The 88119-nt window shown below is 60.4% G+C and carries 80 protein-coding genes, 1 tRNA gene and 1 riboswitch; of the genes, 36 read left to right on the top strand and 45 right to left on the bottom strand.

Annotated features, from left to right (window positions below):
- Window positions 1–44: 44 nt before the first annotated feature.
- Window positions 45–1868: a choice-of-anchor D domain-containing protein gene (locus HEP69_RS04850; protein WP_290557403.1), complete on the bottom strand. Its 1824-nt coding sequence runs from the start codon at window positions 1866–1868 to the stop codon at window positions 45–47.
- 762 nt (window positions 1869–2630) lie between these two features.
- Here HEP69_RS04850 and HEP69_RS04845 point away from each other — a divergent pair.
- From HEP69_RS04845 to HEP69_RS04825, 5 genes are all read left to right on the top strand, one after another.
- A complete protein-coding gene (locus tag HEP69_RS04845; RefSeq protein ID WP_290557402.1) occupies window positions 2631–3143 on the top strand; it encodes a tail fiber protein in 513 nt (170 codons plus the stop codon).
- Window positions 3144–3158: 15 nt separating this feature from the next.
- Complete coding sequence (locus HEP69_RS04840) at window positions 3159–3677, top strand: tail fiber protein (protein WP_290557400.1); 519 nt, start codon at window positions 3159–3161, stop codon at window positions 3675–3677.
- A 10-nt stretch (window positions 3678–3687) separates the two neighbouring features.
- Complete coding sequence (locus HEP69_RS04835) at window positions 3688–4227, top strand: tail fiber protein (RefSeq protein ID WP_290557399.1); 540 nt, start codon at window positions 3688–3690, stop codon at window positions 4225–4227.
- 121 nt (window positions 4228–4348) lie between these two features.
- Entirely contained in the window at window positions 4349–5584 is a 1236-nt protein-coding gene (locus HEP69_RS04830; RefSeq protein ID WP_290557397.1) for a hypothetical protein, read from the top strand.
- Window positions 5581–6114 (top strand): GNAT family N-acetyltransferase, encoded by a 534-nt coding sequence (locus HEP69_RS04825; protein ID WP_290557395.1) that lies wholly within the window; start codon window positions 5581–5583, stop codon window positions 6112–6114. Before HEP69_RS04830 ends, HEP69_RS04825 begins: the two co-directional genes overlap by 4 nt.
- A gap of 19 nt (window positions 6115–6133) precedes the next feature.
- Here the strand turns inward: HEP69_RS04825 and HEP69_RS04820 are convergent, their stop codons facing one another.
- From HEP69_RS04820 to HEP69_RS04800, 5 genes are all read right to left on the bottom strand, one after another.
- Window positions 6134–6427, bottom strand: a complete 294-nt coding sequence (locus tag HEP69_RS04820; protein WP_290557393.1) for a hypothetical protein — start codon at window positions 6425–6427, stop codon at window positions 6134–6136.
- A 199-nt stretch (window positions 6428–6626) separates the two neighbouring features.
- A complete protein-coding gene (locus HEP69_RS04815; RefSeq protein ID WP_290557391.1) occupies window positions 6627–12941 on the bottom strand; it encodes a type I polyketide synthase in 6315 nt (2104 codons plus the stop codon).
- A gap of 74 nt (window positions 12942–13015) precedes the next feature.
- Window positions 13016–13852 carry a hypothetical protein gene (locus HEP69_RS04810; RefSeq protein WP_290557389.1) on the bottom strand — a complete coding sequence of 279 codons (837 nt, stop codon included), beginning with the start codon at window positions 13850–13852 and terminating at the stop codon, window positions 13016–13018.
- A gap of 69 nt (window positions 13853–13921) precedes the next feature.
- Window positions 13922–14782 carry a hypothetical protein gene (locus HEP69_RS04805; RefSeq protein WP_290557387.1) on the bottom strand — a complete coding sequence of 287 codons (861 nt, stop codon included), beginning with the start codon at window positions 14780–14782 and terminating at the stop codon, window positions 13922–13924.
- Between the two features lie 93 nt (window positions 14783–14875).
- A complete protein-coding gene (locus HEP69_RS04800) occupies window positions 14876–15742 on the bottom strand; it encodes a hypothetical protein (RefSeq protein ID WP_290557385.1) in 867 nt (288 codons plus the stop codon).
- 262 nt (window positions 15743–16004) lie between these two features.
- On the opposite strand from HEP69_RS04800, the gene HEP69_RS04795 reads away from it, so the two are divergent.
- Window positions 16005–16637 carry a 4'-phosphopantetheinyl transferase superfamily protein gene (locus tag HEP69_RS04795; protein WP_290557384.1) on the top strand — a complete coding sequence of 211 codons (633 nt, stop codon included), beginning with the start codon at window positions 16005–16007 and terminating at the stop codon, window positions 16635–16637.
- Between the two features lie 268 nt (window positions 16638–16905).
- Here the strand turns inward: HEP69_RS04795 and HEP69_RS04790 are convergent, their stop codons facing one another.
- The 6 genes from HEP69_RS04790 to HEP69_RS04765 all read right to left on the bottom strand — a co-directional run bounded on the left by HEP69_RS04790 (window position 16906) and on the right by HEP69_RS04765 (window position 23943).
- Complete coding sequence (locus HEP69_RS04790) at window positions 16906–17754, bottom strand: ABC transporter permease (RefSeq protein ID WP_290557407.1); 849 nt, start codon at window positions 17752–17754, stop codon at window positions 16906–16908.
- Window positions 17755–17757: 3 nt separating this feature from the next.
- A complete protein-coding gene (locus HEP69_RS04785; RefSeq protein ID WP_290557383.1) occupies window positions 17758–18999 on the bottom strand; it encodes an ABC transporter permease in 1242 nt (413 codons plus the stop codon).
- Window positions 19000–19051: 52 nt separating this feature from the next.
- Window positions 19052–20092: an ABC transporter substrate-binding protein gene (locus tag HEP69_RS04780; RefSeq protein ID WP_290557382.1), complete on the bottom strand. Its 1041-nt coding sequence runs from the start codon at window positions 20090–20092 to the stop codon at window positions 19052–19054.
- Window positions 20093–20149: 57 nt separating this feature from the next.
- Complete coding sequence (locus tag HEP69_RS04775; protein WP_290557381.1) at window positions 20150–21244, bottom strand: ABC transporter ATP-binding protein; 1095 nt, start codon at window positions 21242–21244, stop codon at window positions 20150–20152.
- A gap of 717 nt (window positions 21245–21961) precedes the next feature.
- Window positions 21962–22096: a hypothetical protein gene (locus HEP69_RS23700; protein ID WP_366111302.1), complete on the bottom strand. Its 135-nt coding sequence runs from the start codon at window positions 22094–22096 to the stop codon at window positions 21962–21964.
- Window positions 22097–22848: 752 nt separating this feature from the next.
- Window positions 22849–23943 (bottom strand): site-specific integrase, encoded by a 1095-nt coding sequence (locus HEP69_RS04765; RefSeq protein WP_290557379.1) that lies wholly within the window; start codon window positions 23941–23943, stop codon window positions 22849–22851.
- Between the two features lie 359 nt (window positions 23944–24302).
- Here HEP69_RS04765 and HEP69_RS04760 point away from each other — a divergent pair, with 359 nt between their 5' ends.
- From HEP69_RS04760 to HEP69_RS04730, 7 genes are all read left to right on the top strand, one after another.
- Window positions 24303–24737 carry a helix-turn-helix transcriptional regulator gene (locus tag HEP69_RS04760; RefSeq protein ID WP_290557378.1) on the top strand — a complete coding sequence of 145 codons (435 nt, stop codon included), beginning with the start codon at window positions 24303–24305 and terminating at the stop codon, window positions 24735–24737.
- Window positions 24737–25312 carry a hypothetical protein gene (locus tag HEP69_RS04755; protein WP_290557377.1) on the top strand — a complete coding sequence of 192 codons (576 nt, stop codon included), beginning with the start codon at window positions 24737–24739 and terminating at the stop codon, window positions 25310–25312. The genes HEP69_RS04760 and HEP69_RS04755 overlap by 1 nt, the downstream gene beginning before the upstream one ends.
- Before the next feature lie 297 nt (window positions 25313–25609).
- Entirely contained in the window at window positions 25610–28798 is a 3189-nt protein-coding gene (locus tag HEP69_RS04750; protein ID WP_290557376.1) for a site-specific DNA-methyltransferase, read from the top strand.
- A 2-nt stretch (window positions 28799–28800) separates the two neighbouring features.
- A complete protein-coding gene (locus tag HEP69_RS04745; RefSeq protein WP_290557375.1) occupies window positions 28801–29991 on the top strand; it encodes an ATP-binding protein in 1191 nt (396 codons plus the stop codon).
- A complete protein-coding gene (locus HEP69_RS04740) occupies window positions 29988–30461 on the top strand; it encodes a hypothetical protein (RefSeq protein ID WP_290557374.1) in 474 nt (157 codons plus the stop codon). Before HEP69_RS04745 ends, HEP69_RS04740 begins: the two co-directional genes overlap by 4 nt.
- Before the next feature lie 3 nt (window positions 30462–30464).
- On the top strand, window positions 30465–33239 hold the full coding sequence (locus tag HEP69_RS04735) for a BPTD_3080 family restriction endonuclease (RefSeq protein ID WP_290557373.1): 2775 nt from the start codon (window positions 30465–30467) through the stop codon (window positions 33237–33239).
- Between the two features lie 40 nt (window positions 33240–33279).
- Window positions 33280–34923: an RNA-directed DNA polymerase gene (locus tag HEP69_RS04730; protein ID WP_290557372.1), complete on the top strand. Its 1644-nt coding sequence runs from the start codon at window positions 33280–33282 to the stop codon at window positions 34921–34923.
- Window positions 34924–34956: 33 nt separating this feature from the next.
- On the opposite strand, the gene HEP69_RS04725 is transcribed toward HEP69_RS04730, so the two are convergent.
- The 9 genes from HEP69_RS04725 to HEP69_RS04685 form a co-directional block, all read right to left on the bottom strand.
- Window positions 34957–35568 (bottom strand): mobile mystery protein B, encoded by a 612-nt coding sequence (locus tag HEP69_RS04725; protein WP_290557371.1) that lies wholly within the window; start codon window positions 35566–35568, stop codon window positions 34957–34959.
- Window positions 35565–35903 carry a hypothetical protein gene (locus HEP69_RS04720; protein ID WP_290557370.1) on the bottom strand — a complete coding sequence of 113 codons (339 nt, stop codon included), beginning with the start codon at window positions 35901–35903 and terminating at the stop codon, window positions 35565–35567. Before HEP69_RS04720 ends, HEP69_RS04725 begins: the two co-directional genes overlap by 4 nt.
- Before the next feature lie 250 nt (window positions 35904–36153).
- Window positions 36154–36474, bottom strand: coding sequence for a hypothetical protein (locus HEP69_RS04715; RefSeq protein WP_290557369.1), 321 nt, complete (start codon window positions 36472–36474; stop codon window positions 36154–36156).
- A gap of 16 nt (window positions 36475–36490) precedes the next feature.
- Window positions 36491–38053: a relaxase/mobilization nuclease domain-containing protein gene (locus HEP69_RS04710; RefSeq protein WP_290557368.1), complete on the bottom strand. Its 1563-nt coding sequence runs from the start codon at window positions 38051–38053 to the stop codon at window positions 36491–36493.
- Window positions 38047–38475 (bottom strand): plasmid mobilization relaxosome protein MobC, encoded by a 429-nt coding sequence (gene mobC, locus HEP69_RS04705; protein WP_290557367.1) that lies wholly within the window; start codon window positions 38473–38475, stop codon window positions 38047–38049. Before mobC ends, HEP69_RS04710 begins: the two co-directional genes overlap by 7 nt.
- Window positions 38476–38494: 19 nt before the next feature.
- Entirely contained in the window at window positions 38495–39271 is a 777-nt protein-coding gene (locus HEP69_RS04700; RefSeq protein WP_290557366.1) for a helix-turn-helix domain-containing protein, read from the bottom strand.
- Between the two features lie 222 nt (window positions 39272–39493).
- Window positions 39494–39570: transfer RNA gene (locus HEP69_RS04695), tRNA-Pro, on the bottom strand.
- Window positions 39571–39908: 338 nt separating this feature from the next.
- Window positions 39909–41012 carry a 3-isopropylmalate dehydrogenase gene (gene leuB / locus HEP69_RS04690; RefSeq protein ID WP_290557365.1) on the bottom strand — a complete coding sequence of 368 codons (1104 nt, stop codon included), beginning with the start codon at window positions 41010–41012 and terminating at the stop codon, window positions 39909–39911.
- A 163-nt stretch (window positions 41013–41175) separates the two neighbouring features.
- A complete protein-coding gene (locus tag HEP69_RS04685) occupies window positions 41176–42036 on the bottom strand; it encodes a DMT family transporter (RefSeq protein WP_290557364.1) in 861 nt (286 codons plus the stop codon).
- 102 nt (window positions 42037–42138) lie between these two features.
- Here HEP69_RS04685 and HEP69_RS04680 point away from each other — a divergent pair, with 102 nt between their 5' ends.
- Window positions 42139–43002 carry a LysR substrate-binding domain-containing protein gene (locus HEP69_RS04680; protein ID WP_290557363.1) on the top strand — a complete coding sequence of 288 codons (864 nt, stop codon included), beginning with the start codon at window positions 42139–42141 and terminating at the stop codon, window positions 43000–43002.
- A 21-nt stretch (window positions 43003–43023) separates the two neighbouring features.
- Here HEP69_RS04680 and HEP69_RS04675 read toward each other — a convergent pair whose 3' ends face one another.
- Complete coding sequence (locus HEP69_RS04675; protein ID WP_290557362.1) at window positions 43024–43947, bottom strand: LysR family transcriptional regulator; 924 nt, start codon at window positions 43945–43947, stop codon at window positions 43024–43026.
- 99 nt (window positions 43948–44046) lie between these two features.
- On the opposite strand from HEP69_RS04675, the gene HEP69_RS04670 reads away from it, so the two are divergent.
- A complete protein-coding gene (locus HEP69_RS04670) occupies window positions 44047–44907 on the top strand; it encodes an epimerase (RefSeq protein ID WP_290557361.1) in 861 nt (286 codons plus the stop codon).
- Between the two features lie 13 nt (window positions 44908–44920).
- Here HEP69_RS04670 and HEP69_RS04665 read toward each other — a convergent pair whose 3' ends face one another.
- From HEP69_RS04665 to leuC, 4 genes are all read right to left on the bottom strand, one after another.
- On the bottom strand, window positions 44921–46006 hold the full coding sequence (locus HEP69_RS04665) for an endonuclease/exonuclease/phosphatase family protein (protein ID WP_290557360.1): 1086 nt from the start codon (window positions 46004–46006) through the stop codon (window positions 44921–44923).
- Window positions 46003–46839, bottom strand: a complete 837-nt coding sequence (locus tag HEP69_RS04660; RefSeq protein WP_366111300.1) for a hypothetical protein — start codon at window positions 46837–46839, stop codon at window positions 46003–46005. Before HEP69_RS04660 ends, HEP69_RS04665 begins: the two co-directional genes overlap by 4 nt.
- 353 nt (window positions 46840–47192) lie before the next feature.
- Window positions 47193–47798 (bottom strand): 3-isopropylmalate dehydratase small subunit, encoded by a 606-nt coding sequence (leuD, locus tag HEP69_RS04655; RefSeq protein WP_290557358.1) that lies wholly within the window; start codon window positions 47796–47798, stop codon window positions 47193–47195.
- Between the two features lie 82 nt (window positions 47799–47880).
- Complete coding sequence (gene leuC / locus HEP69_RS04650) at window positions 47881–49287, bottom strand: 3-isopropylmalate dehydratase large subunit (RefSeq protein WP_290557357.1); 1407 nt, start codon at window positions 49285–49287, stop codon at window positions 47881–47883.
- Window positions 49288–49783: 496 nt separating this feature from the next.
- Here leuC and HEP69_RS04645 point away from each other — a divergent pair, with 496 nt between their 5' ends.
- Complete coding sequence (locus HEP69_RS04645; RefSeq protein WP_290557405.1) at window positions 49784–51070, top strand: mechanosensitive ion channel domain-containing protein; 1287 nt, start codon at window positions 49784–49786, stop codon at window positions 51068–51070.
- Between the two features lie 10 nt (window positions 51071–51080).
- On the opposite strand, the gene HEP69_RS04640 is transcribed toward HEP69_RS04645, so the two are convergent.
- On the bottom strand, window positions 51081–51623 hold the full coding sequence (locus HEP69_RS04640; RefSeq protein ID WP_290557356.1) for a hypothetical protein: 543 nt from the start codon (window positions 51621–51623) through the stop codon (window positions 51081–51083).
- Window positions 51624–51905: 282 nt separating this feature from the next.
- Here HEP69_RS04640 and rsfS point away from each other — a divergent pair, with 282 nt between their 5' ends.
- On the top strand, window positions 51906–52229 hold the full coding sequence (rsfS, locus tag HEP69_RS04635; protein WP_366111301.1) for a ribosome silencing factor: 324 nt from the start codon (window positions 51906–51908) through the stop codon (window positions 52227–52229).
- 27 nt (window positions 52230–52256) lie between these two features.
- Window positions 52257–52727 carry a 23S rRNA (pseudouridine(1915)-N(3))-methyltransferase RlmH gene (gene rlmH, locus HEP69_RS04630; protein WP_290557354.1) on the top strand — a complete coding sequence of 157 codons (471 nt, stop codon included), beginning with the start codon at window positions 52257–52259 and terminating at the stop codon, window positions 52725–52727.
- 120 nt (window positions 52728–52847) lie between these two features.
- Here rlmH and HEP69_RS04625 read toward each other — a convergent pair whose 3' ends face one another.
- Entirely contained in the window at window positions 52848–53198 is a 351-nt protein-coding gene (locus tag HEP69_RS04625; protein ID WP_290557353.1) for a hypothetical protein, read from the bottom strand.
- A gap of 124 nt (window positions 53199–53322) precedes the next feature.
- Between HEP69_RS04625 and HEP69_RS04620 the strand changes: the two genes are divergently transcribed.
- The 8 genes from HEP69_RS04620 to HEP69_RS04585 all read left to right on the top strand — a co-directional run bounded on the left by HEP69_RS04620 (window position 53323) and on the right by HEP69_RS04585 (window position 60365).
- Window positions 53323–54771, top strand: a complete 1449-nt coding sequence (locus HEP69_RS04620) for an FAD-linked oxidase C-terminal domain-containing protein (protein WP_290557352.1) — start codon at window positions 53323–53325, stop codon at window positions 54769–54771.
- 64 nt (window positions 54772–54835) lie between these two features.
- Window positions 54836–55951, top strand: coding sequence for an FAD-binding protein (locus tag HEP69_RS04615; protein ID WP_290557351.1), 1116 nt, complete (start codon window positions 54836–54838; stop codon window positions 55949–55951).
- Window positions 55948–56304, top strand: coding sequence for a hypothetical protein (locus tag HEP69_RS04610; RefSeq protein ID WP_290557350.1), 357 nt, complete (start codon window positions 55948–55950; stop codon window positions 56302–56304). Before HEP69_RS04615 ends, HEP69_RS04610 begins: the two co-directional genes overlap by 4 nt.
- 84 nt (window positions 56305–56388) lie before the next feature.
- Entirely contained in the window at window positions 56389–56736 is a 348-nt protein-coding gene (locus HEP69_RS04605) for a hypothetical protein (protein WP_290557349.1), read from the top strand.
- Window positions 56737–58059 carry a glycolate oxidase subunit GlcF gene (gene glcF, locus HEP69_RS04600; RefSeq protein ID WP_290557348.1) on the top strand — a complete coding sequence of 441 codons (1323 nt, stop codon included), beginning with the start codon at window positions 56737–56739 and terminating at the stop codon, window positions 58057–58059.
- A gap of 74 nt (window positions 58060–58133) precedes the next feature.
- Window positions 58134–58952 (top strand): trypsin-like serine protease, encoded by an 819-nt coding sequence (locus HEP69_RS04595; protein WP_290557347.1) that lies wholly within the window; start codon window positions 58134–58136, stop codon window positions 58950–58952.
- Complete coding sequence (locus HEP69_RS04590; protein ID WP_290557346.1) at window positions 58949–59758, top strand: trypsin-like peptidase domain-containing protein; 810 nt, start codon at window positions 58949–58951, stop codon at window positions 59756–59758. The genes HEP69_RS04595 and HEP69_RS04590 overlap by 4 nt, the downstream gene beginning before the upstream one ends.
- 154 nt (window positions 59759–59912) lie before the next feature.
- Window positions 59913–60365, top strand: a complete 453-nt coding sequence (locus HEP69_RS04585; protein WP_290557345.1) for an Hsp20 family protein — start codon at window positions 59913–59915, stop codon at window positions 60363–60365.
- Window positions 60366–60455: 90 nt separating this feature from the next.
- Here the strand turns inward: HEP69_RS04585 and HEP69_RS04580 are convergent, their stop codons facing one another.
- Together HEP69_RS04580 and HEP69_RS04575 are read right to left on the bottom strand one after the other, a co-directional pair.
- On the bottom strand, window positions 60456–61631 hold the full coding sequence (locus tag HEP69_RS04580; protein WP_290557344.1) for a multidrug effflux MFS transporter: 1176 nt from the start codon (window positions 61629–61631) through the stop codon (window positions 60456–60458).
- Window positions 61632–61804: 173 nt separating this feature from the next.
- Window positions 61805–62947 carry an SRPBCC family protein gene (locus HEP69_RS04575; protein WP_290557343.1) on the bottom strand — a complete coding sequence of 381 codons (1143 nt, stop codon included), beginning with the start codon at window positions 62945–62947 and terminating at the stop codon, window positions 61805–61807.
- 70 nt (window positions 62948–63017) lie between these two features.
- Here HEP69_RS04575 and HEP69_RS04570 point away from each other — a divergent pair, with 70 nt between their 5' ends.
- On the top strand, window positions 63018–63596 hold the full coding sequence (locus HEP69_RS04570; RefSeq protein WP_290557342.1) for a TetR/AcrR family transcriptional regulator: 579 nt from the start codon (window positions 63018–63020) through the stop codon (window positions 63594–63596).
- A 106-nt stretch (window positions 63597–63702) separates the two neighbouring features.
- On the opposite strand, the gene HEP69_RS04565 is transcribed toward HEP69_RS04570, so the two are convergent.
- On the bottom strand, window positions 63703–65178 hold the full coding sequence (locus HEP69_RS04565; protein WP_290557341.1) for an NAD-dependent succinate-semialdehyde dehydrogenase: 1476 nt from the start codon (window positions 65176–65178) through the stop codon (window positions 63703–63705).
- A gap of 84 nt (window positions 65179–65262) precedes the next feature.
- Between HEP69_RS04565 and HEP69_RS04560 the strand changes: the two genes are divergently transcribed.
- On the top strand, window positions 65263–66048 hold the full coding sequence (locus HEP69_RS04560; protein WP_290557340.1) for an alpha/beta hydrolase: 786 nt from the start codon (window positions 65263–65265) through the stop codon (window positions 66046–66048).
- Window positions 66049–66201: 153 nt separating this feature from the next.
- On the opposite strand, the gene HEP69_RS04555 is transcribed toward HEP69_RS04560, so the two are convergent.
- The 8 genes from HEP69_RS04555 to mutM all read right to left on the bottom strand — a co-directional run bounded on the left by HEP69_RS04555 (window position 66202) and on the right by mutM (window position 73829).
- Window positions 66202–67185, bottom strand: coding sequence for an ABC transporter substrate-binding protein (locus HEP69_RS04555; RefSeq protein ID WP_290557339.1), 984 nt, complete (start codon window positions 67183–67185; stop codon window positions 66202–66204).
- Window positions 67182–67937, bottom strand: coding sequence for an ABC transporter ATP-binding protein (locus tag HEP69_RS04550; RefSeq protein ID WP_290557338.1), 756 nt, complete (start codon window positions 67935–67937; stop codon window positions 67182–67184). The genes HEP69_RS04555 and HEP69_RS04550 overlap by 4 nt, the downstream gene beginning before the upstream one ends.
- Window positions 67934–68722: an ABC transporter permease gene (locus tag HEP69_RS04545; RefSeq protein WP_290557337.1), complete on the bottom strand. Its 789-nt coding sequence runs from the start codon at window positions 68720–68722 to the stop codon at window positions 67934–67936. The genes HEP69_RS04550 and HEP69_RS04545 overlap by 4 nt, the downstream gene beginning before the upstream one ends.
- 4 nt (window positions 68723–68726) lie before the next feature.
- Window positions 68727–69335, bottom strand: a complete 609-nt coding sequence (locus HEP69_RS04540; protein ID WP_290557336.1) for a YkoF family thiamine/hydroxymethylpyrimidine-binding protein — start codon at window positions 69333–69335, stop codon at window positions 68727–68729.
- Window positions 69329–69442, bottom strand: a riboswitch (TPP riboswitch). Its footprint overlaps the gene before it by 7 nt.
- Before the next feature lie 286 nt (window positions 69443–69728).
- Window positions 69729–71117, bottom strand: coding sequence for a chromosomal replication initiator protein DnaA (gene dnaA / locus HEP69_RS04535; protein WP_290557335.1), 1389 nt, complete (start codon window positions 71115–71117; stop codon window positions 69729–69731).
- 525 nt (window positions 71118–71642) lie between these two features.
- Window positions 71643–71906: a 30S ribosomal protein S20 gene (rpsT, locus tag HEP69_RS04530; protein WP_290557404.1), complete on the bottom strand. Its 264-nt coding sequence runs from the start codon at window positions 71904–71906 to the stop codon at window positions 71643–71645.
- Window positions 71907–72135: 229 nt separating this feature from the next.
- A complete protein-coding gene (locus HEP69_RS04525; RefSeq protein ID WP_290557334.1) occupies window positions 72136–72912 on the bottom strand; it encodes an enoyl-CoA hydratase in 777 nt (258 codons plus the stop codon).
- Window positions 72913–72977: 65 nt separating this feature from the next.
- Window positions 72978–73829 carry a bifunctional DNA-formamidopyrimidine glycosylase/DNA-(apurinic or apyrimidinic site) lyase gene (gene mutM, locus HEP69_RS04520; RefSeq protein ID WP_290557333.1) on the bottom strand — a complete coding sequence of 284 codons (852 nt, stop codon included), beginning with the start codon at window positions 73827–73829 and terminating at the stop codon, window positions 72978–72980.
- Between the two features lie 82 nt (window positions 73830–73911).
- Here mutM and ubiE point away from each other — a divergent pair, with 82 nt between their 5' ends.
- The 3 genes from ubiE (at window position 73912) to HEP69_RS04505 (ending at window position 77348) form a co-directional block, all read left to right on the top strand.
- Entirely contained in the window at window positions 73912–74664 is a 753-nt protein-coding gene (gene ubiE / locus HEP69_RS04515; RefSeq protein WP_290557332.1) for a bifunctional demethylmenaquinone methyltransferase/2-methoxy-6-polyprenyl-1,4-benzoquinol methylase UbiE, read from the top strand.
- Between the two features lie 137 nt (window positions 74665–74801).
- Entirely contained in the window at window positions 74802–76334 is a 1533-nt protein-coding gene (gene ubiB / locus HEP69_RS04510; protein WP_290557331.1) for a 2-polyprenylphenol 6-hydroxylase, read from the top strand.
- Window positions 76335–76361: 27 nt separating this feature from the next.
- Complete coding sequence (locus tag HEP69_RS04505) at window positions 76362–77348, top strand: 4Fe-4S dicluster domain-containing protein (protein ID WP_290557330.1); 987 nt, start codon at window positions 76362–76364, stop codon at window positions 77346–77348.
- Window positions 77349–77898: 550 nt separating this feature from the next.
- Here HEP69_RS04505 and HEP69_RS04500 read toward each other — a convergent pair.
- On the bottom strand, window positions 77899–79074 hold the full coding sequence (locus tag HEP69_RS04500; RefSeq protein WP_290557329.1) for an acetyl-CoA C-acyltransferase family protein: 1176 nt from the start codon (window positions 79072–79074) through the stop codon (window positions 77899–77901).
- 135 nt (window positions 79075–79209) lie between these two features.
- Here HEP69_RS04500 and HEP69_RS04495 point away from each other — a divergent pair, with 135 nt between their 5' ends.
- From HEP69_RS04495 to HEP69_RS04475, 5 genes are all read left to right on the top strand, one after another.
- Complete coding sequence (locus HEP69_RS04495; RefSeq protein WP_290557328.1) at window positions 79210–79776, top strand: XRE family transcriptional regulator; 567 nt, start codon at window positions 79210–79212, stop codon at window positions 79774–79776.
- Window positions 79777–79952: 176 nt separating this feature from the next.
- Complete coding sequence (locus HEP69_RS04490) at window positions 79953–81137, top strand: glycine C-acetyltransferase (RefSeq protein WP_290557327.1); 1185 nt, start codon at window positions 79953–79955, stop codon at window positions 81135–81137.
- Window positions 81137–82174, top strand: coding sequence for an L-threonine 3-dehydrogenase (gene tdh / locus HEP69_RS04485; protein WP_290557326.1), 1038 nt, complete (start codon window positions 81137–81139; stop codon window positions 82172–82174). The genes HEP69_RS04490 and tdh overlap by 1 nt, the downstream gene beginning before the upstream one ends.
- Before the next feature lie 45 nt (window positions 82175–82219).
- A complete protein-coding gene (locus HEP69_RS04480; protein ID WP_290557325.1) occupies window positions 82220–82450 on the top strand; it encodes a hypothetical protein in 231 nt (76 codons plus the stop codon).
- Window positions 82447–83427 carry a cysteine synthase family protein gene (locus HEP69_RS04475; protein WP_290557324.1) on the top strand — a complete coding sequence of 327 codons (981 nt, stop codon included), beginning with the start codon at window positions 82447–82449 and terminating at the stop codon, window positions 83425–83427. Before HEP69_RS04480 ends, HEP69_RS04475 begins: the two co-directional genes overlap by 4 nt.
- Before the next feature lie 11 nt (window positions 83428–83438).
- Here the strand turns inward: HEP69_RS04475 and HEP69_RS04470 are convergent, their stop codons facing one another.
- The 5 genes from HEP69_RS04470 to HEP69_RS04450 form a co-directional block, all read right to left on the bottom strand.
- Window positions 83439–84167 (bottom strand): metallophosphoesterase family protein, encoded by a 729-nt coding sequence (locus HEP69_RS04470; RefSeq protein ID WP_290557323.1) that lies wholly within the window; start codon window positions 84165–84167, stop codon window positions 83439–83441.
- A 69-nt stretch (window positions 84168–84236) separates the two neighbouring features.
- Window positions 84237–84989, bottom strand: a complete 753-nt coding sequence (locus HEP69_RS04465; protein ID WP_290557322.1) for a Stf0 family sulfotransferase — start codon at window positions 84987–84989, stop codon at window positions 84237–84239.
- Window positions 84986–86473 carry a tripartite tricarboxylate transporter permease gene (locus HEP69_RS04460; protein ID WP_290557321.1) on the bottom strand — a complete coding sequence of 496 codons (1488 nt, stop codon included), beginning with the start codon at window positions 86471–86473 and terminating at the stop codon, window positions 84986–84988. The genes HEP69_RS04465 and HEP69_RS04460 overlap by 4 nt, the downstream gene beginning before the upstream one ends.
- A 15-nt stretch (window positions 86474–86488) precedes the next feature.
- Window positions 86489–86905: a tripartite tricarboxylate transporter TctB family protein gene (locus HEP69_RS04455; RefSeq protein WP_290557320.1), complete on the bottom strand. Its 417-nt coding sequence runs from the start codon at window positions 86903–86905 to the stop codon at window positions 86489–86491.
- A 4-nt stretch (window positions 86906–86909) separates the two neighbouring features.
- Window positions 86910–87848 (bottom strand): tripartite tricarboxylate transporter substrate binding protein, encoded by a 939-nt coding sequence (locus tag HEP69_RS04450; RefSeq protein WP_290557319.1) that lies wholly within the window; start codon window positions 87846–87848, stop codon window positions 86910–86912.
- Window positions 87849–88119: the final 271 nt, after the last annotated feature.

Below are 88119 nucleotides of genomic sequence, written 5' to 3'. Positions count from 1 at the left end.
GGGAAACGGTGGGGAACGGGGTTCCGGGGGTCCGGAAATGTGTTTCATCCCGCGGCGTTTTGGTGAAACTCAGACCAAAGGAATACGATCCAGCCAGCGCGGGGGGTATATTGCAATGTGAATGTTGTCGTCCCGCCCCCAGGGGCCACGCTCAGGCTGCCCGGAGCGGAAATGGCGTTCACCGTCACATTGCTCGGCGAAGACGCGGTCGCCGTCGCCAGGGTCAGCGTGTCGGTACCCGTATTGGTCACCGTAAAGGTCAGCGTCAGAGGCGATCCGGCCGCCTGACTGCCCTGCGCCAGCGTGCCACCATCCGTCAAGGCTCCCTGCCCCTGCCCGGTCTCGGCGACCTCGATTTCAGGCAGGTTTATGACCGAATAGGATTCATTTGAACCCGGGGTTATGTTGGTCAAGGCGAGACCTGCGAGGCTCTGAATATCCTGGGCCGCGTCAAAGGTCAGCCCGACCGTGCCGTTCAGCGCAGCCAGATCGCCGCCCGAGACGGTGACGTCGTAGACCGATGGCCCCCCTGTAACGCCGGTCGCGTCAGCGGTGGTGCCGCTGGCGTTGAAATCCGTCACATCGACATTCTGTACGTCCTTGTCGAAAGTCACACGGAAGGTCAGCGTGTCGGCGCTGGTCGGGGAACTGGCCGGAGCCTGGCGCGCGACCGAGGTGATCGTCGGTCGGGTCTCTCCAATGCCCTGAATCGTGAACGTATAGGGATCTTCATCCGAGTCGTCAGAGCGAATGGTCACAATCGACGTCTTTGTGCCCTCGGAGCCCGGATTGAAACGGATCGAGATCGTGTTGAAACTGCCGGGTGCAATTGTTCCTGAATTGGTCAGACCACCAACGATCGTGAAGTCGGTGGTGTTTGAGATCTGCAAGGCCGGACTGCCCAGGGTCAGCGCGCCGATGCCGTTATTCTCAATTCTAAAGCTGCGGACAGTGTTGGATCCAACCTCAATACTACCGAAATCCGTGCCCAGCGGCACCGTGACAGACGCGCTGCCATCGAGGATATTCGCATTGTCCGCAGCGTTTCGGACATCAAGCTCGGGAGGGTTCGAGACAGTATAGGTCTGGTTGGTGCTAGGGGTCGTGTTGGTCAGTCCGTTGCCCGCAAGATCAGCAATGTTCTGGCTGCCGTCAAAGGTCAGCCCCACAACCCCGTTCAGCGCAGCCAGATCGCCGCCGGAAACCGTGACGTCGTAGACCGATGCCGCCCCTGTAACGCTGGTCGCGTCAGCGGTGGTGCCGCTGGCGTTGAAATCCGTCACATCGACATTCTGTACGTCTTCATCAAACGTGACCCGGAAGGTCAGCGTGTCGTTACTGGTGGTTGCAGTAGACGGGCTCTGGCGCACCACGGAGGTGATCGTCGGCGGGGTAGTGTCTGAGACAACAACCACGGGCGTGGATGTGCTCCCGATCGTGTTCGTCCCGGCGGCGGTGGACACCATAAATGAATAATCCACGCCGGAGAACGTGAAAAAGACCGTCGCACTGCAGGCGGCATTAAGGCCGCAGGGCAAAACCTCAGGGTTGGGATTTGCTTCTATGATCGGGATTGTGACGTCGCCTGACCCGGCATTGTAGAACACATTGCTCAATCCGGGGCCTGGCTCGGCTCCAAACAGGATACCGCCAGTAGGAAGGGCAAACGGATTTCCGATATTGTTGCCAATCGCGATGTTTGGGTTCGTATCGGTACCAAAAACCACACAGGTATTCGCGTCAGGGCGAAGGATAGCGAAATCGCCTGGCGACATGGCCGGGCAGGTCGCCGTCACCTGGGCCTGGGCCTGATTTGGCGTGCCACCCCAGAACGCTCCGGCGAGCAGCGCACACAGGCTCCACCCCATCAAGCGGCTGGCCAGGATCGGTACGATCGCACGATGAGGTTCACCCGCTATGCGCGCTTGACCCCTGTTACTGCGCAGTGACTTCAAAGACGGCATCAAGAACATGCAAAAGGTGACTGTTGCCAAGGCCATCAGGAGCGGTAAGCCAAGGAACGATGACTGTCGAAGATCCGGCATGTGCCGAGACCAGTTCGAAACGGCTTCCAGAACGGCCACATGGTCAAAATACGCCATCATCATCTCTCCAGATCATGGTCGACGATCAACCGTGACCATGATGCCTAAACAGCCCAGAAGACCGGATACATGACCGGCAGGTTTCCGCGCAACATCTCGAGCCAACAACTAAGGGTAGAAAGTCGAGCTATGCAATTCAAACAGCTACGCATGCACGAAACTGCCAATAATGATTAAAAAATGTTGCCAAATTACAAAGTCTCTGGGATGCTCCAAGACGTCGATCGGTCCTCGCGCATCAGAGGGCGTGCCAGGGTTGCTGGACAGCATTGGGCAATTGTCCGAAAGGCGGCTCAATCTCACAGCTACGTGAAAAATTCTTTTTTTACAAATGCATAGTTTGATGACGATCCCTTAAAAAGGGCGTCTTGAGCGAGTCCTGTCTACGGCCATGCCATGTTTCTTTTTTGTTGCGCGCGCGCATTAATACATGCCACGGTTGTCATCAAACGCATGATTGCTCTTCTGGGTGTTCCTCCTTTTTCCAGCTCCCTGAGTACATAAACACAACTAGCGGAGGTATCCGTGTCTGAACCTTTTCTTGCCGAAGTCCGAATGTTCGGCTTCAACTTCGCGCCACGCGGCTGGGCATTTCTGGATGGCCAGATACTCCCCATCAACCAAAATCAGTCGCTCTATTCCCTGCTGGGAACGAACTACGGAGGTGACGGGCGCACATCATTCGCCCTGCCCGATCTGCGCGGTCGCACGCCGATGCACAAGGGGGACGGCCATGCACTTGCACAAAAGAGCGGAGCTGAGGCCGTTGTACTGACTGCGGCAGAAATCGCCGCCCACAGCCACGCGGCAAAGGCTTCGTCGAGCGTGGGAGATTCTCCTACGCCAGCCAGCCATGTGCTTGCTGCAGAACAGGCCACCGAGTTTGCGTATCGAGACCCCGAGGCTGCCACGTCGACCGCCTTGCGAAGCGGAACGATCGCAAATGCGGGTGGCGGACAAGCCCATAACAATATGCAGCCCTATACCACATTGAGTTTCTGTATCGCGCTGCAGGGCCTATTTCCCTCGCGCAACTAGCCCCGGAGGACAGACATGTCAGAACCTTTTGTTGGCGAAATTCGGATGTTTGCCGGAAATTTCGCGCCGCGCGGCTGGGCCTTTTGCGATGGGCAACTGCTTGCCGTATCTCAAAACGACGCGTTGTTTTCGCTATTGGGCACGATTTATGGCGGCGATGGTCGGACAACGTTTGGGTTGCCGGATATGCGCGGCCGGATACCGCTGCACCAGGGTACCGGTCCGGGGCTGAGCCCCCGTCGGCTGGGCAGCAAGGGCGGCGGTGAGAAAGAGACGCTGACCACCAATCAATTGGCCAGTCATACGCATGACTTTTTTGCCAACACCGCGGATGCAACTGATTTGGGCCCGCAGGGCAGGATCGTTGGAAAGGGTGTCGGCGTGTCATTCTTTGCCGTGGAATCCCAAAACACGAGCTTCTCTTCCAGCATGGTTAGAAATACCGGCGGGTCACAGTCCCATACCAACCTGATGCCAACAATCTGTATCAATTTCATCATTGCCCTTTTCGGCATTTACCCAAGCCGCACCTAGGAGGCCAGACATGTCGGAACCCTTTATCGCCGAAATCCGCATCTTTGCCGGGAATTTCGCACCGCGCGGCTGGGCCTTTTGCGACGGGCAACTGCTGCCGATCTCCAACAATACAGCGCTATTCTCGCTGATTGGCACGACATATGGTGGTGACGGACGCACCACAACCGCACTGCCCAACATGCAAGGCCGCGCGCCGATGCATCCCGGTCGCGGCCCCGGGTTGACCAACCGCCGTCTGGGCCAAAGGGTCGGGTCTGAAACGGTCACCCTGAACGAGGCGCAGATTCCGTCGCATTCGCATAGCGCCAGAGCGACAACCAACGGCGGCGGATCCGGTATCGAACCAAGCAACACGACCTCTTTGGCGCGAACTGCCGGTTTCCCACCGGATCTTCTCTATCAGACAAATACAAGCGCCAATCTTGTCGATATGGCAAGCGAAGCCATCGGCACAACCGGCGGCGGGCAGCCGCATACGAACCTTCAGCCCTTTCTTGTGATGAACTTTATCATCGCGCTGGTCGGGCTTTATCCGTCGCGCAGCTAGTTGCGCGGCATTTCTTTTGGAAACGATATCGGACTGTTTGCGTGAGACTGTCAGAAGGCTGGTTGCGCCGACGCCCCGGAAGCCGACAGTACAACGTGATACGAAATGAAGGATGATCGACATGTCAGCTGAGACCGCCGTGACCGAACAGGTTTTACGCGAGGCTTTGGATGTAGAACCCTCGTATTTTCGCATTTTTGTCGGGGCCATCGATACCGACGGGCATCTGGTCTATGTGGATCAAACCAGCGAAAACGGGCCATTCGCCGACAGCTTTACGACGTTGACGGATCTGTCTTTTGAGTCAACGCCCCTGCAGGCCTCGACGACGATGGACGGCTATGTGTCTCTGCTGGCGGAGCAAAAGGATACGCACCATCTGATCTATGTCGCGGAAAACCAGGAGCCCAATGCACCCGAACGGTTCAATCTTCCGGTCGATCTTGGCATTCCGCCATCGGTATCGGCGTTTCACGACACCAAGCTGATCAACGGGCTGAACGGACGCCCGAATGTCTTTGGAACGAGCGCGAACAAGGACGGTGCGATCTGGTGGAAGTTCATGAACCCCTATCAGGTTGAGACAGTGACCGAAACGGTGATACCGCCCGGCACGGACACTCCGATCGAGGTGACCGTCGAGGTCCCGGCGTTGCCCAGCCAACCTTGGTCGGACTGGATCCAGATCCCCGGCAGCCTGGTGTCGATCACCGCAACGCAAAACGCTGATGGGCGCCTGATCATCGGTGGTCTGAATGCAAACAAGACACCCTTTATCAACTTCCAGAACAGTGATCGCCCTCAGAAACCCGAGAGCTGGATCGGCTGGCAGGATGTCTCGGGGTATGTTGGCGAGCTTGAGCAGCTCGAGCTGGCGATTGACGGCAATGCACTGGTGCATATCTTTGGCGCCGTCGGATCGAACATCTACATGCGGGTGCAGACAGCCACAGCCGAGGACACGTTTACAGACTGGGTTCTTTTGGCCGGGTTCGACGCGGACATACAGGATTTCGCGGTGGGCGTGTCAGCCAACAATGGCCTTTATCTGACCGCTCAGGTCGGAAGCGGTCAGGCCAGTCCGATCTACGCCACCCACCAGACCGGCTCCGACCTGTCAGAGTGGACAACGCCCGCGGTCATCGCATTTGCCCAAAGCGACAGCCAGTATGCGTTGCACCCCAACGCGAACAGGGCGCTGAGCCTCTTTGCACTCGATACACGGGCAAACATGATCGACTATACCACCGAATTGCGCCCCAGTCTCTGGCAGGCCGGCTGGACACGGATCGGCACCAACCTCACAAGCATGGCCATCACCCAAGATGTGACGGCATCGTTTGCGCAAGAGGAATGAACCAAGAGACGACCGAGCGTTTGCTGCACCTCCCGCCAGTCCGGCATGCGTCGGGTCATGACATCCGCTATCGGGGCATCACGGTGGACGATATGACGTTTCTGTCGCGGCTCTATCGCTCTACGCGCGAGGGTGAGCTGTCGCGCACGCCATGGGATGAGCCGGAAAAGCAGGCTTTCATCGACATGCAGTTTTCGGCGCAGCACGGTCACTACCAAAAACACTATCCGGATGCGCTTTGGCTGATCATCGAGCAAGAAAAACAGCGGATCGGGCGGCTTTACTTGGAACGCTGGGACAGCGAGCACCGGATCATCGATATCGCCCTGATGCCCGAGACACGCGGCCAGGGTATTGGCGGCGCCATTCTGAAGGACCTGATGGAGGATGCGGCGGCCGATGGCGGCAAAGGCATCGGCATCCACGTTGAAAAGGAAAACCCGGCGATGTCGCTCTATCGGCGTCTGGGGTTCAAGGTGGTAGAAGACAAAGGCGTCTATGACCTTTTGCGTTGGACACCGGCTGCGTAAAGGAACTGCCCGGTCCGGATCAGGTAAAGATCGCCTCGTACTGATACCCGATCTCTTTTTGCGCCACGGGGACCAGAAATATATCATGCTCTCCGATTGTGGCTTGTGACAAACAATAGGTCGCCTGGGTCAGCGCAGGTTCCGATGGCCCTTGCCAAAGCAGCGAAAACGCACCGCCTGGCCGCTCTCCGGCCCCCAGTTTCTTGACCTCGACGAGTTCAAGCTCAACCTTTGGATCCGTTGAGGTGACGGTGAAGACGAGCCCTTCCATCTCAGAGAAATTCTCGGCGGTCATATTGCTCAGGTCCGGCATTTCGCACGCATCTTTTCAGCTAAATTCAGTTGGATCTATCGGGGCCAAGATCGTTTTTCGATGCTAAGGCATCTTGGGAATGGAAACAATGCGGGCCGTTCACGGCCGCCCCCTATCGGTTCCCGGTTGAACCTTGGGCATTTCCCCACTCCACTGATCCGGCCCGCCCCTTTTACCAACGCGATGCGACGCCGACAGGTTACTCGGAATAGACCGTGTCGCCGCGCAGAATGGCGAGTTCAAGCCGTCTGACAATATCCGAAAGCTCTGGTCCGCGTGTCAGATAGACCGTGCGCAGGCTCACATCGGTGCGCGCGGCCAGCTCTTGCCGGATCTCGGCCGCCATGATCGAATCCGTGCCCAGATCCGCGAGATTGGCCGAGGCGTCGATCTGGCTTTCATTCAATCGCAGAACCCGCGCCGTGACCTTCGCCACCAGCGCAAAGATGGTCGACGTTCGCTCGTTCGGGCTGAGGCTATAGATCATCTCCCGAAAGGCAACGGCAGAGCTGACGCCGACTGCGTCCTCCTCCGGCAGAACCTGGCTCAGCCTCAGCCGGTACTTGGCACTTGCCTGGCGGCCCCAGATACCCCAGTCGATATCGACCACGTCGAAGCTGACCCAATTGTGCCGGATCGCCTCGCCGATCACGTCGAACACCATGTCGATCGACACCGATGCCAGACCTGCGCGGGCCAATCGCTCGGTGATGCGGTGATCATCGGCCGCCATACCGGTATCGGCCACAGGCCCCCAGTTGATGCAGGTCCCCGCCAGACCCCGCGCGCGGCGTGCCATCACCAGCCCATGAAGAAAGCCGTTTGCAGCCGCATAGTTATACTGCCCGATATTGCCCAAAGAGGCCGCGATCGACGAATAGCAGACGAAAAACTCCAGATCGGCCTCCGCCAGCGCGTTATGCAAGGTCAGGGCACCCGTGGCCTTTGCCGCCATTACCGCCTGCACCTGGCCTGCGGTCATCTGCTCGATATCGGTATCCGCGAGCAGCCCCGCCGCATGGATAACGCCACGCAGCGGGGGCATTCGGGACGCCAAAAGCGCCAGCGCCTGTCGGACGGCCACTGGATCGGCCAGATCGGCCTCTTGATGCAACAGCGTGCAACCCTGCGCCCGAGCGTCTTGCACTATGGCCTGGGCGGCGCTGCTTTTCGGGCCGGATCGGCTGAGCACCGCGATATGGCGCGCACCGGCGCCCAGCAGCCAGCGGATCGTCTCGACCCCGATACCGCCAAATCCGCCGGTAATCAGATAACCCGCATCCGGATGAACGATCTGCCGTGGAGGGCACGCGATCAGCGGCACGATCTTGCCGCCTGTCTCCAGCGCCAGCCGCCCGATATGGCTGTCCTGCACGCTGGCGTTCAGCGCCTTTTCGATGTCGGACGGATGAAACGGCGTGACCGGGATCGGCGGCATTGTGCCCTTGACCAGATGTTTGCGAACACCTGCCAGTGCGCGTTCGGCAGCCGGTCGATCCGCGGTAAAGGCTTGGGCAAGATCGGAACGGATAAGCCGGATGCCGCGATCCAGAAGGCTCAGCGGGATCTGGCCACCTGCCGCCGCAACCGGACTGTAATCCAGAAGTGTTCCTCCGGGGCGGACGGCGTCGAAACACGCCGCACGCAGCTCACCATCAAGGGGGGTCAGCGCGACATCCGCGCCACGATCCCCGGTCGCCATATGGACCGCATCACGAAACGCAAAGGACCGGGCGTCGCTGACCACGTGGCAGCCCGCATCCCGCAGCGCCGCGCGCCGCGCGTCCGTTCCCGCGGTCGCGATGACCCGCGCCCCCGACACGACACAGAGCTGCGCCGCGGCAAATCCGACCCCTGTCTCGGCCTGATGCACCAGCACCCAATCCCCTGGCTTGACATCGCACAAAGCAAAGAGCGCGTGATGCGCCGTCATCCAATCGAGCAAAGCGCCCCGATCGGCATCGAGCGCGATCCCCTCGGGATAGGCCAGCACCTGCGCGGCGGGCAAAACCAGGTGGGAATTCACCTGGGCTTGTGGCGCAAGGACGGCAACGGCCTGATCCAGCGCAAGGTCGGCGACCTCGGCTCCCAATGCCGTGACCCGACCCGCACAGCGCAGCGCCAGTGGCGGTAGATCCGGTGCGGGGTGGTCCTGGATGCTTCGGTGGTCAAACCCGCCCAATGCGGTCCAGTGCAGCGCAACCTCTACCTCGCCGGGGCCCAGATCGCGCGGCGCCACTTCGATCAGACCGCGCTGGTCGGTGCCGCCGCGGCTGACCGCGGCAAATCGATAGCGGGCGCCGGGCTGTGACATCCGCACCGGATAGCGCTCGGGCCCGAACCGTATGACGCGATTGGCAAAGCGATAGCCGCCGCGATACGCAACCTCTGTATCGGTCTGCACCAAATGCAGCTCATGCATCAGGCGTTTGGAGGCGATGAACCCGTTCCGCGTGGGCAGATCGACCAGCTTGAAGGACATCTGCCTCAGTTCGAGCTGGGCCGCGCGGATAGCGCTCCAGACGGCGTGCTGGCCCGGCGCGCTGCGCCCCGTGTCCCCGACCGCGACGATCTGCGACGCGGCACAACAAACGGTCAGGGGGGGCACCGCGCCACCGAATTGCGCGCCAAGCCCCTGGATCAGGTGCAACAGGTCGATGACATCCGCCTCTCCGGTTGCCGCATCCCCTGGCTCCGGCCCCAGATCCGGGATATCGACAGGCCAGAGGTATATCACCCCGGCCAGCTCCTGACCGCCGACATGCTCCAACAGATCTTGCATGTCGTCCCGGCTGCCCCGGGCAATCTGATACTCGGTCGGGGACAGCCGGGAGAATGCCGATCCCGGCCTTACCGTCACGAGAGACATCAGCGTGTCCGGGGCCCGGTCCTTCAGCCCGTCGGCGATCCCTTCCGTATCCGCAAAAACCAGCCAGGTGGTTTCCTTCGCGACCGGCAATTTCGTTGTGCGCGGTGAAGCCCAGACACTGGTGTAAAGGAGCTGGTCTTGTGTCCGGGCACGCGGCCCCGCGACGGGCAAGGCCCGTGTCCGAAGGCCCGAAAGCTCCAACAACACCCCGCCATCCTTATCGTGGAGCGCAAGCGCGACCTCCGCGCCCCGCTGCCGGATGTGGCACCAGACCTCCGTGCCAAGCTTTTTGTGAAAGCGCAGCTGACCTATCCCGGTGGGCAGCGACACCGTGTCGGCCGCTGGCGCGATTGCCAATTGCAGGGCAAGGCCCGCCTGCAACGCCCCGTCAAGGAGCACGGGATGGGTATAGTAATCATCCGCCGTTGGCGTGTCGGTGCTGGCCAATCTAAGCTGAAACAGCCCCTCGTCCTCGCCCAGATGGCCGGCCCGGATACAGCGAAAGGAGGTGCCATATTCCAGCCCCAGCGCCTTGGCCTTGTGATAAAAGGCGGCGGCATCGAAATCGGTGGGGCAGCGCGCCCGGATCGCGTTCAGATCGGCCGTGTTCTGGTGTGGCGGTGCGGGGGTCTGACGGACATAGCCGGTGGCATTTCGGCCCCATGCGGCGTCCACCTCGCGCTCCCTGCTATAGATCTGCACCGCGCCGCTTGCCTCATCCAGGTGCAGCCGGATCATTGGCGTGCCGAAGGTCGGCAGAAACGTCTCGAATGTCAGATCTTCGATCACGGTGGAGGCCGCACGGTTTCGCCGCGCAACCAGCGCCAGCTCGACAAAGCCCGCGGCGGGAAACACCGCATCGCCCCCCACGGCGTGATCGGCCAGAAAGCCGTGCACCGCGTGGGTAAACTCCCCCTGCCAGGTGGGCGTCGCCTGATCCAAGGACCGCGACAGCATCGGGTGCTCGTTGGTGCCCAACCTGTCGCGCGCAGACAGCTCGGACTCGCTCCAGAACTCTTCGCGGTCCCAGGGATAGCTCAGCAAATGCACGCGATTTCCAGCCGGACAAGGCCGCTGCCATTCCAGATCCACACCATGGGCATAGATCTCGGCCACCGCAGAGGCGACCGCGATCTGCTCGGCCCGTTTGCGCCGGAGCGCGGCAACGCAGAACCCCTTGACATGTGCAGCCGCCATCGCCTCGACCAGCGCGCCTGCAAGAACCGGGTGCGGCCCGATTTCCAGGAACACGGTATGACCATCCGCAATCATCGCGGCGGCGGCATCGGCAAATCGCACCGTCTGGCGCAGGTTCTGCCACCAATAGGCGGCGTCCTGATCCGCACTCTCGATCCGCGCGCCGGTCACGGTCGAATAGAGTGGTGTTTGCGGCACACGGGGCGCGAGTGACCCAAGGGACGACAGGACCTCGTCCTGGAGACCGGCCATCTGTCGGCTGTGATAGGCCACACCCACGTTGAGCAGCCGGGCAAACCCGTCCCGCGCCTCGACCTCGGCCCGATAGGCGGCAAGGGCGTCTTCCGTCCCCGCCAGCGTCACCGATCGGGGGCTGTTGACAGCCGCGACATCCAGCGTGTCGGGAAGGTCTGCGCGCGTCACACCCTCCGGCTGGCCGACGGCCATCATCCGCCCCTGACCGAGGCGGGTCTGCTGCAGGCGACTGCGGTGCCATGTCACGCGAAACGCATCCTCAAGGCTCAAGCTGCCGCTTGCCCAGGCGGCGGCGATTTCGCCGGTACTGTGGCCAACCACGGCAGCCGGGGCGAGGCCATAGGCCCTCAGGACCTCGGTCAGCATGACCTGGATTACAAAATTTGCAGGCTGCGCATCAATCGGCGCGCCCATCGGATCCCCGGTCCCATCGGCGAACAGGGGCCTGAGTGACCGGCCCGACAGTTCCGACCAGATCGCGTCGCATTGCTCGAACGCCCTGGCCGCCAGCGGATCGCGGGCGATCAGCTCAGCCCCCATCCCCCAGTTTTGCGGCCCCATCCCGGTATACACAAAGGCCAGTTTCGGCGTGACGCGCCCGTCGGTCGGTGGCACGAAAACGCGCTCGCTGGCGTCACCGGCAAAGAAATTCTTCAGCTGCGTTTTCACCTGGGCAAGCTCGTCGCACACCACCGCCGCGCGAAACGGGTGATGCGACCGGTGTCGTGCCGCAGTGTAGCAGAGGTCGGGCAGCGCGGTTTCAGGATGGGCTCGGATGACCTGGTGCAGCTGTTTCAACTGGCGGATGAGAGAGGCATCGCTGCGCGCCGAAACCGGCAGCATCATAGGCCGTTCGGGCACAGGCACAGGCACGGGCATCGCGGCCCGCGCAGGCGGTTCGGCCAAAAGCGCATGTGCATTGGTGCCGCCATAGCCAAAGGAGTTGACCGCGGCCACGGCGCGTTCGGCCTCTGGCCAGGGCTGCGATTTTGTGGGGATCTTGATCCGCTGCGCCTCAAGATCGATCGTGTCCGGCGGGCTGCGGAAGTGCAAACTCGGTGGGATCTTGCGATGTTTCAGCGCAAGGGCCGCCTTGATCACCCCCGCGACGCCGGCTGCGGCCTCCAGGTGCCCGATATTGGACTTGGCCGATCCGATCACCAAAGGCCCCGCATCCGCCGGCCGTTTCCGTGCAATCGCGCGGGAGAGCGATTCCGCTTCGGCAGCGTCACCCGCCCGGGTGCCCGTGCCGTGCGCCTCGACATACTGCACAGCATCGGGCGTCACCTGCGCCCGGTCGAGCACCCGTTCCACCAGCGCCGCTTGCGCATCGACATTGGGCAGGGTGATGCCGTCGGTGCGACCGTCCTGGTTCACGCCGGTTTCCAGGATCAGCGCCTGGATCGTATCGCCGTCCCGCTCGGCCGCGCGGAGCGGTTTGAGCACAAGTACGCCCGCGCCCTCGCCACGGCCATAGCCGTCGCCACGGGCATCAAAGCTCTTGCAGCGGCCATCGGGGGACAGAAAGCCGCCTTTCGACATCGCGACCATGTAAGCCGGGCGGAACATCACATTCACGCCGCAGGCCAGTGCCGTGTCGCATTCCCCATTCCTGAGCGCCTGTACCGCAAGGTGCAACGCCACGAGCGAGGATGAACAGGCGGTGTCGCTGGTGATGCTGGGCCCGCGCAGATCATAGATATAGGACAGCCGGTTCGACAGCATGCCCAGTGTCGCGCTGACAGCGGTGTGGCTGGTGATGGCCTCGCGGTTCAGCGCATTCAAAAGGTGGATCTTGTTGTCGATGGTAAAGCCGCCGACGAACACACCGGTGGGTGATCCCCGCATATCGTCCGGCACGATGCCCGCATGCTCGAATGCCTCCCAGGTGACCTCCAGCAACAGCCGCTGCTGGGGATCCATCTGCGCGGCCTCTCGGGGGGAAATGCCAAAGAACCGCGCGTCGAATTCGCGGATCGATTCACGCAGGAACCCGCCCCGGCTGGTATAGATCTTGCCAGGCGTGGCGGGATCAGGGTCATAGAACCGCCGGATGTCCCAACGTTCCTTGGGAACGTCGCAGGTGGCGTCCACGCCTGCCTCAAGCAGGTTCCAATAAGCCGCAGGCGTTGCGGCGCCACCGGGAAAACGGCAGCCCATCCCGACAATGGCGATGGCTTGAGATGCGTGCACGCGCGGCTGCCCCCCGGCTCAGGATGTCCGAAATTGAGAGGATGGTAACATGGCCTCGACCCGCTCCGGCACGGCTAGCGCGGCGCCCAGTTGTCGGGCAGGTCCCCCGTCGGGGTCGACCCACCGGCCAGCCAGTCCGCCAGCGATTGGTGGGTGGCGGCGTAAACATTCGCGGCCTGATCCGGCCAATTGGCTTGATCGAACCGCAGCTGAACCCTGTGCAACGTCATATTGGTCTGGTTCGTCGTGTAATCGGGCTGGTTCTTGCCGCCCGAATGCCGTGTGGAGCGCATGACAACGTTCGATTGATACAGATAAGCGTCGATATCATCACCCGCGCTGAGCGTTGTCTGCGCAAAAAGGTTGGTCACCTGGTTGGTCGACGGGTTGCTCGAGGCCGCCGCCGCGATCGTCACAAGGCTCTGTCGGATGGTATCGAGATCACGCTGCGGTATGCCGACATAATAGCTCACGATCTGGTCAATGGCCTTATCCCAGCTGCCTTGTAGATCCAGCTGGATCAGATCGTTGATCGCGGCTGAATAGAGCGGGCACTGCAGCACCTGATTGACATAGGCGACGAACATGCTGGCAGATCCCAATTGGGCGGGATCCGACGGGTTATAGCCGGACTGCGCCTGGGCCAGCGTCATGATCATCGACGCCCCCGTGGCCGGGCTTTGCTTGAGCGCCTCGATCGCGGGATCGCCCGCAGGGGCGCTGGAATAGGCGGCGTCCTTTTCCAGGGCTTGTTGTGAATGGGCGCCTGTCAGGGTGCTGTTCAGCACCACAGGTGTTCCTTCGGCCAGGGACCCCAGGAGCCGCAGCGCCGGGTCCATCTCTCCTGTGTTGCCCCCCGCGGTATTCGCGGCCAGCCACCTGTCGAAATCGTCCTGCGCAAAGTCGGTCATGGTCTTTTGTCTCTTCTTTTGTCGGCCTGGGCATTTGCCCTGTCCTGGGACAGAGCGCGCCGATACGTCCTAGATCGTATCCGGGACCGGCGTACTAAAGCCTGCAACCCATTCCTTAAAAGTGGGTATCACATCGGTTTCCTTCGCGATTTCGGCGCATTCGACGCTCCATTGCTCGGGCTTCCATTTCAGTACCGCATTGAGCCCGTTTTGCAGCTCGACCCGGATCTCAAGTTTCTTGTTTCGATGAAAAGGCGGGGCCTTATATGTAGCGCTGACCAACCAGTTCGACCCTGTCAGGCTAAAGCCCAACTGGTCGGATGCGCTGATCTGGAAAAGGTAGATGGAGAACGGGCGCGTGGGCGTGCTGCCGTCCTGCCTTGCCAATTCTGCCTCCTCCGCAAACAGCGCCGCAAGGTCCTTTTGCTGTCCGTCCGGCATGCCGAAGGGCAATAGATCCACCGTCCCTTCGATCGCTGCCTCCACGGTCGTGTAAACCGCCGAGTTGCCGTGCAACTGGATCGCCGAGGTCACAAACAGCAACGGATTCGTCCCGATGGCCGAGGTGAAAGCATTGAACTCGGATGTGCTCGGTGGCTCCTGCTGCGGCTCAAAGCCCGCGGTTGCGCGCGCACCCTGGGTCAGAACGGCCAAAGCAGAGGCCGGAGCGGTGAAAAAGACGTCGGCGAAATTCTGGCTTTGGTTGCCAAATTCGTCCAGTGCCTTTCTGGCAGCCGCGTTCATTTCCCTGGCTTGATCCGCCTGGGTTCCTGCCAGACCGGCCCCTGACAGCACAACGCCCGCCGGAGGATCCAGCGCACGCAGCGCCGCCGCCTTTTCGGGATCGTGAAGGGCGCCCTTGGATTTGACATGCCGGACGCTGTGCGCCCTGTGCCATTGGGCGGCAGACGGCTCGGATTGATCGGTCATCGTTGTATCCACCTCCTCGCAGGTCCGAAACACCCGGTCAAAATGCGCCACGCGCGGTGGCGCATCCGCTTGACCCGACCCGGATCCCGGTCTTTATGGAGTGCCTTGCTGCAGCGCAGGGATCGGGCTGGTACCCTCCAGCGTGGTGCTGTTGCCGTTCACCCAGTCATCCAGGCTCTGTGACGTTTGACCGATGATCACCTTCACGGCCTCCTCTGTCCAAAGCGCGAACTTCAGCGTCAGCTTGATCTTGAGGACATTGAACTCATTGGATTTCATGTCAAAGCCCTTGCCTTTTTCCTCCTTGAACGTCGCGGTGCTGTTGTAGAGGAAGAACTGATAGGTATCGTTCGCGGTGTTGATCGCGTTCTGACAGAAGAGTGCGGTGGTCTGCTCGGTGCTTTCCTTGCTCGACGCCGCCTGGGCCAGGTTCTTCAGGCCGCTCACAATCGCGCCCTTATCCTCCGCCGCGATGCCTTCAAACGTGTCGGCAATCGCATCGATCAGCGTGTTCCAGTCACTGGTGGTACGCTCCATTTTCTCGTGATTGGCATAGTTCAACGTCACCAGCGGAAAACTCAGCATCTTCTGAAGATAGGCATCATAGGCGACGGAATTTGCATTGCTGTCCAGCAGAACCGGGTTCCAGCCGGTTGCCGTACGGGCCATGTCAGAAATATGCATCAGGCCGGTGGCGGGCGCATTCAGCATCGCTTGGACTGCTTCGTCGCTATTGGCACCGTATGTCTTCTGCGCTTCGTAAAGCGCCTGCTGCTGCTCCGGCACCGGCTGATTGCCGGTAACCTGCATCATCGCCGGGGTGTCCATTGCCCCTTTGGCCGCGTTCAGGATCGCCGTATTCTCATGCACCGGCATCGGATGCATGGCACCGTCTTTGTCGCGTATGTTGGTGTTTACGCTCGAAAGCCAGACGCCAAGTTTTTCATGAATGTCATCCATCGCAATGTTCCCTCTTAAGAATTCGATTGAAGACTAGTCCCTTCAATCCCGCCTCCACACTGACACGAAAACTCTATTCCAGGAACAACCATTTGGCGAGTAAATCTTTCGGCTTTCAAACTTTTTTGCTTAATTATATATTTTTAAAGAGAAAAAATTCATCTCACCAGCAGGACGACCGAAAGGCTTTGCATGTTGATAATTGGGGAAAACCTGCACTAGCCTGCCAGGAAACTCATGCGGAGCGGGCGATAGAACTGGCATGGACAGTGATGCAGCAAACCTTCAGGCCGCGCTTGAAGCTCTTTCGCGCCCGGATCTGCTGGTCGCTTGCCGTCGGATCTTGCCTGAGGATGGCGAAAGGTTATGGCCTGAAGAAGCAGCCCCCCTTCGCATGGCGGTCCCGAAAGTGCGCCGACAAAGCGGCGCGGCCCGAATCGTTGCACGGGACCTTATGGCGCGCCTTGGCCATCCGCCCGAAGCCATTCCGCGAACCCGCGGCGAACCACCGTGCTGGCCGGTCGGTTTGGTTGGCGCCCTTGCGCACGACTCTGATTTCGCCGTTGCAGCCGTCTCGAAAACCGGCCGATACAGGGGGATTGGGATCGACATCGAGCCGGATCTGCCCTTGCCGCCCGGGTTGGAGGCCGACATATCGACACCACAGGAACTGGCCCGCTACACGCCCGACCTGCTGTCGAGCAGGCTTCTCCTGGTAATCAAGGAGGCCGTCTACAAGGCCGTGAACCCAATGGATGGCATCCCTCTCGGGTTTCAGGATGTGAACGTAGATATTGGGGACATGACCTGCTGCACCACCAGCGGCTGGACCGTCTCGATCAAGACTGTCACAAGTCCAGTGATCTGCGCCTTGGCGGTGCTGGACAACGCATGACGGATCCAATCTGCGTCCTTTTGAAGCCTCCTGCAAAGCTGGTACGCCGATAACGGGGATCAGTCCGCACCGAACCGGCAACTGCGCACTCAAACGGCATGTGGACCTTTTCACCCGCTGGCATTGCCCCGTCCGCCCCCCTTGAGCAGTCCGATTTGCAAGCGCCTGCCCCGCAAGTGTCACAGAACGGGTCCCGTACAAAGCCGGAACCACTCGGCCCTAAAATCGCGGAGTCCAGGTGCAGTGCGGCACGGCGGTAGGACACCAGCTATCCTGCCCCACCCAATCGGACCGATCTTCTGCGCAAGAACTCCAGGGTAAAGAGAAGGGCCGCAGACAAAACGACGAGCAACGTAGCCACCGCAAGGATCGTCGGGTTGATCTGTTCGCGTAGCCCAGAGAACATTTGTCTTGGGATCGTGCGTTGTTCCGGTCCGGCCAGGAACAACACCAGCACGACCTCATCAAACGAGGTCACAAAGGCAAAAAGCCCGCCAGAGATCACACCTGGCCTGATCAGCGGGATCACCACGTCCCAGAACACTCTCACAGGAGAGGCACCAAGGCTGAGGCCCGCCACAAAAAGCGTCCTGTCAAATCCGCTGAGCGTGGCCGTAACCGTAATGATCACAAACGGAACGCCCAGTGCCGCATGCGCGATGATCAGGCCAGCATAGGTGCCGACCAGATTGAACTGGGTGTAGAAAAAGAACATGCCCGCAGCGATAATGATCAGCGGAACAATCATCGGCGACAGCAAGAGCGCCGTGATCAGCCGTTTGTAAGGCATCCATGGTGAGGCCAGCCCAACAGCGGCCAATGTCCCGAGCGTCGTTGCAATAAACGCGGCTGCAATCCCAATGACAAAGCTGTTCCAAATGGCCAACCGCCAGTTTTGATCATCCACGATCTCTTGATACCAGCGGAGCGAATAGGCCTCTGGATCCAGCGACAACATACCTTCGGTGAAGGTAAAGAACGGCTCGGCGTTGAACGACAATGGCATCATCACAAGGATCGGGACCATCAAGAACAGCAACACCAAGAACGCCACGACCCGCAGCGCATAGTGACCCGCGACATGCCAAAGCGTGAAATACTCAGGGAACTGTTTCATCATCTATCCCAGCTTGATGTTGTCAGTGCCGACAAAGCGGTCAAACAACCAATAGAGCAGCAGGATCAGCACCAATAAGAGCGATCCCAATGCCGCGGCAAGTTCCCAGTTATTGGATTGCTGCATGTGGAACGCGATAATATTGGATATCATCTGCCCATCAGTGCCACCGACCAAAGCGGGCGTGATGTAGTATCCCACCGAAATGATGAAGACCAAAAGCGCGCCAGCGGACAGGCCGGGCAAGCTCATCGGCAGATAGATCCTGTACCAGGCCCCCAAGGGCTTGCTTCCCATCGACATTGCAGCCCGCATGTAACTTTGGTCAATGCCACGCATCACGGCATAGAGCGGCAAGACCATGAACGGCAGCAAGATATGCGTCATCGCAAGGATGGTTGAAAACTGGGTGTAAAGCAGCTCAAGCGGTTGGTCCGTGATCCCCAGGGCAAGAAGTGTTGAATTGACCACACCGTTTGTTTGCAGCAGCGCAATCCATGCGGTGGTTCGCACCAGAAGCGAGGTCCAGAACGGCAGCAGCACGAAGATCATCAGGAAGTTCGCCCTGCTATCCGATGCATGGGCCATGTAGAATGCCAGCGGATAGCCCAAGAGGATCGTCAGCACCGTTATGATCAAGGCCATGCGAAGGGTCTTGGTGTAAAGCTTGACGTAGATCTGGGTGTCGCGCTGCACGATGCTGCCATCCGCCGCGCGCTCAAGATCGACAGAGGTCAGGTAGTAGCTCGATGAATAGGCCTGGCCTGCCACCTTGATCGCATTCCAAGTCGCGGGATCCGCCCAGCGTGCATTGGCCTCCCGCAAAAGGGTCGCGCCATTTGTGGCAATCTCGGCATCGTCAACGCGGCGCAGTCCGCGCGCGGTGGATTTGACGACACTGGACATGCCCGGCAGCGCGCGATTGATTTCATCGGCCAGTTGGCCCGATGTCCGCTCATTCGCCATGCGTTTCATGTCGGTCGCAAATTGGATCAGCACCGTATCGTCGGGAAGCTCTTGGCCAGACCAATCCTGCAACGCCACCAGGGTGTCGGGTATCAGATTTGCCACTGTTGGATTGTGGATGCTGCGATACAGCATCGTTGTGATCGGCGCGACAAAAGCAAAGACGATGAAGACCAGGAGAGGCGTCACAAAAAAGAACGCCTGCAGCTTCTGCCGACGCACCTCACGCGCCGCGTTGCGGGCGTCGGCAGGGGCTAATCCATGGGACGTGGCTGTCATGTGCGGATAGCTTGTATTCCCCGCACCGGACACCGGCGCGGGGAATCCTGGTTTACTGCAGCAACCATTCGTTGAACTTTTCACCAAGGCTTTCGCCGAAGTCGGCCCAGAAGACGCCATCGGCCTTTAGGCCTTCATCGAGATGCGCTGTTGGCAGATCTTGTTTCACGCTGTCGGGCAGCAACGCCTGCGCAGAACGACGGGTGGGACCATAGGCGACATCTTGCATGCCAGAGAGCGGCACCGTGCGGGTGGCGAACTTGATGAACTCCATCGCGGCTTCCATATTCGGGGTGCCGCGCATGATCGCCCAGACATCCAGATCGTAGACATGGCTATCCCAGCCAATTGCGAAGGGGGATCCTTCCTGAATGGCCGCGAAGATGCGTCCATTGGCGGACTGCACCATTTGCGCGCCACCGTCATTCAGCAGAACGGGTGCCTGCGACCAGCTATCGTACCAGACGATGTCTTCCTTGATGGTGTCCAGCTTGGCAAAGGCCTGTGCCTGTCCTTCCTCGGTCGCGAGAACCTGATAAACATCCTCGGGCGCCACGCCATCGGCGATCAATGCCCATTCCATGTTGACCTGCGGACGCTTGCGCAAACCACGCTTGCCGGGGAAGGCTTCGGTGTCAAAGAAATCGACGATGGTCTGCGGACCGGGGCCGTTCTCTGTGTTATAGGCAAAGACGATGGACCAGACGATGTTGCCGACGCCGCATTCGTTGGCCAAGGCGTCGGGGATGAAATCCTCGGCGGCGGGCGTGCCGTCGTCACCGTCCGGCAACACTGATTGGTCGATAATCTCAAGGTAACCTTCGGAGCACGCACGTTCGAGGTCGATCACTTCGACATCGACAACGTCCCACTGGATGTTGTTCGCTTCAACCTGTGCTTTCATTTCAGCGATGCCACCACCGTAATCCTCAAACAGGATATTCATGCCAGTTTCGGCCACAAAAGGATCGATCATATGCTCCTTTTGCGCAGCGCCATAGGCCCCGCCGAATGAGGTCACGGTAAGGTCTTGGGCCGCAAGGGGGCTGGCGGTCAGCGCCAAGGCGGTCAGTAACGTCAGATGCTTCTTCATCGGTATCTCCTTGTCCGTCCGGGTGTTTTAAAGGGCCCCGGCTTGCCCTGTCTTCGCTCACCCAGCCGGGAAGGCAATGCAGTCGGATGCCAGCCAAAGAAGCTGGGCTTCCGCGCCATCGTCAAACTCCGGTGCGGATAAATCGTTGAGGACTTTAACGATAATGTCGGTGCCATCAGGCAGCTTGAAGTAATAGCGAATAAAGTCGCCAACATAGATGCGTGTGTTGAACCGCACGGTCAGGGCATTGTCATGCGCATGTGTCGTGGGATGAATAAACAGTTTTTCAGGCCGGATCGACACGCGGCAAGCAGCGCCTTCGCCAAGTCCATGGGCCTTTTGTGCCACGATCCTCCCGCCATCGGTTTCAACCTGTGCGGTATCCCCGTGTATCGATTTGACCTTGCCAGGGACAAAGTTGTTTTCGCCAATAAAGTCCGCCACAAATGCATTGGCCGGGCGCTCATACAGCTCAGAAGGTGGCGCGCATTGCTGCACGACGCCGTCGTTGAAAACCGCGATCCGGCTGGACATCGACAGAGCTTCGGTCTGGTCGTGGGTCACATAGATCACTGTGAAACCAAGCTGTTTGTGTAGGCGGGTGATCTCGAACTGCATCTGTTCGCGCAGATTTTTGTCCAGCGCACCAAGCGGTTCATCCATCAAGATCAGCGTTGGCTCGAAAATCATGGCGCGTGCCAATGCCACACGCTGACGTTGCCCCCCAGACAGCTGACCCGGGCGACGTTCGCCAAACTCGGAAAGCTCGACCAATTTGAGGTACTTGGCCACCTGTTCCTTGATCTGCGCTTTGGGCATTTTGCGCACCGTCAGCGGATAGGCGAGGTTTTCTGCCACGGTCATATGCGGAAACAAGGCATAGTTTTGAAACACCATGCCGATATTCCGCTTATACGGCGCCGTGCGGTTGATCGACTTGCCCGCAATAGAGATATCGCCGGATGTGACACTTTCAAACCCGGCCAGCATCATCAAAACCGTAGTCTTGCCTGATCCAGACGGCCCAAGCAGCGTGATAAACTCACCGTCCCGCACGTCCATGTCAAAGCCTTTCACCACAAGGTGTTTTTGGTCATAGCTTTTCTTGACGTCATCGAACCGCAGGAAGATATCTGCTTCAAGGTCTTTCATATGCGTTCAAACACTTCCCCAAGTGGTTGTGGCGATCTAAGCAGGTGGTACGCTGTTTGACAATGACCTCCTGGTATCAGCCTGTGAGAACCGCCCGATTGCTGGTGATGGAATGATAGCGCCTTCACCAATCGCTTGCTGATGTTCCAAAACGGTGTGATCCTCGAAAAGCCCCTCAGTTCGGATTTGAGTCTCGGACAGAAAAGCGCGGGCTGGGTCGCGGGCACAGCCGAGAGGCTCGCCAGACCTAAGTAGATTTGGCTTCAGCCGGGTGCATGTGCGGCTGCGCCGCACGTCGGCCCGCATTTAAAAACCTCCGGGAAAGCGGACAACAATGAGTTCGCCTCATCAGTGGTTTTGGGTGCAGAGCGGAGCTGAACTGTATTTGCCCAGAGCTTGTGGCGCCCGAAAGTCGGGCGAGCAGGACAAAACAGACCATGGACCGTTTGTCCTGCTCCTGAGTTGCGGTTGGACCGCGAATTCTGAACAGCTACAATGGATCTCTGCCTAACAACCTGAAGTTACAGGGTTTAGGCAGAGAGACGTTGTGATTGTCCATCGCGCATCGCATCAGGACATGACCAATTGTTTTGGAGTCTCACGGGCCTTCGGACGGCCCTGATCCGAGAAATGAGTACCACCACGACATTGGCGGTCGGTGAAGTTCAGGATCTGAATGTCGCCCATATCGGGCAGATGACGCTCGATCCGATTGCCTCACGTGGCAAAGACCTCTTTATCGTTTACGCAACGGGCGTAGACCAAGAACCGGCTGCGCTCAAACCCTTCATCAGGCAAGACGTTGCGGAAGGCGCCAGCCGCCCTTCGCTGCTGTATGGTGTCGGTCGGCATGTCGAACATCACAAGAGTCCACATCGGACCATATGCTGACAAATGGGTTACGGTTGCGCTCAGTTTCCCAGCCCTGCCAAGGTCAACGGGTCCGGCCCGGCAGCGGACGGGCCAATCTACCTGTTTCAATGCTCTGACCCCGAGACGTCGCCAGTTTCATCAACGCGGCCGAAACAGGGGTCACCCCTTGCCCCGGCCGAAGTCCAAGAGCGTCATGGATGATATGACCCGTCCCATCGAAGATCGAAACAGCGGCTGAAATGTCCTCTGCAAGCACATGAGGTTGCCCCAAAAACCGTTCCCTGAGGGACTACGAAACGCCGCTTGTTGTGGCCTTCATGAAAGGTATCGAGGTACCTGCCAAAGCAGCGATTGCAGCGTCGGGAATACCGTGTCAGTTTGAGGTTGTGCCGTTTCCGGGCAACGGACGACAGGGTGAGTTCCGTTCAGCCATGGCAGCGATCCTGCCGAAGCAGCTGAACCGATAGCCGAACGGGTCAGATTCGACATCAAATGACCTGGATTTACCCACGCCGTGCTTACTATGTGCTTACCGTTACAGTAGACGCATTTGCAGAGATCAGCTAAGTCATTGAAACTATTGGTCGGAGTGGCGAGATTCGAACTCACGACCCCTGCCTCCCGAAGGATCGGGCCGGAACCTAACCCCCTGTATTTATTGTGATGCGTTACCATTTGACTGCTCCTTTGTTCACGTCTGTGATGGTCTATTTCCGGAAATGATCCGGACGTCAGATTGCATCCGCCGCCCCGCGCTGATGGTCCGGGTGGTGATGTCCATAGTTCTTTTCGAGCGTCTCGAGGGTCATGCCCAAAAAGCCGCAGGCGTCCCACTTGGGCGCACCCTTTTGCATGAGCCAGGTCGCGCAAGTGTGCCTCAGGGAGTGCGGTACGACTTTCCGGTCTCCCTCGGTCTCGAGGCCTGCTGCAACAACGGCGGTTCGAAACGCACGCTTGATATTCTGCAGGGACTTGCCGCGATGGGTGAGAACGAATTCGTCTTCCGGAAATCGCCTCCGCCTGCGCAACAGGTGTTTCTTTAGGCGCGCGGGCAGTCTCGAGCTTGGGCGCTCCTTCTTGGTCCGTCGACGCCCGACCGGGTTCCAGTAGATGATGTTGCTGTAGAAATCGATATCGGACCAACGCAAGGACAGGATCGCTTCCTTCCGCTGGCCAGTCAGCAATCCGATCCGGAGAAACAAGGTAAGGTGTTCGGTTTTCGACTCCGTTGGCACACCATCTTCCAAAGGGGCATCGAAACTTCGCGACGCTTGGATCAGCTTTATCGCTTCATCACACGTCAGGAATCGGATTCGCCCTTCGGGCTTCGGTGGAAGTCGAACGGCTATCTTGCGCGTGATCAGCTGATCTTCTTCGGCGCGTCGGATAGCGGTCGACAACAGGCTGAGTTCTCGTCTAAGCGTGCCGTCCTTGAGCCCCTTATCACCCCGGCCCTTTCGTCGCTTCTGGCAATACTCCTTGATGAGCGCATCATTGATATCGCCAACGGCATAACCATCGAAAAATTGGATGATCGGCTTGGCCGCATTGGCCAAGCGCTCCGGATCGGTGACGTCATCAAGCCGTTTTGCCAGGTAGTGCGAAATTGCGTCGGCCACATAAAATTCGTGCGGCTCAACTGCTCGATCCGGCCTAAAGCGCCTTAGCTTCCACTCTGCGAAGTAGAGTTCAGCCTGGTCGCGATCCCCAGTGCCAGTCGAGTGCTCGCGGCTGCGTCCCCCTTCGGTCCAATAGATGTACCAGTTGCCCTCGGACGGACGCTTGCGGTCGCGCTCGAGGCGCGGCGGGGATGATCTTCTTGGCATGCCTTCACCGTGAAATTGTCAACGTAACGCTCCCATGCGCCGGAAGGGATCTTCGGATTTCGGCGCCCAGGGGCTGTATAGATGTGGTCCAACATGTCTTCGCGGATCAGGTAGCGGACGTTGGACACGGGAATGCCGACGCGCTCGGCCAGTTCTTTGGGTGTCTCGAGATGCTTTGCCATGCTTCGCCTCCTCAAATCGTTTGCTCACAAACTAAGGCGAAAGAAATCGTTTTGCTTCCAGAATAAAACAAAACTACGCTGAAGGTATGTGAATCAAGCGTGTCGCCATCGTTCGTATCTAGATTTGATACAAATGACTACGAATGAGGTCAACACAAATACAAACGAAAGTTGAGTATGGCTGTAGTTGGCCTTGGAAATCGCCTTGCGGCAGTTCGAAATATGGCCCGGCTCTCCCAAGAAGAGATGTCGCAGAAATTGGGTATTAGCCGAAGTGCGTATCAGAACTACGAACGTGGCCAGCGAGACCTGACCGCCCATTTAATGTTGCAAATCTATGAGGTGTTCGACGTCGACCCGCTCTGGATGCTCGAGGGCGATACGGAAGATGGCAAGAACCGAAGGCACGAAGAGATCGCGGTCGCCTATCGCAAAATCGGAATCGCGGTCGAGCGCCGGATCATTGAACGTGGGCTGACTGTGATCCCCGAAAAGAAATGGGATGCCATCGAATTTCTCTTCGATGAGTTCATGAACACCGATGCCCTGTCGATTGAAGGCGGGGAACCGGAAACAACAAGAATCGACAGTGTATTGAGGCTGGTAAGCTGATGCTAAATGAAGAATTTCCCGATGATGTACTGAAACTACGCCCACGCAAGCTACGGCTTGGCCAGGATATTGAGCGCCTACTAGAAGGCGCCTGCCGGGCTGAAGAAAACTCTGAAAGCGACCGCCAAAAGAAACACCTGCGCCCGAACGCGGATAGCATCAATGCGGTTCGCTGCGCAGCCTGCGGACAGGTCGAGTACATCACGCGTGATTACTGCCGCTGCGGCCACTACCTCGCAGGCCAAGTCATGGACGAATATCTGGCATGGGAGCACGACCTAGTCGAGACACATGACCGGTTTGCTGTGGAAGCCGAAGAAAGGATGAAGCCGGTCAGGTGGGCAACCGTAGCCGCCATGCCCTTCTTGCTGTGGCCCCTTATTCAATCTTTGCTCAACAGCGGGCAGCTATCACTGACGACGTGGCTGTGGTTTGTCCCGGGGATGGTAATTCTTGGCCTGTGCGCTTTGACCGAGAAGGTTGTTACCAGGAAACGCAATGCCAGCGCCCATGTGGTCGAAAACGCCACCTTCGAACAATTTCTAACTGAACGCATTCCCGTTCCGAGCAACTAATTTCATATGAGCAAAACCCCACTGATCGACGAGTTCACCGCGCGCTGGAAAGACACCGGCGGGAGCGAGCATGCCAGTTACCAGCTCTATGTGATCAAGTTGACCGAGCTACCGGGCCCCGATCGGTCTAACGCTGGCACCAACGACCATTGGCGTCGACGGTGGAGATCTATTCCGCGCGCCGCATCGCCACTGTACCGCGGGCAGGTGCATCGCATTTCCGCAATGCAATCGATGGGTGATCCCGCTATGGTTTGCCAAAATGAACACAAGTGATTTCAAGGGTAAGGGGCGCATATGTCATCTGAACTTTCTGGCCTGATCCTGTCTCTCACGCCAGAGGATGGCTCCTCCATTGGCAACGGGGCAATGCTGGCGCGGCTGCGGGATCACATCCCGACGCTAACCGAAGAGGCCTATGAGGCCGCGCGGGATGCGCTGATTGACGACGGCACGTTGGGCCGGGGCAAGGGGCGTGGCGGGTCGGTCTATCGGGCGGATGTGGCTGATCTGGAACTCACGGCCCCGGTGGCGAGGGAACCAAAGGCCGCTACGGGCACCCGCAAGAAGACCAGCCGCAAGTCGGATGAACCGACCGAGGTGCTGTCTTACCGGCATGGCGAGACGCGCGTGAACAACCCCGAGGTGGGGATGGTCCATGCCGACACTGATCCCGACGGCGAAAAGACAAGCTGGCAATATGACCCGCATCTGGACCCGGTGCTGAACTTTGACAGCGCGCGCGGGGCGATTGAAACGCTGATTGACGCGGCACTTGCCAGTGATGACCCCGAGCGGATGAAGGACGCGCTGCAAGAACTCAAACGGTTGCAGGCTCCTTACCTGAATTGGACGGGCAAGGCGGAGAAGACAAGCTTTGAGGTCGATACCGTCTCGCTCCATGTCCATGAACGGGTGGACCCGGCGACGATCCTGGCCAATGCGGCCAAGCGGCTCAAAGGGGCGGATGCGGCGACGCAATGGCGGCAGCCGGACCTGTTCGCTGCCCCGTTCGAGAACCTGCCCCTGCGCCAGGCGCTGGATTTCTACCACCACGAAAAGGGCTGGTCGAACCGGCTTGTGGCGGGGGACAGCCTGTTGGTGATGAACTCGCTGCTGACCAAGGAGAGCATGGGCGGCAAGGTGCAGATGATCTATATCGACCCGCCCTATGGCATCAAATACGGGTCGAACTTTCAGCCCTTCACCAACAAGCGAGAAGTCAAAGACCGGTCAGACGATGACCTCACTCAAGAACCCGAGATGATCAAAGCGTTCCGGGACACCTGGGAACTGGGCATCCATTCCTACCTCACCTATCTGCGTGACCGTCTTATGCTCGCGCGGGAGCTTTTGACCGAAAGCGGATCGGTGTTTGTCCAGATTGGTGACGAGAACTTGCACCGCTCTACGGTGCTCTTGGATGAGGTTTTCGGAGCCGAGAACCAAGTTTCAGTCATTACATTTATCAAAACAAGCAGTCAGACATCCCAGCTTTTGGCAGGCGTGAATGACTACATCCTCTGGTACGCTAGGGACAAATCCAAGGTCAAATTTCGACAACCTCTTCGGGACAAAAGCGACCATATGGAGGGAAGTGGTGAATACGTTTGGCTGCGCGATGAAACCGGTAAAGAGCGAACACTTACCCGCGAAGAACGGCAGGACTTTTCAAGTGCGCCGAAAAAGGGGGCCATTTTCCGGCATGACAATGCCACAAGCCAGCGCCCGCCAGGTGATTTTCCTGTCGACGCTTTCGGGATCAGTGCCAGGCCTGGAAATCGGTATTGGACCACAAACCCCGACGGGATGAGGCGTCTAGTTCAAGCCAACCGAACAATCGCTTCGGGTACAATCCTCAAGTACAAGCGTTTCTTGAATGACTATCCGGTTCTACCAATTGGTAACAACTGGGCGGACACCGCAACCGGTGGCTCAGCATCAGACCCCAGATCGTATGTAGTTCAAACTGTTCCTAGAGTTGTTGAACGCTGCATGGTGATGACCACCGATCCCGGCGATCTGGCGCTCGATCCGACCTGCGGCTCCGGCACCACGGCCTTCGTCGCCGAGAAATGGGGACGGCGGTGGATCACCTGCGATACCTCGCGCGTGGCAATCACGCTGGCCAAACAGCGGCTGATGACCGCCAGTTTCGACTATTACGCCCTGCGCTATCCCCATGAGGGGCTGAAGGGCGGGTTCGACTATGAAACCGTGCCGCATATCACGCTGAAATCCATCGCCAACAACCCCGACATCGACACGATCTATGGCGAGGGTCATCCCAAGATCACAGCGGCGCTGGACGATCTGAACGCCGCGCTCAAATCCGCGCCCCCTCTGCCGATCAAGCCCACCCAGGGCTATCGCAAGGGCAAGCAGGTCTCGTTCCGCGATGGTGACGTGCTGGAGGAATGGGAGGTGCCGTTTGACCTCCCCACCGATTGGCCAGAGGCAGCGAAGGCCCCTTTCGACGCCTTCCACAAAGCGCGCCAGGCCATGCAGCGCCGCATGGACCAGTCCATCGCCGATCACGCCGATCAGGAAACGCTCTACGACAAGCCCCGCATCGACAAGACCAAGCTGCGCATCACCGGCCCTTTCTCTGTCGAGGCGGTGCCTGCGCCTACGGTATTGTCACTCGACGAAAGCCTACCAGCGGAGGAGGCCGACAGCACCGTCGCCCGCTCTGGCGAAACCTCGCGCCAATCGCTCTGGCGCGACGAGTTGTTGAAGACCGGCGTGCGCGGCAAGGGCGGCAACATGATGCGCTTTGCCGAGTTCGAGGTGATCCCCGGCACCAAGTTCCTGCATGCCAGCGGCTCGGTCGCCGATACGGGCGAGCGTGTGGTGGTGAGCTTCGGCCCCGAACATGCCGCGCTTGAGCAGCGTCAGGTCGAAGAGGCGATGAACGAAGCCTATACGCTGATGCCGAGGCCTGCGTTCCTACTGTTCTGCGCCTTCACCTTTGACCCGGAGGCGGCCAAGGACATCGACGAGATGAACGTGCCCGGCATGACCTTCCTCAAGGTGCAGATGAACACGGACATGCTAACCGAGGACCTGAAGAAGGCGCGATCCTCGAACCAGTCCTTCTGGCTGATGGGCCAGCCCGAAGTCGATGTCCGCAAGCGCGATGACGGGATGTGGGAGGTCGAGGTGCATGGCTTTGACTATTTCAACCCCAAGACCGGCGAGATCGAGGGCGGCGGCAAGAAGCAGATCGCGATGTGGTCGCTGGATCAGGATTACGATCAGCGGTCGCTGATGCCGCATCAGGTGTTCTTCCCCATGGCGGACGCCAAGGGCGGCTGGAACCGGCTGAAAAAGACGATCCGCGCGGAGTTGGACGAGGACCTGCTGGAACAGTTCCACGGCACGGTGTCGCTGCCGTTCGAGGCCGGGGACAACAAGCGGATCGCGGTGAAGATCGTGGATGATCGAGGGATCGAGTCCCTCAAGATCGTCGCGCTGGAGGGATAAAGATGCCAATCAAGAAGAGAAAAATACGTACTTCAATACGCCTTGAGAATGTCGGACCAATTTCTGAAGCAAAAGTGGATTTGGGCGACCTGACGGTTTTGGTTGGGCCGCAAGCCAGCGGTAAGAGTGTTTTCTTGCAAACGCTAAAGCTCGCGGCGGACCGAAACCATGTACTTGGGGTTTTTGAGCAGCAAAACGTTGTGTTCAACAGCGATCCCGCCGCGGTGATCAACGGCTTTTATGGTCGCGGTATGGCAGGCATGTTGAACGACAGCCCGCACGTTACATGGGAAGGACAGCGCTACGAACTTCAGTCGCTTACCAAGTTTAAGAAGCCTAAATCCACGCAGACTGAGAGACTCTTTTACATTCCTGCACAACGAGTTGTTAGTTTGCCCTCTGGAGTTTCTCAAACCTTTGGGAACTTCAATTTCGGTGATCCTTATGTGCTTCGCTATTTCGCGCATCAGGTTCATATCCTGCTCCAAAACGAATTCGGTTCGACCGCGCAACTGTTCCCAGCGAAAGGTCGGCTCAACGAGAGTCTCAAAGGGCCAATTGCTGAGAACCTATTTGGCGGTGCGCAGCTAACCGTAGAGCCCAAGGACTTTACCAAAACCCTGACGCTGGAAATCGACGGCTTATCTGAGGGGCTTCCCTTCCTGGCTTGGTCGGCTGGCCAGAGAGAATTCGTACCTCTTCTTCTGGGACTTTATTGGCTCTGTCCGGCAGGGAAGGTCTCCAAACGCGACAACATCGAATGGGTTGTCATCGAAGAGCCCGAGATGGGGCTCCATCCTCGAGCAGTATCTACGTTCTTACTCTTAGTCTTGGAGCTATTGAAGCGCGGGTACAAAGTGGTGATTTCGACGCACTCCACGGTAGTTCTCGATCTGATTTGGGCGCTTCGCCAAATTCAAGAGTGTGGTGGAACAGAGTCTGACGTGCGCGAGCTGTTTGAACTGAATTCGAATCCTACGACCAAGCAAATCGCAGAGAGTTCGCTCAACAAGGATTACCGTGTGTACTTCTTTGAGCGAGGCAAGGCGGCTCAAGAGATTTCGTCTTTAGACCCTGGGTCAGACGATGAAGCGGTTGCTAACTGGGGGGACCTAAATGGTTTCGCTGGACGCTCGGCAGATGTTGTAGCGAAGGCCGTCACTAGGGCAAATGCTAAGGCGGCAAAGAGATGACAGCATTTTTGGATGCCGCCAACGCAGCCGGGCTCGATGGCGAAGCTGGTAAACAAGCAATAAAAGCCGAATATCGAGGACAAGTCAGTGTCAGGGGTGCCGCTAGTTTTTCGGGCAGTGTTGATCTTGACGAGCATTTCAAAGCCGATGAACCCAACGGCAACCGATGGGACTATGGTGTCGGCTTCACGGTTGGAGATGAATTCGCATTGTGGATCGAACCACATCCCGCCAGCGGCTCTGGTGAAGTCGCTGTGATGATTAGAAAACTGGAGTGGCTGAAGGCTAAACTGCAAACGCCCGATTTTGAGGATTTAGCCGATTTGACACGAGCGGCCGAGGCAAAAGGGGAGATACCATTTCGATGGCTCTACAAGGGCAAGACGAGCTATCGCACGGGAGGCAAAGAAGCCAAGCAACTCGCCCAAAAGGGTCTGAGATTGCCAGAGCGAAGCATTCAGGTTGGTTGAGAGATGTCTTTGATCATTAATCGACCTTGGGAGCGGCCTGCGCAGCATTGGGTCCAGGGCAAAGGCGGCAAGCTGGAGATCAAGCCGGAGCGGCGACCTGCGAGCTATGAGGTCTTTGACGCGCGCAACAACACCAAGCGCACCGAAGTTTTGGCCATAGTCAACACGATCCGCGATCGCGTAGATCAATGGCGCGAGGATGGCTACCCCGGCGTAACCATCGTGACACGCAAGCTGCTGGAGCATTGGCATGATGAGGATGCGCGCCAGTACCCGTTCTACTTCTGCCAGTTGGAGGCGATTGAGACGCTGATCTGGTGGGTCGAAGGCGCGGAGGCTTACAAGCAGGGCATTCATGTGCCTGGCGATGGAGGTGCGTGGGAGCGGCTGTGCAACAAGATGGCCACCGGCGCGGGCAAGACCACGGTGATGGCCATGATCATCACCTGGCAAGTGCTGAACGCGCTGACCTATCCGAAGCGGAACAAGGATTTCAGCCGCGCGGTGTTCATTGTTGCGCCGGGGCTGACTGTCAAGGGTCGACTGCAGGTGCTGATGCCGAGCGAGGGCAGCTACTACGACGAATTCAACCTCTGCCCGTCTGAATCGATGCGTCAGAAGCTGAACCAGGCCGAAGTACTGATCGAAAACTGGCACACGCTGATGCCTCTGAAGGAACAGGACCGTTCCGTCGTCAAGAAGGGCAAGGAATCCGACGAAGCCTTCACCCGCCGTGTCCTGGGCAAACTGGCGCCGCACAAGGACATCATCGTCATCAACGATGAAGCGCATCATGCCTACCGCAAACCGCCAGAGGTAAAAATTTCCAAGAAACAGGCGGCGGATCAGGGGATCGATCTGGATGAGGCGACCCGTTGGATCGAGGGGCTGGACCGCATCCACAAGACCCGTCGGATTCAGCGCTGCTTTGACCTCTCAGCTACGCCCTTTGCTCCTACCGGTAAGGCCAGCACCGACACAGCGCTTTTCGACTGGATCATTTCTGATTTCGGGCTGAACGACGCGATTGAGGCAGGGCTGGTAAAGACCCCGCGGGTGGTCGTGCGGGATGATGCGCTACCCGACTCCCGAACGCTGCAATCGAAACTCTACCACATCTATCGCGACAAGTCGGTCTCGGAAGACCTGAACCGGGCCAAGGCAAAACCTCACGAAGCGCTGCCAAAGCTGGTGCAGGACGCTTACACTTTGCTCGGGGCGGACTGGCGAGAGACGACAAAGGACTGGGCCGAAGCCGGGCATCACTCACCGCCGGTCATGCTGACGGTCTGCAATCGGACAGAGACAGCGGCCCGGATCGAACACTACTTCAACCAAGGCGACGCGCATTGGCCTGAGCTTCAGGCCCCGAACAAGACCTTGCGCGTGGACTCAAAGGTGCTGGACAAGGCGGAGATCGGCGAGGCGGCCACTTCCGACAAAGCTTACGATCAGAGGCTCCAGGACATCGTCGAAGCATCTGATATTCCGGAAACCCGCAAGCGGCACTTGGGTGGCCTCAAGAAGGAAGAGCTGCTTCGCGAGATCATCGACAATGTCGGCAAACGCGGTCAGGCCGGCCAAGACCTGCAGAACGTGATCTCGGTGGCAATGCTGTCCGAAGGATGGGATGCAAAAAATATCACCCATATCATGGGTTTACGCGCCTTCACATCGCAGTTGCTGTGCGAACAGGTTGTCGGTCGGGGCCTGCGGCGGGTTTCCTACGACACCGACGAGAATGGCCTGTTTTTACCTGAGTACGTGAACGTCTTTGGCGTTCCCCTTTCAATCTCCGAAGCTGGGGAGTCCGGTGAAGCCCCACCTCCGCCTAAGCCAACAACACAGATTGAAGTCATTCCTGAACGCGCCAATCTGGAGATCAAATGGCCGAACGTGGTTCGTGTAGAATCCGTTGTCCGGCGCGAACTCGCTGTCGATTGGTCGAACGTTGACACGCTGACGCTTGATCCTGCCTCCACGCCCATTAGCGCAGACTTGGCCCCTGCTCTGGGCGGTGCAACAGACTTAGGCAAAGTCTCTTCAATTGACTTAGAAAAGCTCCCGGACGGCTTCAGGCTTCAACGCCTCGTGTTTCAAGCGGCCCGAAAGGGATTTGCAGGTTTGAGCCATAGCTTCAAAGGTGCGGAGGATTTGCTTGCCGCGCAACTTGTCCGGGTCGTCGAGGAATTCATCGAGTCTGGATCGCTGGAGATTCCGTCGCTTTTTCATTCCGACCCTCTGAGGCGCCGCATACTGATCGCGTTGAACATCGACCTGGTAGTTCAACACCTGATGCAAAGCGTTTTCGAACAGAACAGAACCAAGTTGACGCCGATCTTCGACGAGGAAAACCCAATCGGTTCCACGGGACAAATGCGCACCTGGTACACGACCAAGCCCAATTTCCCTGCTGTTAAGTCACATATTAGCCATTTGGTGGGGGATTCCTCATGGGAAGGACATGCCGCCAATGTGTTCGAGAGATCGAGCGATGTTCTAACCTACGCAAAGAATGATCATCTAGGATTTCAAATCCAATATCTTTGGTCAGGTTCTCGCAGGCGCTTTGTGCCAGATTTTTTAGTGAAGTACACAAGCGGGAAGATGTTGGCTTTGGAAATCAAGGGCACCGACAGCCCTCAGAACAAGGCGAAACGCGATGCTTTGGCCGAGTGGGTCGACGCCGTGAACGAAGTTGGTGGGTTTGGGCAATGGTCTTGCGACGTAGCTTTTGAACCTAGCGAGATAGAAGACATAGTTCGGCGCAATGACTAGAACATTTTCGAATGCGGGCGTTACGATGGACGGTTGACCTGTGGCAAGTAAAGATGTGATTTTTCAACGGCTTCTTGAGCGTGGATTTTATCCACGCGAGCTGCCTCCTACCTTCAGAACCGTCAAGTTCGGATCACTACTCGCCTCGAAACCGGCGTATTTGAAACCGCAGAAAGACTTCTCTGGTGAGACTGTTTTCTTGGATGGAGCAACCTTCCAAGGCAACCACAGAACCTTTGGTGTTATCAATCCAATAAACTACGCACTGCTTTCGGAGTTCTTGGCCGAGAATTGGTCAGATGTCGAAAAGGTCATGGCAATCAGCCAGTTCTCCGCATTCAAGGTCGTGTTTCCAGACAATGTCACGGTAGGCGGTCGGGCGTTTCAGAGATCGTCGTTTTCAGGGAAGCTCAAAAAACAAGCATATCTGTCAAGCGCTTACCCATCTGTCGTACATTTGGACATCAACAGGTTTTACGGTTCCATCTACTCACATTCGATCCCTTGGGCTGCCTTGGGGAAACCCGAAGCCTTGAAGCAGCATAAAGCTAAAACACTCGAAAAGCATTGGAGTGCCGAGCTTGACCGTTTAGTCAGAGCCTGCAACCGAAATCAAACCATTGGCATTCCAATTGGCCCTGACACCTCACGTGTGGTTTCTGAGCTCGTGTTGTCTCGTATCGATCATGAATTGAAGAAGAATGGGCCGGGTTTGAAAAAGCGGCAGGTGTTCCACAACATCGACGACTACGAGATCGGTGTTGAAAACACCACGGAAGCAGAAAGGGTGATCGCCAGATTCGAAAAGGAAATCAGAAAGTTCGAACTGAGGAGCCACGACGGAAAGACTGGGGTAATTTCAGGTGAATTGCCCGAAAACCTCCGCTGGGAACCCAAATTCAACCTTTTGAAAGGGCTTGAAGATGAGGAGTTCTTAGATGGTTTATTCGCACTGTTGGCCAGTGAACGCGACGCGTACCCTGGCTCGAATGTCGTCGGCTACGGCCTGAGCCGTTTTGCGAAAAAGATTGCTTCTTGCTCTGACAAAGAGCTGTCTTTGCGCCATCTTCAAACCTTGCTCTATTCCTCACCACGCTTTGTAAGTTGGGTGGCTCCTTTGTTTGTTGGTCTCAAAGGAGGCGACGACCTTGATCAACCGCAGAAAAGGATGCTCCGGTGGGGTGTGGAAGAATGCTCCCGAAGGCATGATATCGTTTCGCTTTTGTGGTTTCTATATATGCATCTTCAATTTGATCTAAAGCTGTCGAAGGCCCTCAAGAAACTCTGCTTCGAGGTCGAATCCGTGTTGGTCGACTTGGTCTTGGCGCATGCTGATCACAACGGGCTCGTGAAAGGCGGATTCGCAGAGGCTCTTGGTCGATATCAGAATGCAAGTCTTGGTTCCTCGGCATGGTTATTTCTATATGAATCAGAGGCGCGCGGATGGAAATCAGCTGTCAGCGCTAAAAAAATTGGTCAGTCCGAAGATCCAAAGAAGTTTTTCAAGCTGATGAACGACAATGACGTTCACTTCTATGACGTCAGCGCGTTCGGGGTTTCTGCATTCCCTTGGAGCCTTGGCGAAAATGACTTCTATCCAAGTCATGAAGACACAGAGGATTGGCTTGATTTCGATGAGATCGATGTCGGCGAGGACGAGGACGAAGACTACTTCTTCTACTAACGAATGCGATAAGGCGCTGCAATTCTGGATGGTTCAAATCGAGTTGGCGATTTCTGTAACGAATTCTGTTAGTGGCCCAAACTCATACCGATCCGCCGCCCGCAGCGCAGCGATGTAGCGCGCGCGGTGGTCGCTGTCGACGATGAGTGTCCCGCCTCCTGACCAATCGAGGAAAATGTCTGGTTCAATCGTAGCCAGGTATGCATCCGCCATGATCCTCGCCCAGCGTCCGTTGCCATTGGCGAAGGGGTGCACCCATACCAACTTGTGGTGGAAACGCGCGGTGGCTTCCAGCGGCTCGTAGCTGCCGTTCTGGCGCCAGTATCGGGCATCGTCGAGGCAAGTGCGCATATCGGTGGATATTTGCCAGACCGGCACGCCGATGTTCTTCTCGGTCAGGCGATAGACGCCTGCCCAATCCCAGACCTGGCCGAACAAACGCTTGTGGATTTCTCGGGCAGCATCGTCGGTCAGAATGTCGAAGGACTTGGGCCGCCGGTCCAGCCAGGTGAGCCCTTCGATGATGTTCTCACCCTCCAGCTCGTTCAACTCGCCGCGCGTGGTGATGTGCTTGGCCTTAAGGCCAAGCAACTCGTCGGGCGTCAGAGGTGTCGCGCCGATGGGTTCGTGCAGCTCCAGGGTCACTTCCAGAAGTTCTTCGGCATCTCGCGGGCGATTTCGCTGGCCAGTTCCTCGATCATCTCTTCTTGGCTGCGCAGACCCTCGATCTGCTCTTCCAGGGCCATATGCGCGCGGGTGCGCTGTATGATGCGCTTGGCTTTCTTTCGCGCCTGGGCCATGACGATTTCCTCAACCGGCCCTTCGCGTGGGATGATCGCGTAGACAAGTTTGCCGCCCATGGCTTCGGCCATCTTTTCGAGCTGGTTCAGGGAGATGGTTCCGGCCTGCTCGTTCTGGATCGAGCTGTAGACGCTATTGCGGGATACATCCAGCCGCTCGGCAAGGGCCGGCGCACTCATACCGATTGCCTCCTGGAATGTCGCAATCCAGCCGCCCAATGGATTAGTGAAGGCCTGAGCCATCTGGGCAGCTAGATTGATCTTGCTTTCAGCTTGCCGCTGTTTTGCACGTGAGACGGACATTTGCCAACCTGTAGCTTTGCATCTTCGTATGATTTGTAATATCTAAATATGGCAAAAATTTGATTCTTGCAATGCCCTAGTATTGCAATATGAGCTACTGCGCCAAACCATAGCTTGTCAATTTTTGCTATCTGGCATTGTCGGCCACATTCGCAACGGCGCTTGCCGGTATTAGCACGTTCTCCCCAACCATAAGCTCCTTGGCATCCAGACCCAGTTCGCGGATCACATATCCATTGCTCCGCTTGCGAATATTCCGCATGTAGCCGTTCGCTGCGGCGTCCATAAAAAGGCAACGGATGTTCTGGTAATCGCCCCAAACGCCCGCGATGGCAATGAGCGGAACGCCTTCGGGCAGTCGGTCCACCTTCTTGAAGTTGCGATAGTCGATGCCGTAGTCGCGGGCCTGATGATAGCTCATGGTGAAGTAATCGTGTACAAAACTCATTGGTTTTCCTTTCTCGTTAACGTCCCAGGCCATGGCTGTGGCCTCGTTCGATCTGCAATTCGTTCAGCTCTGTCTCAGCCTCTCTTCGGCGTCCCTCGCTAGCCTCAAGCTCTCGTTCAACTGCGCGTCCAGCGCGCTGTAGGTCGCCGCTTTGTTCAACAAGTCCCGCAAGGCCGTCATTGATGCGGCCTGCGAACGAATGAGCAAGGTCACGCAGTCGGCCAAGCCAGCCAGTTGTGTCTCGATCCTGTTGGTCGAGCGTGTCTCCAAGCCGCTCAATTCTGCGGCTGAGGTTTCGCAGGCCGTCACCAACCGCTCGACGCAGGCGAGCAAGTCGCGTTCCAATGCTGTCAGGGGCGTCGTCATTCATCTCTCCTCGATCTTGATGCAGATGACCGGCGACCCCGCCAGCGTGCAGGTTTTCAACTCGGTCTTGGCGGGGTCCAGCGTCAGCCAGGTCTGTTCCCCCTGGTCGAACCGCGTCAGCCCCAGTTCCGTCAACTCCGAGCGTGTCAGCAGGGACGTCCAGAACCAGCTCGCGGCCATCATCGAGGCGATCCCCGTCGCGATCAGACCCGAGATCACGTAGGGAGAGATCGTCAGCCAGCGCTTGATCTGTTCTGTCCGCGTCTCGAACAAGCTCCTGTTCTCGTTCAGGAAGTTGCGCGTATCGCTCTTGATGATACGCTGCGCGTCGCTCGCAATGATCGTCAAATCGCTCCTGAAGCTCTCCAGCTGGGATGCCATCGAGGCGGCGTAGTCCCGGCGTATCGTGTCCAGCTCTGCGTTCAATTTCTCGCTCAGCCGGGTCGGCTTGCCAGTCTTCATGGAAAATCTCTCCTTTCAGGCGCCAGCGTTCGCCGGTCTCGGGGTCTTGGGCGGTCAAGTAGGCCTTGCCGACGCGGGGAAGGTCAAAGCCCGCATCGGCAAGGGCATCGAGCATGCTGGCGCGATCCTCGATCAGGCCCATGGAAATCTGATCGAGGATCCACGCATGCAGCTCGTCGCGGCCTTGGGCGCGGGTTGGGGCCTCGATGGTGTCACGAACCTCCTGGGCGCGTTCCAGCTCCATCGGATCGGCCCAGCCGTGGCGCTGGTTCATCAGGTCGCGCAGGCTGTCATAGGCGTCCTGGTAGCCCGGCGGCGCGATGTTGAGGCTGCGTCCGGTGGTCAGCTCAAGGCGCGGGGTGCAGAAGTGCAGCTCGACGCGGTCTTCGTGGCTGTGACGGACCCAGAGCATGTCGAATTGCTCGCCGTCCAACCCGGCGAAGGCCAGCCGCTCGAAGGCGTCCATGACTTCGGCTTGCTGAGCATTGCTGGGCGCGTCCTCTGCGGCAAAGCTGATCACGCCTGCGCGGTAGGTCCACTGGTGGCGGCTGGCGTCGATCAAAGCCTCTGTGCGGGTCGGATCACCGCGCAGCGCTTCGGGCAAGGGATCGCGCGTCACGGTCAGGGGCTGGCCGTCGGCATCGCGGACCAGGTCGCGGTTGCCGTCATAGGCCAGCACGCGCTCGGCCACGAGGTAGCAGACCGGCCCCGCGCCTGCACCCTTGCCGCTTGGGAAGAACTTGATCAGCACCGCCGCGCCTCTTCGAGGAGTTGGGCGAGCTGGCGTTCGATCACCAACAGGCGGCGCGCAACGGTCAGGCTGTCGAGGTCGGTGCGGCCCACCAGCATCGCGCGGTTCAACCAGCGTGCGATCTGGTTGAGGTTGCCACCGATGCGCCCCACGGCCAGCACAAGCGCCGGATCGACGCGCGGCACGGGCTTGCGGCGGCGCGCTTCGGTCAGGCCAAGCGCCTCGCGCAGGAGCGTTGCGGCGGGCAGGCCTGCTGCCTCGGCCTTGGCGCGCAGTAGGGCCTTCTCGGCTGCCGTGCAACGGAAGACGAAGGTCTCCGTCAGCGGCTCCTTTGCGCGGGCTTTTCCCGCGCCGGTGGGGTTCGAAGGGGAGGCTTGCCGCCCCTCGCAAGGTCCCGTGGCAGAAGCGCCAGCGTATGACATGGGTCGCCTTGCTGTTTCCTCAGACCGCATGGCGGTACTCCACGGTTGCCGACGTGTCGCGGATCAAATCTCTCAGCAATTGGAGCTGATCCTGCCATTCAGCGCTGCCCACCGGGGCCGGTGTTCGGGCAGGAAGCCAGAAGCCCAGGTGATGCTCGTGCGGCGATAATGGCAGGCTGCGTTCCAACGTGGTCATGCCTTCCCTGGCCAGCCGCTCATTCCAGTCCCGAACAAAGCAGATGCCCCTCGGGACAAAGACCAGGCGCTGGCCGTCCAGGGCTCGTTCTGAGCGCGTTCCGCCGGATTGCCCTTCATCGGGCAAATCCGGCGCGGACGCGCGCCCTTGTTCTTTTCTAAGTTCTTGTTCTCTGTTCGGGGGGCGATCCTGTCCCCCTTTGCCGGACAGGTCTGTCCCGCTTTGCGGACAGGATTGTCCCCCTTTGGCGCGGCTAAGCGGGACAACCTTGTCCCCCTCCCGGCGGCGCTCGGTGGCCCGTTTCAGGGCCGTTTCGGTCGGGCAGTAGCGAGAGGAATTACCCTTGTTGGTCCCGCGTTTGACGGTCAAGTAACCCGCCGCCTCGACCTTGTTCAGTGCGCGCTTGACCGATTTGGCGTGCTTGCCGATGGCCGCGCCGATGGTCTCGAAAGACGGGCGGCTCTCTCCGGTTTCATGGTCAGCATGGGCAAGCGCCAGGTAGAGCGCTACGCGCAGGGCGTTATCGTCCAGCTCGTGGTCGGTGACCATTTCCAGCAGGTATTGCAGCTTGATCTTGCAGAAGGGGAGAACCTCAGACATCGGCCCCTCCCGCGATTGCGATCGCGTCCGCGATCTGGTATCCATTCAGTGCAAACTTTTCGATTTGGCCGTTGACACGGGTGCCAGCCCAGTCAGCGGCCGTTCGGTTTCTGAGGGGGCTGGACTCACCGAAACCCGCCTCAAAAGCCGCATAATCCGGATCAAATCCGGACCGACCCTCAACGAGGGTCATAGCTAAACGGGTTAAGTATCTGGAATTATTGGTCGGAGTGAGAGGATTCGAACCTCCGGCCCCTGCCTCCCGAAGACAGTGCTCTACCAGGCTGAGCTACACTCCGACCGTGGCGCGCGGCATAGCTGAGGCCTGGGGCTTTGGCAATCCCCGAATTGGGACGATCAGGAGGCGATACAATCAGGCGGATCTCGCGCCGCCCAGCACGTGGCAGCGCCCCTTGACCCAAGGCATGCGATACGGCGCGGCATCCCTTGGCCACCGAATGCCCCGAAACCAGATTTCGGTCATCTGACTGTTTGCGCAACCCAACGCAGGCCAACACCGCCAGTTCGGAGCAATCAGGGACTTGGGCCGGGAGAGATAAGCGGCGCAGTTTCACGGCAGGCGCGGCACCGCCCCTCTCCTCAGGCTGGGAAAACGGCTCCATCGCCTCGAATGGTGTCAGAGGCTCGCATCCAGCGCCGCCAGAACCGCATCGCCCATCTGGGACGTGGTGACCGGCTCCACCCCTTCCTCCCCCAACAGATCCGCTGTGCGCTTTCCATCTGCCAGAACCTGCTCGACCGCACGTTCCAGACGATCCGCCTCACCACCGGCATCGAAAGAATAACGCAGCGCCATCGCAAAACTCAGGATACAGGCGATTGGGTTGGCCTTGCCCTGCCCCGCGATATCGGGGGCCGAACCATGCACCGGCTCATAAAGCGCCTTGGGTCGGCCATTGGCCATCGGCGCCCCGAGAGAGGCCGAAGGCAGCATACCCAACGATCCCGTCAGCATCGCCGCCAGATCCGACAAAAGATCGCCAAAGAGGTTATCGGTCACGATGACATCGAACTGTTTGGGCCAGCGGGTCAGCTGCATCGCTCCCGCATCGGCATACATATGGCTCAATTCGACCTCTGGGTAATCGGCACCGACGCGGGTCACGACCTCGCGCCACAGAATACCGCTTTCCATCACGTTGGCCTTTTCCATCGAGCAGAGCTTGTTACCCCGGCGCATGGCAAGCTCAAAGGCCGAGCGCGCGACCCGGTCGATCTCGCTCTCGGTGTAGCGCTGGGTATTGATGCCCACGCGTTCGTTGCCTTCCTCGATGATGCCGCGGGGCTCTCCGAAATAGACCCCACTGGTCAGCTCTCGCACGATCATGATGTCGAGACCCGCCACCACATCCTTTTTCAACGACGAGAAATCGGCCAGCGCATCAAAGCATTGGGCCGGGCGCAGATTGGCATAAAGATCCATCTCCTTGCGCAGCCGCAAGAGGCCACGCTCGGGCTTTACGCTGAAGTCCAGGGCATCGTATTTCGGACCACCGACAGCGCCCAGCAGGACCGCATCAACCTCTTGCGCGCGCGCCATCGTGTCGTCGTGCAATGGCGTGCCATGGGCATCGTAAGCTGCTCCGCCAACCAGATCCTCGCTTACGTCAAAGGCCATGCCACGCTTGGCGCCGTACCAGTCGATGATCCGCGTCACCTCGGCCATGACTTCGGGACCGATGCCATCACCGGCCAGGATCAGAAGCGAGGGGTTTGCCATGAGGATCTCCTTAAGAACAGTTGCATGCGGCCTATCCCGCCGGGGCCACAGGGTCAATATCATGGGGTGATCCGATCCGCGCGGGATCGGTTTATGGAGGCCTGTCCGATGTGTCAAAGACGGATGTGGCGGCCAACGCCTCGCGCCACTTCAGGCACCTGCCTCAGCCCCGGCGGCCCACACCCACCAAGACCACGCCGCCAAGGATGATGGCCCCGCAACCAATCCATGTCGCGATACCGGGCGTTTCCGTAAAAATCACAGCGCCCAACACCGCCGAGAAAAGCAGCCAGGAGTAATCGACAGGGGCAACGACCGAGAGCGGTGCCGACCGGTAGCCGCGAATGGTGCAGTATTGCGCGAGAACGCCCAAGGGCCCCAACGCGACACAGAGCAGCGCGGCCTCCCAAGAGGTAGGCTGCGAGCCCGCATATGCTGGCCACGCCATCAGGCCAAGACCAAATACAGTGACATAGAGCATCACGGTGAACGCACGTTCCGCCCGCCCGAGGACGCTTATGAGCACGCCCTCTACCGCAAAGAGTGTCGCACTTGCCAGTGTGGCCAGAGCAGGCAAGACTGACCAGCCGCCTTGAAAGGCGCCTTTGCCGAAGAGGATGATAGAGACGCCCGCGACAGAGACGACCACCGCGATCCAGTGTCTGGGGCTGACGCGTTCCTTCAGGACCACCATGCCGAGCAAAAGCGCAAGCACGCCATAAAGCATGCCGATTGCGGTTGCTTGGATCAACGGCATATTGGCGGACGCCCAGGTAATGGCCACGGCGGCGCCGCATCCGCTGACCGCTCTGGCAAAATGCACCAGCGGCTGGTTGCTCCGATGGGCACCGATCCCGCCTTGGCTCGGCACCAGAACCAGCAGCGTCAAAAGCGCACCGAAATACCGCAACACGGTAATCTGAAACGGATCCAATGCCCCATCGGCGAACTTGCCAGCGGCAAAAATGAGTGTCCACAAGGCTGTGCTCAGCAACACCCAGAGGATCGCCGGAAGATACGCCATTGGTGAATGTATCCTGGATTTCCACTTGTTCCTTGCGCAAGCTAGACGCACCTTTCCTACATCTTTCAAACGACAAATCATGAGTCTGGATGAGGTTTCCTCATGCATAGATCTGGCAAAATCTCCTTGAACGCCATTCGTGTGTTTGCGGTGGTCGCGGAATGCGGCAGCTTCAAATCCGCCGCCGTCCGAATGGGCGTGACGGCCGGTGCGGTCAGCCGACAGGTGCAGAACCTCGAAGCGGGGATGGGAGTTCTTCTGTTTCACCGCAGGAACAACGCAATCCACCTGACGGAGACGGGCGAGACCTTTCTGCGTCATGCAGGTCCGGGTCTGGCGATGCTTGACCGTTCGATAGAACGCGCAATGGGCGACGGCAACGACTTGACAGTGCAGGTTCCAACGACGCTGGCGACGCGATGGCTGATCCCTCTGCTGGAGGGGTTCAAGACCCGCTGGCCCGAGATCGCGGTCAGGGTAGAGACCTATAACAGCCCCGGCATGCCGATCCGGCGGCGCGCCGACGTGGTTATCGCCTATTGTCCAGCGGCTGCGTGGGGGCGCGACACCGAGATACTTCTCGAGGATCGCTGCCGTCCCTACCTGTCTCCGGGACTGTTGGCGCAAATCCCCGATACTAGCGATCTGGCAAACATCCCCGCCTTGCAATGCACCACCGGGAATTGGGATTGGACCGCCTGGCTGACTGACGCGGGCATGCCGGATGTCCAGCTCAGATATGCAGGGCATTTCGATCTCGATGACGTCGCCCTCCGCGCGAGCATCGGCGGTATGGGAATGACCCTGGCGCCGCAGTTCATTATCCGGGATGATGTGGACGCTGGTCGGCTATGCGCGCTTCCAAATGCCGCCGAGGGCCTTCTTGGATATTATACGCTGCACATCGAAAAACCCGTCACCGGCGCGACGGAGGTCTTTACCAAGTGGCTCAGAAAGCTGAAGTAGGTTCGCCGGTTTGGCCCTGCTTCAGTTTCCGGCCTGATCTGACCGCCCTCCGCACAGCGCCTCGGACAGCCCCTTGGCCAATCCGGACCAAACCCGATCCACACGCGGCGCGCGGCGCACCGCCCGATGGGCGGTCAGCCAGACGGGGAGGCGCGGGATTTTCAGGCCCAAGTCCAATTCCTCGACCCCTGGATCGGCGCGACCGACCGCAGCTTGGGTGAAGCCGATGCCACAACCCGCGCGTACCAGTTCCCAATAGGCAGGATGGTTGTCGCAGCGAACCGCGAAGTCCTCTGGGCCCGCCGACCAGCCAAGCTCGTGCATCCTGTCGATGATCAACGTCGAATGATCATATCCGACCAGATCATGCTCCCAGAACTCAGCAATCGTCTCGGGCAGACCGCGGCGTGCGATATAGCTGTGCGCGACAAAGGCCGCCATTTCCAGATCCGCCACATGGCGCGCCACCAGTTCCAACTGATTGGGGCGGTACATGCGGATTGCAATATCGGCCTCCCGAAACAACAGGTTCTCGCTGCTGTCATTGGGGATAGCGACAAGCTGGATCGCCGGATCTGTCTGCCGGATCTGGGCAATGATTGGCGGCAGAATATAATGGGCGACAAAAAGGCTGCACGCCACGCGGACGGTGCCTGTCTCGGTACCCGCTTGCGCCTCGGCCCTGAGCGCGATGGCGGCCATCGCCGCGCGCATCTGCTCGGCGGCGGGCCGCATCTGGGCCCCGATTTCGGTCAAAGCCAAACCGCGCGCGTGGCGGTGAAACAGCTCCACCTTCAGCCGGTCTTCCAGGGCTCTGATATGGCGCCCGATGGTTGGCTGGCTCTGCCCCAATTGCACGGCGGCAGCGGATAATGAGCCTGTTTCGGCCACCGCGAGGAAGCTTTGAACATGAGACCAATCGGTGAATACCAGATCGCGATCCATTCATTATTGAATACATAGGCTGCACCTTCATGCAATTTATTTATCACCAAAGCCGACCGATACTGCCAGGATCGAAATTCGCCACAAGGGATCGACCTTATGACACAAACCGTTCTCATTCTTGGCCGGACGGGCCGGTTCGGACGCAATGCCAGCGATGCCTTTGCCGCCGCGGGTTGGACGGTGCGCGGCTTTGACCGTGCCCGCGACGACCTAATGCAAGCCGCCCGGGGCGTGGATGTCATCGTCAACGGCTGGAACCCGCCTTATCCCCAGTGGGCGCGCGTCCTGCCCGATCTGCACGCGCGCGTGCGGGCCGCGGCCAAGGCGTCGGATGCGACAGTGATCTTGCCCGGCAATGTCTATGTGTTCGGCCCTCACACACCGATCCCCTGGGGAGCGGGCAGCCCTCATGCCGCAACCAACCCGTTGGGCCGCCTCCGGATCGAGATGGAACGCGCCTATGAGGGTGAGGGTGTCCGCACCATTTTGTTGCGTGCAGGCGATTTCCTGGATACCCGGACCTCGGGCAACTGGTTTGATCAGATCATGATCACGCGCCTGAAAAAGGGGCGGTTCACCTATCCCGGAAATCCCGATATCCCGCATGCTTGGGCGTATCTGCCCGATCTGACCCGCGCCGCCGAAGCGCTGGCCCGGATGCGCGAGAGCCTGCCCCGCTTTGCCGACATCCCGTTTCTCGGCTACACGCTGACCGGTCATAAGATCGCAGGCATGCTGTCTCAGATCACTGGACAACGTGTCCGGTTGAGGCGCATGAACTGGCTGCCATTGCAGGTGGCGCGTCCGGTTTGGCCGCTGGGGCGATGCCTGCTGGAAATGCGCTATCTCTGGGACACGCCGCACAGCCTTGACGGCACCCGATTCGAAGGGATCTTGCCTGGCTTTCAAAGGACCGAAGCCGAGGTCGCGCTGCGCACCGCGATTGGCAAATCATAGACCAAATGCGTCTCTAGCGCGCCAGGTCGATATCCACCCAGACGAGCCTGTGGCGACTGGCGGTCGACGCCGCCTCATGGCCAGGCTGCCCGACGTCAGGCCAGAACACGCCCGCACCCACAATCCTCAGATCGGATGCGGGCAAGACGTAATCCACCCGGAGACGCCCCACCCCCTCCCAATCTACGGTGTCCTGCGCGTTCGGACCCTCATGCCCTTGGTCCGGTGCCGCCGCCGCGCCTGCGCTGATCGGCTGCGGGTCTTGCAGACGCGGATCGTCGAGCAAGGCTCGCAACGCCTCGTGCCTCCCCTCGCTGTCGAATGGATCGAGCGTGGCTGCACCGGCGATCACGAATGGCCCTTCGGGCACTGGTCCCATATCGCCGTTCAGCAAATGGGTCCACAACCGGATCTCATCGGCATTCCGATGCCCGTTGCGATCCTCGGGCCCGTCAAAGACCGGTGGGCTGGCATGAAAGGTCATCACGGTGATCTGCTTGTCCGCCACCGCGATCGGCACAACCCAATGACCCGAGGACGACAGCCGCTGCACCGCCGCAACCTCTGCCGTTGGAAACGGCGTGCCGTCGGCGGTGACTGGGCGCGCGGCGCCGGGCAAATCCGCCCAGAGCAGCGACGTGAAATCGAGCACGGCGTCACTGTCGATGGGGTAACGTGACACGAGCGCCATTGCCCCCTGACCATAGAAGCGACCGAACCCCTGGGCATCCGATCCGTCCCCTGCGCGCCCGTCGCCATCCAGATCCAACCCGGTTTGCGCCCCCCGGTTCGTCGGCAATGCCAGGCGGTGCGGATAGGCGGCACCCGCCTCGGCCAACAAGTCGGAGAGGGCGGTCAACGCCTCAAGCCCAAAATCATAATCCAGACCTTGCAGCGCCAGGATGTCTGGGCGCACGGTTGCGATCACCTCGACAACGGCGCCGATCTGCGCGTCCTCTCCGCGCCTGATATCGCGCAGCAGGAGGCCCGGTCCATCCCGGGTCAGCTCGGCATTGAATGTGGCGATACGCAGCGTGTCTGCCTGCGCGCTCATCGGCCAGCACAGCGCCCCCAGGCACAGCGCGAGGCGCAGCCTCATGCGGCCTGTACGCCCTCGGCCTCGGCCACGGCATAGGCCCGGCGGCGCTTTTCCTCGATCAGCGACGCGATACGGGCCATCGCGATGCCGCGCATGATCATGCTGGCAGGCATGAACGCCCAGGCGCAAATCGTCCACACCAGCACATTGGCATCCGCCAGCCCGGCGGGATCGATCAGACCCGAACTCAGCTTGATTGCCGCGGGAATAATAAAGGGCAGGAGCACGCCAATAATGATGTTGACGCGCGCATCGGTGTAAAGCCTGTCAACCACGTCGCCGCCTGCCGTGGGATCGAAAAGCGGCAGGTTCGTCCAGACATTGAAAGCGCCGTTGCCGGTAGGCCAGCCCTTGACCCGCACCGCCAGAATGAATGCGATGATCGCCAGAAGGCAGATCGCATAGCCAACACCGGCCGCCGTTCGGACGCTCGTGAACAAATCGGCAGACGCGTCCGCAGGCAGCATCAAGACCAGAAGGCGCACCGGCGAATACGGAAAATCGAGCGTGTGCCCCACCAGCGCGCCGATACCGGCCAGGGCGGATGTAAACTCTGTCGAATGGATCGCGTTCTTGGCGATCAGGGTCAGCGTCACAACCGTGCCCGCAAAGGCAAGAAACCGCAGGCGGTTGAGCGGGGGTGCGTCCCGAAACTCCAGAATCGATGGAAAGACGGTATGGTATTCGGAAAACACGAAGATGCCCGCGACCAAGGCGATAAACACGATGATTTCAGGGCCGTTCGAGAGAGGACCGGTCAAAAGGAGCGCAGGCGTCGCAATGGTTGCGGCGATCAGTACCGCACGCAAAAGTGCTCCGGGGATCCGTCCCATCACGTTCCGCTCCTTTTCAAACTGGACAGGCGCGATGCGTTGCCGCGCCCTTTTCCATTTTGATGCCGCACGCACAGCTCTGCGATTGCGGTCTGCCTCAATTTTGTCACATTTGTGCCTTGTTTCAGCCGACCGCTCAACAGTGCAACCAGAAGGCCTCGGGATTACGGCAAATTCGTGGAGAAACTGGTGCGTCTTTGCATCAAATCCCACAAAGAAAGCGCTGAGAAACTGTGCAAACACAACATCTTGTGTCGCAAGGCCGATGGACGGCAAGACATCCGTTAATCCAGCGGTGCAAAACAAAGGCGGCCCCCGGCGGATTCTGCCGCCGGAGGTGCCCATCCATGACGTCAGACCCAGGGCCGGTCTGCGGTCGCCTTTGCCTCGAAACTGTCGATTGAGGCGGCTTTCTCCAGCGTCAGGCCGATATCGTCGAGACCGTTCAGCAGGCAGTGCTTTTTGAAGCTGTCGAGTTCAAAATGAAACACCTCGCCATCCGATGTGGTGACGGTTTGCGCCTCGAGGTCGATATCCATGCGGGCATTGGCACCCTTTTCGGCGTCTTTCATCAGCACATCGACCGCATCCTGTGGCAGGGCGATGGGCAGAATGCCGTTCTTGAAACAGTTATTGTAGAAGATATCGGCAAAGGACGGTGCGATGACGCAGCGGATGCCGAAATCCTTGATCGCCCAGGGGGCGTGTTCACGCGAGGATCCACAGCCGAAATTATCCCCTGCAACGAGGATCTCGGCTGAGCGATACTGCGGCTGGTTCAGCACGAAACCGGGGATCTCGTTGCCGTCGTCGTCATAGCGCATCTCGTCAAAGAGGTTCACGCCCAGACCCGACCGTTTGATGGTTTTGAGAAATTGCTTGGGGATGATCATGTCGGTGTCGACATTGACCATCGGCGTCGGGGCGGCGATGCCGGTGAGGGTGGTGAATTTGTCCATCGTCGTATCTCCTTGAAGGGTGGCGGGACAAGTCCCGCCCTACGGGGTGCGGTAGGGCGGGACTTGTCCCGCCACCCCCCTGTCACATCATCTCGCGCACATCTGTCAGCCGACCCGTAACGGCCGCCGCCGCCGCCATCGCGGGCGACATCAGATGGGTACGCCCGCCGCGTCCCTGACGGCCCTCGAAATTCCGGTTGGATGTTGCCGCACAGCGTTCACCCGGGGCCAGCTGATCGGGGTTCATCGCCAGACACATCGAACAGCCCGCAAGGCGCCATTCGAACCCGGCCTCCTTGAAGATATCAGCAAGGCCCTCCTCTTCGGCCTGCAGCCGGACAAGGCCGGAGCCTGGTACCACCATCGCGCGCAGGCCGTCCTTGATCTTCTTGCCCTTGAGGATCTCGGCCGCGGCGCGCAGATCCTCGATCCGTCCGTTTGTGCAGGAACCGATGAAGACGGTGTCGATCTCGATCTCCGCAAGCGGTGTGCCCGGTTTGAGGTCCATGTAGTCAAGCGAGCGTTGCGCGGCGCCGACCTTGCCGCCCTCAAAGCTGTCGGCGGCAGGCACGACGCCGGTGATCGGCAGCACGTCCTCGGGCGAGGTGCCCCAGGTCACGACCGGCGCGATGTCTTCGCCCTTGATCGTCACCACCTTGTCCCACTGCGCGTCGTCATCGGAATAGAGCGTTTTCCACCAGGCAAGTGCGGCTTCCCACTGCGCGCCCTTGGGCGCGTGAGGGCGGCCCATCACATAGTCAAAGGTCTTCTCGTCCGGTGCGATCAGCCCAGCCCGCGCGCCGCCTTCGATGGCCATGTTGCAGACGGTCATCCGGCCTTCCATGGAAAGATCCCGGATTGCCTCGCCGCAATATTCGATCACATAGCCGGTGCCGCCGGCGGTTCCGGTCTCTCCGATCACCGACAGCGTGATGTCCTTGGCGGTCACACCCGGGCGCAGCTTGCCGGTGATTTCGACCTTCATGTTCTTGGATTTTTTCTGGATCAGCGTCTGCGTGGCCAGCACATGTTCAACCTCGGACGTACCGATGCCATGGGCCAGCGCACCGAACGCGCCATGCGTCGCTGTGTGGCTGTCACCGCACACAACAGTCATGCCCGGCAGGGTCCAGCCCTGTTCGGGCCCCACGATATGGACGATACCCTGGCGCACATCCGACACAGGATAATAGTGAATGCCGAAATCCTTGGCGTTCTTGTCCAGCGCTGCGACCTGGATCGCGCTGTCTTCGGTCATGTTCTTGGGGTCGTCGCGCCCGGGCGTGGTGGGCACGTTGTGGTCGGGCACCGCGATGGTCTTGTCGGGTGCGCGCACACTGCGCCCTGCCATCCGCAATCCTTCAAAGGCCTGCGGGCTGGTAACCTCATGCACCAGATGGCGATCGATATACAGAAGGCAGGTGCCATCGTCGGCCTCGTGCGCGACATGGGCATCCCAGATTTTATCATAGAGCGTCTTGGGGGACATGGGTCTCTCCCTGGATGTGGGTCTTGAAAAAGCGGTCGTGGCGGGGGTGCGCGTCAGGAACGGGCCAGCACCGTGAGGATCGCGCCGTAGAAGCGTTCGCGCAGCCGCGCGCGATCATCCATATCAAAAAGCCAAGCCATACTATTGCGCTTACGTCTTTCCGCGAGTCGAGGCAAGAGGCGCGCACGGGACAAAAAAAACCGCGTGCCCGGTGATCCAAACAATTTTAATGATCGTATGACGCACATGGAACAATCATTGTCACCGCTCTTTGCCCTGTTGATCGCCACCCTCATCCTATTGGCGCTTGGGGTTCATGCCGTGTCGGCCGGGGATCCGGAATATGGATTGCAACTCCTCCCCCTGCCACCGGCGCTGGAGGCATCAAAGCACTAGGCAGACGCCGACTTGTCCGGTCGATCATTTGCGGGCACTCTGACAGACAGAGGGGCGCATGGACGAGCAGGCCACACCGGAAATTCAAAGTCTGACCCAAATGGCATTGGACCTTTGGGGTGACTTCCTGCTGTTCTTTCAGGGCATCATCACGCCCGGCTGGCGACAGAATCAGATCCTGATCATCCTGGCGCTTGTCGCGATAGCTTGGCTATTGCGCTATATCACCGATCCCCGGATCGAGGCCTGGGCCCGCACTAGGGAGGGCTGGGCCAAATGGCGCTATCGGATGCTGGTGCAGGTGCGCCGCCGGTTGATTCTGATCTTTTTCGCGATCAGTGCCTGGACCACGTACTTTGTCATGCAGGAGGTCACCTGGCCCTCGCGCAGCTATCTGATCGGGCTGGCCGCGACGCTCGCCACGGCCTGGCTCTTTATCGCGTTCGCCGCGCGCCTGGTGCGCAATCCGTTCCTGAGGCGGGTCGTGAAATGGGCGGTCTGGATCTATGCCACGCTTTACTACCTCAACCTGGTCGAACCGGTGTCGGACTTCCTCGACAGTCTGGCACTGACTGTGGGCGAGGTGCGGATCTCGGTCCTGACTGTGATCGTTGGCTTTGTGGTGATCGGGGTGGTGGTGACGGCTGCGCGGCTGATCTCCCAAACCACGGCCGCCAATATCCGCCGCAACGAGGATCTGTCGCCCTCCATGCAGGTACTGGCGGTGAAGGCCATTCAGGTGATCGTCTATGGGCTGGCAATCATCGTAGGCGTGCAATCGCTGGGGTTCGACCTGACGGGTCTTGCGGTTCTGTCGGGCGCCATCGGCGTGGGCTTGGGCTTCGGTCTGCAAAAGGTCGTCTCGAACCTGGTGTCGGGCGTCATCATCCTGCTGGATAAATCGATCAAGCCCGGTGATGTGATCTCGCTGGGCGACACATTCGGATGGATCCAGACGCTGGGGGCGCGTTATGCCTCGGTGGTCACCCGCGATGGCAAGGAATACCTGATCCCAAACGAGGATCTGATCACCGGACAGGTGGTCAACTGGTCACACTCCAACGAGTTTGTGCGGCTGGATATCTATTTCGGCACCGCTTATGGCGATGATCCGCATGCGGTGCGGCGCATCGCCATCGAGGCCGCGCAAAGCGTCGACCGTGTGCTGACAAACCCAAAGGCGCCGGTCTGCCATATTGTCGGGTTTGGCGACAGCAGTGTGGATTACATCCTGCGGTTCTGGATCCGCGATCCCACGCAGGGGCTGACCAATATCCGCGGCAATGTCTATCTCGCGCTCTGGGACGCGTTTGAGGATAACGGCATCTCGATCCCGTTCCCGCAACGCGAGGTGCGCGTGCTGGGGCATGAGGTCCTGCCGGACTGATCAAGGCGGCTCAATCGGTGGGCACCAGCTCTCTGGTCAGTTCGGAAAGCTGTCGGGCCCGTTCGGCTTCGGCCAGTTCGATCGCCCGACGGCTGCCATCCAGGGATATCGACCAGACGGTATCGCCGATGCGCAGCTCCCACGCGGTCGCGGATTTGAAGAGATCCACATCCTCATCCGTGATCGGAAAGGAATAGGCCTGACGGCCCGAACCCACCGGGGCGGTATCGAGCTCTTGCGCGCTCAGGTTCCGCTCGAACCGCTGCCCGCTGGGAGAAACCAGGACAGAGGTCAGGCGCTCGGCCGGATCAGGCGTGGGCAGAACGATCGACACGACGCCGTTCTCTTCTGGCAGGCCGAGATAGAGCATCGCAAAGATCTCATCCGCTTGGATGACCCCGGCCCCGTGCAGCCCGGCGACCCGGTCCGCAAACAGAACGCTCTCCCGGGTGATGTAATGCCACCGGTCGATGGGCTGGGCCTGCGACGCGGAAACTGTAAGGCCCCAGACAGCCGCTGCCGCCCGAAGGGCGTTGCCCACAGTGCGCAGCATGACATCCTCCCCCAAATGTCCCAACTCAAACCCGGGACCGTAACGCGCCCCGCGCCATTGAGCAACAATACCGCCGGATTGAGCGCGACGCGTAAACAGTGTTGGTCGATTCATTGAAATGTCACGCCGGTCTTGCTAGCTTGGGGCTATGGACGGCGCGGGATTGTCCCGAGCGCATCACAGGAGGACGGTAATCTGTCGATCCATACAGAGGCGGCACAGGCTGCTGATGACACGGCTGCACGCAGAGGTGCGAGCCGAACCGAAGCCACCAGCGAGACGCTGCTGGCCTCCATTCTTTCGCAACTTTCCGACGACAAGGCCGAGGAGATCGTGGAGATAGATCTGCGCGGGAAATCGGCCATTGGCGACTATATGATCATCTGCTCTGGCCGCTCCACGCGCCAGGTGGCGGCGATCGCGGAAAAGCTGGTAGACCGGGTCAAACAGGAGTTTGGCCGGATCGCGCGGGTCGAAGGCAAGGATACCGGCGATTGGGTGCTGATCGATACGGGCGATGTGATCGTGCATATCTTCCGTCCCGAAGTGCGCGCGTTCTACCAGCTGGAGAAAATGTGGTTACCTGCCGGAACTCCGGCGAATTGAGCCCGGCGCCACGCCGGATAGGGCGGAATGCGGATCCATATCTGTGCGGTTGGCCGAATGCGCCGCGGGCCGGAAAAGACACTTGTCGATGACTATCTGACACGGTTCGACCGGACCGGGCGATCCTTGGGTCTGAGCCTGGGACGTGTGGTGGAGCTTGAGGACCGCAAAGGCGGCGGCAAGGCCGCCGAGGCGGATCTGTTGCGCGCAGCCGTGCCCAAGGGCGCGGTCCTCTGCGCGCTGGACGAGCGTGGGCGGGTGATGACCTCTCCGGAGTTTGCGGATATGACCGCGCGCTGGCGCGATGACGGACACGGCGATCTGGCGTTTGTGATCGGCGGAGCCGACGGGATCGCCCCGGAATTGCGCAGCCAGGCGGATCAGCTGGTAAGCTTCGGTCGGATGGTCTGGCCGCACATGCTGGTCCGCGTGATGCTGGCCGAACAGATTTACCGCGCAGCATCGATCCTTGCCGGGAGCCCTTACCACCGGGTGTGATCCAGCGGCGCGCGCGATGCGCGCATTTCTTTTGATAATTTGGCGAGTGGGTGAACCGCAGTTCGACTGACCGGAGCAGCACCCGTGACCTCGGGTCCGTTCAGAGCGTTTGGACGGCGATCAGCGCAGGGATACGGTCCTGCGCACACGCCAGCCGTCGATGTTGCACCGCGCCTCGATCTGGATTTCCGCCGTGCCCGCGGGTATCCGCACACCTGACAATGACCGCGTGAAGGGTTGTTCGGTGACATGCGGGTGATGCAAGACGCGCAAGCCCAGTTCATTTCCCGCCATATCGAGGACCCGCCAGCTATCGGCATAGTGATCCCAGCCCGTGTCAGGGTGGCTGAGGGTGATGTCAAAACGCCAGCTATCCCCGGACTGGGCTACTGTCACAGCCTCAATCGCGGGCGGGTCAGCCAGAACCGGCACGGGTGTGGCGAGAAGCAGGGTTGCCAGCAGATATCTCATGCGCGCAGGCTATCTTGTGCAGCCAAGAACGACAGTCACTTTCCTGTGGGTTGGAGAATTGACTTGCTTGTCATAAAAATTGGTAATATATTTTTACCAAATCCTGGATCAGGAGGAAACCACCATGGAAATGCCCGTCCCGAACCCCGCTGTGCTGGCGCGCAAGGCGCGACTGGTTGAGCGTTTGCAGGCAGTGCTTCCAAAGGACGCGGTGATCCATGAAGAGGTCGAGACGCGCGCATACGAGTGCGACGCGCTGACGGCTTACAAGTGCCCTCCGATGGTGGCGGTTCTTCCCGCCTCGACCCGGGAGGTGTCTGAGGTTTTGCGCATCTGTCATGCCGAAGGGGTTCCCGTGGTACCGCGTGGTTCGGGAACCTCCCTGGCTGGGGGCGCCTTGCCCACCGCCGATTGTGTAATCCTGGGTGTGGCGCGCATGAACCAGGTTCTGGAGACCGACTATGAGAACCGGATCATCCGCGTACAGACCGGGCGCACCAATCTGAGTGTCACCGGTGCTGTCGAGGAAGAGGACTTCTTTTATGCCCCCGATCCGTCCTCACAGCTGGCCTGTGCGATTGCGGGCAATATCGCAATGAACTCGGGCGGGGCTCATTGCCTCAAATACGGTGTGACCACCAACAATCTGATGGGCGTGACCATGGTGATGATGGATGGCACCGTGGTCGAGATCGGCGGAGGGCATCTTGACGCCGGGGGCCTTGACCTGCTGGGCGTGATCTGCGGCTCCGAAGGGCAGTTGGGCGTGGTGACAGAGGCGACCCTGCGTATCTTGCGCAAACCCGAAGGCGCACGCCCCATCCTGATGGGCTATGACAGCAACGAAGTGGCCGGCGCCGTTGTGTCGGATATCATCAAGGCCGGTGTCCTGCCAGTGGCGATCGAGTTCATGGACCGCCCCTGTATCGAGGCCTGTGAGGCCTTTGCCAAGGCGGGGTATCCGATGTGCGAGGCGCTGTTGATTGTCGAGGTCGAGGGATCCGAGGCTGAGATTGACCTTCAACTGGGTCTCATCAAGGACATCGCCGCGCGGCACGATCCTGTGGAACTGCGCGAGGCACAGGATGCGGACGAGGCCGGGCGCATCTGGCTGGGACGCAAATCGGCCTTTGGCGCGATGGGTCAGATCAACGATTACATGTGTCTTGACGGCACGATCCCGGTCTCGTCCCTGCCCTACGTGCTGCGCCGAATCGGCGAGATGTCTCAGGAGTTCGGTCTGGATGTGGCCAATGTGTTCCATGCGGGCGACGGCAATATGCATCCGCTGATCCTGTTTGATGCCAACAAGCCCGGCGATCTGGAAACATGCGAGGCATTCGGGGCGGAGATCCTCAAACTCTGTGTCGAGGCCGGAGGCTGCCTGACAGGCGAACACGGTGTCGGGATCGAGAAACGCGACCTGATGCTTGTGCAATACACCGCTGAGGATCTGGAAGCGCAGATGGCGGTAAAGGACGTGTTTGATCCCGCGTGGCTGTTGAACCCGGCCAAGGTGTTCCCACTGTCCGAGAGCGAGAGCCGTCGGGCACACAAGATCGCGGCAGAGTAAAGGGGCCGCTTCGCCTTGGCGCGATGCGCCTCACCCCCGGAGTTTATTGGGCAAGATGAACACGATGAGACCTGAAACGGAGGCCGAACTGGCCGAGATTGTCGCGGGCGCAACAGCACCCATGGCCGTGATCGGCGGCGGAACGCGCGGGATGGCACCCTCAGGCGACCGCATCACCACGACCGGTCTGTCCGGTATCACGCTTTATGAGCCGGGGGCCCTGACAGTCGTGGCGCAGGCGGGCACGCCGGTGGCCGAGATAGAACTGGCGCTCGCATCCGAGAACCAGCGGCTGGCCTTTGAACCGATGGATCACCGCGGCCTACTGGGCACGAGCGGGGAACCGACGATTGGCGGCGTGGTCGCGGCCAATGTATCCGGTCCACGGCGCATTCAATGTGGCGCATGCCGCGATTTCGCGCTTGGCATACGGTATGTCGATGGCGCGGGCAACATCGTCAAGAACGGCGGGCGGGTGATGAAGAACGTGACCGGCTATGATCTGGTCAAGCTGATGGCGGGCGCGCGTGGGACGTTGGGTATCCTGTCCGAGGTGTCGCTCAAGGTGCTGCCGATGCCGGAAACCGAAACGACGCTGGTCGTTTCGGTCCTCGACACACAGGTCGCTGTCAGGGCGATGTCAACAGCGCTGGGATCGCCCTTTGATATCACCGGAGCAGCCTATGATCCGGTGTCAGCCCAGGCGCTGATCCGGGTCGAGGGGTTCGAGCCGTCCGTCGCGTACCGCGCGGAACACCTGACAGATCTGCTCAAAGGGTTCGGTGATGTGTGCCAACTGGATGGGGCACAGGCCTCGGCGCCCCTTTGGCACACGGTTCGCGACGTGACAGAATTTCACACTGCAAAAGGCGATGTCTGGCGGATTTCGGTCAAGCCGACGGATGCGCCGGACCTGTCCGCACGCATGCAGGCCGAGCGCCTTCTGTTCGATTGGGGAGGCGGCCTGATCTGGGCGTTGGTGCCACAAGGCACGGATCTGCGCGCGAGGCTTGGGGCATTCGACGGGCATGCGACGATTGTCCGGGCCGATGAGCAGACCAAGGATCGGCTGGGTCTCTTTCAGCCCGAGCCCGGCCCACTGGCAACGATCAGCGCGGGGTTGCGGGCGCGGTTCGATCCGCGTGGGCTGCTGAATGCCGGAGTGATGGATCGCAGATGACTGGGGAGGACATCTCAGAAGCGCTTTGGGTGGCGGGGCCGTCGGCGGTTGTGTTCGGAGCGCTGACGCTCATGTCGGACCGGCCGCGCGGAGCGCTGATTGCGCAATGTATCATGGCAGTGGCCGGTGCGGTTCTGTTCATGGCGATCCTGCGCGAGGCGCCGTTGATGGGGATCTCGCCTTTGGGGGTGGCGGCACTTGCGACCGGGGTGATCTCGGCCGCGATCGCGGGCATGTTCTATCACCTCTATCTGGGGCGGTTCGAACGGGTCTGGGCGGCACGCGGCGTCTTTACCGCGCTTTATCTGGGGCTGTCGGCGCTGCTGGGCCTGTTGTTTTTATCGCTGATCTGACGAGGGAGTGATGCAGATGGGCTGTGCCCGATATCATGGTGAGGGTGGGTTCAGGGCCGCAGGTCCAGGGACTGAGGCCACTTGGTGAGCCTGACCTGGATCTTCACCTATGTGCTTGTATTCGTGGGCGGCCCGCTGATCGTGCTGGGCTTGTTGCGCGGTGCGGCCACTGTTGGTGCTGTGCGCAAACTGGGTCTGGTGACGCTGGTTCTGGTCTTTACGGCCATCGCGGCGACCATGCTTGGCGCACCGGGCCTGCTGGCTGCGGGCCTCTTATGGGGGTCTTGGGTGATCTCGATGGCATTGGTGGGACAGGTGCTGCGCCTGATGGTCGAAAGCCAGGGCGCACGGCGCTGGACGGCGGCCCTGGCGGCGGTGGGTGCAACTGTCCCCTGGTTTGGAATTCTGGTTGCACGGGCAATGGCGGGTTAGATGCAGACGACATTTACGGAAGAACAGTTGAAAGACCCCGGCATTGCCCGGTCGAACGACATCCTGCGCAGCTGCGTGCATTGCGGGTTCTGTACGGCCACCTGCCCAACATATCAGGTGCTGGGAGATGAGCTCGATAGCCCGCGGGGCCGTATCTATCTGATCAAGGATATGCTCGAAAACGAGCGTGTGCCGGATGAAAAGACGGTTAAGCATATCGACCGCTGCCTGTCCTGCCTTGCCTGCATGACCACCTGCCCCTCGGGCGTGCACTACATGCATCTGGTGGATCACGCGCGCGAGTATATCGAGGACAAGTATCGCCGCCCCTGGTCGGACCGTGCGCTACGCTGGATCCTGGCGCGCATCCTGCCCTATCCGACGCGGTTCCGGTTGGCCCTGCTGGGTGCCAAGTTCGGACGGCCCCTGGCCCGGGTGATGCCCGATGCGCGGCTGCGCGCGATGCTGGAGATGGCGCCCAAGACCATTCCACCCGTCAGCCGCAACGACGACCCACAAAGCTTTTTCCCGCAGTCCAGGACCCGGATGCGCGTGGCGCTGATGACCGGCTGTGCGCAGCGCGCGCTCAACACCGATATCAACGATGCCACGATCCGTCTGCTTACGCGGCTGGGTTGCGAGGTTGTCGTTGCCAAAGGGGCTGGATGCTGCGGGGCGCTGACCCACCACATGGGCAAAACCGCCGAGAGCCATGCGACCGCCGCCAGAAACATCCGCGCCTGGACGGCCGAGATGGATGGCAAGGGGCTTGATGCGATTGTCATCAACACCTCGGGCTGCGGCACCACGGTCAAGGATTATGGCCATATGTTCCGCAACGAGGCACTTGCGGACGATGCCGCGCGTGTCTCGGGCCTTGCAATGGATGTCAGCGAAGTGCTGATGAAACTCGACCTGCCCCAGGGCGCGGACAAAGCGATGACCGTCGCCTACCACGCGGCCTGTTCGCTGCAACATGGCCAACAGATCAAGACCTATCCCAAGGATCTGCTGAAAAAGGCCGGGTTCAAGGTTGTGGAACCTGCCGACAGCCATCTGTGCTGCGGCAGTGCGGGGACCTACAATCTGATGCAGCCCGAGATCTCGAAACAGCTCAAGGACCGCAAGGTCCAGACGCTGGAGGCTAAATCGCCCGATATCATCGCGGCAGGAAATATCGGGTGCATGATGCAGATCGGCTCAGGCACGGATGTGCCGATTGTGCATACCGTCGAGCTGCTCGACTGGGCCACTGGCGGACCGCAGCCGCCCGCCATGACTGCCGAGGGCAAGCGTGCACCGGAGATCCCCATATTGCGATAGGCACGCAAAGCCCCGCCACCGCCGTAATTTCGCCAAACACACTTACCATGCTGTTGGCGGTATGGAGGCGGTCTATGGTTGCAAAACATCTGTTTTGGGGAATGTGCCTGGTGGTTCTGGGCGGGTCTGTGATGGCGCAGGATGCCCGGCTTGAGCGTTTGGACACCACCGATGCAGGCCAGGACTGGCAAGCCGTCGGGCGGCTCGATATCGATGGCAAGGGGTTTTGCACAGGCGCCCTGATCGCACCCGATCTGGTGCTGACCGCTGCGCATTGCGTCTTTGACAGTCGCACCGGCGCGCAGGTCGATCCAGGCGGCATTGAGTTCCGCGCGGGCTGGCGCAATGGTCGGGCCGAGGCCTATCGCGCGGTGCGCCGAGCGGTGGTGCATCCCGATTACGTTTTTAACCGGGACATATCTGCCGACCGGGTTCGCAACGATGTGGCGCTGCTGGAGTTGCAGCGGCCGATCCGCATCCCCTCTGTCACGCCGTTCGAGACCGCACAAAGACCGCGCAAGGGCGCCGAGATCGGTGTTGTGTCCTATGCGCACGACCGGGCCGAAGCGCCATCGTTGCAGGAGGTCTGCTCGGTGATGGCCCGCCAGTCGGGCATTCTGGTGATGTCCTGCAATGTCGATTTTGGCTCGTCAGGCGCGCCGGTCTTCAGTTTTGTCGGAGACACGCCGCAGATCGTGTCGGTGGTGTCGGCCAAGGCCCAGGTCAACGGAGCGAATGTATCGCTGGGCACGGCCCTGACCGAACCCTTGGTCACCCTCAAGGCGGAGCTCGCCCGCGGCAGCGGATATGGGCTGGACCCTGCCCCGCAGGTCAACCGTTTGACGGTGGGTGGCATGCGGCGCGACACCGGCGCCAAATTCGTCAAGCCATGAGGCTGCGTGTCCTGGCCTTGGTGGTGGTCGCGGCGTTTGGAGGCCAAAGCGCGCTTGCACAATCGGACGGCTTGCGCAGGTTGACCGATCGTGATGACCTTCTGGGCTGGGAAGCCGTGGGGCGGCTCGATACCGCGCGAGGCGGCTTTTGCACGGCGACGCTGATCGCCTCGGATCTGGTACTGACGGCGGCCCATTGTGTCTATGACCGCGACCGGCTGCGCGATCCGGGCGAGTTGACCTTTCGCGCCGGTCTCAGCGATGGGGTTGCGATCGCGGAGCGCAGCATTGCCGCAATCGCGGTGCCGGAAGCCTATCGCCCCGGACCGCGGGTTGATCTGAGCAATGTACCCCATGATGTGGCGCTGCTGCGACTGAACCGGGCGATCACCACGGCAGAGGCCGATCCCTTTGTCCTGCATCAAGGATCTATCAGGGGCCAGGAGATCAGCGTGACCTCCTATGGTCAGGGGCGGGCGGAGGCGTTGTCCCGCCAACAACGCTGCCGGATCGTGGGCGAGAGGTCTCCGATCCTGGCGTTCGACTGCAATGTGACGTTTGGATCGTCCGGCGCTCCGGTCTTTGTGAAACATGGAGATCGTGGGCGCATCCTGTCGATTATCTCTGGTGGCAGCCGCACGGCCGAGGGTGTGGTCTCGATTGGCATGGAACTGCCCGGAGTGGTCGGCCGCCTCAAGGCGGATCTGCGTCGACAGGGAACACCCACGCCGACCATACGTCGTTTCGGCATCGGCGACGGAAAGGGTAGCTCAGGAGCAAAGTTCGTGCGCCCGGACGGGTCCTGAACGGGCCTTGGATGCAAGGTCTTGAAAGGGCCGATTTGCGCTCCCATTTAACAGCTGTCAGGGCGCCGAACGCGGGCTCTGGCAATCGAAACGCCCGTCCAGTTCCGGAGGGCACCACAACAGTCACATCGCTCAAACTATGAGGATACCGACGATGCGTACATTTGATTTCGCCCCGCTTTACCGGGCAACTGTTGGCTTTGATCAGATCGCAGATCTGATGGACCGGGTTCTGACCAACGATGTCAGCCAGTCAAGCTATCCCCCATATAACATCGAGAAGACCGCAGATGACGCCTATCGGATTTCGATTGCCGTCGCCGGCTTCTCCGAGGCTGAACTGAACGTGGAGGTGCGTGAGGCGAGCCTTGTTGTCACCGGTCGTAAGGCGGTCGAGGATGACGAACGGACGTTCCTGCATCGCGGTATCGCGACCCGCGCGTTCGAGCGCAAGTTCCAGCTGGCCGATCATGTCCATGTAACCGGTGCAGCGCATGAGGACGGTATGCTGCATATCGACCTCAAGCGCGAAGTGCCCGAAGCCCTCAAGCCCCGCCGGATCGAGATTGCCGGTGGAGCCAAGGCCATCGAAGGCAAAGTGAACTAAGACCCGCTTCCCTCGGGTTTTCTGTGTGGCGGTCCGGGCAGCGATGTCCGGGCCGTTTCTCTGTTTGGCAAACCGGGGTGTTGCGTATTTTTAGCGAGAAGAAATGGGGGATCCGCGCCAGGCCAGGATGGCGGTTACAAGGCTGGCGGATTTCAGGGCAATCAGGATTGTGAGCAAGGTCGTCGCGGAGGGGCTGAGCGTGAGGATCAGACCCGCACCGGTGGTGGCCACCGCCCCCAGGCCCACGGTCAGCGATCCGGTGACGCCGGAGGCCGTGCCTGCAAGATCGGGACGCACGCTCATCGCGCCCGCATTGGCCGTGGGCGTGGTCAAGCCGTTGCCCAGACCGATGAAGATCGTTGTGGCAAAGAGCGCAAGGGGCGCGCTGGGCCATATCTGCACGATAACGAGGCCAGCTGCGAGGCCGAGAATTGCGATCAGCCGGCCGCTCAGCATCATGCGATCAGGGCCATAGCGAGGGCCAAGACGGGCGCCGGTAAAGCTGCCGGTCATGAAACCTGCCGTGATACTGCCCAGTGCGATGCCGAGTTCAGCTCCCGAAAGCCCATAGGTTTTGGCGGCGACCAGAGGGGCGCCCGCCAGAAAGGCGTAAAAGGCGCAGGTCGACAGGGCGACGGTGCCGGCATAGCTCCAGAACACGGGCAGACGCAAAAGCGCGCCCGATCTCGGGGGCTTTGTGACAGGGGGCGATTTCGTTTCCGCAAGGTCGATCAGGACCGCGGCCAACAGGATCAGACCCAGCCCGGCATAAAGCGCGAAGTTCGACCGCCACCCAAAGAGGTCCAGCATGAGCCCTCCCACCATTGGACCCAGGAGCGGAGCGATGGCCATGGCGCCCGCGATATAGCCCAGAAGGCTTGCCGCATCGGTCTGATCGCGGGTATCGCGGACCACCGCACCGGCCAGGATATAACCCGAGACCATGGTTCCCTGAGCCAGACGGCACGCCAGAAAGAGCGGCCAGCTTTGCGCCAGAAGGCATCCCAGAGAGGCCAGAACGAAGACGGCAATCGCACCGATTGCCACCGGTCGACGCCCCAGGCGATCCGACAGAGGTCCGATCACCAGCGCCAACACCGCCGTCATCGCGAGATATCCGCCAATCGCGAGCGTGACCGTACCGTATGCGACGCCAAACTCCGCCGCGATCGCAGGCAGCGATGGCAGGAACATATTCAGCGACAGCGTGGTCGCGGCTGTCATCAGGATCAGTGTGATCAGGCGGGGAGAGGTCTTGCGGGTCATGTTCTTGTCTTTCGGGCAATAAAAAGCGCCCCCAAGTTGACTTGAGGGCGCATCAGAGAGGGCGAATGGCCTGGTATCAGCCTTCGCAGCGCCTGAGCGGTTTGCGTACGACGCGGGACATCTCTCTCTCCTTGGTCGGTCTGGAGCAGGCTAGGCCGGGGGTGCGGCTGGCGTCAATCGCTGATTTGGCGCGTAACGATCCGGGCAAAGGCGGCGAGCGCGCCTTCGTATCGACCAAAGGTCAGATGACGGTTCGCACCAGATGTCAGCCCGTCCTGAATACCGACGCCGATCTCGAAATCCTCGGAGAGCGTGCGGCAGGTGATCGCGTGGTTCTGGCGCCAATGCCTGGCCGCATCCTTGGCCACAGGGCTGGTGTCGGGGGCCACGGTGACCAGCCGCAGGTGGGTTTCCGCGGCGCTGACGGGCCAGAGGGAAATCCACGCCACATGGTCTTGCTGCACCAGAAACTGGCTGGTGGGGGATACGGTGTAGAGCAGATTTGCATCCTGTCGGATGTCCCACTCCTCAACCGGCCTGTCACGCAGGCTTCCCAATGTCGCGCGCGGCAGAACCGAGCGCATATGCGGGCCCAGGACGGTATAGCTGGAAAGGTTGTCCTCGAAATAGGGGGCGATGGTGTCTTTGTGGGCGACCTTGAAATGATAGGCTTCGATCCCGCCTTCGATCAGCAGTTTCCAGTTGGCACGGAGCGTCAGGATATCGACATGCTGAACCCGCATAGCGTGCATCCCGACCCAGTCGAGATCGGCGGCGATGGGGGCCAGCCACGCGTCAATGTCGTCCGTCGTGTGAGGGTCGGAGATCACCCAAATCAACCCGTACCGCTCTGCGCAGATCAGCGGAACCAGGCCATGGGTAGACTTGTCGATACCGGGGAAGCCCTGGCTTTGATGCGGGATGCCGCGCAAGGCACCGGTATTGGTGTAGGTCCATGCATGATAGGGGCAGGAAAAGCTGTGTTTGCAGCCCGCATCCTCAGCCACCAGCCGCGCACCCCGGTGACGGCAGACATTGAGAAAAGCGTGAACCTCTCCCGCTTTGTCCCGGGTCAAAAGCGTCGGGCTGCCAAAGAGGTCCCGGGTCAGGAAGGCGCCCGGTTCGGGCAGTTCGCTGGCATGTGCCGCGGCAATCGGGCGTGACCGAAAGAGGCGCGCATGTTCCGCGGCAAAACGTGCCGGATCAGTATAATCGCTTACATCGGCGTGGCTGATGTCGGGGTCGAGATAGGCAGAGCCCGCAGTCTTGAGACCCCAGAGCTCTTCGAGCAGCGCAATTTCGGTCTTGCGATCCATGAGAGGCCTCCCTTACCGGTTGGTAAGGATATTGACTTACCAACCGGTAGGCTGTCAAGATCACCTTCCCATGGCATTGCGCTCCGAACCCGATACCCCTGCCCGACTGATCCAGGCCGCGACCCGGCATTTTGCCGCGCGCGGGTTTTATGGCGTGTCGATTGCCGTCATCGCAGAGGATCTGGGCATCACCAAGCAGGCGTTGCTGCATCATTTTGGCTCAAAAGAAGCGCTGTATTCGGCGGTTCTGGCGCGGATCTCCGACCGGTTCATGGATGCACTTGGCGACAGCCGGGATATCACCGGCGGTCTTGAGCGGTTCTATGACCACAGCGTGCATGCACAAGACGACATGGCGATCATTCTGCGGGAGCTTTTGGATAATGAGCATCGCGCCCAGACCGCCCGGCAGTGGTTTTTGCGCCCGTTTCTGGAGCGGTTGGTGGATCTTGCGCAAGCGGCGCGCCCGGATCTGAGCCGAGCGGAGGCATTGGCCACACTCTATGTGTTTTTGGGGGCGATGAACTACTATGCGGTGTCGCGGCCCACGTTGCGCTCGATCTTTGGCGCTGATGAGGCTGAGGCCGCAGGGCGCGCAATGCCCGGCGCTTTGAGGGCGCTGGTTGCCGAGACGTTTCCGACCGCCTGACGCGGGGCCCCGAGATTGCGGGCGCAAAGGCTTTGCCTCTGCCTCAGGACACATGCACCAGGTGAGGCAGGGGGACCCAGAACTCCCCCCGTGCCCCGGTGCCTGGTCAGACCGAAAGGCAGACGTATTTCATCTCAAGGTAATCCTCGATGCCGTGGTGGCTGCCTTCACGACCGAGGCCCGATTGTTTGACCCCTCCAAAAGGCGCCAGTTCGGTAGAGATGATACCGGTGTTTACCCCGACGATCCCGTATTCCAGTGCTTCGGCCACCTTGTAGACGCGGCTGAGGTCGTTGGCATAGAAATAGGCGGCCAGACCAAAGATCGTATCATTGGCCATCGCAATCACTTCGTCTACATCGTCGAATTTGAAGAGCGGGGCCAGCGGGCCGAAGGTCTCTTCCTGTGCGACTATCATCTCCTGCGTCACACCGGTGACCACGGTCGGCTCAAAGAAGTTGCCGCCCAGGCGATGGGTTTTGCCGCCGGTCAGGACCGCGCCACCCTTCTCGGTCACATCGCCGAGATGTTCCAGCACTTTGTCGATAGCATCCTGATTGATCAGAGGGCCGGTGGTGATGCCGTCGCCAAGACCGTCGCCCACGTTCAGCGCTTCGACCGCTGTCTTGAGCTTTGCGGCAAAGGCGTCATAAATCCCGGCTTGCACATAGATCCGGTTGGCGCAAACGCAGGTCTGGCCGTTGTTGCGGAACTTGCACATCATCGCCCCTTCGACGGCGGCATCCAGATCGGCGTCGTCAAACACGATGAAGGGCGCATTGCCACCCAGTTCCATCGAGCATTTCATCACGCTGTCGGCGGCCTGTTTGAGCAGGATGCGTCCCACTTCGGTCGAGCCTGTGAACGTGAGTTTGCGCACGGCGGGGTTCTCGCAGAACTCCTTGCCCACTTCGGAGGAGGACGATGACGGCAGTACGTTGAACACACCCGCCGGAATGCCCGCACGCTCGGCCAGAACGCCCATGACGATGGCCGACAGGGGTGTTTCAGCGGCGGGACGCGCAACAAAGGAACAGCCCGCGGCCAGCGCCGGGGCGGCTTTGCGGGTGATCATCGCGTTCGGGAAATTCCAAGGGGTGATGGAGGCGGCGACACCGATGGGCTGCTTCATCACCATAATACGTTTGTCACGCTGATGACCGGGGATGGTTTCGCCATAGACGCGTTTGGCCTCCTCGCCGAAAAACTCGATAAACGAGGCGCCATAGGCGATCTCGCCGCGCGCCTCGGCCAGGGGTTTGCCCTGTTCGGCGGTCAGAATGGTGCCCAGATCGTCGGCATTGGCCATCATCAGATCGAACCATTTGCGCATCACGGCGGCGCGTTCCTTGCCGGTCCACCGCGCCCAGTCTTTCTGGGCGGTCTCCGCCTGCGCAATCGCGCCTGCGACCTGCCCGCGGCTCAGATCGGCCACTTGCGCGACCACGTCGCCGCGCGCGGGGTTAATTACATCGAACGTCCCGTTCTCGCCCTCGACCCATGCGCCACCGATATAGGCGCGGGTTTCCAGCAGGCTGGGATCGTTGAGCAGCGATTTGAGATTTGTTGTCGCGTCCAGCATGTCTTTCCCCTCCGTCAGATTTCACAGATGTTGGCAAATCAGCTAAGGCAGGGTTTGTCTAGTACCAGATCGGAGGACATCGGGATGCGGTTGGACGACGCCTATGCCAATGGGGCCTACATACCCCATGCGGCGGAGTATCCGCGACGCTGGGCGGCCAAGGCCGAGGCGCTTCGCACCGATCTTGGCGCACGGGCGGAGATCGCTCTGCGGTATGGTCGGGCGGAGCGGGAGGTCTTTGACCTTTTCCATCCTCAAGGGGTGGCGAAAGGTACGGTGATCTTTGTGCATGGTGGCTATTGGAAGGCGTTCGACCGCTCAAGCTGGTCGCATCTGGCGGCTGGGCCGCTGGCCCGTGGCTGGGCGGTGGCAATACCCTCTTACACGCTGTGCCCGGATATCCGGATTGCCGGGATCACACCTCAGATCGTGGCCGCCGTCACCGCGATTGCCGACCGCACCGAGGGACCCCTGGCCCTGACAGGCCACTCGGCGGGCGGGCATCTGGTGGCTCGGATGCTGGCGCCGGGGATGCTGAGTACGTCCGTGGCGGCGCGGATCGCATGCGTCGTCCCGATCTCTCCTCTGGCGGATCTTGGCCCGCTGCTGGAAACATCGATGAACACTGACCTGCGCATGGACGCGGCAGAGGCGCGCGCCGAGAGCCCGATCCATCAGCCCGTGCCCGAAACCCCCGTCGCCGTGTGGGTGGGCGGTGCCGAACGGCCCGCCTTTCTGGATCAGGCCCAGTTGCTGGCAGAGGCCTGGCAGGCACCCTGCCATATCGCCGAGGGTCGGCATCATTTCGATGTGATCGATGCCCTGGAGCAGCCTGACAGCGACCTGACGCGGCTCCTGACGCGCTCCTGAGCAACCGAGAGGTTACGAGAGCCGCGCCTAAGGGCCCCTCGTCTCGCTCAACAATGCGGGCCTTGGATACGCGGGGCGGGGCGAGAAAGGCCCTGTCAAATGGCCTTTCTCGTGGCTTCAATATACCGCCAGCATATCGGGACCGATCGGCCTTCAGCGCATCAGATAGTCGTTCGAGAACCAGGTTGTCACATCCGGCAGTGTCTCAAGTGGTTTGCCGTCTTCGCCCCGCAGAATGCCGGCCTCGAAGAGAAATGTCGTGATATCTGTGAACAGCCGGGTATCGATCAGGCCAACCGGCTCCCCCGGATCCTGAAGATAGCCACCCGTGACAAGCGCATCCATCGAGGCCCGGACCAGAGCAGGGTTTGTCAGCATCCCGGCGGTTTCCGCAATCAGGATATCGGCCGCCGCCTGCGGGTTGGTGGCTGCGAACGCATATCCGCGCTGTGTGGCCTGAACAAAGGCCCGCGCCGTGTCAGGATTCTCGCTCAACCACGTGCCGTTCGCACCCAGAAACGTTGTGTGCTGATCCGGCACGCCGTAATCGGCATAGCGAAAGGCGCGTTGCGGGCGGTTCAGCAGGACGGAGTTCACACCCTCCCACGTGCTGACCTCCAGCGTGAAATCCACACGGCCATTGGCCAGCGCTTCATAGGCCGATGTGCCCAGCGTAACAGTGTCGAAAACGCCCGTGCCACCATCGTTGCGGATGATGGTCGAGATCAGCGCCTCTTCCCAGTCGCTGCCAAAGCCCGCATAGGTCAGCCCATCCAGGTCTGCGGGGCGCTGGATATCCTCCCGCTCTCCGTTGAAGACGATCCGCCCGGTTTCGTGTTGCACAATGGCCTTGACCACGGTCAGATCCGCCCCGGTCGCGCGCTGGCTGTGAAAGCTCACCGCGCTCAGAATGCCGAACTCCGCCACCCCTGCGGCAACCAATGTCCCGGACGAGGTGTCGGTATAGGGCAGGATGTCAACCTCCAGACCCGCCTCGTCAAACCAGCCTTTGGCTTGCGCGACATAAAGCCCGACATGATTGGTATTTGGCGTCCAGTCGAGCGCAACGCTCAACCGTTCCTGTGCGCCAACAGGCAGGGCCGCGATCAGAAGCGCGGCGGTCAAAAGATGTCTCATGTTTGATCTCCGGTTTGGGTGAGAAGGATATCGACAAGCTGCGCTTCCAGCGCATGGGCATCCGGGCCTGGCGCGCGGCCCAGACGAGGACGCGGCGCGGGCACTGGGATCTCGGCGATCACCCGGGCGGGCCGACGCGACAGCACATAGATGCGATCCGACAGGGCCACGGCCTCGCGCACATCATGGGTGACCAGCAGGGTGGTCCATCTGGCTTCGCGCCAGCGGTCCTCGAACCAGGCCTGCATTTGCGTGCGCGTCAACGCGTCCAACGCCCCGAACGGCTCATCCAAAAGCTGAACAGGGCGACCCTGCACGAGTGTGCGCAACAGGGCCGCGCGTTGCCGCATGCCGCCGGATAACTGCGCGGGATAATGACGCTCAAACCCCGCGAGGCCGAACGCGGACAAGAGCGGCAGAACCCGTGCACGGGCCTCCCTGCGGGCCATTCCCTGCACTTCCAGCCCCAGCGTCAGATTGTCGAGAATGCGCCGCCATGGCATCAACGCATCGCGCTGCGGCATAAAGGCAAATCCTGGCTCGCCCTGATCCAGCGGGCGGCCACCCGCCGTCACCATGCCGCGATCATGGCGCAGCGCGCCGGTCAACAGCCGAAAGATCGTCGACTTGCCCGCGCCCGATGGCCCCAGGATCGAGACGAATTCCCCCTCGGCCACATGCAGCGTGATATCGTCAAGCACCACGGTGCCGCCCAAGGTGATCCCGACACCCTGCATCGCCAGGGCCGTCATCGCACCTCTCCAACGTCGCGCCAGCGCAACACGATGCGCTGCAACAGCGCCGTTGCAGCAAACAGAACCAGCGTGAGCACAGAGCTGATCACCACGGCGGCCAGCACCAGATCGGGGCGAAAGCTGTTCTTGGCGTTCAGAATGACGATGCCCAACCCTGCGCGTGCGCCGACATATTCGGCAAAGATCGCCGCCACCACCGCATAGGTGATCGAGATGCGCAGCCCGGCAAAAAAATACGGCATTGCCGAGGGCAGGCGTGCGGTACGAAACAAAACCCTGCGCGACGCGCCCATGGAGCGCAGCAACGCCTCGATCTCGGGATCGGTCGAGGCATAGCCATCGACCAGCGCCACCAGCATGGGAAAGAAGGTCACAAGCGCCACCAGCAGGATCTTGGGGGTCAGATCGAACCCGAACCACAAAACGACCAGCGGCGCGATGGCCACCAATGGCAAGGTCTGGCTGACGACAAAAATCGGAAACAGGGCTCGGCGGACACGCGGCATGAAATCGAGCACAATCGACAATGCGAAGGCGACACTGACCGACAGCGCGAAACCGCTCAGCGTGGCCTGTATCGTGGGGAGCGTGTTGTGCCATAGCAAGGCGCGGTTCTGCACCATCTGCTCCAGCACGCGCGAGGGCGCAGGCAGCATCAGCGGAGAGATGCCCGACACACGGACATAGAGTTCCCAGATGACGAAGGCACTGACCACGCTCAATATGGCAGGGATGCCGCGGATCAGACCTCCGCCCTGGTGGCGGGGCGGGGGGTGCTGCATCAGATCAGCGTTTCGACGGGCTGTTTGCCGACACTGTCAGATCAATCGTCACGTGACCCTCGGGTCGGCCAAACCGGCAAAACGCCTCTTGCAGCGTGGCAAAAACCGGGCCTGCATCGCCGGTGAGCCGGGTACAGAAATTCTTGGACCGGTCAAAAGTGCCGCTTTGCTTGAGATAGTCGATGCAACCCATGATTTCGTCCATATGGTCGCCCGCGCCCATCACATAGAGCGAAAACTGCGCATCGGCGGCCTGCCTCGTTTCCGCCGCGTCGGACACTGCACCCAGCGCCGCCTTTTGACGGGCTGCAATCGGTTCGGACGGGTTGGCGAGCGCGGCTGTCTGACAGATCGGGTCGTCCGGCTCGCCCGGACACCCGCGCGACAGGGTTGCCCGCAACACGATGTGATGTCCCGAGCGGGCAGCCTCGGCATAAAGATCGCGCAACGCCGGGAACAGCACCTCGGGCGGGCCTACGATCAGGGTCGAGATATCGTCAGTCTCGATCCGCAACCGATCACGCCAGGGATCCAGCGCGGTCAGAGAGGAAAGAATGACGTCAACGAACTCGTCGGTCATCGGGTAAAGGGAAACTTGCGCGCCTGCGAACATAACTGTCCTCCTTGCTCCGCTGGCATTATCCAGATCAGCTTTGAGGGTCCGAGGGTTTGTCACCCCCATCTCAGCCACGGCTCTACGCAGCACCCCTGTGGTGCGCACATGGTTTCCAGATTAACAAAATGAATGCAAGTCGTTTCCGAACCGAACGACAGGTTTCCCAATCCGGCGCGGGGCAGACGCCGGGCAGAATCACGCAGACCCAATGCGCATTCAGGGCCGCACTGCCGCCGCTGCCAATGGTCGGAAAACGGGCAGGATCCCCGCACATAGCTGTCCGGTCAGAACTGTCGGATTTCGATCAGACCACCCGCCGGGTCGGGCCTGAACGCGCGCCCGTAAGACCGCGTTCTGGCACAATCTTTGACACTGCATGAGCGGGCTGCGTCAGGCTTCCAGAACGCGCCGCAGCATTTCCACGTCTTCGGCGATCTGGCCGTCAGTGGATTTCAGCTCTTCGATCCGGCGCACACCATGCATCACCGTGGTATGGTCGCGGCCACCGAACCGGCGCCCGATCTCCGGCAAGGAGCGGCTGGTCAATTGCTTGGACAGATACATCGCCACCTGACGCGGGCGCGCAAAACTGCGCAGGCGTTTGGGGCCGATGATATCGCTCATCCGGATGTTGTAGTAATCGGCGACCTGACGCTGGATCTCCTCGACGGTGATCTTGCGCTCGGACGCACGCAACACATCCGCCAGACAGTCCTGGGTCAGTTCCATATCGATCGGCCGACCGACCAGTGAGGCAAAGGCAAAGAGCCGCGTCAGCCCGCCTTCCAGAACGCGGACATTGGTCGAAATACGCTGCGCCAGAAACTCCAGCACGCCCGTGTCGATATCCAGCCCGGGATAGCCCTTGCGGTACTGTTCGACCTTGGATTGCAGAACGCCCAGGCGCAGTTCGTAATCGGTGGGGTGCAGATCGACGACAAGACCGCATTGCAGGCGCGATTTCACACGCTCTTCCATATGTTTGATCTCACCTGGCGCGCGGTCGGCCGAGATAATGATCTGCTTGTTCTGATCTACCAGCGCGTTGAAGGTATGGAAGAACTCCTCCTGCGTGCTGTCCTTGCCCGCGATGAATTGGAGATCGTCGACCATCAAGACGTCGACTGAGCGGAAGAGGTGCTTGAAGTCCATGATCTTGCGTTCACGCAAAGCCTGCACGAAGCGATACATGAACTGCTCGGCCGAGAGGTAGAGCACGTTGAGTTCAGGCTGACGCGCGCGCAGTTCCCAGGCGATAGCATGCATCAGGTGGGTTTTGCCCAGACCCACCCCCCCATACAGAAAGAGCGGATTGAACGTCACCGGCCCCCCTTCGGCCACACGGCGGGCGGCCGCATGAGCCAGTTCGTTGGGCTTGCCCACCACAAACGTGTCGAAGGTGAAGCGGCTGTCGAGAGGCGCCGCTTGGAACGCTTTGGGGGCAGGCGCTGCTGGGGTCGCCGCAGCTGCAGGACCGGTCGTGAGCGGCGCCACGGGCGCATCGGCAAACCCAGTGGCCTTGGGTCGTGCCGTGGAACTGGCCGAGACCTCGAAATTCAGACGCTGAACCCGTTCACCGGCGTTGTTGAGCTCGAACAAAATGAGGTCGGAGAAGTTGCGGCTTACATAGTTGCCCAAGAAATTCGTGGGGACATGAAACACCGCGACGCCTGCTTCGAGCGACAAGAACTCCAGCGGCTCAATCCAACTCTTGTAGTTGTTCTGTCCGACGGTCTTGAGCAGCTTCTTGCGGAGTTGGCCCCATTTTTCTTGTGTCATTCGTGCCTCACAGATCCTGTAAACGGGCCATTCGGCCCTCATTTTTTGTTCGGCCCAGCCCAGGCCGACACACGTTTTGCGGCGCGCAATTGCGCCAGAACCATCCAGCGGGATGGTTTGCCCCCCTCTTAGAAGGCCTTTACGCATTTCACGGCACCGGCTTCAGGTTTGACCAGTCCCGCGCACCCAGCGCAGATATGTAATGACAGGTCCAGTCACCGGCGTTAAACCGGATCCGGAATATGGTCGAACAGTGGCAATATACCTGCCCGTTCGACGCGCACGCCAATCAACGAAACCGGTTTTGCAGCTCCGGCTTTGGACGTGGCCTGTCCCCCCGGCGATTTGAATCGCTCCCTGATAACTAGCAAGTTCGCAGGCGAGGCAGCAATGAAACTCTGTTCTTGACTCAGGCAAACCCGAAAAAGAATCTCCGGGCCGGGTGCCACGGTTCAGACATAGAAAAGGCGCCACTTTATGCAGCGCCTTTGAATCAAAACAAAAACTCTCGACGGTTACCAGAGGTTAACCAAGAGCCTTCACACGTGCCGACAAACGGGACATTTTTCGTGCGGCGGTGTTCTTGTGAAACACGCCTTTGGTAACACCGCGCATCAGTTCGGGCTGTGCTGCGCGAAGGGCCGCCGATGCAACATCCTTGTCGCCCGAGTCGATGGCTTCTTCAACTTTACGCAGATGGGTGCGGATGCGCGACCGGCGGGCTTTGTTGATGGCAAAGCGCTTTTCGTTCTGACGGGCGCGCTTTTTGGCCTGGGGTGAATTTGCCATGATAGTGGTCCCTTTCTTCAGGGTCTGTTCGTTTGCGATAGCGTGCAACACGACGGACAGACCTATGATAGGGTCAACCAACCGATTCTGGCCTGAGCGGGCCGCACGCGCATGTATGACGCGGCGGTATAGCCAAGATGGCGTCTGTTGCAACCGGAATCTGATGCGCATTGCTGGGCCTGGCGCATCGACACCAAAGCAAAGGCGGGACAAGTCCCGCCCTACGCTGCTACTTGTCGCGGAATTGCGCGGTCCGCTTTTCCATGAAGGCCGCCATGCCTTCGCTCTGGTCTTCGGTGGCAAAAAGCGCATGAAAGACGCGGCGCTCGTAATTCAACCCTTCGGTCAGCGGCAGCTCGAAACTGCGATTGACCGCGTCCTTGACGGTGAGCGAAGCGATCAGCGATTTCTCGGCGATCTTCTGGGCAGCCCCCATCGCCTCGTCCATCAACTTTTTGGTAGGCACCACGCGGCTCACCAACCCGGCGCGCTCTGCTTCCTCGGCGGCCATGAACCGGCCTGTGAGGTTCATGTCCATCGCCTTGGCCTTGCCCACCGCAAGGGTGAGGCGTTGCGAGCCGCCCATGCCGGGGATCACACCGAGGTTGATCTCTGGCTGGCCGAACTTGGCAGTGTCCGAGGCGATGATGAAATCGCACGCCATCGCCAATTCGCACCCGCCGCCCAGCGCATAGCCCGACACAGCCGCGATGATCGGCTTGCGGATGTTCATCAGCCGCTGCGAAGGTCCGGCAAAGAGGTCGCGGTTGAACACCTCGACATAGGACATCTCGGACATTTCCTTGATGTCGGCGCCCGCAGCAAAGGCTTTCTCGCTGCCGGTCAGGACGATGCAACGCACCTTGTCGTTGCCGTCGGCATCTTCCAACGCGGTGCACAGCTCTTCCAGCAGGTGCTGGTTGAGGGCGTTCAGGGCATCGGGGCGGTTCAGCTTAATCAGGCAAACGTGGTCTTCTACTTCGACGATGATCGTCTCAAAGGCCATAAGAGCTTCTTTCGTTTGTTCCGGTCGAACTTGAGTCCATAAGCGCGCGCGCGGGCCGGTTCAAGTTATCTTTGGCATTGCGCGCAGAAGAAAGATGAGCGTCCCGACTGCACGATTCGACGCACCGTGCCGCCGCATCCGGGGGTGCGGCAGGGCGCACCTTCCCGCCCGTAAACATCAAAGGAATGCTGGAAATACCCAAGCTCTCCATCTGCCTGGCGAAAATCGCGCAAGGATGAGCCGCCCGCCTCGATCGCATCGGCCAGAACCTGCCGGATAACCGGAACCAGCGCCGCAATGCGCGGTTTTGAGATGTGGCCCGCCTTGCGCCGCGGCGAGATACACGCCCGGAAAAGCGCTTCACAGACATAGATATTGCCCAGCCCCGCAACGATCCGTTGATCCAGCAGCGCGGATTTGACCGGGGTCATCTTGCCCTGAAACGCGCCGATCAGGTGATCTTCGTGAAAATCATTACCCAGCGGTTCAGGGCCCAGCACCCGGAGCAGCTTGTGATCGTCCGCCCGCGCGGTCTCCATCAGATCCATCGCTCCGAACCGGCGCGGATCGTTGAAGGTGATGCGCGCACCGTTTCTCATATGCAGAACCACATGATCATGCTTTTGCGGCGCGGGATGGTCATGCACGAACACCCCCAGCGGATCGCCCGACACCAGCATACGCCCAGACATGCCCAGATGAATGAGCAGCGTCTCGCCCGATGACAGATCCGCCAGGATATATTTCGATCGCCGCCGCAGCCGCGCCACCTGGCACCCGGTCAGGCGCTCGGCCATGCCGGGCGGAAAGGGCCAGCGCAGATCGGGGCGATTGACATCCGCGCGCGCGATCACCTGCCCCTCCATCACGGGGCTCAGGCCACGTCGGACGGTTTCAACCTCGGGCAGTTCGGGCATTTCGGACCTCGTCAAAGGGGCGCATTGTGCCCATGGCTCAGCGCCCTATAACAAGGCCTGATCCAGAGGCAAACAAGACCCCATGACAGACGACACCCCTAAAACCACCCATTTCGGGTATCAAACCGTGCCCGAAGGCGAAAAGGCCGACCGCGTGCGCGGTGTCTTCGGTTCGGTCGCGTCGAAATATGACGTGATGAACGATGTGATGAGCGCAGGCATCCACCGCATCTGGAAAGACGCGATGATGGACTGGCTGGCCCCGCGCCCCGGACAGCGCCTGCTGGATGTGGCGGGCGGCACCGGTGACATCTCGTTCCGGTTCCTCAAACGCGCAGGCGATGGGCACGCCACGGTACTGGATCTGACAGAGCCGATGCTGACCGAGGGCCGCAAACGCGCCGAGGCCGAGCGGATGGCAGACAGCCTCGATTGGGTTGTCGGCGATGCGATGGCGCTGCCATTGGCGGACAATACATTTGACGTCTACACCATCAGCTTCGGCATCCGAAACGTGACCCGGCCCCAGGACGCGCTGGCCGAGGCATTCCGGGTCCTCAAACCCGGTGGGCGCCTGATGGTGCTGGAGTTCAGCCATTTGCCCAATGACGCCATGCAAAGGCTCTATGATCTTTACAGCTTCAACGTGATCCCGCGTATGGGGCAACTAATCGCGCAGGATCGCGAAAGCTATCAGTATCTGGTGGAATCGATCCGCAATTTCCCCGATCAGGAGACATTTCTGGGCATGATCCGCGCGGAGGGTTTCGAGAACGCCAGATATCGCAATCTGTCGATGGGCATCGCGGCGCTGCACTCAGGCTGGAAGATTTGATGCAAAACATGGAAATCGTACCAACCCTGCGGCTTCTTCTGGCTGGAAATATCCCAGGGGGTGCGGGGGGCTGGCCCCCCGCCCGGGTCGGATCGCATTCGCGATCCGACGTCGCAGTGCTAAAAAGGGTCGCCTAGATGCGGGGCCCGCATAACATCTGGCGGCTGATCCGCACCGGCGCCACGCTGGAACGCACCGGCGCGATGGGCGTCGTACTCGATGCGTTCGACGCCCCGAAATCGGTGCGCTTTATCGCGCGGCTTCTGGGCTTTCCGTTCCAGTGGCTGGGCTACAAGGGCGATCCCGCAATGCCGCCCGCCACCCGTGCGATCACCGCCCTTGGACCCGCCTATATCAAGTTCGGCCAGATCCTCTCGACCCGTCCGGATGTGGTAGGCGAGGAGATGGCCGTGCAACTGCGCGTCCTGCAGGACAAGCTGCCGCCCTTTTCCGTGGCCGAGGCCAAGGCCGCCGTCGAAAAGGAACTGGGCCGACCCATCGGCGAGATCTTCGAGGATTTCAGCGAACCCATCGCCGCGGCCTCCATAGCACAAGTGCATCGCGCTCGGCTCAAACACAATGGCGAGGATGTCGCCGTCAAGATCCTGCGCCCCGGCGTGGAACGCGCCTTCAACAAGGATGTCGACGCGTTCTATTTTGCCGCAACCATGATCGAGATCTTCGCCCCCTTCTCGCGCCGCTTGCGCCCCAAGGATGTGATCCGGCATTTCGACGGGGTGGTTCAGGGCGAGCTGGATCTGCGGCTCGAAAGTGCGGCGGCCTCGGAATTTGCCGCCAATACCGAACATGATGCCGGATTCCGCCTGCCCCGGATGATGTGGAATTTCTCCAGCCGCCGGGTGATGACGATGGGCTGGGCCGACGGCACCAATCTGGGTGAAAACGACGCGCTCGACGCGGCCGGCCATGACCGCAAGGAGCTGGGAGAGCGGGTGTTGCGCCTGTTTCTCAACCACGCGCTACGAGACGGCTTTTTTCACGCTGATATGCACCAGGGCAACCTCAAGGTCGCCGCGAATGGCGATATCATCGCCTATGATTTCGGTATCATGGGCCATATCGACGAGTACACCCGCCGGGTCTATGCCGAGATCCTCTACGGCTTTATCCGGCGCGATTACAAGCGCGTGGCCGAAGTGCATTTCGAGGCCGGCTACGTACCTGCCAATCAGGATGTGGATGAGTTCGCCCGAGCCCTGCGCGCCGTGGGCGAGCCGATCTTTGGCATGGACGCAACCCAGATTTCGATGGGCCGGGTGCTGGCCTATCTCTTTGAAGTGACCGAGCGGTTTGGCATGGAAACCCGGACCGAACTGATCCTGTTACAGCGCACAATGGTCGTGGTCGAAGGCGTCGCGCGCTCGCTCAACCCGCATGTGAACATGTGGGAAGTCGCCAAACCCGTGGTCGAGGATTACATCAAGGGCTCCATCGGCCCCAAAGCCGTGCTGCGCGATCTGACGAACACGCTTCAGGTGGTGGCGCGGTTCGGCCCGCGCCTGCCCGGAATGGTCGAGGCCGCGTTGATCCGCCAGTCACAGGCAGAGCCGGTCAAACCCAAACGCCGCTTCTGGCGCTATGTGCTGGTGGGGGTGATCGGGGTCCTGCTGGGGGCCAGCGGGATCGTCGCGATCAGCACGCTTTACTGAAATCGGCGCTGTGGTAGCCTTTGGCACATGCCCCGCGCCAACCCCTACAGACCCTTCACACCCGACCCAAAGCAAAGCGAGCGGGTGCCCGAAATCAGCGGCAATGCCATCAACGGGCTGGGAGACACAACGTTTCGGCGCCCAGATGTCGTCTATTGGGCGCCAGATCCCGCGACCATCTCCCATGGCCCGATGCAGGATTACTTCTACATGCGATCAAACGAGGTCGATGGCTTTGCCAAGGCCCGCGCCCGGCGCCTGAAGATCAACGAAGCGCCCCTGCCCCCCATTGCGGACAGCCCAGCCCAGCGCAGTCCCCGGAACTGGACCACTGCGCTGGAGCGGTTTGTCCAGTCGGGCCTCTGCGAAAAGGTCGGTGTGACCGAGATGAACCCTGATTGGGCTTATGCCGGGCAGACCGTCACACAAACGCGCGTCATCATTGCGGGGGTTCAGCATGCGTATGACGCCATCCAGACAGCACCGGCTCCGGAAGCGGGACTGGAAGTGGTGCGTCAATACACCCGCGCCGGGGCCGCCGCCAAAGCCATCACTGCCTGGCTGCATGAGCAGGGCTGGGCCGCCGAGGCGGTGACCGGCCCGCTGACCGGATCCATCACGCTGATCCCGCCCGCATTGGCCTGCGGTTTTGGCGAGTTGGGCAAGCATGGCTCAATTATCAATCCGGAGATGGGTGCGTCCTTCCGGCTGTCGGCAGTTCTGACTGACGCGCCCTTTGCGCCCACGCCCCGGCAATCACACGGTGTCGACGATTTCTGCCAGAACTGTCGGATCTGTGAGGATGCCTGCCCGCCCGAAGCCTTGTCGCCCGACAAACAGACCGTGCGCGGTGAGACCAAATGGTATGTCGATTTCGATAAATGCGTCCCGTTCTTCAACGAAACCCATGGCTGTGCCATCTGCATTGCCGTCTGCCCGTGGTCCCGTCCCGGTGTGGGCCTGAACCTTGCCGCAAAGCTCGCCCGCCGTGCGCAGCGGAAAGAGACTGCCTGAGCTTTGATCGGCGGTCTCGCCGACGCGCAACCCGTTCGCGGCACCGCAAATCACTTTGAACATGCCAAACGCCATTCCGGCGGGAGGCCTGATCGAACCCCCTCCCGGATCGGTGGTGCAGAGGTGGTTTTGGGGGGTGGCATTCAGAACGACCGCCCAACCCCCTTTGAAAGTATCCGCGGCGCTCCGCACCATGCAGCGCCATTTGACGAGACCGGCGGAGACATGCGCTTGCATGTGCGCCGTTTACCGAACTCGGCGGCCACCCGGCCCCTCCGCGTTTCGGTCCCGTCGGTCTTAATCCATCAACCGCGCACCCTCACGCCCAGCAAAGGCTGTTGGATAATGCCGAAACTGTTGACCATCGACCCAATGCCAAAGCCGCGTTGTCCCAACGAGGCACCGCATTGCGACACATGCCTGGCTTTTCACAGAGCCGCCCGCGCGGCTCCGTGATCCAGTCCTGACTATTCAGGTCCCGGCGCTCCATCTGGGCATCAAGGGCTTGGTTATGACGTGCTACGCCCCATCTGGTTCTTGCGTTTAGGGATCAGAGCCGCTCGATCGCCAGCGCGATTCCCTGCCCGCCGCCGATGCACATGGTGATCAGACCCTTGGATCCGCCTGTCCGTTCCAGTTCATAAAGCGCCTTTATCGTGATGATCGCTCCGGTTGCGCCCACTGGATGGCCCAGCGCGATGGCGCCCCCATTGGGGTTCACTTTCGCGGCATCCAGACCCAGTTCCTTGTTCACGGCCAAGGCCTGTGCGGCAAACGCTTCATTCGATTCGACCACATCGAAATCCGACACGCTGAGGCCGGTTTTCTTCAGCAGGTTCTGTACCGCAGGGATCGGGCCGATGCCCATCACTTCGGGACGCACGCCCGCATGGGCATAGCCCAGGATGCGTGCCTTGGGTTTCAGTCCGGCCCGCTCTGCCGCCTGTGCTGTGGCGAGGACAACTGCTGCCGCACCATCGTTAATGCCCGAGGCATTTCCCGCTGTGACCGAACCGTCTTTCTGGAACACGGGCCGCAACCCGGCCAGCGCCTCGGCCGTTGTCGCCTTGGGGTGCTCATCGACCTTGAAGGGCACCTTTTCGCGGCGCACCATCACGTCCACGGGCGCAATCTGGCTGTCGAAATACCCCGCCTCGATGGCCGCAGCGGCGCGTTGTTGACTGGCGAGCGCAAAGCCGTCCTGGTCTTCTCGGGTGATCTGATGCTCGCGGGCGACATTCTCGGCCGTGACCCCCATGTGGCCGGTGCCAAAGGGGCAGTTGAGCGCGCCCAGCATCATGTCGAGCGTTTTGACATCGCCCATCTTTTGCCCCCAGCGTTGCGAGGGGATGATGAAGGGGCTGCGCGACATCGCCTCGGCACCACCGGCCAGCGCGAACTCCGCATCGCCCAGCATCAGCGACTGTACCGCCGAGACGATCGCCTGCGCGCCCGACCCACAGAGCCGGTTCACGTTCATCGCGGGCGTGCCGTTCGGGATCCCTGCCTGTATCGCCGCCACCCGCGAGAGATACATATCGCGCGGTTCGGTGTTGATCACATGGCCAAAGACCACGGTGCCGATCTGGCCCGGTTCCACACCCGAGCGCTCCATCGCGGCCTCGGTGGCGACGGTCGCCAGGTCAATCGGAGCCGTACTGGCAAGCGCGCCGCCAAAGGTGCCGATGGCCGTGCGGGCCCCGTCGAGCAATACGATATCGGTCATAGATGATCTCCCTGATGTCGATGTATCTGTATGTTGCAAGCCAGTATGCGCAGCTCTTGCCGCAGGGTCAGCCCCTAACCCTGCGTCGCGGCCTGGGCATTGACAGGTACCGCAAAACCGGACGAAATCTCCGATATGACGGAATCAGCGGATCGCATTCTCGGACAACTCCCTACCCGGCTGAAGGAGGCCCGGCGCGCGCACGGGCTGTCGCTTGACGCCGTGGCCAAACTCTCGGGTGTGTCACGGTCGATGGTCAGCCAGATCGAGCGGGGCGAAAGCTCTCCCACGATTGCGACGCTGTGGAACCTGACGCGGGCCCTTCAGGTCGATTTTGCCGGTCTCTTGGAGGATCGGCCGCCAACGGATTCGATCGAAGTGATGCGCGCGGGTCAACTGCCCAGCATCGACAGGCGCGGTGAAGGATGCCGGATTGTGATTCTTTCCCCTCCGGAAGAGGCCGGGTCTCATGAACTCTATGAGCTTCAGTTCAGCGCAGGCGGCTTGCTCGACAGTCAACCCCACCGCCGTGGCGCGCGGGAACAGATCAGCGTGATTGAAGGACAGGTGTCCGTGCAGTCCGGGATGGCAGAGGAGCGCCTGGAGGCAGGCGATACCGCGCGCTATGCTGCGGATGTGACGCATCGGATCTCCGCCCCGAATGGCGCGGCCCGGGTCTTTTTGGTCGTTCGTGATGCCTGAGGGCGAATTTTCTGACACAGAAAATTCAAAGAAACTGACCCAGTTTCTGACCAGAATGTGTGTCACATTCTGAAGAAGCTTTCCGAAATACCGGATTTTTTTCCGCCAAACCGGATTCTTCTATTTCGGAATCGCTTCCGTTATGGCAGAGTCGCTCCGCTGCATAGGAGTTTCTGATGTCCGACACGTTCCTGACCCATCTGACCAAAACGCTGTCAGAGATAGACGCCGATGGTTTGATGAAGCGTGAGCGTCTGATCACGTCGCCCCAGGGCGGCGAGATTACGGTGGGCCATCGCCAGGTCATCAATCTGTGCGCCAACAACTATCTCGGGCTCGCCAATCACCCGGATCTGATCCGTGCCGCGACCACCGCGATGCAGGATCACGGCTTTGGCATGGCCAGCGTTCGCTTCATCTGCGGCACGCAAGATCTGCACCATGCGCTTGAGACCCGGCTGGCCGGTTTCCTTGGCATGGACGACGCGATCCTGTTTGCCGCCTGTTTCGACGCGAATGGCGGGCTCTTCGAGCCGTTGCTGGGACCCCAGGATGCGGTGATCTCGGACGCGCTCAACCATGCGTCAATCATTGACGGCATTCGGCTCTGCAAGGCCAAACGCTATCGCTATGCCAATTCGGATATGGACGATCTGGAAACGCAACTGAAAACTGCCCGAACCCAGGGCGCGCGCCATATGATGATCGCCACGGACGGGGTGTTCAGCATGGATGGCTATCTGGCCAAGCTGCCGCAGGTCCGGGCGCTGGCGGATCGATATGATGCGATCCTGATGGTGGATGATTGCCATGCCACCGGCTTCATCGGGCCAAAGGGGGCGGGCACGCCGCACCACGCGGGCATCCGCGCCGATATCGTGACTGGCACATTGGGCAAGGCGCTGGGCGGGTCCATCGGGGGCTATATCGCGGGACCGCAGCCAGTGATCGACCTCTTGCGCCAACGGGCGCGGCCCTATCTTTTCTCCAACTCCCTGCCGCCTGCCATTGTCGCGGCTGGAATCGAGGCCATCCGCCTTGTCGAGGAGGGTGACGCCCTGCGCGCGCAGCTCTTCGACAACGCCGCCTATTGGCGCGCGGGTCTGGCCCGGCTCGGGTTTGAGCTTTTGCCGGGGGAGCATCCGATCATCCCCGTCATGCTGGGCGAGGCACAATTGGCGCAGGACATGGCGGCGCGGCTCTTCGACGAAGGTGTTTATGTCTCGGGTTTCTTCTTTCCTGTGGTGCCGCGCGGACAGGCGCGTATCCGCACCCAGATGAATGCAGCGCTGAGCCGCGAGGAGCTGGACCGGGCCCTGCGCGCATTCGAGGTCGCAGGCAAAGCCGTGGGAGTGATCTGATGCGAAACGAGATGACCTGCCTGGTCAAGGCCGAACCGCGAGAAGGCCTGTGGATGCACACCGCGCCAGTGCCCGAGATCGGACCCGATGACGTTCTGATCCGTATCAAAAAGACCGGGATCTGCGGGACCGATATCCACATCTGGAACTGGGACGACTGGGCGCAATCCACCGTGCCCGTCCCGCTGATCATCGGCCATGAATTCGCGGGAGAGATCGTCGAGATCGGGCGCAATGTCGAAGGCTTGGAGCGCGGCCAGCGCTGCTCGGGCGAGGGGCACCTGATCGGCAAGAACAGCCGCCAAAGCCGCGCGGGCAAGTTCCACCTGGACCCCGCCACACGTGGGATCGGCGTGAACGAGCAAGGCGCCTTTGCCCAATTCCTCCGCCTGCCCGCGTTCAATGTGGTGCCCCTGCCCGATGAAATCCCGGACGATATCGGCGCGATCCTCGATCCGCTGGGCAATGCGGTGCATACCGCGCTGAGCTTCGATCTGGTGGGCGAGGACGTTCTGATCACCGGAGCCGGTCCGATTGGCATCATGGCCGCCGCCGTCGCCCGGCATGTGGGCGCGCGACATGTGGTGATCACCGATTTGAACCCCGCGCGGCTGGACCTGGCGGCGCAGGTGGCCGATGTGGTCCCTGTCAATGTCGCGGAAGACAACCTGCGCGACGTGGCGCATGGGCTGAAGATGACGGAAGGCTTCGATGTGGGCCTTGAGATGTCCGGCAACCAGACCGCCCTGGATCAGATGGTCGAAAATCTGGTGATGGGCGGGCGGATTGCTCTGTTGGGGATCCCGCCTGGCAAATCGCCGGTGGACTGGAGCCGGATCGTTTTCAAGGCGATCACGATCAAGGGCGTCTACGGCCGCGAGATATTCGAGACCTGGTACAAGATGATCGCGATGTTGCAGAACGGTCTCGATGTCTCGGGCGTGATCACCCATCGGTTCGCCGCGACCGATTTCCGCGACGGTTTTGCTGCCATGAAGTCGGGCCAGAGCGGTAAGGTGGTGCTGGACTGGCGATGAAACGCGTCGTCTTGCGTCAGCACGCATATGGTGCAGGATCAACCCATGCTGCCCGTGCGCCCTGACCTCAGAGATCTCATAAACCGCGTGCTTAACCGTATCCGGCGCACCGTACCACCCGGACTGCGCTTCGTTTTGGGTGTGCTGTTGATCATCGGCGGTATCTTCGGCTTTCTTCCGGTTTTGGGGTTTTGGATGATCCCGCTTGGCGTGGCGGTATGCGCGTTGGATATCAGCGCGCTGATCCGGCGCTTCAGAAATGGGAGACAGGAATGACCAATGCCCCGGCGCGGAACTCAATCCTCGATGTGATCGGCGGCACCCCGTCTGTCTGGCTCGACCGTATGGTGGCGGCACGTGGTCTGTCCGGGCGCATTCTGGCCAAGCTCGACTACCTCAATCCGGGCTTTTCCAAGAAAGATCGCGCAGCACTTGGGATCATCGAGGCGGCGGAGGCCGACGGCACCCTCACATCCGGCCAGACGGTGGTCGAGCTGACCAGCGGCAATATGGGCACCGGCCTCGCCATTGTCTGTGGCATAAAGGGCTATCCGTTCGTGGCTGTCATGTCGCGCGGCAATTCGGTGGAGCGGGCCAGGATGATGCAGGCGCTGGGCGCCGAAGTGGTGCTGGTGGACCAGTTGCCAGGATCCATACCAGGCCAGGTATCAGGAAGAGATCTGGCCGAGGTCGATCGCGTGACCCGTCAGATCGCAGCCGAGCGAAACGCTTTTCGCGCAGATCAGTTTCACCACCCGGGCAATGCGATGGCACATTATCACGGCACAGGACCGGAGTTTTGGGAACAAAGCAGCGGTACCCTGACCGCATTCGTGGACTTTGCGGGATCGGGCGGAACCTATGCCGGGGTGATCCGCGCGCTTAAGGAACGTGGCCCTGTCAACGGCTATGTCCTGGAACCTCAAGGGGCGGCAGCGCTTGCGGGCGCGGCGGTGACAATTCCGGATCATCCCATTCAGGGCGGCGGCTATGCCATGGCGGATCTGGCGTTCATGACCGGGGCGCCGGTTGACGGATATCTGACCCTCTCGGGCGAGCGCGCGCGGCAGACAGCACGCGACCTTGCGCGGGAAGAGGGGATCTTTGCCGGGTTTTCGGCTGGCGCGAATGTGGCCGCAGCACTGGACCTGCTGGCCGGGCCGGAGGTAGGCGGCGTGGTGGCCGTCATCATTTGCGACAGCGGGTTGAAGTACCTGTCAACCGATCTTTGGGCATCAAAGCCCGAGAAATGACGAGCGAAGGGTCACGGTGACAAAGGCTCTCGCCCACGGTCGGTCAACAGCCAACTCTGGGTGCCCTCGAACACCGCCACGCTGAGCGGGTTGCCATAGCCCGCGCCGGTATCGAGGTTGACACGATTGCCGTAATGCGTCGCCTGCTCGACCGGGGTGTGGCCATGCACGACCAGTTTCGGGTGCGGATCCGTATAAGCGTGAAAACTCTGGCGAATCCAGACAAGGTCTTCTTCGGTCTGATCTTCCAGTGCCAGCCTCGGGCGGATGCCTGCATGGACAAAGATCAGAGCATCGGTTTCATAGGATGTCGGCAGAGCGTTCAGGAAATCGGTGTGGGTCTGCGGCACAGCCTCTTTCGCGGCGGCATGGATGCTTTTCAGCCGGGTCTGACTGTGGAACGTGACACCGTAGGAGGCCATCGTTTCCACCCCGCCGATAAGGTCGTGAAACCAATGGAATCCGACCAGAAGGTGAGGATCGTGGCGCGGCGTATCCTCCATGAACCACTGAAACATCCGGTCATGATTGCCTTTCAGTGTGACCCAGTTGCGGCCTTCGCTTTGGCCTTGAACCAGCCGTTCGATCACGCCGCGGCAATCGGGACCGCGGTCCACATAATCGCCCAGAAAAACGATGCGCGCATCCGGGCCGCCATCCGATGCGATTTTATCCAACGCCTCCTCCAGCATAGCGAGTTGGCCATGAATGTCACCGATGGCATAAATGGGGTCGGTCATGGGATGTCCTGATTGCAAGCCTCTGCCGCTGTCATAGTGCGCGCGCATCCCAAGCGCGAGAGGATCTGTTCAGATTCCGGCGCGAAACCGATCAGCCCAGTCCTGGCTTGTCTTATCGGCAAGCTTGGCGACCTGCGGCGCGATCCCATCCGCTTGGGCCGGATCGCGCCCGAGATCCGCAAGAAGGCCCGCCACGGTTGCCACCGGATCGGCAGCAAGGTCGTCATAGGTGACGCGCAAGGGGGTGATGGCTTCGGCGTCAAACCACGCCACCCATTCTTGATCGAGCGTCGTCACCTCGGCCAGTGTCTGGGCGATCAGGTTTCGATCATAGACAGGTGGTCGCGCAGGAGAGAGACGCTCAAGTTCGGTGCCGTCGGGCGCCTTGTGCCACAACCCACCCTGCCGGGCGCGCACCAAGGAGATGGCCTGCGCGAGCTTGTCAGGGCGCGTCAGGTGGATGAACCGTGTACGTCCAAACGCGACAGCGAACCGATCCGCGATGCGGGTGCGACCGGGGTGGAGGCGGTCGAGTTGTTGCGCGAAAAACTCAAAGCTACCCCGTTGCAAGCGCAGGCCGAAAAGGTCGGTCCCGGCGCTTCCTGCCCTTTTGGCGGCATCCATGATCTCGGCCAGGTTATCCAGATCGGGCGCCGGACCCGGCAGCGGCAGGCCGAGGCCTTCCCGCCAATCGGCCAGCGATGGCGTATGAAAATAGGAGCGCGGATGACCGGCCGCTCCGGTGCTGGTCAAGAGCGTGCACAAAAGCGTGCTGCCGCTGCGTGGCGCGGTACACAGGATATAGGCGGCATATTCGCTCATGCGCGGCGGCGCACCAGCCAGACGGCCAACACGGGGGCCGCGACGATCATGGCAAGGCCAAAGGGATAGTTGATCAGCGCCATCGGATCCCCGTTCAGAAGGGCCAGGCTCTGGGACAGGGATATTTCGAACCTTGGCCCCAAGAAAAAGGCGATGATGAAGATCACGACCGAAAAGCCAAAGGTGGTCATCACAAAACCCAGCAGCGCAAAGGCCAGCATCACACCGATGCCAAAGACGCCTCCCGCAGCCAGTGACACGCCGACAAAACACAAAAGCAACGCCGAGGTCAGAATAAAGCTCTCCGGTGCTGTCACCACGCGCACCCAGACGCGCATGCCCACCTGCCCCACCAGCATGTTCATCGCATTGGCGATGATCATCGCACCGAAAAGGCCATAGATCAGCCGCCCCTGGTTTTCGAACAGGAACGGGCCGGGCTGCACCCCGTGGATCATGAAGGCCGAGATGATCAGCGCCGCTGATACGCTGCCCGGAATGCCCAGCGTCAGCATCGGGATCATATTGGCCCCCATCACGGAGGAATTGGCCGCCTCGCTGGCGGCGATGCCATGCAGGTTGCCCTTGCCGAAACTGGCGCGGTCTTTGCTGACCTGCTTGGCCGAAGCATAGGACATAAACGCCGCCGCCGTGGATCCGATACCTGGCAGCGCGCCCAGCGCCGTGCCGATGACAGCACCCCGGAACAGGGTAAACCGGCAGGCCCAGTATTCCGCCCAACTGACACGGCGGTCCTTGGGCGGCTGATTGGCGGGAATCTGAACCGTGGCCCGAACTGCGGCGCGCGTCTGCGACAAGCGCGACAGCAGTTCCGAAATGGCCAGCATGCCGATGGCAACCGCTGCCAGCGGTAATCCGTCATAAAGCTCGAACTGACCGAAAAAGAGGCGCGGCGAGGCGTGTTCGGGGTCCGTGCCCACCATCGCCGCCATCAGCCCAAGGGCAGCGGCCGCGATTCCCTTGACGATCGACGCGCCCATCAAAGCGGCAATCACCGCAAAGGCCAGCAGCATCAGGCCCAGCACCTCGACCGGGCCCATGCGCAGGGCCAGGATCGCCAACGGGGCCGAGACGGTGATCAGCACAATATCGCTGAATGTGTCGCCTGTGACCGAGGAATAGAGCGCCATCTTGGTCGCCTTGAGCGGTTTGCCCTGTTTGGCCAAGGGATAACCATCCATCGCGGTGGCGGCGGCATCGGGTGTGCCGGGCGTGTTCATCAGGATCGCGGGGATGGCCCCCCCGACAAGCCCGCCCTTGTTGACCCCAACCAGAAAGCCGATGCCCGCAAGCGGGTCCATGCCAAAGGTGAACGGGATCGCGATGGCCGTAGCCATGACCGGGCCGATCCCCGGCACGGCACCGACGAACTGTCCCACGATGACACCCGCCAGCACATAAAACAGCGTGATCGGCTGAAACGCGTCGCCCAGCCCGGCGAGGATGGTGGCGGAATCAAGCATTTGTCAGGGACGGTCTCATGGCAAAGGGCGCTCCAGCAAAATCGCGACGCAGAGCCAGATCATCGCCGGCGTGCCCATGGTTCCGGCGGCCAGCCAGATCCAGCGCCGCTCCCCGGCGAGCCACATCAGCGCCAGTGCCAGCGGCGGCGCCACCCACAAGAACCCGTACCGGGAGATCAGGGCAAGACCCGCAATCAAGAGCCCTGCGTAAAGGGCCGCGCGCGGCCAGTTGGCTGATCGGGGGGGCTCGGTCCCCGGGCGCAGGACCAGCAAAAGCCCGCAGAGCGCCAAAAGGCCCGCCAAAAGGCTGGGCATCGTCCGGGGGCGGAGCCAGCCGTAATCGACCGTCTCCACCTGCCACGGGATGATGATCAAGAGCAGCAGGCCGCCCAGGATGAGCAGGAACGCTCCGGCCAGGCGATCTGACAGCATCGACTTACTTAAAGAGCTGGGCGACGTTCTCCACGCCGTCGCGCATCATCTGTTCGGTGCCTTCGGGCCCCATATTGACGATAGGGGATTTGAGCGAGTTCATCACCACGGTCGCGACATCCTCGCTGGCCAGCGCATTCTCCAGCGCTTGCGTCAGCGCCATGCGCGCATCATCGGGCGTGCCCGCCGCAGCAGCAAAGAAAAAGACCGGATCGACATAGATGTCGAACCCCTGCTCGGGCAGCGTGGGTGTGTCGGGCGCGTAATTGTGCCGACTGTCGTTCATCGACGCGATCATCTTCAGCTCACCGGCTTCGAGCAGATCGAGATGCTCACCCGCCTCGAACCCAGCGATGGCCTGACCGCCGAGGATCAGCTTGGTGTTTTCGGCCCCGCCTTTGGTCGACAGGAACTGAAACTCGACGCCGACATCGGCCATGACCTTGCGCATGGCCAGTTCTTGCGGTTTGGCGTCAAAGGCAAGCGGCGCGTTGTTTTCGCGGGCATAGTCGATGAGGCCCGCAATATCGTCGAACGGCGCGTCGGCGCGGGCGATCAGCGCCAATTGCGCGCGCGCAGCGGTGCCCAGATAGTCAAAGCTGTCCAGGTCGAAATTCAGCTGGTCGGGTCGGTTCACCAGGTTGACGAGGATTGGCATGTTGACGCCCAGCCCGATCACCTGCCCGTCCGCCGGACGGTTGGCGATGCCGGTGAACATGGCGATCCCGCCACCGCCAGGCTTGTTTTCGGCGATCACATTCCAACCCGTCTGGTCTTTCATCACCTTTGCCACGATACGCCCGATCGTGTCGGTTGAGCCCCCCGCGCCAAAGCCGATTTGCAGGGTGAGCGGGCCGCGCGGTTCCCAATCCGCATGGGCGGCCGTCGCCAGTGTAAGGGCAAGCCCTGTGGCAAGGCCGGTCAGCCAGGTCTTGATTGTCATGGTTCTTCTCCTCCCAACGCTGCGGCGTGCTTGTTGGTGCGCGCCTGCATGATGGCAAGAGTATCACATTAGATAGCTAACAAAGCAATTAAATGCGCTTTTGGCCAATAGCGCGATTTGTGACAGGCTTGATCGGTGAAACATGAGCAAATAAGACAGTACTGCAAAACGTGATGCCCGTGTTGGGGCGTCAAAGCCGATCCAGGTTATCGGGGGAGCTTGGTTCCCCTGGGGCGACGGGACAAGTCCCGCCCTAGGGTCAGGACCCATT

Source organism: Aestuariivita sp. (assembly GCF_021404545.1).
Classification (GTDB): Bacteria; Pseudomonadota; Alphaproteobacteria; order Rhodobacterales; family Rhodobacteraceae; genus Aestuariivita.
Note: the sequence above shows the minus strand (reverse complement) of the source record. Positions and strands in the feature narration are given on the sequence as shown.

Excerpts from the sequence above, each read along its gene's own strand:
- HEP69_RS04800 (WP_290557385.1), bottom strand. The coding sequence starts at position 15,742 with ATGGATGACATTCATGAAAAACTTGGCGTCTGGCTTTCGAGCGTAAAC.
- tdh (WP_290557326.1), top strand. The coding sequence starts at position 81,137 with ATGCGAAACGAGATGACCTGCCTGGTCAAGGCCGAACCGCGAGAAGGC.
- HEP69_RS04490 (WP_290557327.1), top strand. The coding sequence starts at position 79,953 with ATGTCCGACACGTTCCTGACCCATCTGACCAAAACGCTGTCAGAGATA.
- HEP69_RS04735 (WP_290557373.1), top strand. The coding sequence starts at position 30,465 with ATGTCTTTGATCATTAATCGACCTTGGGAGCGGCCTGCGCAGCATTGG.
- HEP69_RS04545 (WP_290557337.1), bottom strand. The coding sequence starts at position 68,722 with ATGCAGCACCCCCCGCCCCGCCACCAGGGCGGAGGTCTGATCCGCGGC.
- HEP69_RS04615 (WP_290557351.1), top strand. The coding sequence starts at position 54,836 with ATGAGACCTGAAACGGAGGCCGAACTGGCCGAGATTGTCGCGGGCGCA.
- HEP69_RS04470 (WP_290557323.1), bottom strand. The coding sequence starts at position 84,167 with ATGACCGACCCCATTTATGCCATCGGTGACATTCATGGCCAACTCGCT.
- HEP69_RS04835 (WP_290557399.1), top strand. The coding sequence starts at position 3,688 with ATGTCGGAACCCTTTATCGCCGAAATCCGCATCTTTGCCGGGAATTTC.
- HEP69_RS04620 (WP_290557352.1), top strand. The coding sequence starts at position 53,323 with ATGGAAATGCCCGTCCCGAACCCCGCTGTGCTGGCGCGCAAGGCGCGA.
- HEP69_RS04810 (WP_290557389.1), bottom strand. The coding sequence starts at position 13,852 with ATGACCGACTTTGCGCAGGACGATTTCGACAGGTGGCTGGCCGCGAAT.
- HEP69_RS04465 (WP_290557322.1), bottom strand. The coding sequence starts at position 84,989 with ATGAGCGAATATGCCGCCTATATCCTGTGTACCGCGCCACGCAGCGGC.
- HEP69_RS04450 (WP_290557319.1), bottom strand. The coding sequence starts at position 87,848 with ATGACAATCAAGACCTGGCTGACCGGCCTTGCCACAGGGCTTGCCCTT.
- HEP69_RS04610 (WP_290557350.1), top strand. The coding sequence starts at position 55,948 with ATGACTGGGGAGGACATCTCAGAAGCGCTTTGGGTGGCGGGGCCGTCG.
- ubiE (WP_290557332.1), top strand. The coding sequence starts at position 73,912 with ATGACAGACGACACCCCTAAAACCACCCATTTCGGGTATCAAACCGTG.
- mobC (WP_290557367.1), bottom strand. The coding sequence starts at position 38,475 with ATGTCATACGCTGGCGCTTCTGCCACGGGACCTTGCGAGGGGCGGCAA.
- HEP69_RS04760 (WP_290557378.1), top strand. The coding sequence starts at position 24,303 with ATGGCTGTAGTTGGCCTTGGAAATCGCCTTGCGGCAGTTCGAAATATG.
- HEP69_RS04840 (WP_290557400.1), top strand. The coding sequence starts at position 3,159 with ATGTCAGAACCTTTTGTTGGCGAAATTCGGATGTTTGCCGGAAATTTC.
- HEP69_RS04525 (WP_290557334.1), bottom strand. The coding sequence starts at position 72,912 with ATGGCCTTTGAGACGATCATCGTCGAAGTAGAAGACCACGTTTGCCTG.
- HEP69_RS04830 (WP_290557397.1), top strand. The coding sequence starts at position 4,349 with ATGTCAGCTGAGACCGCCGTGACCGAACAGGTTTTACGCGAGGCTTTG.
- HEP69_RS04595 (WP_290557347.1), top strand. The coding sequence starts at position 58,134 with ATGGTTGCAAAACATCTGTTTTGGGGAATGTGCCTGGTGGTTCTGGGC.
- leuB (WP_290557365.1), bottom strand. The coding sequence starts at position 41,012 with ATGGCAAACCCCTCGCTTCTGATCCTGGCCGGTGATGGCATCGGTCCC.
- dnaA (WP_290557335.1), bottom strand. The coding sequence starts at position 71,117 with ATGACACAAGAAAAATGGGGCCAACTCCGCAAGAAGCTGCTCAAGACC.
- leuD (WP_290557358.1), bottom strand. The coding sequence starts at position 47,798 with ATGGACAAATTCACCACCCTCACCGGCATCGCCGCCCCGACGCCGATG.
- HEP69_RS04765 (WP_290557379.1), bottom strand. The coding sequence starts at position 23,943 with ATGCCAAGAAGATCATCCCCGCCGCGCCTCGAGCGCGACCGCAAGCGT.
- HEP69_RS04755 (WP_290557377.1), top strand. The coding sequence starts at position 24,737 with ATGCTAAATGAAGAATTTCCCGATGATGTACTGAAACTACGCCCACGC.
- HEP69_RS04700 (WP_290557366.1), bottom strand. The coding sequence starts at position 39,271 with ATGTCTGAGGTTCTCCCCTTCTGCAAGATCAAGCTGCAATACCTGCTG.
- HEP69_RS04475 (WP_290557324.1), top strand. The coding sequence starts at position 82,447 with ATGACCAATGCCCCGGCGCGGAACTCAATCCTCGATGTGATCGGCGGC.
- HEP69_RS04540 (WP_290557336.1), bottom strand. The coding sequence starts at position 69,335 with ATGTTCGCAGGCGCGCAAGTTTCCCTTTACCCGATGACCGACGAGTTC.
- HEP69_RS04645 (WP_290557405.1), top strand. The coding sequence starts at position 49,784 with ATGGCATTGGACCTTTGGGGTGACTTCCTGCTGTTCTTTCAGGGCATC.
- mutM (WP_290557333.1), bottom strand. The coding sequence starts at position 73,829 with ATGCCCGAACTGCCCGAGGTTGAAACCGTCCGACGTGGCCTGAGCCCC.
- ubiB (WP_290557331.1), top strand. The coding sequence starts at position 74,802 with ATGCGGGGCCCGCATAACATCTGGCGGCTGATCCGCACCGGCGCCACG.
- HEP69_RS04555 (WP_290557339.1), bottom strand. The coding sequence starts at position 67,185 with ATGAGACATCTTTTGACCGCCGCGCTTCTGATCGCGGCCCTGCCTGTT.
- HEP69_RS04675 (WP_290557362.1), bottom strand. The coding sequence starts at position 43,947 with ATGGATCGCGATCTGGTATTCACCGATTGGTCTCATGTTCAAAGCTTC.
- HEP69_RS04660 (WP_366111300.1), bottom strand. The coding sequence starts at position 46,839 with ATGGGACGGATCCCCGGAGCACTTTTGCGTGCGGTACTGATCGCCGCA.
- HEP69_RS04805 (WP_290557387.1), bottom strand. The coding sequence starts at position 14,782 with ATGACCGATCAATCCGAGCCGTCTGCCGCCCAATGGCACAGGGCGCAC.
- glcF (WP_290557348.1), top strand. The coding sequence starts at position 56,737 with ATGCAGACGACATTTACGGAAGAACAGTTGAAAGACCCCGGCATTGCC.
- HEP69_RS04575 (WP_290557343.1), bottom strand. The coding sequence starts at position 62,947 with ATGGATCGCAAGACCGAAATTGCGCTGCTCGAAGAGCTCTGGGGTCTC.
- HEP69_RS04780 (WP_290557382.1), bottom strand. The coding sequence starts at position 20,092 with ATGAAGAAGCATCTGACGTTACTGACCGCCTTGGCGCTGACCGCCAGC.
- HEP69_RS23700 (WP_366111302.1), bottom strand. The coding sequence starts at position 22,096 with ATGCCGACCGACACCATACAGCAGCGAAGGGCGGCTGGCGCCTTCCGC.
- HEP69_RS04495 (WP_290557328.1), top strand. The coding sequence starts at position 79,210 with ATGACGGAATCAGCGGATCGCATTCTCGGACAACTCCCTACCCGGCTG.
- HEP69_RS04670 (WP_290557361.1), top strand. The coding sequence starts at position 44,047 with ATGACACAAACCGTTCTCATTCTTGGCCGGACGGGCCGGTTCGGACGC.
- HEP69_RS04460 (WP_290557321.1), bottom strand. The coding sequence starts at position 86,473 with ATGCTTGATTCCGCCACCATCCTCGCCGGGCTGGGCGACGCGTTTCAG.
- HEP69_RS04685 (WP_290557364.1), bottom strand. The coding sequence starts at position 42,036 with ATGGCGTATCTTCCGGCGATCCTCTGGGTGTTGCTGAGCACAGCCTTG.
- HEP69_RS04740 (WP_290557374.1), top strand. The coding sequence starts at position 29,988 with ATGACAGCATTTTTGGATGCCGCCAACGCAGCCGGGCTCGATGGCGAA.
- HEP69_RS04665 (WP_290557360.1), bottom strand. The coding sequence starts at position 46,006 with ATGAGGCTGCGCCTCGCGCTGTGCCTGGGGGCGCTGTGCTGGCCGATG.
- HEP69_RS04455 (WP_290557320.1), bottom strand. The coding sequence starts at position 86,905 with ATGCTGTCAGATCGCCTGGCCGGAGCGTTCCTGCTCATCCTGGGCGGC.
- rlmH (WP_290557354.1), top strand. The coding sequence starts at position 52,257 with ATGCGGATCCATATCTGTGCGGTTGGCCGAATGCGCCGCGGGCCGGAA.
- HEP69_RS04550 (WP_290557338.1), bottom strand. The coding sequence starts at position 67,937 with ATGACGGCCCTGGCGATGCAGGGTGTCGGGATCACCTTGGGCGGCACC.
- HEP69_RS04850 (WP_290557403.1), bottom strand. The coding sequence starts at position 1,868 with ATGGGGTGGAGCCTGTGTGCGCTGCTCGCCGGAGCGTTCTGGGGTGGC.
- rpsT (WP_290557404.1), bottom strand. The coding sequence starts at position 71,906 with ATGGCAAATTCACCCCAGGCCAAAAAGCGCGCCCGTCAGAACGAAAAG.
- leuC (WP_290557357.1), bottom strand. The coding sequence starts at position 49,287 with ATGTCCCCCAAGACGCTCTATGATAAAATCTGGGATGCCCATGTCGCG.
- HEP69_RS04795 (WP_290557384.1), top strand. The coding sequence starts at position 16,005 with ATGGACAGTGATGCAGCAAACCTTCAGGCCGCGCTTGAAGCTCTTTCG.
- HEP69_RS04745 (WP_290557375.1), top strand. The coding sequence starts at position 28,801 with ATGCCAATCAAGAAGAGAAAAATACGTACTTCAATACGCCTTGAGAAT.
- HEP69_RS04720 (WP_290557370.1), bottom strand. The coding sequence starts at position 35,903 with ATGAGTGCGCCGGCCCTTGCCGAGCGGCTGGATGTATCCCGCAATAGC.
- HEP69_RS04505 (WP_290557330.1), top strand. The coding sequence starts at position 76,362 with ATGCCCCGCGCCAACCCCTACAGACCCTTCACACCCGACCCAAAGCAA.
- HEP69_RS04785 (WP_290557383.1), bottom strand. The coding sequence starts at position 18,999 with ATGACAGCCACGTCCCATGGATTAGCCCCTGCCGACGCCCGCAACGCG.
- HEP69_RS04570 (WP_290557342.1), top strand. The coding sequence starts at position 63,018 with ATGGCATTGCGCTCCGAACCCGATACCCCTGCCCGACTGATCCAGGCC.
- HEP69_RS04775 (WP_290557381.1), bottom strand. The coding sequence starts at position 21,244 with ATGAAAGACCTTGAAGCAGATATCTTCCTGCGGTTCGATGACGTCAAG.
- HEP69_RS04625 (WP_290557353.1), bottom strand. The coding sequence starts at position 53,198 with ATGAGATATCTGCTGGCAACCCTGCTTCTCGCCACACCCGTGCCGGTT.
- HEP69_RS04640 (WP_290557356.1), bottom strand. The coding sequence starts at position 51,623 with ATGCTGCGCACTGTGGGCAACGCCCTTCGGGCGGCAGCGGCTGTCTGG.
- HEP69_RS04750 (WP_290557376.1), top strand. The coding sequence starts at position 25,610 with ATGTCATCTGAACTTTCTGGCCTGATCCTGTCTCTCACGCCAGAGGAT.
- HEP69_RS04715 (WP_290557369.1), bottom strand. The coding sequence starts at position 36,474 with ATGAGTTTTGTACACGATTACTTCACCATGAGCTATCATCAGGCCCGC.
- HEP69_RS04480 (WP_290557325.1), top strand. The coding sequence starts at position 82,220 with ATGCTGCCCGTGCGCCCTGACCTCAGAGATCTCATAAACCGCGTGCTT.
- HEP69_RS04565 (WP_290557341.1), bottom strand. The coding sequence starts at position 65,178 with ATGCTGGACGCGACAACAAATCTCAAATCGCTGCTCAACGATCCCAGC.
- HEP69_RS04560 (WP_290557340.1), top strand. The coding sequence starts at position 65,263 with ATGCGGTTGGACGACGCCTATGCCAATGGGGCCTACATACCCCATGCG.
- HEP69_RS04590 (WP_290557346.1), top strand. The coding sequence starts at position 58,949 with ATGAGGCTGCGTGTCCTGGCCTTGGTGGTGGTCGCGGCGTTTGGAGGC.
- HEP69_RS04790 (WP_290557407.1), bottom strand. The coding sequence starts at position 17,754 with ATGAAACAGTTCCCTGAGTATTTCACGCTTTGGCATGTCGCGGGTCAC.
- HEP69_RS04680 (WP_290557363.1), top strand. The coding sequence starts at position 42,139 with ATGCATAGATCTGGCAAAATCTCCTTGAACGCCATTCGTGTGTTTGCG.
- HEP69_RS04585 (WP_290557345.1), top strand. The coding sequence starts at position 59,913 with ATGCGTACATTTGATTTCGCCCCGCTTTACCGGGCAACTGTTGGCTTT.
- HEP69_RS04820 (WP_290557393.1), bottom strand. The coding sequence starts at position 6,427 with ATGCCGGACCTGAGCAATATGACCGCCGAGAATTTCTCTGAGATGGAA.
- HEP69_RS04580 (WP_290557344.1), bottom strand. The coding sequence starts at position 61,631 with ATGACCCGCAAGACCTCTCCCCGCCTGATCACACTGATCCTGATGACA.
- HEP69_RS04825 (WP_290557395.1), top strand. The coding sequence starts at position 5,581 with ATGAACCAAGAGACGACCGAGCGTTTGCTGCACCTCCCGCCAGTCCGG.
- HEP69_RS04500 (WP_290557329.1), bottom strand. The coding sequence starts at position 79,074 with ATGACCGATATCGTATTGCTCGACGGGGCCCGCACGGCCATCGGCACC.